Genomic DNA, 115,343 nt, shown 5'->3' on the forward strand with positions numbered 1-115,343 from the left:
ACGGATTATAAAACTGGTTGTAATCTTTGAAATAATATCAGATCCGGCAAGGTGATTTTTAGCGATACATCTCCGTTGGAGATTCCTGTTTATAGATAAAAATTGCATCAGCGGATCCTCGCTCCATAGGAGCCCCTGGAAATGTCAGGAAACTCCGATGGAGTTCGGATATATATATTTTCTTGAACAGCGCTATAAACAGGAAGCTCCGAAGGAGCGTCAAATACTGAAATTCCTAAAATAGCCGGTCTTTTCCTTACCCGGTCAAAATTAACCCGTTCAGAAGTTTCCGGGACCTTCCGTCCTACGGTTTTTTTTACCGTAGGACGGATTATAAAACTGGTTGTAATCTTTGAAATAATATCAGATCCGGCAAGGTGATTTTTAGCGATAAATCTCCGTTGGAGATTCCTGTTTATAGATAAAAATTGCATCAGCGGATTCTCGCTCCATCGGAGCATCCTGGAAATGTCAGGAAACTCCGATGGAGTTTGGATTCCTATATTTTCGTGAACAGCGCTATAAACAGGAAGCTCCGAAGGAGCGTGGAATACTTAAATTTCTAAACCAGCCGGTCTTTTCCTTATCCGGTCAAAATTAACCCGTTCAGAAGTTTCCGGGATCTTCCGTCCTACGGTTTTTTTTACCGTAGGACGGATCATAAAACTGGCTATAATCTTTGAAATAATATCAGATCCGGTAAGGTGCTTTTTTAGCGATACATCTCCTTTGGAGATTCCTGTTTATAGATCAAAATTGCATCAGCGCATCCCCGCTCCATCGGAGCATCCTGGAAATTTCAGGAAACTCCGATGGAGTTTGGATTTATATATTTTCATGAACAGGGCTATAAACAGGAAGCTCCGAAGGAGCGTGGAATACTGAAATTTCTAAACCAGCCGGTCTTTTCCTTATCCGGTCAAAATTAACCCGTTCAGAAGTTTCCGGGATCTTCCGTCCTACGGTTTTTTTTACCGTAGGACGGATCATAAAACCGGTTATCATCTTTGAAATAATATCAGATCCGTCAAGGTGCTTTTTTAGCGATACATCTCCTTTGGAGATTCCTGTTTATAGATAAAAATTGCATCAGCGGATTCTCGCTCCATCGGAGCCTCCTGGAAATATCAGGAAACTCCGATGGAGTTTGGATATATATTTTCTTGAACAGCGCTATAAACAGGAAGCTCCGAAGGAGCGTCAAATACGGAAATTTCTAAACCAGCCGGTCTTTTCCTTACCCGGTCAAAATTAACCCGTTCAGAAGTGTTCGGGACTTTCCGTCCTACGTTTTTTTTACCGTCGGACGGATCATAAAACCGGTTGTAATCTTTAAAATAATATCAGATCCGGCAAGGTGATTTTTAGCGATACATCTCCTTTGGAGATTCCTGTTTATAGACAAAAATTGCATCAGCGGATCCTCGCTCCATCGGAGCGTCCTGGAAATGTCAGGAAACTCCGATGGAGTTTGGATTCATATGTTTTCATGAACAGGGCTATAAACAGGAAGCTCCGAAGGAGCGTGGAATACTAAAATCCCTAAATCAGCCGGTCTTTTCCTGTTGATTCTTCCTGACCATAGGCCAGATAATTTAGCTTTTTGGGCTTCCCTACACCCACCTGACTTATTTCCCCAACTATTAAGAAAGAAAAAGCTATTTCACAGCTCTGGATGGAAAATGGCATGACGGAAAAACTGGCAGGATCAGACAGGCAACACATTTCCTAAATCCGGTACACCCGATTGGTACGATCGTGAAACCGGAGAATCGTTACCGACAAACGGCAAAAGGGGGGAAATGCCTGAAAAGCCAGAAACGCCAAGAAAATAAATGTTAAAAGGCCCTGATTTGCAGAATTTATTAAATACAAATTCTACTATATATCATAAAAAATGCCTGATTAAAAGGATTTTAACGATTTATTAATATGTCTTTTCTTAAATATTTTTTTCTAAAATAAACTTTCCATCGCCGTAAAAATCACATGTTTACAGGCAATTTCCCGACCATTGCTTGTTGTGACAAGATATGTATTGTGATCCGTTTTGATTAAATCCTGCAAAAATCCATCGGTAAAAAAAGGATTGAATTCAGAGACTGCAACTTTTAGGTAGTCAGACAATGCCTTTTCTTTGATATCCTCATCAGCACACGATTCGGCTTCTAAGATACAGCAATGCATTTTAGAAGCCCCTGCTTCCAAAACCGCAAATAAGCCAGCAGTTCCTGCACCCACAATACATATATCGGTTGTAATCACCATTATTGCTTTTTTTCGTTGACTTTATTCCATGACAATTGACAAAGATTTTACACCTATTGAAAAGGTATATAATATGAACCTGCACCCTGCTTACTCCCGTCCAAAAAAAGTATTTGTCTGCTTCCGGCAGCATCGCTGTCAAATTTTTTGATTTCACTGATGGATTCAAAAGGGATTACGATTGAAAAGGAATCATCAGAATTTCCCCAGTCCAGCATCATTCTGCAACGCAGGTTGTCACCATACAAACTCAGATCTTTTATGGAATTTCTGTTCAGATAAACAGGCTCATATCCAAACATCTGCTGCCCGTAAAACAAATAACGTGCATATATAATGTAATGATTGGAAACATTTTCAAGATCGGCAATGATCTGATAGATAATGGTATGCAGGTATAAATTCATTGTAATTTTGTTTGAGATGATCAACAGTTTACCTTTCCAACTTCATCTGAAAACTGAATCAGGCAGCACGTTTTAATGAAGATCTTATAATCCTCTGACCTGCTGCCTGAATGTACTACTCAACTTACTTCTGCAACTAACTAATCAATAAACTATCCATACAGTATCTATGTTGAAACAGGCCCTACCAGTAAACCAAACCTTCCAGACGGGCAAGTTCAAGACTGGCTACACAAAGCTGGTATTGATATTGAAGGCGGGTCAATTCTGCTCTTTGCACATTGGTGCTTGCGTTGGTCAGTTCCAGATTTGTCCCTGTTCCATTCCGAAAACGGCTCTGGGCAAATTTCTGTGCCTCTTTTGCTTCCATAATCTGGTCATTCGCATTCACCAGACTGGCTTTATTGCTTTCAATATCGGTTAATGCCTGCGCAATATCCCTGCTGAATGTGTTGTCAAGGCTTTGCTGCGCCAGTTTGGATTGAAGCAATTGGCCTTGTGAAAGACTTACCTGCTTTTTGATACGACCTCCCTGATAAATGGGAATATTCAGTGTTATGCCAGCCTGATAGGCATAACGGAACTTGTTGATATCGGGCACATATCCATTGGCAAAACCAGTTCCGGCATTGAGTACCAGCGAAGGTTTTCCCTGGATCTGGCTCATTTTCAGTTCCGTTTCGGCCATGGTTATTTTATCTTTCAAAAGCTGATATTCCGCGTTTCCGGATTTTGCGTTTTCCAAAACACTTGTTGCATCCGTACTTTCAGAAATAGCCGGGAAATTAAAATCCGCACCCTCTTTACTAACCTGAATACCAGTAGCATACTGCATCAGATTATACTGCTTGTTCAGATTATTTTGCAGATCAATTTTCCGGTTATTTTCCTGATCAATACTGGATTGTATCGAAAGCACATCGTATTTGAGCGCATCACCGTTTTTAAATTTAACCTCAGTATCCCGCTTGTTGTATTGTAAGAAGTTGATCACACTATCCTGAATGGCAATCGAACTTTTGAGATAAGCAATCTGGTAATATATATTGGCGACCTGAAAAGCCATCTGGTTTTTGTTGTACATCACATTGTCCTTTGCATATTGAAGGCTGGCTTTGGCGCGCTCAACACCCGTTTTTACAGTACCAAAATCCCAAAGTGTGTAACTTCCGTTGACCATGGTTTTGTAATTACTGTTAGGCATAATACTCAGTTTGGTCACCTGATCACCGCCTGTTGGAATGGTCACAACCGAAACGGGATGCTGGTAACTATAAGAACCTGTGGCGGCTACGGAAGGCCGACCGGCCGCTTTGGCAAGATCAATCCGCTGATTTTCCACAGCCACAGCCTGATCAAGTTCCTTGAAAGCCGGGAAATAACTGAAAGACTGGTTTATCAGCGTTTTAAGATCCGAAGGAACATGCTGCGCATGAAGCTGCCCGGCGCTTAAACCTATAAAAAGAATGAAAATGAAACGTTTCATGATAGATAAATGATTTTGAATTAATGAGCAGCAGCAGCTACTTTGGCTCTGGTTTCGGCATCCATTTCCTGATTGCTCAGCAAAAGCATGAATGGAATGGTACAGATAAAAAACACGGAAATCAGGAGAAAACCATCCAGATAGGCCTGCATCTGGGCCTGATTTGAAACAATAAAATCAAGGTTACTCACAGCTGCTTGTTTTGCTGCAATGGGGTTAATTCCCTTTGCCATCATGCCATGGGTAATACTTTCCAGGCGACTATTCATCAGCGGATTATTGCCCTGAAGATTTGAGATCAGATCATTTCTGTGTGTCGCGAAGCGGTTGGTAGAATACGTGTTCATAATCGCAATCCCGAAAGCGCCGCCTAGTGAACGAAACATATTATTCAGCGATATTCCATAAGGCATATCTTTGGGCTCCAAACCTACAACTGCCTGACTAAGAAGTGGAACCGTCAGAAAACCAGTACCTAATCCTCTGCAAACCTGAGTAAGTGTAAACCACCACTTTCCGGCTTCGGCCGTTGCAAGAGAGGAGGTGTAACCATGGAGAATAAAAAGAATAAATCCGGCAGCCACAAAATAAATCGGCTTGATACCTTTTCCTAAACCTGCGCCTATAAAAGGCATGGCAAAAATCGTGATCAGTGCGCCTGGAATCATGGAAAGTCCTGCTTCGGTCGGGGTGTAACCCATCACACGCTGCACCATAACCGGGAACAAATAAACCGATCCAAAAAGCCCGAACCCGCACACAAACGTGAGCACATTACTTCCGACCAGGTTGATGCTTTTCATTACCCTCAGGTTGATCGCAGGATTCTTCGTGTGCAGTTCCCAGTAAATAAATAATCCGATACCGATAATAGCCGCTGCGGTCAGATAGCGAATCATTTCATCCTGGAACCAGTCCTCGGATTGTCCTTTTTCAAGCACATACTGCAAGGCACCAACGCCGATGGTTAGCGAAAGAATTCCCATGTAATCAACCGGAATCGCCTTTCTGTCAATATTATATTCATCGGGTTGTCTCTCTACAAACTTCCACGTTAAAAGCGCAGCCGCAATCCCGATTGGAATATTGATATCAAAAATCAATGCCCAGTGATAGTTATCGACAATATAACCGCCCAAAACCGGACCGATGGTCGGCCCCAGCACAATCCCCATTCCGAAAATCCCTCCGGCAATACCTTTTTCTTCTGGTTTAAATTGTTCGAAAAGGATTCCCTGAGACACAGAAAGCAGAGCTCCCCCGCCCAGTCCCTGCACAAAACGCCATAATACCAGCATCCAAAGAGAAGACGATGTTCCGCACAAATAGGAAGCGATCGTGAAAATAATAATGGATGCCAGATAGTAGTTTTTCCGCCCGAAATACCGGCTCAAAAAACCGGTTAACGGAATAATGATCACGTTGGCAATTGCGTAAGCAGTCACAACCCAGGAGGCGTCCTCCAGCGTTGCACCGAGCGTTCCGCTGATATTATTTAAGGCAACATTGATAATGGAGGTGTCAATCAGCTCCATGATGGCCGCTGAAATCGTGGTGACCACGATGATGATCTTGACAAATTTATTTTCCTGACTGGCCATAATTCGAGACTTTGCTCAACAGCTATTTAACTTTTACGTCCACTTCCACGCTCAACCCAGCCTTTAAGAGACCCGTTAATGCTTCCGCATGATCAATTTCAATGGTAACCGGCACACGCTGAGTCACTTTCACAAAATTACCTGTCGAATTATCTGGTGGCAGAAGAGAAAATTTTGCGCCTGTTGCATCACTGAAACCGGAAATCTTTCCTGTAATTTCCTGATTTGGATAGCCGTCCATTTCAATTTTTACCTGCTGCCCTACTTTCATATGTTCCAGCTGTGTTTCTTTAAAGTTGGCTACGATCCAGTATTTATCGCTACTAACCAAACTGAAAAGCTGCTGTCCACCCTGCACAAATTGTCCGGGTTTCAAGTTCGTTTTTCCAAGCTTTCCTGTGGACGGCGCGATAATCCTGGTATAGCTCAAATCCAGTTTTGCTCTTTCCAGTGCTGTTTCTTTGGCAGCAATTGTGGCTTTGGCACGTTGTATCTGCGCATTTGCCGTCCCGGTTTGGACACCGGCCTGCTGTACTCTGGTTTTACTGGAAGCCAACATAGAAACCGAAGTTTTGTAAGCAGACTGGCTGTTTTCAAGTTGTCTTAGTGTTATAGATCCATCCTTATAAAGTGATTCGTCGCGCGCCAAATCTCTTTTTGCTTTATCCAGCGCAACTTCTTCCACGCTTACGCCTGCGGCCGCAACCGTTCTGTTCGAGCCAATTGTCGGAAGCTGTGATTCCGCAGCCGCCAAATCCGCCTGGGCTGAAAGAAGATCCGCATTTGCCTGTTGAACTGCCAGCACAAAATCGCGGTCATCGATGACTGCCAGCGTATCTCCCTGTTTTACATTTTGATAATCAAGTAGAGAAAAACTACTAACGTATCCCGATATACGACTGATCACAGGAACTGAATTTGTTTCAATTTGCGCATTATCCGTACTCTCAAAATGTAAGGCATGGTCAACCTTATTATAAGTAAAATAGACTACACCAATCGCAATGGCAGCGATGATCAGGGTTTTGGAAGCCTTACCAGCCAGACTCTGTGTTTTTTCTTCTGTTTCCATGAATTCTAATAAGTAAACTTAGTTTACAAATGTAGTATACCAAGTTTACCTTTCCAAAGAAATAGTAAAATAAGTTTACTAAATTTTTAATTTAGTTTTTACAATAAGAATTTCTTTAAAAATTGAAGAGTTGATAACCTAATGCTTTATTTTAATTTCCTCATGATAGCGGGTAATTGCCAAAAGAACATCAATGGCTCCATCATAATTTTCGTCTCCGGTAACTTTACGGTATTCTGCAACCAATCCATCGGCCGACTCCTTAACCTTGGTGCTGATCTCTTTTCCTTTGGGTGTAAGAAATATTCTTTCCGAACGTGCATCCAGAGGATCTTTTTCACTGGCTATTAGTTTCAAAGCATACAGCTCTTTAAGAATTTTACTTGCTGCCATTTTTGTAATTTTCAACTCACGGGCTACCTCATTATTTGAAATTCCATCCGTTCCAATGCACATAAAAACGGGAATATATCCCATTTTAAAACCTGGTATAAATTGCGTGATAACGTGTTCTCCCCACTCGTCCGTCAGCCTTTTGAGAATGTATATGACTTTAAAAAAGAATTTGGTATTGATATGATTTTCCATCTGGTATAGTTCGTTTTCAAAACAAAACGCATACATAGTAAATATAGTTTACTATATGCCTGTTTGTAAAACTAAGTATATGTTTGCAATTTTCAAGTTAGGACTTGCTTGAAAAGCCTTAATCAACGAATGAACAATTGCAAATAAAATGACTATTACTTAAAAATAAGCACGTTAGAAAAGCAAAAAAAGCATTTCAACCCCGAGTAACACCAATTTCAAAAGTAACAGCGGTAGCGAATCTATCCGTGGCAATTCGTGCATTCGTTGCTAAAAGTTTAATTAAAAGACTGCCGGAATTCCAAGGGCGAGAGATCCGTTTTGTTCTTAAACAGTTTGCTGAAAGACTGCGAATGTTCAAAACCCAGCGCATAAGCAATTTCACTGACGGAAAGATCCGTGGTAGATAATTTTTCCTTGGCCAGTTCGATCAGTTTACTATGCAGATGTTGCTGCGCATTTTGTCCCGTCAGCACTTTTAACATACTACCCAGATAATTGGGTGAAACATTCAAAGAATCCGCGATATACCCAACCGTTGGCAATCCGTTTTTAATCAACTGATCACTTTTAAAATAACCATCAAGAATATCTTCCAAACGGGCCAATATCTGATGGTTCGCGATTTTTCTGGTGATAAACTGACGTTGATAAAAACGCTCTGAATAAGTCAGCAGCAATTCAAGTTGGGCAAGGATGACCGTCTGGCTGAATTGGTCAATATTGGCATGATACTCCTGTTCCATATACTGCACAATTCCAGTAACCATCGTTTCTTCTTTTTCAGACAGAAACAGTGCCTCATTCACCGCATAGCTAAAAAACTCGTAGTGTCTTATGGTTTTTGCCAGTGGCGTATTCCATAGAAAATCGGGATGGACCAGCAACATCCATCCCGATTGACGAACCGGCGTATCTTTCTCAAACGTAAGTTTCAGAAGTTGTCCCGGTGACGTAAAAAACATAACGCCCTCATCGAAATCACCTGAATTCTGGCCATATTTCACTTTATAATTGAGATTCCGCTTCATAGCAATCGAATAGAAATCCTTGATCACAAGAAACTCATCCATCAGAAGCTCGTTCATCAATGCAACATCGATAACGCTGATCAACGGATGCTCCGGTGTTGGCAATCCTCTGAATTTGTGAAATTCCGAAATCGTTTTAAATCGATGAGATTGTATGTTTGGCATAGTACTATTTAAAGTTTCAAGTAACCACTTATTTCCAAATCTTCGATCAAACCTGGCTGTTCAGGTTTCCAGCCCAAAACTTCGCGTGTATGCTGACTGCTTGCAGCGCAATTCATTCCTGCGAAATGTGCAAACCAGGTAAAATGCTGAGCCGCCTCTTCCACTGATTTGCTCACCACCGGCACGTTCAGGCCTTCACCAATTGCCCCGGCTATCTCACGGAAAGCGATACCTTCCTCCGCGGCAGCATGATAACGGACAATTCCCGCAGGAGCTTTTTCAAGTGCAAGTCTGTATAATTTTGCGGCATCCAAACGGTGCACTGCCGGCCAGTAATTTTGCCCATCTTCCTTAAATACCGAAATTCCTTTTTCACGCGCAATTCCGATCAAAATAGGAATAAATCCATGATCACCAGCACCGTGAACCGATGGCGGCAAACGTACTACCGATACACGCACACCCTTTTCTGCCAATGCATTTGCAGCAAGTTCGGATGGTATTCGCGGATTGGGATTGGACGCAGATGGCATATCCTCTTCTGTTGCCAAACGGCCTGGTATTGTCAAAAGCCCTATCCCAGAGGTGATAATCAGCGGACGTTCAGAACCGGCCAATTCGGAGCCTAATACATTAATAGCCAATCTGTCGACCTCACAAACTTCTTTAAATCTGGCAAAATCGTGTACAAAACCGGTATGGATTACACCATCGGAAGCAGCAGCGCCACTTCGCAAACTTTCAAGATCTTCAAGGTCTCCGCGATGAACCTCAGCACCGGCGGCGATAAGTGCTTTCGCATTTTCTTCCGAACGGGCAAGGCCCAGTACCTGATGTCCTGCATTAATTAACTCCTGAACGACTGCGGAGCCAACAAAACCTGTTGCTCCTGTTACAAAAACTCGCATAAATTTCAAATTGGTTTCTATTTTTTGTTGATGCAAAGTTCCATAACCACGAAGAGACGCATGTAGTCAAATCCATTATTGTTGTAGTCAAAATCAGGATTGATCAACTAAATTTAGCACTAAATCCGGTTACAAAAGTCTTTTGTCTGTTTAATTGTGCTACGATCAATCGTTAGCCATGCATTAGCGTTAATTTTAGACCCGAAACAAAAAATTCAATACGACAATGAAATATGTAGAAAAAAATATCTCAAGAAGAAAAAATGATATCGCCAAACAGTTTTTGTTTGTTCTTGATAAACATCTTGCTGAATTAAAAGCAGGACAAGTTGAAAAATCGTTTGAACTCAAAGAAATTGCAGCATTATTATTTATTGTCCCAAATCATATGAGTGACATAGTTAGCGAAGTTTTGGGCAAGTCGCCTTGTGAAATTTATGAAACAAAATTGGTTGAAATTTCCAAAGAAATACTTGAAAATTCTAAGATGACAATTAATGAGATTGCAAGAACATTAGATTATGACCCTTCTAATTTTACTAAATTCTTTAAACATTTTACAAGTCTGACACCTTCTCAATACAGAAAATCAAAAACAGAAAACATCACCATTTAAACAGAAGACATCACCATTCTATTTTCTAACCTTCAATTTACCTTTGTTGAAAATAAAATAGCTATGAACATAGCAAAAAAAACTGCCCTTATTACCGGTGCAAATCAAGGACTTGGATTTGAAACAGCAAAACAATTAGCTGAACTCGGATATTACGTTTACATAGGGTGTCGTAATAAGTCAAAAGGGAATTCTGCAATAGAAAAATTGAAAGAATCTGGATTTGGTAACGTGGAACTTATTGAGATAGACGTTACCAATATCAATTCCATAAAATTGGCAAGACAAACATTGGAAACCAAAATTCAAAAGTTAGACTTACTAATTAACAATGCAGGCATTGCAGGAGAACAACCTCAAAACATGTCCACAGGCAACATTGATAATTTGAGAAAAATATTCGAAACTAACTTTTTCGGAGCAGTGCAAACAACCCAACAGTTTATTGACTTGCTAAAATTATCAGAAGAACCACGAATTATAAATGTTTCAAGTGGATTGGCTTCCTTGACATACCACAGTAGTTCACCTGATTTTGCAATGTATGCAGCGTATAGTTGTTCTAAAACTGCATTAAATGCTTACACCGTAATGTTGGCGAAGGAATTTTTGGACACCAATTTCAAGATAAACTGTGTTGAACCAGGATATACTTCAACCAATTTAAATAATTATCAGGGAATACAAACCGTAGAACAAGGAATTGAAGTGATTGTAAAATATGCAACGATTGCCAATGATGGTCCGACAGGAAAATTTCTGAGTAGAGAAGGTGAAATTAGCTGGTAGAAAAATTTTTGGCACCGAGATATCTCCGGTCAAATTGCAGCACCTTTCAAACTGTTTCAGGATGTACAGCACTTTTTTTGTCGTTATGCACGTTGGCCCGGAATCCAGAGAAGGTTATACCGGTATTCATTTTAAAAAAACGGCTAAAATGTGCTGTACTGACAAATCCAAGCTCATCGGCCACCTCTTTCGCAGACTTTTCGGTGTAGAAAATATACCTTTTTACTTCAGAAATGATCCGGTTCTGGATCAGTTTCGAAGGGGATGGATAATGGCATAAGCTAAACAGATTGGAAAGGGTTTTGGGAGATTTACACATGGCCTGCGCATAAAACCGGACCTCGTGCTGTGATCTGTAATTGCATTCCAGCAGCAGATTGAATTTACGGATTATATCCATTTTATCTTCCGTGAATTGCTGATAATGATCCGTTTGCTTTTTAGCAACCCGGGTAACTTTAATAATCAGACGCTTCAAAAGCGTTCGCAGCATTTCACCCTGCATTTTGTCTTTTACCTGCATATCTTCAATGCAGAGAATTTGTATGGCTGATATACTTTCCGCTTCCTGCTCTGACAACAAAATAAAAAGCGGATGCGTGATGCCATAAAAAAGGAAACCAACACAACCAACTTCGGAATCATGGTCGGCGATACAATAAAAATCCCTGTTGAACTGCCAGGCGACAAGTTCTTGTGGCCTTTCAAATGTAAAAGTCTGATTTGCAACAAGTGGCAATACAGATCTTGCCGGCATAGTATATTCTATCTCATCAATCACTACTTCCTGCTGGCTGCCGGGATTGCATACTATGGTATTCAGAAACTGCTTTTTCCCATTTAAAAGCCCTTCCCCTTTAATGCACATATCATCCGTAATAACAGAAAAATGCCCTTGCGTGGTTTTGTCTTCAAATTGCAGTTTCATATCCTACGCCTTTTAGTGAAAAGCCAAAAAACGGGGCAACTCCCAAGTTGCCCCGATCCAAATATATCATTACTAATTAATTGTTACCTTAATAATTTTTGAAATAACAGGCAAAGTTGTAAACATATTAGGATTTGGGACTTCGACAATTGGTTTGCTTTCTGCAAGCGGTGTACCTGCCAGATTAAATTGTGTGATTCCGGCCCCAGGAAACTGGTTTATGGCGGTACCATTATCCAGTAATTTTATGCTGCTCGAAATATCTCCTTTTTGAGTAGCATCTACACCATTATCAGCGGATGAGAAAAACCAGTCGTTAGAAAAGCCGTACATGGTAGCAATTGCCAGACGGTCACCGGATGATACTGAAATTTGCTGCGAAACACTGCTGCCAGCCTGGCCATTAATGATCGGAAGTAGAACAGTACTCACAGGAGCAGCAAGTACATAAACTGCTTTCACGCCTGGTTTGCTTTTCAGCGAGGCTGCCAGGTCATCAGCATTTCCACGCTGTGCAAGTAATTTCAAACCTTCGCCGCGGTCGTTTTCTCCCGTTTTATAAATTGGATTGTCAATTCCGTTATAGACCACAACCAAGATTGGAGACAACGGTGTAAAAATGCCTGTCATGCCCGTGATATAAGTACTAAGCGCAGCATTATCGCCAGCTTCTGCAATGGCAGTAAGTCCATTGGCAGTAGGCTGACCACTTGTATACAAAGGTGCAGGACTTAATAAATTACCTCCAACAATGTAAGAAACAGCCCAAACGCCCGGACTGAACGGAGTTTCATTAGCAGTGCCGCCGGTGGTATTCTTTAAAGTCAACGTGAAATAAGAATTACCATCATATTTTAAAGTGGCCTGCATCATTTTTGAAGCTGCCAAATACGTATTCCCTTGTGCATCCGTGCCAATTACTTCGGTAATATTTTTTGAATCTGCCGTTCCCGGGTGAGTAACCGACATTCCCGGTGCCTGATTAATACGAGTCCCATTGTCCCACAATTTTATCTGCGACGAAACATCTCCTTCGATAGGCGTTCCATTTGCATCATAAACCAGAATACCCGGATTTGCTGGTGCAAAAAACAAATCATTTGCCCAACCATACATCGTTGCAAAAGTAAGTGCCTCACCTTTTGCAGCCGAGAAATGAATCGTGACCGATTGATCTGGCAAAATAACCGGAGGTGTTCCCGTTCCCATAAAAGTACCCGATTGAACAAGAGGCCTTGAATCCAGCACATTTTCAATCTTAATCGTATTCATGGTAGTTCCGGAATTGTCAATATCATGGTCCGTGCAGCTCGAAACAATCAGTGGCAATAGCGCAACGGCTGGCCAGAACTTAATTTGTTTAAGATAATTCATCGTAGTTTGTGTTTGAAGCAGCTGTTGCTTGTTGATTTATAAATTACTACGACAAAAGTACCTGACCGGGAAATATGGATAAATGACTGCATTTCCCGAATACTTGTCCAGACTTCCCAACTTTTTTGCATAAAGTGGTTACATAGAGGCTTTGAAAATATCTTTGAGGAAATTCAGACAAATGAAATTTAACGGGAGTTTTTCATTTTCGGGAAAGATTATCATTTCCCATACAGATCATTACTCAATTTAAATCAAGTATTTTCATAAAAAAAGGTACCCGCCGAAGCAGATACCTTTTCAATAAATTAATTGTTATATCAACTTACGATTCGCAGGATGAACAACTTACCAGACTGGTAACCAATTCTTTTGAAACACTCTGGCTGCGTTGGTAATACAAAGTTTTTATACCCAGTTTCCAGGCTTCGATCAGCAATTTATTTACTTCTTTAACCGGCAAATTTGATGGAATATTAAGATTCAGACTTTGCGCCTGATCTACATATTTCTGACGAATTGAAGCTTGTTGAATGATTTCCAGCTGACTTATTTCCTTGAAAGTCTTAAACACATCTTTTTCATGATCGTTCAATTCGCTCATATGCTGTACACTTCCGTGATTAAGCATGATCGTACGCCAGGTTTCTTCATTATCGATTCCTTTTTCCTCCAAAAGCACTTTCAGGTATTTATTCTTCCGCATAAAGTTTCCTTTTGCAAGACCCGCTTTGTAATAATTGCTGCTGAATGGCTCAATACCGGGGGAAGTTTGTCCAAGAATTGCCGATGAAGACGTAGTAGGCGCAATCGCCAGAAGCGTCGTGTTTCTGCGGCCATAACCTTTCAAAAGTTCCGGCTCACCGTAAATCATGGCAAGTTCCTGCGTCGCTTTTTCTGATTTATCCTGGATCGTTTTAAAAATCTGCGTCGTCAGCTGTTTTGCCTGCATACCTTCAAAAGGGATCATATTTTTTTGAAGATAAGAATGCCAGCCCAAAACACCGAGCCCTAACGCGCGGTGACGTTTTGCAAACCTGTTTGCAGGTGCCAAAAAGTGATTTCCTTCCGTTTTTTCAATAAACTCCTGAAGCACTGCATCCAGAAAGAAAATAGCCAGGCGAACCGCATCCGTATCTTTCCACTCGTCATACAATTCCAGGTTCATGGAAGAAAGGCAGCAGATGAAAGATTCATCTTCCGTCGAAGGCAACATAATTTCCGAACATAAATTACTGGCGTTAATACGCAGATTTTTATCCTTGTAAACCTGTGGTTTGTTCAGGTTGACATTGTCAGAAAAGAAAATATACGGAAGTCCTTTTTGCTGGCGACTTTGCAAAATTTTCGCCCAGATTTCTCTTTTTGACATATCACCATCGATCATATCCTGCATCCAGTAATCCGGCACACAAACGCCGGAGAACAGATTTTGGATCGGATGACCGATGTCCTTGATCTGCAAAAATTCTTCTATATCCTCATGGTCAATATCCATGTAAGCTGCAAAAGCTCCACGGCGCACGCCACCTTGTGAAATCGTATCCATGGCCGTATCAAAAAGGCGCATAAAACTAACGGCTCCACTGCTTTTTCCGTTGTCGGTAACTGCACTTCCACGAGCACGTAAATCTCCGAAATAAGCAGAAGTACCGCCTCCGATTTTTGTTTGCATGATTACCTCGCCCAGTTTGTGCGTGATGCCTTCGATATTATCCGGCACATGCACATTGAAGCAGGAAATCGGCAAACCGCGTTCTGTACCCATATTCGCCCAGATAGGTGAACTAAGGCTCATCCAGCCTCTATCAATCATTTCCTGAAAGGCCTCCTTTAATTCCGGACGGAAAAGACGTTTGGCCGCAGCCGCGCAAACACGCTCGATTGCTCCTTCAACCGTTTCTCCTTTAAGCAAATAACCCCTGTTAAGAACCTGTTCACTTTCGGTATTTTTCCACCAAAGCTTCGGCATTTCATACTGGCTTGTTACGCCTTCCAGCAAATCCAATTCGGCAACTTTCATTTTTTTAAGGTTTTATATTTGTTGATTTCTCAATTTCTTTTTTGTTTTTCAAACCGATCATTAAAACAGATCGTATGCCGAAATACTTTTGTCATGTTTGGTATAATCCACCGGACGTTTTGCGAAAAAATCATCCAGACTGTTTGCAAAAACCTCTTCTTCAAACCATTGCAGTAATTTCACATCTGCAATGGCAAGATTATACTGGCGTGGCAAACCAATTTTCATCAGACTGTCGTCCGCACGGTATTTCATGAAATTGATCAGATCCTCTTTGTTGATACTGTCAATTTCTCCTTCGCTGAAAATCCAGTCGATGATACGTGATTCCACATCGATCGAAGAACGAACAAGACGTGTTATTTCTGCAACCGTCTCCTGATCAAACATATCAGGAAATTCTTCCTTAATTTTATTGACAAGAAAAATACCGGCATTGGCGTGAATCTGTTCATCGATCGATGTCCAGGCGATGATATTACTCACGTTTTTCATCAGCCCTTTAAACCGGGCAAAAGATAAAATAATAGCGAATTGGCTGAATAAGCTCACATTTTCTATCAAGATGGAGAACAGGATCAACGAGAAGGCATATTCCTTTTTATCAGTCGATTTTGAATTTCCCAAAGCCTCAGACAAATAGTCGATACGCTCGCGGATTACAGGAATTTCAATCAGTGTTTCAAATTGATTGTTGTAACCCAATACTTCCAAAAGACGTGAATAAGCTTCTGAATGGCGAAATTCACATTCAGCGAACGTGCTTCCCAAACCGTTAAATTCAGGTTTTGGCAAATGGTGAAAAAGGTTTCCCCAGAAAGATTTTACGGATACTTCAATCTGGGCAATGGCAAGCAGACTATTTTTAACAGCCGTTCTTTCTGCCGGGCTCAAATGAGAATGAAAATCCTGGGTATCCGCCGTAAAGTCGACTTCAGAATGTACCCAGTATGCTTTGTTAATAGCTTCTGTAAATTGTAAAATTTCAGGATATTCAAACGGTTTATATTGCAGGCGTTTATCAAAAATACTCATAAAAAAATACTGATTTAAAACTTGTTGAATGAGAGCGGATCAGAATTTTTCAACAAGAATTTCTCCTGATAACGCAGCTTAATTCCCGACAGAACCGTCCAAACGTGCTGTTAACACAACCTTTACCATTTCTCTTATCGGGGCAACAAATGTACCAGAATATTTCACAAGGTAAAATTTTTTGTAAACTTTTATGAAAATATAAATTTCCAAAAACCTTATAATCAAATATTTAACTTAAAAAATTTGTTCACTTTTTTTTCAACACTTATTTTTTGTCAAAATAAATTTCAGAATACCGGAACTTAATTTAATCAACTATACATCAAAGTATTAGGTTTGACTTGAACTGTACAAGCCATAGGTAAAGGTCTGATTTCTAATCAGGTACTTATAGATTCCGCCATTTGTATATCACCTACTATGCACTTGGTCTAATTCAGTTATTCTGGACACTCTCAGCCTTTGAAATCGCAAACAAAATATTAATATAAGTGCTTTGCCAATGCACTTATCCGGGATATAAACCCTTGTTCTTTTCGTTTACAATCGCACTCAGTATCTCCACCAGTTCATTCATATTTTGCTCCTTAGCCACTGATATGTACACAGGACCGAAACTTTTTCCGGTATTGGTAATAGCCGTGATCGCCTCTGCATTCTCTTTGATTATGCTGTCAAGGTCATCGGCACCAAGCAAATCAATTTTATTAAAGATCAGCAATACCGGAATATGGTCCGCCCCTATTTCCGAAAGTATGGCATTGACCACCTGAACCTGTTGAAGCCAGGCAGGATGCGAAATATCTGCCACATGCAGCAAAACATCGGCTTCCCGTACTTCATCCAGGGTTGATTTGAAGGAATCAATAAGCAGCGCGGGCAACTTACGTATAAAGCCTACCGTGTCGGTCAGCAAAAATGGTATTCCACTTAGACGTACATTTCTGACAGTACTGTCTACCGTCGCAAAAAGCTCGTCCTTTGCATATACGTCAGCTTTTGAAAAATAATTCATCAAGGTTGATTTACCGACATTGGTATAACCTACCAAAGTGGCTCTTACAATCCGGTCACGTTGTTTCCGCTGCGTCATACCCTGCTGGTCTATCTTTTCTAGTTTTTCTTTTAAAAGTACGATCCTGTCTTTGATCGTCCTGCGGCTGTTTTCCAGGTCTGTCTCGCCTCCTGCCCGTTTGCCATCGTCGCTTGATTTGCTTTCGGCATCTGTTGTCATACGGCTCATGCGGGGCAAAAGGTACTGGAGTTTTGCCACTTCCACCTGCAATTTTGACTGAGCTGTCCTGGCACGCATTTCGAATATTTGCAGGATTAAAGCCCCTCTATCCATCACCCTTATTCCCTCAAAGGCTTTTTCAAGGTTGCGAAGCTGCTTTGGGCTCAACTGATCATCGAATAACACGATTTGAACAGGGTTTGCGGTAAGGAAGGTTTTGATCTCTTCCAGTTTTCCCGTTCCGATATAAGTTTTTGCATCCGGATGCGGCAGATTTTGAACAAATTCACCCACGGATTGAATCATCAGCGTTTTGGCCAGGAAGGCCAATTCTTTCAAATATTCTTTTGTTTGTACAGCATTCTGCTTTTGTGTACTCACTGCTACCAATATTGCATTTTCGGCATTTGCAGTAGTTTCATGCATTATTTTATTTGTTTTCATGGTGCCTGATATTTTAAGATTTATCGGATTCAAAATTCAATTTCTGACAGGATACAAATTAATTCATAATAAATTCGATCCAATCCCTTCATAGCAACGCTCATGCCCTCAACTAAACGATTATCAGGTTACTAATAAATCTCAAAGACAGACTGCATACCAATAAAATGATATACTTTATCATTTTGATATGAACCTGGAATTTACGGCTTTTAATCGCCCGATCTTTCCTCTGCACGCAGTTCAGTCAAATTTTATATCTTTCGATTTTAAAGTTAAAATATACCAGTTTTGGAAGGGCATACACATATCACAGAATTTCATAAAAGAGTAAAACTGGCTGGCGTTTTGCTGGCTACCGGTATCGTATTTGGAGACATTGGTACTTCGCCACTTTATACCCTGAATGCATTGTTCCATCCCGGTGAGGTAGTCGATCCAGCCAAGGCACTGGGCATTTTGAGCTGTGTGATCTGGACGCTGACATTACAAACCACGCTCAAATACATTCTGATCACACTGACAGCCGATAATAACGGTGAAGGAGGCATATTTTCACTCTATACGCTGATCCGGAGATATTTTGGCAAATGGTCAGTAGTGCTGGCAGTAATGGGCGGGGCTTTTCTGATTTCAGACGGGATTATCACTCCTCCTATCTCCGTTTCTTCGGCGATTGAGGGCCTCCAAAAAATATATCCCGGCCTGAATACCGTACCGATCGTGATCGCTATTATCATTTTCCTTTTCGTAATTCAGCAGCTTGGCACCCAGCAAATCGGAAAATTTTTCGGGCCTGTCATGCTTATCTGGTTTTCCTTTATTGGTATTATCGGCCTTATGTCATTATTTTCAAACCTGTCTGTACTAAAAGCTTTCAACCCTTATTATGCCTATGAACTGTTGGTCCACTACCCCGCCGGATTCTGGCTTCTAGGAGGCATTTTTTTATGTACCACCGGTGCTGAGGCTCTTTACAGTGACATGGGTCATGTTGGAAGAAACAATATCCGCGTCAGCTGGATTTACGTTAAAATCACATTGCTGCTTTCTTACGCCGGTCAAACCGCCTGGCTTATCAATAACGGTGTGGCCAACGAGCTAAGTCCGTTTTACAACATTATTCCGGAAGTTATTTATGTTCCGTCCGTTATTCTGGCTTCTATGGCGACTGTCATCGCCAGCCAGGCGTTGATCAGCGGCTGTTTTACGCTTGTCAACGAAGCCATCCGGCTAGGCTTATGGCCAAGAAACCGTGTTGTTTTCCCGGGTACGATGAAAGGGCAAATGTATATTCCCTTCTTTAACTGGTTTCTGATGGTGGCTTGCATTCTGACCGTCCTGCATTTTCGTGAATCCAAGAACATGGAAGCTGCCTTTGGATTATCGGTTACACTGACGATGCTGATCACCACATTTCTTATATCACTTTACCTGCGGATACGGCGTGTCCCTACGCTGGTCATCGTACTGATCAGTGTTCTTTTTCTTGCTGTTGAAATTTCCTTTTTGATTGCAAACCTCCAAAAACTACACGAAGGCGGCTGGATCATGCTGGTAGTAGGTGGCTTGCTGACGTGCACGATGCTTATATGGTATTATGGAAAAACTGCTCAGGACAAACTGATCGCAAAGGAAGGGCTTTCTCCTCTTATATTACAAAAACTTAAAGACCTCAGTGGCAATGAGAAACTCAGGAGCTACGCCACCAATCTGATTTATCTGACGTCGTCCAGCAACCCGGAAAGTATTGAAAAGCGCATTCTGGATTCAATTTTCCATACACCTGCGAAACGTGCCGATATTTACTGGTTTCTGCACGTGCATGTGACCGACGAGCCTTATACGCTCAAATACGAAGCAAAAGCACTTGAAACAAATGACGTGTACCACATAGTGCTTCATATCGGGTTTCGCGTCGAGCCAAAAGTAGATCTCTTCTTTCGAAAAATAGCTGCCGAACTGATGTTGAAAGGGGAACTGCGATACGAGTGGACAGAAGAAAAAAAATACGACAGCCAGGATTTCGGTGATTACCGTTTTGTGATAACCAACTCATTTTTATCCTATGACAACAGCTTGCCTTACTGGCGAAATTTCCTGATCAAATCGTACTATAATCTAAAACTGATCGGGGTTAGGGAAGATGTAAATTTTGAACTGGACGCCAGCAACGTCATATTCGAAAGATATCCACTGGTCTTCGAGCGGGCCAATCAGGTAAATCTGGAAAGAATTTAATTCCGTCATTTTGATTTATTTTGAATACACATGACGATTCTATTAATCCGCTTTGAGATACTCAAAAGATTGAGCTGCACGTGTCATAATGATAGCGTACTATCATTATGATAGGCCAACCTGTATTTTGTCAAGGGTTTAAACTTGGTTAAAAATTTGACAATCAACAACATAAATTGCATTTTCGATTTATGGCACGAATGTAGTAAAAGCCTTATCGTACTAAAAAGATTAACAGATGCAAGTCTCGCAATATTTAAAATCAACAATCCATGCGGCTAAACAAGGTTTTCAGCCCTTTCATATTTTAATTCTTTTTTATACAGGCCTGGGGGTTTTAGGGATCTTGTACCGCGTCCTGTCTTAATAGTTTTCTTGTGAACACATACCTGACGCTACACTTAATCGATGCCAAGTAATCGGTTCCTAACCAATAGACAGGCACCAATAATACCCGCATGTTCTCCTAATTTCGATATTTTCAGTTGTGAATCATTATTTACAAGACTTAATGAATACTTGTTCAAAGCAGTTTTGATAGGCAGATACAGGTAATCACCGGTTGAAATCAAACTACCTCCCAACACGATCAGTTCAGGATTTAAGACGTTTATCAGGGCGGCAATTCCTCTACCTAGATTCTCTCCGACACTGGCAATCAACTCAATAGCTAAGACATCATCATTTAAAGCGGCCTCAATGATATCGTCCATGGTGATATTTTCGGGAGCTATTTTTTTCACAGAAGTCAAAACAGAGGACGACCCTTCTGACAGTTTCTCGCGAAACATCCTTGTCAGCGCCCACCCAGAAGCTTCCGTTTCCAGACATCCTTTTTTACCACAATGGCAAATACGCTCGTTGTCAAAAAATGGCATATGACCGACTTCCCCGGCATAACCGGATTTGCCATAATAAAGCTGACTATCGAATAAGATCCCGACACCAATACCATAGTCCAGATTCAGAAAAAGAACATCTTGTTCGTCTTCGACAACACCGGCACAAAATTCGCCATAAGCCATGGCTCTTGAATCATTTTCCAGAAAAACCGGAGTGCCTACGCGGCTCTGAATAATTTCAGCCAGTGGTTTTTCGTCAAAGTGGAAAAAACTGTAACTATGCCCGGTGGTATAATTGATCCGGCCTGAAAGATTAATTCCGATACCTAAAACACGGTCTGCCGGGACGTCCAGTGCTCCAATAAAATCTTGTATATAATTACAAAGTGATTCCAGCGATTCAGGCGTGTTATCAAGTTTAAAGTCAAGTTTTTCTGAAATTCTAACCAGATTTTTTTTAAGGTCACACAAGCCAATATTGATGTGACTTTGTTTCACATCCACGCCAATAAAAAATGCAGAATCCGGCACAATCCCATATAAATTCGGTTTCCTGCCACCAGTCGATTCTATTTTTCCATAATCTTTGATTAGCCCTTCGCGTATCAGCTCGTTCAACAAGGAAGTGACTTTTGGGACGCTCACGTCCAGTTCTTTACTCAGATCAGGAATCGTTGTATTTCCATGATTTGCAAAATAACCTAAAATTATTTTTTTAGGATCGCCTTTTTTTCCTCCAACACCCACTATTCGAATCGTTCGACTCATATATTAAAAACTGATACTTTCTTCAAACTTACTTACTTTCAAGAATAAAATCTGCATATCTCCACTTGAATTAACGCATGGATCAAGCAATTTCAGTAATCGTTTTAGTAAGTATGAAGAAAGTATCATTACTTCATTAATTCTAATGCTGACTAATTGATTTTTCAGGCTTTTGGCCAGTGCGTTTCAACGCCTTGTTTTTTGATGAATTCCTGAAATTCTTTCAGCAGCTCTTCCTTTTCACGCACAGCCTTCGGGATCACTTTTCTGTCCAAAGCATAGGTAATTAAAAGTCCGACAGATTCTCCGATACTCCACTCCACGGGATGCAAACGGTAACAGCCATTGGTGATATGTGTTGTCCCAATATTTTTATTGGCTGGTAAAAGATTTTCCATTCGTTTTGGTAACAAAGCGCCTAATGGAATTTGAAACGGAAGTGACCCAAAATCAATATAATTATTCCCCGAAGTGCTCGGATGGAGATCGATGTGATAATACCCTACCCCAACACTATCATAGAATTCAGCAGCCGTATTATCCTTTTTTCCGGTAATAAGCACGCGGTTATCGGCACCGACGTGCTCTTCCTTAATTGTAAAAACAGCCCTGATTCTGCGCGACTCACGGATGTAGGGATATTTGGCAAGGCCGTCTTCGGTTCCCATGATGTCTTTTCTCAACCGGATCCCGGGCCAGCCTTTTCCCCCATCCGGACGAGGCGCTTCGGTTTGCAGCCAGTATAAAAGTGAAAGACTCAGCTGTTTTCCACCTTCAAAGTATTTTTTGGAATCCTTTTCACTCGCTCCAATCAGATTACCAAGGAAATAATCATTTTGGGGCCAGTTGACAATTGTAATGTCACCTGCGTATGTTCCTTTATTAAAATTTTCCTTATTGATAATTCTCCGGTAGTTCCATAAGTTCAGCATATCGCCCATCATCAAACCTTCGGGATGAAAACCCAGTGCTTTTGGTTCGAGCGTTTTGGGATTTGAGTACGACAAATCCAGTAATTTCCCCGACCAGGGTTTGGTCATTTTTGGTACAAAATTTTTCCAGAACTCATATTGCTTCGGTTTTTCAATGAGGTGATTTTCTCCCGGAACATAATCGATGGCAAAACAAACGGTGAATGCCTGGTTATTTTCAGGATCTGCTTTTTCAGGTGCATGGAGCTCATTTGTTTCACTTTTTGCTTCTGTCCCCGTTACAAATTCAGTTCCCGTCAAAGGGAGCAAATCGCCCATTTCAGTAGCATCCACAAAGTAGGGAGCCGATAGAATAAACTTTGCATTACTTTTAAGATTAATCGCTTCAAGTGCCTTAACCTGATTTTGATCGGTTGAAGCTGAAATGACTTTATGTTCAAGAAGCAGAGTAAGTTTACCGGTACTGATATAAGGTGCAAACAGCTCATTTAAAACGGCCACAGCAACACGCGGTTCGTGACAAAGTTTGGACACAGAACCGTCGCCCGGATTGAGGTTTTTTCTGTTTTTTGCAGATTCAGTGAGTGGATAATTCCGGATATAATACTGGCGGATAGCAGTACGGAAATCGCGGTATAGCTGGGTAGCCCCATGCGTTTCGATCCAGATGTGCTCGTCTGGCGGAACGCCCTGCTGGCTTAGTTGCCCTCCTACCCAGTCTGTCTCCTCGGTTAAAATTACCGACAACCCATTTCTTAAAGCAGCCAATGCAGCGGCACAGCCACCCAAGCCTCCGCCCGCAATTACGACATCTGCGTTAAGTTTTGTTTTCCCGGAAACAGATTCTGCCTGCTGCGCTTTTACTGTTGCTGGTACAAAAGCAGAAGCCGTGGCGAGAACGCCGCTGCTTACTGCCATATTTTCAATGAAATTTCTACGATTCATAATTCAAATGTAATGAAGGATAAGTAGCTGTTAGCAATTAGTTGTAAGCGATTAGCTTATTGACCGGACGATTTACAGATCCTTATAAAAATCGATAATATTAACTAATTTTTCGCTACTACTTACCCGTTGTTGACAGAGGATACACAAAGAGCCAGAAAAGTAAAACGAGAGTCGTATCGGATGGCAAATTTTACAAATAAAACTTCATGGATCTCATTTAGCCTCCAAAAATCTTTGTGCAACCTTATACCGTTACCACTCAGGATTTTGCGTTAGTTTCGGATTGATATCGCGTTCGGATTGAGGAACTGGTAAAAGATTCAATTTTGGATACCAGAAACGGACCTCGCGAAGCATACGTGTACTTTCGCTGGCGGCGTAGGTTGGAATATTATTTAAATCGTTCACAGTACTGGTTTTAAAATCAGGTATTGCAGGTGTTATTGCCGGATCTTTTGCGATGCCAATAATTTTTTGAGGCATAACAATCGAGGCTATATCCCAGCGGCGGATATCAAACCAGCGGAAACCTTCCATGGCCAGTTCCACCGTACGTTCTCTGCGCACAAGCTGGCGCAACTTGTTTTGATTATCCGTTATTGCCGCTTCTACTTCGGGCTGCCCGGCTCTTTTACGGACCAGATTTATCGCGTTAATTACGGAAGCATCGATTTCGTTCAGTTCAATTTTTGACTCTGCATAGGTAAGCAAAATCTCTGCATAACGCATCATTATAAAATTTACCCGTGCTGTAAAAGCATTTTCGCCGGTAAACGTATACTTTGCATGAAGCAAACCCACACCACTTTTTGAAGGTCCGTAAGCATTATCAAAATCAGCATTTGCTTTGGTAGTCCAGGTGCCGTCCGCGTTTTTGACGGAGGTTGTATTCTTGTAAATATCGTAAACAAAAGTGGCCTGGTTCATCGTAATGGTATCACCCGGGATCGCTACGGTATATTTCAAACGCGAGTCACGGTTCAGCCTTGGATTTTTTGGGTCATACACCTTTGATTCATCGATACGTTTTCCATCTTTTGCTTCAAACATATCCACCAGGCGCTGCTGCGGGAATCGGCCGGATTGTCCGCCCGCTGTTCTTGAAATACTTCCCAAAGGAAGATAGGTAACCGAATTGGCATCTGCATCCGTATAAAGAATTTCAAACATAATCTCTTTTCCGGCATTTGGAGCCTGACCTGCCTTCGTAAAAAGATCCTGGAATTTTGGATTCAGTCCAAGTCCTGCCCCGTCCATAATCTGTTTACCTACATCCGCTGCAACTTTATATTCTTTGTTGTAAAAGGCAGTGCGCGCCTTTATTCCTAACACGACAGCTTTTGACATCCGGCCACGATCAACCGGAGCCCAATCCAGTATCCGGGCCGCAGCATCCAGGTCTTCATAGATAAATTTAATCACCTCAGCTTTTGGGGAACGAACCTGCAAATAAAAATCAGCGGGTAACAAAGGCTTTGTAATCAAAGGAACATCGCCATACAGATTGACCAGAAAAAAATAGGCGAACGCGCGGACGCCTCTGGCTTCTGCCTGCATCCGGTTGTAGACTGCTTCCGGAACATTCGCTTTTCCTGCTTCCATACCGTCGATCATGGTGTTGGCCCGTTGGATAGTCGTGTAAGCCAGCGTCCAGATTGATTTTGCGTTGGCATTAAAAACATCAAAATTTCCTTCACCCATATCCGGGGCACGCAGTAAAGCGATATCGGTCCAGCCATCCGTCAGTGACTGATAAGGTGTATTTCCTGTGTTCCAATACGCAGATTTATACACAGCCGTAAGTGCTGCATTCATTTCTGTTTGATTGTTGAAGAACTGGCCGGTTGCAGGCGAAGCCAGTGGTGCCTGTTCGAGATAATCTTTACAGCCCGAAAACACTTGCAATGACAGGCAAAGCCCTACGATATATACAATTTTCTTTTTCATTTTCTTAGAACTTAATGTTAATACCCACAGTGTACGTCTTCATGATCGGATAAAACTGTCCGCCGGTATCCCTTTGTTCAGGATCAAATCCGGGAAAGAACTTGGTCCAGGTAACCAGATTTTGTCCGCTCAAATAAATGCGGGCTGATTTTATCTTTACTTTTTCTGTCAGCAATTTGGGCAGTGTGTAGCCCAGCACAACGTTTTTAATGCGCAGGTAAGAAGCAGATTTTACCCAGTACGAAGAGGTCACATAATTATTGGGGATACTGTTCGCCGTCAGACGGGGATACGCAGCACCTTTATTTTCAGGTGTCCAGAAATCTTCCTGGTATTTAAACATTGATCCCTGAAAATCAGAGGAGTAAAATGGCTGCGAGCCTGTACCTGACAAATAATTATCTTTTTTGCCTACACCCTGAAAAAAACCGGTAAGATCGAAACCTTTATACTGCGCCGCCAGATTGAAACTGTATTCATAACGGGGAAAGTAGTTACCCAGGATCGTCCGATCGTAGCTGTCGATTTTATTATCCGGAACGCCGTCGGGGCCGCTGATATCTTTGTAACGAATATCACCGGCAGCAGTATTCCCATATTGAAAAGGAGCATTTTTGACTTCCTCGTCGGACTGAAATAACCCCATCGCCTGGTAGCCATAATACGAATCCAGCGCATATCCCTCCTGCTGAATGGTTGAGCCATTGATGATTGGCTTGCCTCCGTTTTGAAGAACTTTGTTTTTAACATCCGAAATATTGAACTGCACCTGGTAATTAAAATCCCTTACCTTGTCTTTCCAGCCGATGGCAAGCTCCCACCCTTTATTGCGCATTGAACCAACATTGACAAACGGAGATGCCAGACCAACGTAACCCGGAATGGGTACAAGCTGAAGCATGTCGGTAATATCGCGTTGGAAATAATCGGCAGTCACCGTCAGGCGATTTCTCAGCAAGCCAAAGTCAGCTCCGATATCCAGAATTTTAGATGATTCCCACTTGATGTTCGGGTTAGCAGCGGAAGTCAGGGCATACCCGGCATTGACGACATTGTTGAAATAGTAGTTGTAGGCCGAACCCGAATAAAATGTGGAATAACTTGGATAATAATCCTGCACATCGTTTCGAATCAGATTTTGGTTTCCCAGCGTTCCGTAAGAGGCACGCAGTTTCGCGTCATTGACGATATGACTGAAAGAAGACCAGAAATTCTCTTGAGACATACGCCATCCCCCGGAAACAGAAGGAAATAATTTCCACCAGTTTTCTTGTCTGAAACGGGACGAAGCATCCATTCTCCCATTTACTTCCAGCAAGTACTTTTCATTGTAGTTATAATTCAAACGGCCGTATGCCGAAACCATTGAATATTTGCTTGCACCGCCGCTGATGGTTTGGCCCAGCGGATCGCCGCTGTCCAAATAGGGTCGGTCGGGAGATAACAAGTTCTGACGAAAAGTATTCACATTTGAAGTACTGAAATCTTCCGTACTGAATCCTCCGAGGATTGTAAAATTATGTTTTCCAAGTGCTTTGTTATACGTAGCCTGTGTACGGAAAAGGTTTTGCGTATTCTCTGAATTGTTGTCGGATAAAGAGTTCAATGCGGGCCAGGAACGAGCGAGTACCAAGGTTTTGGTACTCGGATCTGCATTGTAAATTTTATACTGATCCGTAAAAGTACGGCCATGAGTAGTATAGTAATTCGAGCTGAATGTGGCCAGGATTTCAAGACCATCGACTGGTTTGTAGGTAAGTGTACCTTTGATGATCCGCGAATTGGTAATGCTTCTGGCAAAACCGCCATCCTCCGCCTGCGCTGCCGGATTTGCATTGGACCAGCCTTCCCCCCATTCTCCGCTATCATACTGCCCCGGTGTGGTCGCTGGAAAACCCAGCATCTGACGAATAATAGCCTGCGGCGAAGATTGTCCCGGCCAAAGTCGGTTGGTCCTGTTTAAAACCAGATCCATTGACGCTGAAAGTTTTTTGGAAATGGCAATATCCGTATTGAAACGAAAATCTGCCCGCTTGAAATTTGTATTCGCCGTCAAACCGTTCTGATCCAAAAAACTTCCCGAACCGAAAACTTTGATCCGGTCTGTGCCACCGGAAATGTTCAGGTTATGGTTTTGCATCATGCCGTTTCCTGTGAGCACCAGTTTTTTCCAATCCGTATTGAAGAGCGAAAAATTGTCCGGCCCGTTTTTTTCATACGCTGCAATCTGACTTGTGAAAGCAGCCGGCAAACCACTGTTGGTCTGGGCAATATCCCAATATTTCATGTGCTCCAAAGCGTTCACTTTTTGAGGTAAATCGGTCGGGCTCTGATTGGAAACATAGGCATTATAACTGACATTAATGCCGGTCGCTCCCCGCTTACTTGTGATGAGGATCACCCCATTTGCAGCGCGCGAGCCATAAATAGCAGCCGCAGCCGCATCTTTCAGTACCGAAATACTTTCAATATTATTCGGGTCGATCGCATCCAGATTCATTTCGACATTATCTATCAAAACAAGCGGATTTTGACCTGCGTTAATGGAACCGATCCCCCGTATACGTATCGTCCCCGCATCCCCACCCGGAACACCCGATTGCTGGGTAATAGTAACGCCTGGCGCGGCGCCCTGCAAAGCCAGGGAGGTAGAAGCGACCTGCCTGTTCGTTAGTTTTTCTCCGTCAATAACCGAAACTGCGCCTGTTAAATTTACTTTTTTCTGAATTCCATAACCTACAACCACCAGTTCATTCAGCGTTTTGCTATCGGAAACAAGCGATATATTAACTTCACCCGGACCGTCGAAAGCAACTTCCCGGCTTACCATACCCATAAAGGAGAAAACAACAGTGCCAGAATTCTGGACTAATGGCAGTTTATAATTTCCGTCGGCATCCGTTGTGGTTCCATTGGAAGTTCCTTTGATCAAAACGGTTACGCCGGGTAATGTCCCTCCGGTACTTTCTGTTACTTTCCCTCGTAGTTCCGGACTTTGGGCTGCGGCATAATACTGCTGACAAATTGTAAAGAGCACTGCAAGCCACCAGCGCATGTGCCGTTTTTTCATTGTAAAATTCTGCATTAGTCAGTCATTGGGTTTAGATAAGACATAGTTTTTCAAGCCGGTAAAAAACCGGTAAAGCACGCGTCATTAGGTATTAAAATTTTAAAGGGTTTAGGAATAACAGCGATTACCGGGTCAATTGACAGCGGATATCAAAATCAATATCTGCCTCAAAAGTACGGTTCCATGGCAGGTCAAAGGTTAAATTTACAGGTCCGGTACATCTTACATTTTTCTGCGGGTTTTGATTTTTATTGAAATAATTTCCAATAAATAAATTCATATGATTTTGCAGGAGACCTAAACAATATTTTTCGACTTTCTGATTGTCCTGATGGTTCATCAGTGTCGCGCTTGGCATTTTTTTTCCGGCAGACAAGTAGGTATTCGCCTTGGCCCTAACCAGATTGTGGTAATAATAATCGTCCATCACCCGGTTGATCATGAACCAGTTTTGAGCAGTCCACACACGCACGGCAACTGTTTTGTTTTTCATAAATCTGGAATCTGCAAGTGCAAAAACGACTCCGTGCGGCAAAGCCGTCCCAATGGTATTTCCGGCGGTATTCCAGGAAGCGTAACCATTGAGCTGCGAAAAAACGCGTCTTTTTTCCAATGCTTCTGTAAATACTGAATCTCCTCCCTGCACATTTCCAACCGGATCAATATCAGCGACGATTACCCGTTTGCCTGCCTTTACCTTTTGTTCAATTTCCCTGGCAAATGTTTCGGCAATACCCGCTTCGTGTCTGGACGGGTATACATAAAACAAAATGTCGGCCTGATTTTCGCTTTCCGTTTCCCGAGATCCTGTTGCTTTAATATGTTGACTTACCGTTTCAGAAAGAATCCGGTCTTCAAAGGGCATCACTGTGTTTTTTAACTTTTCAGAAGAATAAACAGCCTTGATTTTCGGAGATATATTGTACTGTTTATTCAAAGCTCTTGCCAGCAGCAACATCGAAACTTCGTCCGCACCGGGTTGAATGGCAATTTTTTGGGTTAGCTTTAAGTCGTCCCGTAGTTTTATCAGATTTTCCCTGTCCACAACATGCACACCTTTTGGAGAAGCATCGTCCTGCGACAGAATCAGGTAATCGATCAGTCCTGTTTTTACGAAATCTATCGCTTTCAAATTGATTTTGTAGTTACGTTCTCGTGCCCTTTTATAGTCGGCAAGCATAGCCGCGGGAATATCCTGTTCCAGTTTTAAAACCTGGGATTTCGTTTTTTCATCTTTATCCGGTGAGACTTTCGCCCAGTTTGCAAGCTTTTCCCGGTAAGCCTCGTTTTTCCCGTCCGCACTCGGAGCCAAACGCATGATCACACTCTGCCCATAAATTTTGAGATCCGGAGCTTTTTGTCTTATCTGATTCATTACTTCAATTCTGGACATGGCCTCCGGCGATTCGATCATGAACTTTCGCGAAGCCACCAGTCCTCCGTAAGCAATCATATCCAGAACGATTATCGCAGCGTCGTAAGATTGCAGGTCCTGTTTCAAAATCCATTCATTGATCTTTTCAGACTGTCCCGGAAGCTGAAAATTCCCAAGCAATTCCAAAGGCGGTGAAATAACTTCCGCATCGCCAATCAGTCCCATTTTTTCCGTCATTTTTAAACAAGGCGGGCGCGCATCCAACGGAATAAATAAAATTTTTGAGCTTAACCTGGCTGTTTTCTGGGCAAAGGTTTGCACACCGATCAATAAAATAATGAGCAGAGAAATGTAGTTTTTCATAAACTGCTAAATTTAGATTTATAACCATTCAGCCCGTAAAACAGAATGTAGATGTAACAGACCATGGGCAATATGAAGGCAATTTTCCAGGTCGAATTGTCAATCAATAACCCCTGACAAAAAGAAATAATGGCTCCACCTGCAATAGCCGTTGATAAAAGTCCGGACGCCTGTGTGGTATATTTCCCTAAACCGCTGACAGAAAGCGAAAAAATGATGGCAAACATGATCGAATTACAGAAACCCACTGCAATCATAGTCCATACTGCAAGATATCCTTCCGAATTTATAGATACGAATATGAGAATTATCGCCATCACAGCGCACACGCTCAGCACAACCGAGGCTCTTATTGACTTCAATAAAACAGATCCTATCAGTCGCCCGACGAGCATGCCTCCCCAGTAAAAAGCCACATAATTGTTGGCAGCACTTTCGGATATTTTTAGAATGTCGGCGATGTAGTTGGTAAGAAAAGTCCCGACAGAAACCTCTGCACCGACGTAAACGAACAAACCTATTAGTCCGTAATTCAGATTACGAAATGAAAAAACACTTTTTTGGGAAGCTTCATTTTCCGGATTGATATCTTGTCCGGCTACTATTTCGGGCAATGACAATCGGCTTACGATCAGCGCAATAATGATCAAAACGGCAGCAATGCCCAGATACGGATACCTGACGGCGTCGCTGGAAGCAGCCGAATCCCGGAGCGATCCGAGGATATAATAGGCACCAAAAAGTGGGGCCGTTGTGGTACCGATCGAACCAACGCCCTGAATAAGCGTGAGCCGGGAAGACGCGGTTTTTGCCGGGCCCAAAATAGTTATATAGGGATTGGCCGCAACCTGCAAAAGCACAATACCGACAGCAACAATAAATAAAGCAGCCAGAAATAATGAATACTGGTGCATGACAGAAGCCGGAAAAAACAACAATGCGCCAACGGCTGCCACTGAAAAACCCAGTACCATACCTTTTTTGTAGCCTACTTTTTCAACAACTTTCCCGGCAGGTATGGAAGCAATTCCGTAGGTCAGAAAAAAGTAAAACTGAACAAGAGAAGACTCGGAATAACTCAGCGTAAAACCCTTTTTGAAAAAAGGGACAAGCGTATCGTTCAGGCAGGTAATAAAACCCATCATGAAATACAACACCGCCAGTATGATCAACGCAGGTGTGTAATTTTGCTTCTGCCCGCCGATTGGCTCGGCCATTGAAACAGTATTGATAGGAATTCCGGCCATATTATGAATATTGAATTTCTGACGATTTCTTTTCTGCAATTGCTTCCAGCGTTTGCCAGCATTGATATAATCCGCGCGGAACATGGAAACAGCCTTTCCACTTTCCACCTTTCAAAGGTAACAATACTTCTCCCTGCCGGTTCAGATAACCATACCATTCCGGATTCTGCTGATCAGCGAAATGCGACCAGGTATATTCATGCACTTTTTCAAACCAGCTCCAGCAACGTTCATCGCCCGTATGCAAATACCCTTTCAACAAACTGATCAGCGTTTCCACATGTACCCACCATAGTTTTTGGTCCCATTCCAGTTGCTGGGGCGGAGCACCTTTTACGTCCATGAAATAAAAGATCCCGCCATGTTTTTTGTCCCAGCCATAATCGAGAATGTTCAGGGTTATTTCCATTGCCTTCTGAGAAAGTTCCTTATCGCCAGACCGCTCGGCCAGATCCATCAAAAACCACATCGCCTCAATCCCATGACCGGGATTAACCAGCCGACCTTCGAAAGAATCAGAGAAATCTCCATCAGGTGTAACATTTTCTAAAATGATACCTAAATCAGCGCGGTAGAACTGGTTCAAAATGGTATCAATTCCGTTTTGGATTGTCTTTTCAACTAAGTCCGGATCAAGTAAATGTTCAATTTCAAGAACCAGATTGCACAGGATCATGGGAAGCGCAAAACCTTTCAAAGGCCGGGTTCCGGGAAAACTCTTATCATATTTACCTTTCGCATCGTCTTTTTTATTTAGAATTTGATGAAAAGTATCCACGGCAATTTTTGCATGTTCCGCATGCTGTGTTGCCTTGTAAAGCTGACCAAAGGCCATAGAAGCAAAACAGTCTGAAAATATGTTATGTGGCTGGGTCAATGGAATCCCTTCCCGGTTTAAAGAAAAATACCAGTTCCCATTTTCATCCCGCCCATTTTTTTCAAGAAATGCCGCACCCTGCAATGCAAAATCCAGCCATTCCTGCTTTTTCTCAACTTTATTATATAACATAGCAAAACACCAAACCTGGCGACATTGCAGCCAGACAAATTTATCAGTGTCAAAAACCTTCCCCGCATTATCCAGACAGGTAAAATACCCGCCAAATTCCTGGTCGCCCGAATTGATCAACCAAAAGGGTATCACATTGTTTAATAAGGTATCCTTATATAAATTGGTATACTTTTCAAATTGCATGTATCCAGGTATTGTAGGTTAAAAAGAACAAGAATGAGCAAAGGATAATGTTTAACAACTTAAACATCTGACAAAAATCATTACTTAATTATTTATTTTATTTTGTTAGGCTCAAATTAACAATATAAATATTAAGATACCAAAACGAAGACATGGAAAATATTTTACTTTTACCATAATTCTCGCCGTTATTTAAGTTTTCATTTAAAATAGAGCGTTTTTAGTAAATTTCCAATCCTGTTTGCATAAAAAAGTATTTTCACTATCCTTTCAAATATCGTAATACCGAGCAATTTTGAATAAATTTAGATTAGTTACGGCTTAAAGGATCCCTTTATTCAGGATCTTACTAAATTATTTATTAAATTTGATTTAAATAAAGAAGATATAATATTAAGTTTACACTTTCCCGAACTTATCTTAAACCTTTAAAAAATAGAAGACATTGATCGCAGTAAAATTAATCAGCGGGTTGATTGTGGCCGCATTAGCGAGTTATGGAGGTACTATGCTTGTTCTCGAAAGTACCGAAAGGTCAGAAGGATACGAACGATTCGAACCGCCAATAACATTCTCCGGAAGTTCCACTACTGATCATTCCAGGACGCTACTGCCTGATATCATCGCCGCGGACAGCAGCCGGTTTACCCACATGATGCTCGCTCAGGGATTGGACGAACCTATGGAAATGGCCATTCTGCCGGATCTCAGCGTGGTGATCGTAGAGCGAAAAGGGGCCGTGAAGCTTTATGATGCGCAGGAGAAAAAAATAAAGACCATTGCAAACCTGAATGTTTTCAGCGGTATTGAAGACGGCTTACTGGGTGTTGCAGTGGATCCGGCTTTTGATAAAAACAACTGGATCTATTTTTATTACGGCGTTGGAGGAGACAAAAATGTAAGTCATCTGGAACGCTACGAGCTAACCGGCTCGCAGCTCAATATGGCCTCAAAGAAAGTATTACTTCAAATACCTACCCAACGAACATATTGCTGCCATTCTGCTGGTTATCTGACATTTGCGGCCGATGGGCTACTTTATTTATCTACGGGAGACAATACTAACGCAGAGGAAATTGAGGGACATAACCCAACGGATGAACGGCCAGGCAGACAACTATCGGACGATCAGGGAACAACAGCCAACAGCAGGGATTTGAGAGGTAAAATTCTGCGTATCAAACCAGAAGCAGATGGCACTTACTCGATTCCGGATGGCAACCTGTTTCCCAAAGACGGATCGCAGGGATATCCTGAAATTTATGTGATGGGCTGCCGGAATCCATTCCGGATGTCTGTTGACCCTAAAAATAATTTTGTTTACTGGGGCGATGTCGGTCCTGACACCAACGTCCCGGCTGAAGAAAATTTTCTTAGTTATGATGAAATAAATCAGGCCCGTAAACCGGGATTCTTTGGTTATCCCTACTTTCTTGGAAACAACGAAGGTTTTCCGAAATATGATTTTGTGACAAAACAGGAAGGCCCGAAACAAGATCCTCTGCATCCGGTTAATAATTCACCGAACAATACGGGAATCAAGCAGCTTCCACCTGCTCAGCCTGCGATGATCTGGTATGGCAAGGGCGAGTCCAAACGCTGGCCTCTGGTTGGAAAAGGTGGCGCAAGTGCTATGGCCGGACCGGTTTACTACGCCGACTTGTACCCTGGCTCTCCGTATAAGCTGCCCGAATATTACAATGGAAAATTATTTATATACGAGTGGATCCGAAAATGGATTATGGCTGTAACACTCGACAAAGATGGCAATTATGTAAGCATGGAGCCCTTTTTACCTCATTTAAAAGTGATTGCTCCCATGGATATGAAAATAGCAAAGGACGGGGCGATTTATATGCTGGCTTACGGGACCAACTGGTTTGCAAAAAATACCGATGCAGGACTGATCCGGGTTGAATATTCAGAAGGAAACAGAAATCCTATTGCTGATATCCAGGTTACCAAAAAGTATGGAGCGGCGCCGTTAACGGTGACTTTGTCAGCCGAAAAGTCCAGAGACTATGATCCGGGCGATAAATTGCGTTTTGAATGGAAGATAGGCTCCAAAGCACTCGCAGGCCAATCGGTTAACCATATTTTCACGAAACCTGGTGTATATGACATTTCATTGACGGTTAAGGATCAACATGGAGGAGTGGGAATCGCCACTACGCAGGTCAAAGTTGGCAATACGCCACCCGAAGTGAACATCAGCAGCAGCGCCAATCGAAGCTTTTATTGGGATGGTTCTGATTTTAATTACAAAATCAATGTAAAGGACAAAGAAGAAAAGGTGATTGATCCATCAAAAATTACTGTATCCCTCGACTATCTCAAATTTGGCAAAGATCTGGCTTCTGTACTTTCAGGGGCTAGCCACGGCAATGTTAAATATTTAGCTGCTGAAAAACTCTATGCTTCTCTGGACTGCAAAGCTTGTCACACGATGGATACAAAATCAATCGGTCCAGCCTTGAAAGAAGTTGCGAAACGATATGCCGGGAAGGAAAATTATGATGAAAAGCTGGCTGAAAAAATAATTAAAGGCGGAAGCGGGAATTGGGGAAGCTACCCTATGCCACCTCACCCCGACTTATCCCAAACACAGGCCAAGGAAATTTCCCGCTATATCCTCTCCCTCGATCAGCAAAAAACGCAGCTTGCATTACAAGGAAACAGGAAGCTGACAGAACACGAGGGTCAGGGAAATGTGGGGGCCTATATATTACAAGCCGGCTACACTGATAAGGGCGCAGGAGGTATTGAACCTTTAACGAGCAGCAGTCATATAATTTTAAAGAATCCGCTGGTACAGTTTGAAGATTATGAAGAAGGAAGTGCCAATGTCGTTATAGCAACCTTGAATACTGGCTATATTTCATCTATCTGGGCTAAAAATGACAAATTTGTCAGTTTCAAACATATTGATCTAAACCATATTTCAAAACTAAAAATCAGGGTGCAGCAGGAAGGTGCGGGCGGATTGATCCAGGTCCGAAAAGGTAGTGCGACCGGAGAAGTAATAGGAAGCCTGAAAGTGGCCGCCGGAAAAGTGAAAGATGTAAAAACAGAATGGCAGGAATATGAAATTACGCTAAAACCTACGCCCGGCATTTACGATCTGTTTTTTACTTTTTCCAACCCTGACAAGTCAAAAGTGCTTCTTTGCTCCCTGGACTGGGTTTATTTCGAAAAATAGAATCAGTAATAAACAAAAAGCGCAGGAAGTTTTACACAAAGATGTAAAGCTTCCTGCGTTTTATGGTAAAAAACAAAGTGCCATATGTTAATCAACAACCAGACTTTTTATATCGCCTCTTTTGTTTACGCATCCGCACCAATTATTTCCTTAATACTAGTTGGGAATCTGTTCTTTAATACTTTGTACAAACGTAGGTTTGGTCAAAATAGTAAGATCAAAATCATTCATGCTACTTTGTAAACGACTATTCTCTTCACTCGTAAGATCTTCCAAAAAGTAAGCAAATTCTATTTTGTTGCCTTTTTTGTCCGTTGCGTAAACTGCCTTTGTTAAAACAAACGGCGTTGAACCACCCTTCATTCCGGCATGTTCCAACCACTCGGAATTGGCAGGATTCTCTAACAGATACTCCATCACGTCATCCAGGTAATTCTGCTCGCCGGCACTAAAAAATTTCCGGTCATTGATTTTTTTCAAAATACCCGCATATTCGGTTACAGTAGAACGAGTCAGCCTGTCTGACCAAACTTTTTGAGTATCCATACCAAAGTCGCCCAAGTCAGACTTGTATGATGGATCTGTGAGTAATTTCTTATGGATCAGATTGATAAAAGTTAAATAATCTTTGTCACTCATGGCACGAAGCTTTTCTACAAGCAAGTTTCCCTTCAATCCCGGAAAAGCTTCTTTACTCACAAAAAGGGAAGAAACCAGGTAAAACAGTTTATCATGATTTTTGACTCCTAACTTTTTCAATTCGGCCGCGACCTTTTCAGAACCCAGTTTATCAAGCAGCCACTCTGCATTGGCATTGGAGCTAAACCGTATCATACCTTTGGAGATTTCCCTGATACTTATTTTTTGATCTGTAATTTTTGCAGAAACTGATGCAAGCCAGCTTTCGTGGGCGCCGCCATCTGTATTGGCCACATGAAACTTCTCTAACTCTGCAACGGGGACCATTTCATCCGCATCAATTTCCCCGGCAGCGGCCTGTCTTGCATATTCAATCGCCAGAATTATTTTGACAGTACTCGCCAGAGGCATCATTTTATCACCATTGTGCATCGCAAATACGGTATCATTTTTCACCAGTTTAATACTGGACCGTTCAGGATTGTCTTTTATGAATTCCAAAACAAAATCTTTACCGGGTTCAAAATCATTGGTTTTGCAACCAGTAAACAATAAAAAACATCCAAAAATTACTTTTTTTAACATCATGGCTATAGTAAGGTGGAAAATTTATTATGACAAAAACCTGATCAGTGCTAATTTTTAAGAATTATAGGAAAGTTTATAACTGAAAATATCCTCATTGCTGATTAAAGTGTTCTGTCATTTCAAAAATAGTATTTTGATTGAGATTTTTGACTGATCTATTTTTCAAATATTGGATTGTTTATTGTTATTGCAGCCGGTTTTATCGTTTACTACATTTATGAACAGGCGATAATTTTGTGTTCAATGGGTTCGATACTTTGGAATATCCACCAGATATCAAAGTATGAATCATTTCTAATCTGCTTAAAATAAGACTAATAGACTATTATCAGATTATCTTTTTAGATGAGATTAATAAATCCAAATACTAAAAACTTAAATTAGCACACCCTGATCACTTCCATATTCAAGAGCGCGCCGAGTTTTTGAATTTTCGAACTGATATGACCTACCCCAACCGCGCAGTGGTGCGCGGGCCCATGCTGGTTCCATTCGTGCACAAATTTTCTTGCACCAATCGGAAACTTATACCTGCTATTAGTATTCCCAATTTCAAGAATAGGTCCAGCCACTGATTCAGATTCTGCAACCAGCAGTATTAAACCACCACCTTTTTTTTCAACCACTGAAAGAAGTGTAACCGGACCGTTTTTTACACGCATCTCCACAGAAACACCTTTACCTACCTTTCCATGGTAAACTTTCAATGGTCGAACCTTAGTTTTCCCCTCCGCAATAGCAATATGGCCCGGACCGTCATGTCCCATCAGTACTACGTCATCATCATAATCCATCGCATAATACTCTGTGAACGAGCCACCTGCTCCGAAGCTATCCATGATTTTCATAGCCTGCGCATTTTTTATTTCATACTCGCCCGCAACGGGAATTCCCCTGGCCGTCAGCAGTGAATTCCCAAGAATAATAGAGGCAATCGCCTCTTCGTTTTCCTGGTTTCCGGTGCCTTTGTAGTAATAAGCCATCGATCCAAGTTTATGCTGCGCCACCAACTTGTCGAGCGCAACAGATGTAACGGCCGCCATTTCCAGTTCTCGGATAGGACAGTCCGACTGCACATCAAAAACCTGATAAAACATCTGAAGCCTGTCCTCCGTTTCCTGCTTTGTTACATTTCCCCTTAGAGTGACGAGCTCCTCTACTTCAAGGAGTTCGATATGTCCCCCAAAAGATGCATATTGTTGGGTAAGATCGGTGTATATATCCAGCATGCCACTATAATAATGACCCATGCAACCCATCCTGTTATATGCCATAATGTGTTTTACCCGTGCTGCCGCCAGCCATTCAGAAACTTCATTCCAGGCTTCCGGATCTTCGCCAAGCATACCGGTAATTTGATGAAACCTGATACCAATTCTATTAAAAACATTGGCAATTTCAGGAACCGGACAAGCGGAGCAATGGGCCAGCCATTCACCGGTCATAGCTGCCCGGTCAGTCAATTGATTGAAATTTTTATAATCAATTGAAGCTTGCGGCGATAAATTAAGGATGATAACAGGCACATTTGTCCTTTGTACCACCGGTAATACCGTCGAAGACAGCGCGTATGTACTCACGTATAGAAAAATCAAATCGACATCCTGCATTCGAAACAGTTTTCCCGCTTCAAAGGATTTGTCTATGTTGTCCACGAGTCCAGCGTTAACTATGGTTACATCGTACTGGCTGATCTTTTGTTCGACGATTTGGAGGTACCCTTCCAGACGATGCTTCAAGCCTTCAAACTGGGACCAGTAGGCCTCCAACCCTATACCAAAAAGTCCTACTTTCAAAGTGGTAGACATTGCATCGGGAATATCAATTGAATTAAATACTGACTGCTTATCCATTTTCTATAAAAAATTTATTTTTAAGACTTATATCTAGGCCGAAAGCTGAAACTGTGATATGATTGATTTCATATCGATGATCTCTTCAAATCTTTCGACGTGCTTTCCTTCAACTTGTTAAACTACTCTACCGAAAATGAATATGATCCTGAACCAACTTTAACCATTATCTTACCGCCTCTGAATCCCAGCTTTTTTAACTCAGCAGTATCGGATAGTATGCTGCCATTCTCCTTCACTACGGAATGCTCGTCAGCTGGTAAATATATGACAGCGGTAGTATTAACGGGAATTTGTACTTTCAACCGGAACGACGTGTCACTTTTTTCCCAATCCGTTTTTATCATACCGTAATTAGATAAATGGCTCACTTTGGCATGACTCACATCGCCAACAGGCTCCGGACGGATCACAATTTCACTAAAAGCTGTTGAGTTCTCAGCAGTCTTGATCCCTCCCAGCCCACTGTAAAACCATTCCATCAGATGGCCCAACATGAAGTGGTTGTTTGAGGATATGGTATTACCCTGCCACGATTCTGTCAGAGAAGTGGCACCTTTGGCTAACTGAAGGCCGTAACCAGGAACATCTGACCGGCTATTCATATCGTAAATCAGATCAGATCTGTGATTATCATCGAGTACTCTCAACAAATAACGATAACCAATATCACCCGCCGTAACGCCGTTGCCATGTTCCTTTATATCTCTGATAATATTCTCTAATATACGCTCCTTGTATTGCTCTTCTGCAAGTCCCATGTATACTGAAATGGCATTTGCCGTCTGGCTCCCTGTACCATACCGGGCAAGATGTTTGTTAAAAAATGTTGTATTATAAGCATTCTTCACCTCCAGACTTAAATCTGTATATTTTCGAGCATCTTCATTTTTGCCTAAAATTGAAGCCACCTCGGCCAATATTTTAAGATCATAATAATAAGTCGCCGTACTTGTTATCCCGCCGGGTGTAAGCTGCGACGCACCAGGATCTTTCGGTCCCAGATCGTACCAGTCTCCAAGCCCGAAATTGAGTAAATGGTTTCTTGATTTACTGCCCAGATAAGTTGCGTATCGGGTCATCATGTCATAGCTCTCAGCAAGTACTTCTGTGTCCTTATACCATTTGTAGAGGTAATAAGGCATGATGACCGCATTACTTCCCCACTCCGGTGAATCCCTGAAGCCACCATCAAATTTTACAAATTCCGGAGCGATATCAGGAATAAGGCCTTCAGGAGTTTGAGATTGGATCATATCTCTTACTATTTTCCTGCATAAAGCAGCAATGTCATAAGTGTATCGAATTGAGCTGCCCACCAGGTAAGCTTCTTCGAGCCATCCCAGCTTTTCGCGGTGGGGACAATCCGTCAATATACTTGCCATGTTACTTTTTATAGCCCAATCAATCAGTTTAAAGGTTTTATTGAAAAGGACGTTTGAACAGGAGAACGTTCCAACCGTTGGCGCTGAATTACGTGTATGCAAACTTTTTAATTCTAAAACCAACGGAAGCTGCCTGGGGTTTGATTCATTTTCCGGAGTCCCTCCTTCGATTTGAATGTAACGGAACCCATAGTACATAAACTGCGGCTGCCAGTTTTCCACACCGTTTCCGCTAAGAACATAATTGAAGTAAACCGGCGCTCCAACAGCTGACTGGTTTACAAAGCCATTCTCATAGATTAATTCCGCAGGCGTTATTTTTATGACTTCCCCCCTTTTGCCTTTCACCGAAATACGAGGAATACCGGAAGCATTCTGACCCATGTCATATACCCAGACACCCGGTTTGGGCTGGGTAATTTTGACTGCTGTAAATTCATCAAAAATTTTCAGCGGCGCCGCCGTTTGGGACTCTAAACTACCAGGTCCATCTACAATAATTGCTGATTGCCACATCCGATCGTCGAAATCAGCTTTGTTCCAGCCGGGATTTTCCAGCGTGGCATTGTAATCTTGTCCTCCATAAATACTTGAATAAGTAATGGGGCCGACCGTTGTTTTCCATGACTCGTCACTAACGATATTTTCATACGATCCATCCTGATACTGGACAACGATTCGGCAGATCATTTTTGGATAGCCATAGGCACCTTTCAATTTATGATATCGGTCGCCGGGAATAAAGTAGAATCCATTTCCAAGCATCACACCCAGCGCGTTCATACCTTGTTTTAATTTTTCGGTAAGATCAAAAGTTACGTACAAGGCATGTTTATCATACTGCGTCCAGCCTGGATCGAGGAAATGATCTCCAATTTTGTCACCATTAATACTCATCTCAAACTGCCCCAGTCCGCTCACGAAAGCAGTAGCTTTTTTAATCTTCTTATTTACCTTAAAACTTTTACGGAGCAGCGGTAAAGTATCATTTCCTTTATTCCATCTTTGGTCACCAGGATTATCAATTGCAGGCACTATTTTAAGTGAATCCGGCAATTTATTGTAGCCTATCCACTGGGCTCCTTGCCAGTCCGAAGCAGAAAGCAAACCCATTTGCCAGGTGGCAGGTGCGCTCCATGTTGATACCTCTCCATGATTATCCCAAACCATAACTTTCCAAAAATACTGCTTAACGGGTACAAGCTTTTTACCACTAAATTTAATTTGATGAGATTCTGAAGACAACACTTTTTTTGAGTCCCAGATATTTCCTGTATTTTTTTGAATTAAGCCATATTGGTCAGCCACTATCACCCGATAGGCCGTTTGTTGTGTGTTTCTTTTAGGGGCTTGCAGTATCCAGCCTAAGTATGGCTGAGCTGTTTGAATTCCGATTGGAGCAAGTTCATAATCACATTTTAAGCCTGAAACTGATACTTGCGCAGAGAGCTCGGTACAAACCAGTACCAACAGCAAACAAAAGACGTTTGTATTGAAGAATTTATGCATAAACTGATTAAAAATAGCGGGAATATTTTCTTTGACTCAATTCAATAAAGTATCCCTGATTATTTTTTACTCTGTGCCTGATGGAAAAGCTTACATATTGATTGATAGAAATACGCATGGTCAGACAACGAGCCGGCATACCGTTTTAACACCAGTATCTTCGTAAAGCCAATTGAGAGATTCAATCCGTCATGAATGGCGTGTTGGTTATGAAGACTAGCTTTCATCTTACTTTTCATAACCCAAAATTTCCCTTATTGTATCAATCCGGATATCTGTCGAACGGAGGAAATATATTCCTGTCGCTTAACATGGAGAATTAATTTCAGTCATCCCGAATTTCATAAAAAGAAAATTATCCTATTGAGCAACCATAAGGGCTGATTTTCAGCATGTAACAAGCCCCCTAAAAAAATGAGTATAAATCCAGTGAATTATGCTACACATCGTATTACTTTTGAAAGCCGGCTCAATCCGGCAACTGTGTCATCAAGTCCATGGTTTCCCTTGATTGAACCATAGTTGTTAAATATAAAAACGGTCATAATCCTAACTAAGCCCTTTGTATGGATATTTTTCTAAAGAAATCGATTGCTTCGGCATTCATTACGGTACTATGTTTTAACTCGTTCGCACAGAAACCAACCGACTTAAAACTATGGTATAAAAAGCCCGCTACTCAATGGGTAGAAGCCCTGCCTATTGGTAACGGGCACATCGGCGCTATGGTTTTCGGAGGTGTCGAGCAGGAGCTTTTACAACTCAATGAAAGTTCGCTATGGTCGGGCGGACCGGTGAAAACGAATGTAAACCCGGCATCGGTATCCTACCTACCTAAAGTCAGAGAAGCACTTTTAAAAGATGGCGACTATCAGAAAGCAAATGAGCTGCTAAAAAAAATGCAGGGACTTTACACTGAATCTTACATGCCAATGGGTGATTTGAAAATAACCCAGGATTTTAAAGGACAAAAATCAACCGCGTATTACCGCGACCTTGACATCGCAAACGCCATTTCAACAACAAGTTTTACTGTTGATGGTGTAGCTTATAAGAGGGAGATTTTCATTTCTGCGCCTGATAATATTCTGGTCATGAGAATTTCAGCATCAAAACCAAAACAGCTAAATTTCACTGTTTCCGGAAGTAGTCAGCTTCATTATAATCTAGAGGCTACGTCATCTAAGGAATTGCTTGTCAATGGAAAAGCACCGGCACATGTTAACCCAAATTATTACAATCCTAAAGGTCAGCAGCCCATTGTTTATGAAGATCCGAACGGCTGCAACGGTACGCGATTCCAGTTCAGGGTAAAAGCTGTGAGTAAGGATGGGATTATTTCTACGGATACTTCAGGGATTCACGTAAAAGATGCGTCCGAAGTATTTGTCTATTTAACATCTGCCACGAGCTTCAATGGTTTTGATAAATGCCCTGACAAAGATGGGAAAGATGAAAAATCACTGGCGAAAAATTATTTGGATAAGGCTTTGGCGAAAAGTTATGCTGCTTTAATGAAACGTCACCAGGATGATTTCCGAACCTACTTCAACCGTTTGTCTTTCGAGGTTACGGATAGTATTAAGAACAATCCTACTGTACAACTTCCAGCTGATGAGCGCCTTATGGCTTATTCCAAAGGTGCTTACGATCCGAAACTTGAAACACTATACTACCAATATGGCCGTTATCTGCTTATTTCGTCTTCCCGAGCCGCATTGCCTGGTGTTCCCGCCGGACCGCCTGCCAATTTACAAGGAATTTGGAATAAAGAAATGAGACCGCCATGGAGTTCAAATTATACGATTAACATCAACACACAAATGAATTACTGGCCGGTGGAGGTTACAAACCTGTCAGAGATGCATACGCCGTTACTTACCTGGATCAAAGATCTTTCCGAAACGGGAAAAGTCACAGCAAAGGAATTTTATGGCGCAAAAGGCTGGGTTGCACATCACAATGCCGATATATGGGGATTGTCAAATCCTGTCGGAAACGTTGGAGACGGCGATCCGGTATGGGCGAACTGGTACATGGGGGCCAATTGGCTATGCCAGCATTTGTGGGAACATTACCGGTTTTCAGGAGATAAAACTTTTTTAAAGGAAAAAGGATATCCGGTCATGAAAGAAGCTGCTTTATTTACTCTGGATTGGTTGGTGGAAGACGAAAACGGTTATCTTGTAACAGCTCCGTCCACATCGCCGGAGAATAAATTTAAAGACCCAAAAGGTGGTGAAGCTGCTGTTTCCATTGCAACTACCATGGATATTTCCATTGTTTATGATCTTTTTTCAAACCTGATTGAAGCGGCGGATGTTGTGGGAAATGATGCGGAATTTAAAAAGCTGCTTATTGAAAAACGAGCTAAACTTTACCCGTTAAAAATCGATAAAAGAGGCAGATTACAGGAATGGTACAAGGATTTTGAAGAGACCGATACGTTGCACCGACATGTTTCACATTTGTTCGGACTGCACCCGGGACACCGGATTTCGCAGGATACGCCTGAATTTTTCCAGGCCGCAAAAAAGACGCTTGAAGTACGTGGTGACGCCGGAACGGGGTGGAGTAAAGGCTGGAAAATTAATTTCTGGGCCAGACTACTGGATGGTGACCACGCATACCTGCTCATTCGTCAGTTAATGAAATATACCAACGAAGGGAACGAAGAGTATAAAGGCGGTGGTACTTACCCCAACTTTTTTGATGCCCACCCGCCTTTTCAGATCGATGGAAATTTTGCAGGAACAGCAGGAATGTCTGAAATGCTTATTCAAAGTCATTTGAAGGAAATCTATCTTTTACCAGCTTTACCTTCGGCATGGAAAGATGGCCGGATAAAAGGGTTGCGGGCGCGTTCAGGATTTGAAGTGGATATTGACTGGAAAAACGGAAAACTGCTTAACTCCGTAATAAAATCACTGAATGGTGAAGTTTGTATTATCAAAACAAATGCCCCAATCAAGATTACCGGTGCTGTTTCCACAACAGAAAAAACAAACTCGGGTTACATCAATAAATTCCAGACAGAAAAAGGAAAAACGTACAAGATTTTGGCTGGTTATTAAAAGATGCATGCAACAACAACCATTTTGTAGACGACGGCTTTGGACCGTAAGGTATCCAGAAGCCGTTACAGACAAAATGGTTGTTGATTCTTAAATAGATCTCAGAAAGTTACAAAACGAGAACGAAACCTAACGGATACTACCTTTTTTTCAACTTTCAGTTCTTTAAAGACTTTTTAAGTCCTCCAAAAATGAGGCATTCTTTTATATAGTACTCGATTTCCTACTTCAATTTATACACCACGCCATCCTTCATCACAAAAGTCACGTTCATCATCACCGTCGGGTCTTTTAAAGGATCTGCGTCCACGGCAATGATGTCTGCCATTTTTCCGGCTTCAATGGAACCGATCTGATCTTTCATACTCAATATTTCAGAATTTGTACGCGTTGCTGCAAGAAGCGCTTCTGCCATCGGCATTCCGGCTTCGGTCATGTATACAAATTCCTTTGCATTTTTACCGTGGACATAAACGCCGGCATCCGTGCCAAATCCGATTTTCACACCAGCCTTATACGCTTTTGCAAATGATTCCTGGATCATTTTACCTGTTTCCAAGGCTTTGGGAACTACCAGCGGATGATAATAGCCTGGAATCTTGGCGGAATCAGAAGCCGTTTTTCCGGCAATAATCGTTGGAACCAAATACGCTCCTTTTTCCTTAAAAAGTTTTATACACTCGTCATCCAGAAATGATCCATGTTCGATTGTCGTCACACCTGCACGCAATGCACGTTTCATACCTTCGGCTCCGTGTGCGTGTGCAGCTACTTTCAGACCATAATCGTTGGCAGTTTCAATTAGCGCTTTCAATTCATCCGGCTGAAATTGCGGCCCTTTTCCATTTTTGGCAATACTCAATACACCGCCGGTCGCTGTAATTTTGATCCAGTCCACACCATCTTTGTAGCGTTGACGAATTGCCTGACGTGCCTCATCCGGACTATTAATTACGCCATCCAATGCAGCAGGCGGAAGTTGAAGTTCCGGCTTGATACCATTTGAAGGATCACCATGACCACCGGTTGTTGCAATGGTTTTCCCCGATGTAAGAATTCTCGGACCAACAACCACACCTCTGTTGATTGCGTTACGCAAAGCAATATTGGCACCGCTTCCACCCAAGTCCCGTACCGTTGTAAAACCAGCCATCAAGGTTGTAACGCCATTTTTTTGAGCATCAAAAGCTACATCAGCCATGTTTTGCTGAATTCTTTTTTGAAACTGATCCTTACTCGTTTCACCTTCCAGATGGACGTGCATATCAATCAGTCCCGGTAAAACGGTTTTGCTTTTCAGGTCGATCACTTTATCTGCAGAAAGTGCCGCGGCATATCCGTTTTCAACCGATATTATCTTATTTTTTTCAACTATGACCGTTACCGATGGTCTGAGCGAACCGTTGGTACCATCAAATAAATTGCCGCAATAAATCACAGTGCGCTGGGCAAAGACGCTACTGACAGAGAAAACCGCAAGAAAAGTCAGGTAGATAAATTTCATAAATGAGATGTTTTGGAGAAGAAATTGAGCTTTACCGTTAACAGTAAATTACTGAACGTAAGGTCTATAAACATACCGATTGGACGGATCTAATCAAAATAGAAAACGTAATGAAAACTTTTTAAAAATATTTTAAAAACGACTAAGGGTCAGCCCGTTTTCATACGACTTGGTTTTAAATTGATAATTAAACCCCTGTATGAATCACCCTGTCCCGTCTGCTTTTCTGTTGGAGAAATACTTAAATGATCAATGCACTGTTCAGGAAAAAGAACAGGTAGAAAAATGGTATGAATCAATAAACGGAAAAACGGATTATCTGGACTCGTTATCCGAAAGCGAACAAATAGGTTTGCAGCAGGAAACATTTGCCTATATAAAAATGCATATTCAGGAGGAAAAACAGCATAACGTTCGTGCATTTTCTCCTTCAATTTTATGGTTATCCGGTATAGCGGCCACGTTACTACTCGGTTTCGGTATTTATTATCTCAACCTGACCTCTCAAAAAACAGATACCATTGCCAGTAAAGAGTTATCCAAAACTGAAATTTCCAATACAATCTTATTTGAAAATAACGAGCCGCGGATGGTAAAATATAAACTTCCTGACGGCAGCTCTGTTTGGATGCACGCCGACGCATCTATATCATATCCAAAAGTATTTGATAAAAGTAACAGAATGGTAACGTTTACTGGTGAAGGATTTTTTGATATTACACCAGATAAAACAAGGCCCTTTATCATCCAAAGTGGCGAGGTAAAAATTAAAGTGCTCGGAACACGCTTCAACGTAAAGGCAAAGGATAAGGAAAAAATATTTGAGGTTTCAGTCGTTTCCGGCAGTGTTTCGGTAAGTGCGCCGGGCAAAGAAAAAGAGCAGGAAGTTCTTCTGAAACCACAGCAAAAAGCGTTTTTTGAAACAACTTCAAAACGCCTCACTTTTATACAGATTCCTGTTCAGGCAAAAAAAGAAATCTTTGAACCCGTTACGATCATATTTGAAGAAACCCCGCTGAAATCGGTCATTAAACAGCTTGAACAACGTTTTGAAACGCATATTCATCTTACAAATCCTGACATGTACCGCTGCAAATTAACAGCGGATTTCGAACAGCAATCTTTGCCGGTCATTCTTGACATGCTTTGTACCTCCCTGGAAGGCAGCTACACCATGTCCGAAAATACCATTTTGATTGCAGGAATTCCTTGTAAATAACCAGATAATAAATAGCCCATTACTTAACCCGACCATTAAAAATGCTAAAAGACTTTACTATTCCACCTTGATTTTTGAAAGCAAAAGGTCCGGATGTGTACCACCACATCCGAACCCGAGCTTGCCCAATTCCCCCAATGATTTCTCATTTCATGTACCACCATGAAAGAGGAAATGAAGTGTCCAACAGTTTCACAATCAGACAATCAAAATTATGCAAAAATCAGTACGTAACAAGCCGATCAACTGGCAAAAACTTATGCGCATCGGATTGCTTCAATGGATCATAGCCGCTTTACTCGCCAGCGTAAGCTACGCGAAAGAAAGTACGGCGCAGTCTATCCTGAGTAGGGATATGACGCTGCGATTAGAAAACGTTACGCTCAAAGAAGCGTTAGGACAAATTCAGAAAAAAACGGATGTAAAATTTGTTTACAGCAGCCGTGTTTCACTACTGAGTAAAATCAGGATTAATGTGGAGCACCAGAAACTTTCCAACGTATTGGACCAGTTGCTGACGCCCCGTGGGATCAGTTATAAAGTTATTAATGAACAAATTGTACTGGCCAGTACACAGCAAAAGTCTGTGATGCTACTTCCTGATATCGAATCAAAAATACGGGAGCTGGCCGCTCCGGCAGAGATCAATATCAAAGGAACGGTACTTTCAGCCGACAATAAGGAACCGCTTCCGGGAGTGAGTGTTGTGGTAAAAGGTACGCAACGTGGAACTTCAACGGATGCAAAAGGAGATTTTCAAATAGATGTCCCGAACGCAGAAGCGTCATTAATTTTCAGCTTTGTAGGTTATCAAAGTCAGGAAGTTGTGGTAGGATCAAAATCTTCAATCAATATTTCTTTGGCAGTTGATACAAAATCGCTGAATGAACTTGTTGTGATTGGTTATGGTACGGCCAAGAAAAGTGATCTTTCGGCAGCTGTTTCCTCTGTTCCGGATATGGCACAAATTAAAAATCGTCCGGTTTTAGATGTTGCCAATATGATTCAGGGAAAAGTACCTGGTGTAACGGCGATCAGCAATGGAGGTCACCCGGACCAGACACCGAATGTTACCATTCGTGGGATGGGTTCAAGAAGTGGTGAGAGCGTCCTGTATGTTGTCGACGGAGTTCCAAATGCACCTTATAATCCCTCGGATATTGAATCCATCACTGTTTTGAAAGATGCTGCATCGGCTGCCATTTACGGAGCCTTTTCAGGCTCTGCCGGTGTAATTTTGATTACGACGAGACAGGCTTCGGCAGGTAAACCAAGCATTGAATATTCAGGTTTCAGAGGTATTAAGCAAGCATGGAAATTACCAAATTCTCTTACCGCGGATAAAGAAGCATATGTCTCCAACCTAGCATTTACCAATGCAGGTCAAACGCCACTTGATGGTTGGAACGCAGCAAAAAACCCATACGCTCAGGTAACCAGAACGAACTGGATTGACGAAATTTTCAGAACGGGAATTGTTCAGCGTCATAATATCAGCATCAACGCAGGTACTGACAAATTCTCAACTTTATTTCAGGGACGTTATGAAAAAAACGAAGGAACGCTACTAAATACTTACGCACAGAATATTTCGCTACGTTTCAATACCTCTTATAAATTCACAGACCACCTGAAATTCCGTCAGGAAGTATTCTGGAATAACAGTGACGCACGTGGTACGGAAACAGCCAGCGGATATAGCGGAACAATTCTTTCTGCGATGTATATGCCTCGTTCCGCTACGGTTTATTACGACGATGGTTCTTTTGGTGGTGTTGGTCCAAGAGATTCGCAATATCTGGGTATTCATGGAGACGCGATCAACCCCGTAGCTACGCTTCTTCGTTACAAACCTTCTAATAAAGGAAACGATATCCAATCTGTATCTGAACTTTCGTATTCAGACATCATTCCTGGCTTGTCATTTCTGACACGTTTTTCATATCGCCAGCATTCATCGTTATTTAAAAACTTTACCCCAAAAAGAACAGAACCGGGTAAACCAAACAATCAGAATACGCTAACCTACAATACCGACAGATCGTATAACTGGATTTGGGAAAATACGGCCAATTATGCACGTGTATTTGGCAAACATAATATTGGCGCGATGCTTTCAACAACGTCTCAGGAAAGTGGGGCAAAAGGTTTTGCAGCAACCGCAAGAGATATTTCTGATGAAGAAAACTGGGCTCAGTTTTTTATCAACGCCAGTACTTTCACTTCCGACAGACCAACGGATTATGACTGGAAAGATCGTAATGTTTCTTATGTAGGTCGCGCTTCATATAGTTTTGCTGACCGCTATTTTGTAACAGGTAGCTACCGCTATGACATCGCAGGCAGATTGGCTGCCGGTTACCGCGGAAAAGGATTTCCGGCAGCAACAGCAGCATGGAAAATCAGTTCTGAGCCATTCTTTAATCTTCCAGCGGTTGATCTGTTGAAAATCAGAGCGAGCTGGGGACGTATTGGAAACATTGGATCGGTTGGTCGTTACTATGGTTATTCTACACTTAGCTCTGATAATACCTATCAGGTGGGAGACGGTGGTGTTTATTCAAGAGCACTTTACGTAGCTTCGCTTAAAAACCCGAAACTTTCCTGGGAAACTTCGCAGCAGACGGATATTGGCCTTGACGTTTCTCTGCTTAAAGAAAAACTTACACTTTCTGCGGATTACTTTGACAAACTGACCTACAACCTGATCAAACAGCAGGATACCGAATGGACCAATACCTACGGATATGGTGCGCCTTATATCAATCAGGGTAAAATCAGTAATACAGGTTTTGAATTGTCCGCTACCTGGAAAGACAGAACCGGCGACCTTGGTTATGAAATCAGCGGTAATATTGCTACACTTAAAAACCGGGTAAAATATATTGACAGCAATCCGAATTCGGTATGGGTACATCCTGACGCGTGGAGAGGAACAATTACTCCGTATCGTTCAACAGTTGGACAGCCATTTTACTCTTATTGGCTGGTAAAAACGGCAGGTATTTTCCAAAGCAACGAAGAAGCAAACAACTATACTCTAAATGGTACGAAAATTCAGCCGAACGCACAAGCTGGTGATTTGAAATTTGTTGACCAGAATGGTGATGGTAAAATTGACGACAGCGACAGAGTGTACATGGGTAATGCTTTTCCAAAAATCACGTATGGTTTTACAACGAATCTTAACTGGAAATCTTTTGACCTGAGTATGTTCTGGCAGGGTGTGGGTGGCGTTAAACTTTTCCATGTGTTCAAAGAATCAACTTTGAATGCCTCTGAACAAGGTTATAACCGCTGGGATAAAATCCTGGATGCATGGTCGCCAACAAATACAGGTTCAAGCATTCCAAGAATTTCTGCAAGTGACGCTAATAAAAACTTTCAGACAGCTTCTGACTGGTACCTTGAAAGTGGAAATTATGTGCGTTTAAAAAGCTTAATTATCGGATATACGGTTCCTAAATTTATTAAAGGGGCTAGCCTTAGAGTTTATCTGAGTGGCGACAATTTATTGACCTTCACAAAATATTCAGGCATGGATCCAGAGGTTGGGAGTTCATTAATTAACGGGAACTACACAGCTCCGGGTATGGACGGCGGCCAGTTCCCAGTGTCACGTGTTTATTCAGCAGGTTTAAAGCTTAAATTCTAACATTCCGGAAATCATGAAATTATATAAAAAATATTCAATTTTAACAGCCTTGACGTTAGTGCTCAGCCTGAGTGCCTGCGACGAAAGCTGGGTTGATACCAAACCAAACGGAGAATCAACAACCGCCTATTTTTGGGATAGTGAAGATGACGTAATCAAAGGTATCGCTGCGATTTATGTACCGATGAAAAATGAATCGACCTGGGGCCGGGATCTTTTCTGGGTACAAAATGCAAGCGACGATTTAATCGTGGGACGATCAAAAGCGGATGGGGAAAACATCAAAAACTTTATCCCATCCGGTAATGAAGGTTATTTGACCGGCGGCTGGAATGATCTGTATTCCATGATGAACAAAGCAAACCAGGCCATTGCAGGTGTGAAAGCTGCTACAAACGTAAGTGATGCGGTAAGAAACCGTTCCTTGGGAGAAGCCTATTTCATACGCGCATTTTCTCACTTCTGGCTGGCTTATCTTTGGGGTCATAAAACACAGGGTGTTCCTTATGACGGCGTTGAAAACGCTGAATTCGGTAACAGAATCCCTCCACAATTGCCATCGGTCACCGACAATTATGCACAAATTATAAGCGACCTACAAAAAGCTGCGGACTTGCTTCCATTATTTCAAACATACGCCGCTGCGGATCAGGGCAGAGCGCATAAAGCTGCTGCCTGGGGTTATATGGTAAAAGTGTATGCTTACTGGGCCCAATACGACAACACGAAGTGGGCTGCAATTCCAGAAATTGCAGATAAAATCAAGAACGAAGGCGGAAGAGCTTTGGTAACCGGACAGGGAAGCAGCAAAGCAAATTATAAAGCTGTGTTTACTACGGCTAATAACTGGAGCAGCGAATATCTTTGGTCTGTAACTTCTGGCGTGCAAGGTGGTTCTGAATTTCCGGGTGTAAGTCTTGAAAACAAGGGCTGGGGAGTTTATAATGGCTGGGGATATTTTCAGCCAACTGCTGAGCTTTATGATGAATATGAAGCAACTGATCCGCGTCGTGAAGTGACTATCCTGAAATTTGGCGATAAGTTTACTTACTTCGGAGTGGAACGCTCTTACTTTTCAACCAACAGCTTATCAGGTTTCCAGATCAATAAATACATGGAACCATACAGCTACGGTACCGATCAGGATCCGGGAACAAATACACATATCAACCAGAACGGCGACTACCCAACTACAACGTTAAATTTGCCGTTGATGCGTTATGCTGAGATTCTTCTTTTCAAGGCAGAAGCACTTATCCAGCAAGGTAAAAACAGTGAGGCAGCTGCACCTTTGAATGAGGTAAGGGCACGTGTCGGCCTTGCGCCGATAGCGGCACCAACCTTGGCTGATCTGAAACATGAACGACGTGTGGAATTGGGTTGCGAGTGGACAGACCGCCTGGCGGATTTGAAACGTTGGGGTGATTATGACAAAATAAATGCTCCGCTTCACGGACGTAATTATGCCAACAAAACAGATCCAGCTTCAACTTTCACCATTACACAAGTTTGGCCGGCAAGAACTTTTACGGCAGCCAAATTAGCCTGGCCGATCAGTCCAAATGAAATTGCAAGAAGTAACGGTGCTTACAAACAAACACCGGGCTGGTAAAATATTAGTTTGAAAAATTAAAAAGGAAAGGCGTTGGATATACATCCAGCGCCTTTCCTTTTTTTGAGCTAAACTGGAACAATACAATTTAGTTTACAGATTAAAACGCCCAAATTAATATCCCCGTAGAAGATTCCTGTTTATAGAAATAAGATCGAATCCTGGAAATTCCCGGCTCCATCGGAGCCTCCTGGAATTTCCAGGAAACTCCGATGGAGTTCTGATTCGCGGGTTTTAACCAATATTGCTATAAACAGGACGCTCCAAAGGAGCGATTATACACGGATTTGATAAATTCCCATTTGGAAATAAATCTCCGTAGGAGATTCCTGTTTATAGAAATACGATCCAATCCTGTAAATTCCCGGCTCCGTCGGAGCCTCCTGAAATTTCCAGGAAACTCCGACGGAGTTATGATTAGCGGGTTTTAACCAATATTGCTATAAACAGGACGCTCCAAAGGAGCGATTATACACGGATTTGATAAATTCCCATTTGGAAATAAATCTCCGTAGGAGATTCCTGTTTATAGAAATACGATCGAATCCCAAAATTTCCGGCTCCATCGGAGCCTCATGAAATTTACAGGAAACTCCGATGGAGTTGTGATTTTCGGGTTTTAACCAATATGGCTATAAACAGAACGCTCCAAAGGAGCGATTGTATACGGATAAGAATAAATCCCCATTCAGAAATAAATCTCCGGAGGAGATTCCTGTTTATAGAAATAAGATCCAATCCTGTAAATTCCCAGCTCCGTCGGAGCCTCCTGAAATTTCCAGGAAACTCCGACGGAGTTATGATTAGCGGGTTTTAACCAATATTGCTATAAACAGGACGCTCCAAAGGAGCGATTATACACGGATTTGATAAATTCCCATTTGGAAATAAATCTCCGTAGGAGATTCCTGTTTATAGAAATACGATCGAATCCCAAAATTTCCGGCTCCATCGGAGCCTCATGAAATTTACAGGAAACTCCGATGGAGTTGTGATTTTCGGGTTTTAACCAATATGGCTATAAACAGGACGCTCCAAAGGAGCGATTGTACACGGATTAGAATAAATCCTTATTAGGAATAATTCTCCTTAGGAGATTCCTGTTTATAGAAATAAGATTGACTCCAAATCCCCGGCTCCATCGGAGCCTCCTGAAATTTCCAGGAAACTCCGATGGAGTTAAGATTCTCGGGTTTTAACCAATATGGCTATAAACAGGACGCTCCCAAGGAGCGATCATATACGGATTTGATAAATTCCCATTTGGAAATAAATCTCCATAGGATATACCTGTTTACAGAAATAAGATCGAATCCTGGAAATTTCCGGTTTCATCGGAGCCTCCTGAAATTTCCAGGAAACTCCGACGGAGTTCTGATTCGCGGGTTTTAACCAATATGGCTATAAACAGGACGCTCCCAAGGAGCGATTGTACAAGCATTAGAATAAATCCTTATTCAGGAATAATTCTCCGTAGGAGATTCCTGTTTATAAAAACAAGATCGAATCCCAACATTCCCGGCTCCATCGGAGCCTCCTGAAATTTCCAGAAAACTCCGATGGAGTTGTGATTTGCGGACCTTAAATAATGTAGCTATAAACAGGACATTCTTAAGGACGGATCATACAAGGATTGGATAAATTCCCATTTGGAAATAAATCTCAGCGTCAGATTACTGTTTGTAGAAATAAGATCGAATCCAAAATTCCCGGCTGCATCGGAGCTTCCTGAAAATTAAATTTAAAACTAATTATAGTAATAATTGAAATATAAAACGATTTAGCAAAAGCTGTTGTGATTTCATTCTATCAATCCGGTTTCTTAATAAAATCATAATATTATAAATGCGATAATAACTTTGGTGTAAAATACCTTTGAGTAGTAAATGTAAGAGACAGCAGGTCGAAATGAGTTTCGCTTTTAATTTATAAAACATTTCGGCTAGCTCCTGAGATTATAAAAAAGACAAAATACAACGTAGAAATTCCCTCCACACTAATTTTCAACAAGAAACAATTTTAGTTTTATTTAAAGAAAAATTAATACTTTTATCGACTCCTTTCTTTTGAAAAATTTCAGAAAAGGATAGAGCCAGCTTACTTTTGTCTAACAGAATATGGAATCTTTATATACCCAACCTGACTCAGCACAAGACAAAAGTGAAGAAAGAATTGCTTTTGAAATGCTGTTTAATCGAAATTATTCCAACCTGGTTTATTTTTCATTCAACATTGTTAAAGATAAGCGCGAGGCGGAAGACATTGCGCAGGATGCATTCATCACCTTTTGGAATCGTAAAGAGGAAGTTGCAGCGAATGTGGATGCTATCAAAAGTTTCCTGTACACAACCGTTAAAAATGCCAGTTTAAATCTGTTGAGGCATAAAAAAGTAGTTGAAAAATTTTCGCTGCATTTACCGGAGCTTGTTGAAGATAAAACTATAATCAACTCAATCATAGAGTCTGAGGTGTATTCAAAAATTCATCAGGCTTTAAAAGACCTCCCACCTGCTTGCCAGCAAATTGCACGAATGAGTTATCTGGATGATAAGAAGAACCATGAAATAGCGGAGGAATTAGGAATATCTGTTAATACCGTGAAAACACAAAAACAACGTGCGATGCAGCTTCTGCGTCCGAAATTCATCGCTGAAATTTTCAGTATTTTACTGCTAATATTTCTGAATTAAGCAGCCTCACATCTTCCTTCTTTAATTAATTACACTTAGTAAATAACAGACAATCCTGTTATAGTCTGATAGTTATACATTATTTAATCTAAGTTTTTCTTTAAATAAAAATATTTTTAAGAAATCTTTCACCCCAGTTTTAATTCTGCGTGTCTTACTATTAAAGAACAAAAGCCAGGAATGAAAGCACCTTTTGAAATTGCAGATTTGATTTTCAAATATCTTAACGCAAGCCTTTCCGAAGAGGAAAATCGGGTATTGCAGGATTGGCTCAACGAAGATATCGCAAATCAAATCTTACTGAATGAATTGCAGAGTAAAGACAAAATGGAAGAAAGTTTGCAATTTTTTGAATCCATCGACCAAAATGCTGCCTGGGAAAATATTAATCAACAAATAGACAATCCCGTTGTTCATCATTCTTTTTGGTTATTCAAAAACTTCTTCAAATATGCCGCAGCTATTCTGATTACCGGTTTTGTTGGCTACGCTTTTCTGCATAAGAAAGATAGCACAGCTACAATGATTGCCAAAAACCCAAAGCCGGAAATTTTAAAAAATGATGTGCTTCCTGGAGGAAATAATGCCACCCTGACTTTGGGAGACGGCAGCGTGATAACCTTGGAAGATGTGGAAAATGGAACTTTCAAAAAGGAAAACGGCGTAAAAATTAGTAAAAAAGAAGGCCAGCTTGTCTATGAAATACTACCATCAGAAAACAGTACGATCATTACTTACAATACAATTAACACCCCCACAGGCGGCCAGTATGAAATATTACTTCCCGATGGCAGTAAGGTGTGGCTGAATTCAAAATCGTCTTTGCATTTTCCCACTTCATTTTCCGGCAAGGTGCGCCAAGTTGAATTAACGGGAGAAGGATATTTTGAGATCAGCAAAAACAAAGAAATGCCATTCATCGTAGAGGCCGGAAAAACGCATATCGAAGTACTCGGAACTCATTTCAATATCATGGCTTATGACAATGAAAGCGTGTCCAAAACCACCTTGCTGGAAGGCTCGGTAAAAGTAGGAAACGGTGAAACTAAAAAAATACTGAATCCCGGACAGCAAGCACTTATCGGCTCTCAAATTCGGGTACGAACGGCTGATTTGGATGAAGCCATTGCATGGAAAGAAGGTTACTTTCAGTTTGACAATGAAGATTTGACCACAATCATGCGCCAGTTGCAAAGGTGGTATGACGTGGAGGTTGTGAACGAAAAACAGATTCCGGATAAACATTTTACCGCGATGATCTCACGAAACAATACTTTATCAAAAGTGTTGAAAATGCTTGAAATGTCGGGAGAATTAAAATTTGAGATCGAAGACAAAAGAATTACTATCCGGGAAAAATAATAAGAAGAAATAGTAATGCTGGAAAACCGATAGCCGGCCAGGGCTACCGGTCCGAAGGGATTATTACATAAGTGTACAGTGCGAACCATAAACTTTCAAAATCCAAACATCGTAAAACTATGAAATTAAAGCTACTCTTCAAAAGTAGTAGACGTATCAGCCTTATTCCATCCAAAATACTGCTCATGATGAAATTAAGCGCTTTTCTACTAGCCGTCGCCTGTATGCAGGTAAGTGCGGCCGCCGTTTCTCAAAAACTTTCAGTTTCCGTGGAGAATGCTCCGCTGGAACAGGTGATCAAAATGATCCAAAAACGCAGCGGTTATCAGTTTATTTTCAATAATGAATTGTTGAAAAAAGCCAAACCCGTAACGATGAATATTTCCGATGGTTCTCTTGAACAGGTTCTGGAACAATGTTTCAATAACCAGCCGCTTACTTACAGTTTGATGGAACGGACTATCGTGGTTAAACCGAAAATGCCGGAAGCAAAAGCCCAGATCATTCCGATTCAGGCCCATTTGATTGATATCAGTGGAAAAGTTTCGGATGAAAAAGGCGGAGGCCTGCCTGGTGTAAGTATCATCGTGAAAGGAACGCAACGCGGAACAACAACGGATGGCGAAGGACAATTTAAACTGGATCTTAACGAAAGCGATAAAGACGCTGTTCTGATTTTCAGTTTTGTAGGTTACATCACAAAAGAACTGCCGATAGGAACGCGTACTAAGTTCAACATTTCCCTTGATGCCGATACAAAAGCTTTGGAAGAACTGGTTGTCGTAGGTTACGGTACGCAGAAGAAAATGAACCTTACCGGTGCCGTTGATCAGGTAACGAGCAAGGTATTAGAAAACCGCTCCCTTCCAAATTTGGCCCAGGGTTTACAAGGTGTGATTCCTAATCTTAACCTGACCATGGGTGACGGAAAACCTACACAATCGCCTTCTTACAACATTCGTGGCGCAACTTCCATTGGCCAGGGCGGAAGTGCGTTGGTATTGATTGATGGCGTTGAAGGGGATCCGAGCCGGATTAACCCGAATGACGTCGCCAGCGTGTCTGTTTTGAAAGATGCTGCTTCGGCTGCGATTTATGGTGCGAGAGGTGCTTTTGGTGTGGTGTTAATAACAACGAAAACGCCACAAAAAGATAAAACAACGGTAAGTTATTCAATGAACCATTCGATCAAAAGTCCGATTGCAGTCCCTGATCTGGTGACAGACGGATATACTTTTGCTAAAATGTTTAACGAAGGATGGAGCGCATGGAACGACTATTCGCAAACGCCTCAAAACGTAAATAAAACGGTTAAATTCTCCCCTGCTTATCTGGCAGAATTTGAAAAACGTTCGAAAGATCCAAGTCTGCCAAAAACAGTTGTTGATCCGGTTACGGGTGAATACGTTTATTATGAAAATACAGATTGGTACAAACAATTATACAAAAAAACCACAAGTGCTACGGAACACAACTTATCCGTTTCCGGTGGAAGCGGCAAAGCAGATTTCATGGTTACAGGTCGTTATTTTGGTCAGGATGGGCTTTTCAAGTATAATTCGGATGATTACAAAATCATGAGTTTGCGTGTAAAAGGTTCAGTTCAGCTATACAAATGGCTTAACATATCCAACAACGCCGACTTCTCTTCCATGAAATATCATAATCCGCTAAATGTTGGAGAAGGTGGTTCGATCTGGAGAAATATTTCGGATGAAGGCCATACCATGGCTCCGATGTTCAACCCGGACGGAACACTGACTTACTCGGCAGCTTATACGGTTGGTGATTTTTATTATGGCAAAAATGGTATCAACACAAACAAACGTGTTTTCAGAAATACGACCAGTTTCTCTTCACAGTTTTTCAATGATGTATTGAGAATCAAAGGAAACTTCACGTACCAGAACACAGATAATAACGATTACCGTACGCGCGTACCTGTTCCTTACAGCCGCAAACCAGGCGTAATCGAGTACGTAGGGACGAATTATAACGATCTTCAAAATCAGCTTCGTAATACCCAGTATACCGCCACCAATATTTATGGTGAATTTGAACCGAAAGTTGGCGCAAATCACTATTTCAAAGTATTGGCAGGTTTCAACCAGGAACAATCGCTTTATAAAGAACTTCAGGTTGTTCGTAACGGATTGATCTACGAAGGTGCAAGTGATATCAATCTTGCGCTTGGACAGACCATTACAACCGGCGGCGGATATGATAAATGGGCAATTGCCGGTGGTTTTTACCGCGTAAATTATTCATTCAAGGAAAGATATCTGATCGAATTAAATGGTCGCTATGATGGATCGTCCAAATTTCCGTCGAGCCAGCGTTATGCATTTTTCCCATCCGTTTCGGCAGGATGGAGAATTTCGAACGAGTCTTTCTGGAAAGTTTCTCCAAAAGTTATTTCTGAATTGAAACTGAGAGGATCTTACGGATCTCTTGGGAACGGAAATATCGATTCTTACAGTTTTCAGGAAAAATTTAAGATTCTGCAATCAGGGAGAATACTGAACGGCGTACGTCCGCAACAAACCGGGCAGCCAACGGTATTGCCAAACGGACTTACCTGGGAAACGTCAAGCACGGCAGATTTCGGTGTGGATGTTTCGATGCTTGCCAATCGTTTGACTTTAAATGCGGATGCTTATCAAAGAAAAACAACCGGCATGTTTACAACCGGTATGACTTTGCCAGCCGTTTTCGGTACAGATGTTCCAAAAGGAAACTATGCTGATTTAACAACAAATGGCTGGGAAGCAGCCATTACCTGGCGCGACCAGTTTACGGTTGGTTCAAAACCACTGAACTATTCGGTTCGTTTGACGGTAGCGGACTACACAGCCAAGATTGACAAATACAACAATCCAGACCAAAGACTATCGGACTATTACGCCGGTCAGAAACTGGGTGAGATCTGGGGATTTGTGAACAATGGTTATTTCAAATCTGCTGATGACATTACTAATTCTCCAAAACAGATTCTTTACAAAGCATCTACAACCGGAAAATTGCTGCCTGGAGATATCAAATTCAAGGATTTGAATGGTGACGGCGTCATTGATGATGGTAACAAAACGGTAGGTCAGCCGGGCGACAAAAAAATCATCGGTAATTCCCTTCCGCGTTATACTTACGGTGTAACCTTGGGTGGTGACTGGAACAATTTCTTCATTTCTGCATTCTTCCAGGGTGTAGCCAAGCAAGACTGGTATCCGGGTTCAGAAGCGGCACTTTTCTGGGGACAATACAACCGTCCGTATAACAAGATCCCGTCATGGCAGCTTGGAAACATCTGGTCTGAGGACAATCCTGACGCTTATCTTCCACGTTACCGTGGCTATACCGCACAGAATAGCTCCGGAGAATTGGCAACTGCACAGACAAAGTATTTGCAAAACGTGGCTTACATCCGTCTGAAAAATCTTCAGATAGGATACAATCTGCCTCACACTTTGACAAATAAATTAAAAATGGCCAGTGCGCGTGTGTATCTGTCGGGCGATAATATTTTCACTTATTCACCATTATACAAAATCACAAAGGATATTGATGTGGAAAATATTGGAAGATCTGACACTGTTTTGAATCCAACCGATGATCCTTCAAAACCGAATAATGGTAACAGTGGTAATGGAAATAATTACCCAATACTAAAAGGTTTCACGATGGGATTGTCCGTTACTTTCTAATCCGGAAATCTAAATTATTAGAAGAAATAAAATCAAATACTCATGAAATTTAAATTTATAGGACTGTTATTTCTGATCGGCCTTTTGGCTGGCGGATGTCAGGAACTGGATCAGGTCCCACAGTCTACTGCCGATAATAATGCCGTTTTTAACAGTGAAAAAGGATTGGAACTTTACACAAATTCCTTTTATGACACCTCAGATCCATACCGAATTCTGCCAAGTGGAAATGATATCATCCGTTCCGACGAAATGAGTGATTTTGGAGCGCGTTCTTCTGTCCCCGATTTTTTGCGTGATGGTGCCTATGGCCCACGCCAGAGCACGGGTTGGGACTGGAGAGCTTTACGAAATATCAACTATTTTATCGAAAACAATAACCGCCTAACCGTTTCGGCAGATGCCCGAAAACATTACACTGCGCTTGCCCGTTTTTTCAGAGCCATATTTTATTTTGAAAAAGTAAAACGCTTTGGCGATGTGCCCTGGATTAATAAAGCTGCAACGGTTGATGATCCGTCTCTTTTCAATGGTCGTGATCCACGAACGATGGTTATGGATTCTGTTTTGGCTGATTTAAATTATGCAGTAGAAAATATCCGTACGACTACGGACAACAGCAGAAGTTTGATCACCAAATCAGTAGCTTACGGATACAAATCCAGAATCTGTCTTTTTGAAGGAACATTCAGAAAATATCAGACGACTTACAATTTGCAGTCGACCGTTGAAAAATGGTTAAATGAATCAATTTCTGCTTCTGAAAAAGTAATTAAGGAAGGTGGATTTTCATTGAATGAAACAGGAGGAAACGAGAAATCATATCGTCAGGTTTTTATTAACAATACGCCGGTAACGAATGAAGTGATGTTATCATACGTTTGTGATCCTGCACTAAGTGTATATAATGATGCAAACTGGTGGTGGACAAGTTCGACATACGGAGCGAGATTGAGTTTTACCCGCACTTTTGTAAATACATACCTGAATATTGACGGAACGCCATTTACGGATAAAGCTGGTCACGAAACAATGACTTTTGTCCAGGAAGTTAAAGGCCGCGACAAAAGATTACAACAAAGTATCCGTATGGGAAGCTACAAACGCATCAATGGTGGAAAAGAAGAAGCGGCACCTCCGGTTTTCTCTTATACTTACACAGGTTATCAGCCAATAAAATGGACATTGGATGACACGTATTATGACGGTGGAACCAGAAATATCAATTCCATCTCCACGATGCGTTATGCAGAAATTTTGCTGAACTATGCAGAAGCAAAAGCAGAATTGAACAAATTAACAGATACAGACTGGGCATTAACAGTTGGTGCGATTCGTAAAAGAGCGGGCATCACAGGCGGACTATCTGCTGTGCCAGCCGTGGCTGATCCTTACCTGCAAACGAATTATTTCCCGGGCATTTCCAATCCTGCTATTCTTGAAATCCGTCGTGAAAGAGGAACTGAATTGTGCCTGGAAGGTTTCCGTTTTTACGATATTGTTCGCTGGAAACGCGGTTCTTTGATGGAACAAAAATGGAACGGATTTTATGTTCCGGCTCTCAATACGCCGATGGATCTTAACGAAGACGGCGTGATGGATGTTGCTTTTGTAAAAGGAACTCCTGCATCTCCGGTTGCTGGTGTAACCTATATCAATGTGGCTGAAACGATCAGCGCAGGTCCAAATCCACAGCGTTTATCAAACGATACTTCGGGAGAAATTACCTGGTTAAATACCGTTCCGCGCAAATGGGAAGAGAAACATTACCTCTATCCTATTCCTGAAACAGACCGGTTGTTCAATACCAAATTGGGACAAAATCCGGGATGGTAATTTGGCCGTCGGCTTTCGGCGGTCGGCTGTCAGATCCGGGACTGATATAGATTCTATCTTTTCATAGCGTTTCTGATTTCTGATAACTGAAAGCTGATTGCCGAAAGCCGATGTTAATCATAGCACATAGAGTAAGGAGTTAAGTATTTTTTCTCCTTACTTTATGGTCTTTTTAAAACTAAATTCTATTTCTAATCCTTAATTCTTTTTAAATGAAAAAATCGCTTCTGATCCTTGCAGCTGTTTTTATGCTGTCGACAGCAAGTTTTGCACAAAAAACTTCCACGATCAATATTGCATCCTACAACCTTCGTTATGATAACAAAGGCGATGGGATTAACGCCTGGCCGAACCGTAAGGAAATGGTGAAAGGACTGGTTCGTTTTCATGAATTTGATATTTTTGGCACACAAGAGGTTTTGATCAATCAGCTACATGATGTGGCTGAATTAACCGAATTTGCTTTTCTTGGAAAAGGCCGTGATGATGGCAAAGAAGGTGGAGAACATTCTGCTATTTTTTACAAAAAAGATCGTTTCAAAGTTTTAAAAAATGGTGATTTCTGGTTGAGCGAAACACCGGACAAACCGGGAAAAGGCTGGGATGCTACCTGCTGCAACCGGATCTGTTCATGGGCGAAATTCCAGGATTTGAACACTAAAAAAGAATTCTATTTTTTCAACGTTCATTTTGATCATCAAGGTGTAGAAGCGCGTCGCCAGTCAGGAATTCTGATGTTGAAAAAGATGAAGGAAATTGCAGGAAATTCGCCAACCATTTTAACCGGCGATTTTAACTCTACGCCTGAAACAGAACAGATCAAAGCCATTCAAACACTTTTAAGCGATTCTCATGAAGTAACAGAACAACCGAAATACGGTCCGGAAGGAACTTTCAACAGCTTCAAATTTGATGCACCGATGGTAAATCGTATCGATTATATTTTTGTAAGCAAACCAATCAAGGTTCTAAAATATGGAGTTTTGACGGATGCAAAAGAGCAGCGATATCCATCTGATCACCAGCCTGTGGTTATTAAAGCAGTGATTAATTAATCTGCATTTATTTTTTCAAAATATAAAACTGCCGCTGTTTTCCTTAGCCGGAAAACAGCGGCAGTTTTTTGTGATAAATACTCATATCCTTAAAAAAACCATAATACAACTCCCTACTGTTTTCCAAAAAAATCATTTTATTTTTTTGTTATTAATAAGACCAAACGCCTTCAATTCCTTAATCTAAAATCAACAGGCATTTATTGATAATAGCCGAATTTTGCAGAATTCTTACTGATGGGCTATTATAACCCAAAGAATACTGAATCAATATGAACGCCAGGTATACTCACTTTTCAGACGCAAACCTTCTAGAAATTATCCGCACGGACGCTGACAGAAAAGCGTTTGAGGAATTGTATCTCCGTTATTTTGCGCCGTTGTTCAATTATGTTTATTCCCGGATCAACGACCGCTTTACATCTCAGGAAATTGTTCAGGAATTGTTTGTAAGCATTTGGCAGAAACGCATAGATTCAAACATTCAGGATTGTAAGTCTTATTTATTTTCTTCGGCAAAAAAACGGATCATAACGCATTACCGTGCGGAAATGTCCAGGCAAAACCGAAATACTTATTGGGAATCTGCCCGGGAAAGTTCTGCGGAAACTACTTACCAGGATACATTGGCGCTTGATCTTCAAAACCGCTATCATGAAGCATTACATTTATTACCCGAAAAATGTCGGCAAGTTTTCACTTTGAGCCGTCAGGGAATATCTAACCGGGATGTCGCGCTGGAACTTAACATTTCCGAAAAAACGGTTGAACAGCACATTACCAAAGCTTTGCGGATTTTAAAAGTCTATTTGAAAGAACATTTAGCCTACACACTGATCCTGATCAATTTATTTTAATATTTTTCTTCCCCAACTAAGGGGTACCGCTTATTGACTCCGACTTAAAGATATCAACCTCTTTACGCAATGGATAACAAGCCGGAAATATCACCTCAATTACTTGAAAAATATCTTCAGGGATTATGCTCTGATCATGAGAAAAACATTATTGAAAAATGGTATGCAACTCTGGAAACTCCCGGCCAGTACCTCGAATCCGTAGCAGAGTCTGAAAGAAATGAGCTGTTGGAAAATACACTTAAAAATATTAATCAACAGATTGACCTTGAAGAAAATAATACTGAAATCAGAAAATTTCCATGGTCGAGGATAACAGGTATTGCTGCTTCAATTTTGTTTGTCCTGGGTATTTTTTATTATCAGTTTGCACCAAAACAATCTTTCGATTCGATTGCGGCCAATGAAAAGGTTAGCAAAAAAGTTGATTTGGTTGAATTCATAAACAATGAATCCCGGATTGTTCAGCACCAGCTCCCCGACGGAAGTACCGTCTGGATGCACAAAAACGCGATAATTATCTATCCAAAAGTATTTGCAGAAAATAACCGGACCGTAAAATTTAAAGGGGAAGGATTTTTTAATGTACAAAAAAATAAAGAAAAACCATTCTCGATCATCAGTGGAGAAATGGTTGTGAAAGTACTCGGTACAAGCTTTAATGTCAAAGCAGTTTCAGCAGGAAAACATTTCGAAATCTCCGTGGTTACAGGTCGTGTGGAAGTTTCTGCACCTGATAGTGAATCGAAAACTCAACAGGTCATTTTAAAACCAAATCAGCAGGCACTTTTTGAACTGGAATCAAAAAAACTTTCGTTTCAGGAAATGGCCACTTTGCAGAAAAAGGAAATTTATCAATCCATCAGCATAACGTTTACACATACACCGTTACGTGATGCAATCCGTCAGCTTGAAAGAAAATTCAATATTTCCATCAAACTTTCCGATCCTGGAATAGCAAAATGCAGGATCAGCGGAGACTTTGAGCAACAGCCGCTTCCGGCTATCATGGATATGCTGTGTAAAACGCTGGAAGCGACTTATATCATTAAAGAAAATACGATTACCATTCAGGGTGAACCATGTGAATAACGAATCAATTTAACTCAACCAAACCTGCAAAAATCATGAACTAGCGAATTTCCTGCACAAAAAAGCCGGAAGTGTTCCACCACTCCCGGCCAATGATTCCCTGCCTGCACCGTTCCACCGGCGCAGAACAGATTATTTCTAACAGAGCTTAAACCATTAGACAATCAAAATTATGCAAAAATCGGTACCAAACAAGCCATATAACTGGCGACTTCTCATGCGAATAAGTTTACTTCAATGGATTCTTATGGCTTTTCTTGCCAGCGTTAGTTACGCAAAAGAAAGCTCAGCGCAGTCTATCCTCAACAAGGATATCACCATTCGCTTATCAAATGTACCGATCCAATCGGTTTTGGAACAAATTCAGAAAGACATCAAGATCAAATTCGTGTACAGTAGCAAGGTTTCTCTTAGCGAACATGTGACGATCAATGCCAGCAAGGCGAAACTCGATCAGGTACTCAACCAGATTTTTCTTCCGCATGGAATAGAATATTCGGTAATGAACCAGCAGATCATTCTTTCCAAAAACCGGTTAAATAAGAAAGAATCTGCATTTCCATCTTTGGAAGAAAAGGTTTTAAATGCACCACTTACCAGGGAAATCAGAGTTAAAGGGAAAGTAATTTCTGCTGACGGAAAAGAGGTTTTACCTGGCGTAAGTGTAGTGTTGAAAGGCAGCTCAGCCGGAACGACAACGGATGGTGATGGCTTTTTTGAACTTACCGTTCCCAACCTTGAATCTGTTCTGGTTTTCAGCTTTGTGGGGTACCTTCCCAAGGAAACAAGAGTTGGAAACCAAACATTTATCGATGTGACTTTAACCGCCGATACCAAAGCTTTAAATGAACTGATCGTCGTAGGTTATGGTGTCCAGAAGAAAGTAAATCTTACAGGTGCGGTAAGTCAGATCCAGTCAAAAGATCTCGAAAACCGGCCTTTAAATAACATGTCCCAGATTCTTCAGGGCATGATTCCCAACCTGAACGTTACATTTTCAACCGGTCGTCCTGGCCAGGGAGGAAACCTGAATGTCCGAGGGGAGACGTCTATCAACGGCGGTGGCCCGCTGGTTTTGATCGACGGTATTCCCGGTGATATTAACCGGATAAATCCCGGCGACGTAGAAACTGTATCTGTTTTGAAGGATGCAGCAGCTTCGGCAATTTATGGTGCACGCGGTGCTTTTGGTGTAATTCTGGTTACAACAAAAATAGCCAAAAGTGGGAAAACCAGTGTTTCATACAGCAACAATTTCGGCTGGTCAACACCGACGGTGCGTACTGATTTCCTTACCAACGGTTATGATTATGTCAAAATGAATGACGAAGCTTTTAAAAGAGCTAACGGCAATACGTATACCCGTTATTCGGATGAGGATTATAAAGAACTGGAAGCCCGTCGTTTTGACAAAACCGAAAATCCGGACCGACCATGGACGGTAGTGAAAAATGTAAATGGAAAAGATATTTACAATTACTATGGAAATTATGACTGGTGGAAGGCAGTAATTAACACGACCCAACCATCTAAACAGCATAATCTAAACTTCTCAGGAGGGACTGAAAAGGTTAATTACTTCATTTCAGGATCTACTTATTCAAAAGAAGGGATGATGAAACTAAATACGGACAAGTTTACCTCTTATACATTCAGAGCCAAAATAAATGCTCAGTTAACTCCCTGGTTAAAAATCAGCAATAACACCCAGTATTTTGACTCAAAATATAAATATCCAGGTTTGGAAGGCGGTGGAAACGAAAACTTCGTTGGAATTACTGTTCATGCCATACCTGCTTATGCTCCGCAAAATCCAGACGGGACAGCGACATACAATACGTTAAAAAATAATTATTCAATCGGTGATGGATTGTTTGCCAATCTTATGAAAGGCGTAGCTGGCGGTGAAAAAAAAGCACATGAGTTTACAACCATTAATTCGATGACAGTGGATCTGACAAAGAATTGGAATATTGTTGCCAATCACTCCTATTCTTTTTATATCGCTGACGACTGGTACCGTTCAGCAGTTGCTCAATACTCTATTCAACCCGGTATCCTGGCCGCTGTTCCAAACTTCAATACCGATCAGCTGAAAAAGACCTTCTGGTTTGATCCTACGAATGTTGTCAATGTTTTTTCTTCTTTCAACCACACTTTTGGCAAACATTATTTTGGAGCTACTGCGGGTATTAATTATGAAACAAAAAAACACCAACGGTTATTCGGAGCGCGTAAAAACCTGCTTTCTGAAAGTCTGAATGACCTGAACTTAGGAACCGGCGAGCAGCTTGCAACAGGAGATTCTTATCAATATGAATTGTTTGGAGCTTTTTTTCGGGTCAACTACGATTACCTTGGAAAATATCTTTTGGAAGTGAACGGCCGCTATGACGGAACTTCAAGATTCGGAGCCGGGAAACGTTATGGATTTTTCCCTTCGGTTTCTGCGGGATGGAGAATCAGTGAAGAAAGATTTTTCGAATCAGCCAAAGAAGTTGTTAACAATTTGAAAATCAGAGCATCTTACGGAACCTTAGGAAATCAACTGCCGCCAAACAACAACTCGGCAAGTTACTATCCCTACATTTCCATCATGCCAACGGCGCAGTCCAGCTGGATCAATAATGGGCAAAAACTAACTTATGTAAACAGCCCAAATCCAATTTCTCCAAACCTTACCTGGGAAAAAGCCACAACTTCCAACATCGGTCTGGATATGGATTTGTTGAAAAACCGTTTGAATCTTGCGTTTGACGGCTATATCCGTAAAACCACGGATATGCTTATTCCCGGTAAAGTACTGCCGCTTGTTTATGGAGCGCCGGTTCCAACCCAAAACGCGGGTGATTTAAAAACAAAAGGTTTTGAACTGGCCATTTCCTGGCGCGACCAGTTTAAACTTGCCGGAAAAGCCTTCTCTTACAACGCAACTTTTAATGTTTCAGATTCAAAATCAACGATTACCAAATTTGATAATCCCAATAAATTGCTTTCAAGCCATTACGTAGGGGAAGTTATCGGTGATATGTGGGGTTACTCGCTTGATGGTTTTTTCAAAAGCAACGAAGAGGCCCAGGCTTATCAGGTTGACCAGGCGCTTGTAAACAAACAACGTTTGAGCGCCGCGGGAGAATGGAGCAAATTACAGGCAGGAGATATCAAATTCATTGATAAAGATGGCAATAACAAAATCGATCAGGGTGCCAATACCTTGGAAAATCATGGTGATTTGAAAAAAATTGGTAACAACAAGGCGCGTTATCGTTATGGTTTGAATCTTGGTGCTTCCTGGAATGGCTTTGATTTCTCGACACTTACCCAAGGAATTCTTAGAAAAAACTGGTATCCGGGCAATAATGCGGATAAATTCTGGGGCCCCTATTCACGTCCCTATTATTCTTTTATTCCAAAAGATTTTGAAAAGGATGTATGGACTCCTGAAAAACCAGATTCTTATTTTCCTGTTTTGAGAGGTTACACGGCGTTAAATGGCGGTGGTGATTTAAATGCTCCTAACGACAAATATGTTCAGAACGCTGGGTATCTGCGACTTAAAAATGTTGTGATCGGTTATACATTTCCATCAAAACTTACCCAAAAACTTCACATTCCAAAAGCGCGGGTTTATGTGAGCGGCGAAAACCTGCTTACCTATACACCGCTCAGATCCAAATACATAGATCCGGAACAACTTGACGGCGATACGACAAATGGCAGAACTTACCCCTTGTCCAAAACATTTTCAGTCGGCCTGAGCCTCAATTTTTAAACCTGGTATTAACGAGTCATAACAATGAAAAAAATACTTTTAACACTAGCCATAGCAATCGGGATGGTTTCCTGTAATCTGGACCAGCTTCCCGAAGATGCTATCTCGCCGGAAACGTTTTTCAAAACGGAAAACGACCTGATTCTTTATACCAATTCATTTTACAGCGTGCTGCCATCTGCCGAAGATGTGTACAATGAGGATGTTGACAATGTAGTAAAAAACAGTCTTCGCGATGAGCTTCAGGGAACGCGCGTGGTACCTACCAGCGATGGTGGCTGGAAATGGGATCCGCTACGAAATATCAATTATTTCCTTGCTAATTCTGACAAATGTGCCGATAAAAAAGCGGTGGCCAAATACAACGGAGTTGCCCGTTTTTTTCGTGCTTATTTTTATTTTAACATGGTAAAGAAATTTGGTGATGTTCCATGGTATTCCAAAGCGATCGAATCAAATGATCAGGAAATGTTGAACAAAGCCCGAGATCCGCGTGCGATGGTGATGGATTCTGTTTTGGCCGATCTTGATTACGCGATTGCAAATCTGGACGGATCACGTCAGGTAACTATGATCACGAAATGGACTGCGCTGGCTTTAAAATCAAGGATGGGTTTGTATGAAGGAACGTTCCGGAAATATCATCCGGAATTCAAACTTTCAGGCTCGGATAAATTTCTGGATGCCAGTATTTCTGCTTCGGAGGATTTGATGAAAAACAGTGGATATACGATTTATAAAGCGACTCCGTCGACAGCCTATCAGAAATTCTTTTCTTCCGACAATGCAATTGCCGACGAAGTGATACTGGCACGGGATTTCAGTGATGAATTACAGGTTTATCATAACCTTAATTATTACACGATGACTGCATCTTATGGAAAACCTGGCCTGGAAAAGAAACTGGTTAACAGTTATCTGATGGCAGATGGATCGAGATTTACGGATATCAAAGGGTATGAAACCATGCAGTTTTATGACGAAGTACAAAAAAGAGACCCACGTTTAACCCAAACAATACGGACTCCCGGCTATACCCGAATTGGAGAAACGGCACCACTTGTGCAGGAGTTTGGCGCTACGGTAACCGGTTACCAATTGATCAAATTTGTGTCGGCGCCAAAATGGGATACTTTTAGTAAGGATATTACGGATATGCCAATTTTCCGTTACGGAGAAGTTTTGATGAATTATGCCGAAGCAAAAGCTGAAAGAGGCACATTGACTCAAGGCGATCTTGACAAATCTACCAAACTGACCCGTGATCGCGTGGGTATGCCCAACATCAACATGGCAATGGCAAACAGCAATCCGGATCCTTACCAGGCGCAGCAATATTCCCAAATTACAGGAAGTAATGTGGGTGTAATTCTGGAAATCAGACGCGAAAGACGTGTGGAACTTGTGATGGAAAATTTCTTCCGCTGGGATGATATTATTCGCTGGAAAGAAGGTCAGATTTTGACAAAACAATACAAAGGAATGTATTTCCCCGGCCCCGGAAGTTATGATCTTGACAAAAACGGTAAGGTTGACCTGGTTATTTATGAAGGCGATAAACCAACGGTTCCCGGTGCTCAGATCCTGAAATTGGGAAGCGAGATTTTACTCGAAAACGGCAACAAAGGCGGAAACATTGTGATCAACGAGCATATTACCAAAAAGTTTAATGAAGCACGGGATTACCTCTATCCAATCCCGACACAGGAACTTTTGCTGAATCCAAAACTGGTTCAAAACCCAAACTGGTGATCCGGTAAGTATTAATATCAATAGCAGTTCTCGTTAAAATTTTGATGAGGACTGCTTATAACAAATAAGTTTCTAAATACTATTCCTAAATTCTTACCAAAATGCATTCAGACAGACGGTCATTTCTTGAAAAAATGTCTCAAATCGGGGCGCTGAGTTTAATTCCTGTCACCTCAGCCTTAGCCGATAATACCGACGAAAACAATCATTTCGTAGCCGGTCCTTATCTTCAGAATATCGGCCACGATGAAGTTACGGTGATGTGGATTACCAGCAAAAACTGTTTTAGCTGGGTGGAATATGGAGAAGGAAATTATGCGATCCACAAAGCATTTGCTTATAACAACGGGCTGATTGAAGCTAACAAACGCATTCATAAAATTACACTGACAAATCTTAAACCAGGATTAAGTCATAAATACAAAATTGTTTCTACCGAAATAACAGGTTTTAAAAATTCCAAAGTTGAATTTGGAGAAACTATAACAGGCGCCATGCTTGGTTTTAAAACACCGGCCTTGAATGAGGACGAAGTCAAACTGGTTATTTTCAATGATATTCATGACCGTCCGCAAATCATTCCGCAATTACTTTACCGTCATGGTTATACCGGAAATGCACGTGATTATGACTTTGTCGTTTTCAATGGTGATTGTTTCGATTGGCTCAGTGATGAGCAGCAGTTAATTGATCATTTGATAAAACCAACAACCGATATTTTTTCCAATGAATTTCCTTTTATTCTTACCCAGGGAAATCATGAATGCCGGGGCAGTTTTTCGAGGCAAATTCCAGACTATTTCGCCTATCCGGACAATAAATTTTATTATGCTTTTACCCGCGGTCCAATCCGTCTTGTGATTCTTGATTCTGGCGAAGATAAAGCGGACGACAGTGTGGAATATGGAGGACTTGCGGCATTTGACCGCTACCGCGAGACGCAGGCGAAATGGCTGGAAAAAGAAATCGCAAGTAAAGAATTCAAAAAAGCAGATTTCAGAGTTGTACTGATTCATATTTCTCCTTACCATTCCGGCGACTGGCATGGTACGCTTCATTGTCAGAAAGTTTTTGGCCCGTTACTAAACAAGGCCAAAATTGATATCCAGATTTCCGGCCATACCCATCGTTATATGACACACGATGCAGATGCCACACACAATTACCCGATCGTCATTGGAGGCGGGCCCCTGGAAGGAAACCGGACGCTGATTAAGTTGCGTGCCAACAAAAAAGAACTTAACCTGAAAATGGTGAGGGATGATGGAGAAGTTGTTGGAAAGTATGCTATTCAAAAAAAGAACCGATAATTTCTAAATTTTAAGAATCATGATAAGTAGGCGGATCGCTTTAAATTCTTGTGCTAGCAAATATTAAAATACAGAGAATTGCTGACATGGCACTTAGACGAGATTTTTTAAAGAAAACCATACTTGGCAGTGCAGCCGGAATTCTGTTACCAGAAATAGCATCTGCCTCTTCTTTTGATAAAAATGAAAGTATTGAAAAAGGATACACATTCTTATTCCAGGGAGATTCTATAACAGACGGAAACAGGACCAGGAATACGGACTGGAATCATGTCATGGGACATGGATTTGCGTATCTTATTGCAAGCAGATTATGGTTTGATCATCCGGAAAAAGAATTTCACTTTTTCAATCGGGGAGTTAGCGGAAATAAAATCACAGATTTGGCAGAACGCTGGCAAACGGATGCATTGGATTTAAAACCCAACCTGGTCAATATTCTTGTTGGTGTGAATGATACCGAGTCTGCGGTCAAAGGAAATAAAGAAAATACGTCGCAGTCATTCGAAACAGACTATCGTTCTGTTTTAGAAAAAACAAAAAAAGATTTGCCGGATGTGCAGTTGGTACTTGGTATTCCCTTTCTACTGCCGGTAGGAAGAGTTAAAGAAAAATGGGAAATTTATCAGAACGAATTAAAGCCACGACAGGAAATTGTTGGAAAACTGGCAAAAGAATTCAACGCAATTGAAATCGATTTTCAGTCTGAATTTGATAAAGCATTAAAAAATGCCCCGGCAGATTACTGGATTTGGGACGGGATTCATCCCATGCCAGCCGGACACGAGCTCATGGCAAGATTCTGGATTAAGGAAGTGCACAAGAAACTGAAATTTGTCAAATAAAACTTTGGCAGAATTAAAAAGAACAAATAAAACTTTGGCAGAATTAAAAACAAAATAGCCGGACATTGCCGACTATTTTCTTTATTTATTATATCAGATAATGTTTCTATCTGCTGATCCAGCTGAATTCGTATTGCAATTCAGGAATACGCGTACGATCAGCAATTCTGCGTAAACGTGCCGGTAAAGCCATCAAATAATCGCGCGCTTTTTCTGCACCGGAGTTAAGCTCTCTTATTGTTCCGATTTCCCATTCCAAAAGCAAAGATTCAAGGATTTCGATATAATCCATTGTTGTATATACTCCTAAACGCTGCGCTGCATCAGAGAAATGAGAGAATGTGTCACCCATTTTCACCCCGGATTCACGAAGGAAGTGAGCAGGCATTACAATTTTTTTCCTCATCATATCTTCCAAAGCCAGCATCAACTCGGATGGATCAACAGCCAGAATGCGGCTGACAAATGCTTTGTAAGCTTTCGCATGACGCATTTCATCAGAAGCGATCACCCCACAAATTTTGGAAAGATGTGGATTACCAAATTGTTTTGAAAGGGTTGCGGTTCTTCTGTGCGAAACGTTCGTTGCCAGTTCCTGAAACGATGTATAGATAAAGTTGCGGTAAGGATCACGATCCGTTCCGATGTCAAAACCATCCGCTATAAGATATTGTGTAGATACCTCCATCGCACGCATATTAACGCGTCCGGACAAATACAAGTATTTGTTCAGAAGATCACCATGACGGTTTTCCTCAGCCGTCCAGGCTCTCACCCATCTCGACCAGCCCGAAGGATTATTCACCTGATCCACACCGATTACATCCATTAACCATGATTCGTAGGTTGGCAGGGCTTCTTCTGTTATGGTGTCACCAATTAATACTGCAATATAGTCGTACGGCAAATCACGGCAGCTCTCCTGCAATAATTTCACTTCACTGAAAAAGTTCTCCTTGCTGGAATCCGGCAAAAAATCTGTAGGCTGCCAATTTTGATCGATTGGTTTCAGGTATTCTGCCATCAGGGCATCGAGGTCCTTTCCCACATGTTGCATGACTTCAAGTCGTGCTGCTGAAAGTTCGGTTTCCATTGTTGATTCAATTTAACTTACAATATAATTTTACAAAGTACGGGAATTTAATCAAAGTTATACATGACAATTCTCATTTACTGCTTTACAAATTTTCACAATCGGTGTACATTTGGAATATTTTAGTAAAAAAAGGAATGAAAAAAATTATAGACTACCTCCTAAGTACCATTTATCTTCTTCATTTCGGGCTTTCCTTGCTTGTTTTTCATGTGGCCCAGGTCGTGGCACTCAACGTTTTCGGAAAAAAAGCACATGAAAAAGTAGTCGATTATCTCAATTTTTCTTTAACCTACGGTCTTTATCTAACAGGTTCCAGTGTGACTTTTAAAAATTTGGCTGTGATCCCTGATGATCGTCCAATTATTTTTGTTGCAAACCACCAAAGTACATTTGATATCCCCTCTATCATCTGGTTTTTAAGAAAACGCCATCCTCTTTTTGTTTCAAAAATTGAATTAGCAAAAGGCGTTCCCAGTATTTCCTATAATCTCAGAAAAAGCGGCGCAGCATTAATTAATCGCAAGGACGGAAAGCAGGCCATTGGCGAAATTTCCCGACTTGGGAAACTGATTCATGATACAACCGGATCTGCCATTATCTTTCCCGAAGGAACCCGTACTGCCAGCGGAATTATGAAACCTTTTGTTCCCGGTGGAGTTGCCATGTTATTAAAACGTTCTCCCAATGCATTAATCATTCCTGTGGCAGTGGATGGAACCGGCCGTTTTAACCCAAAAGGTATTTTTCCATTAATATCTTTTTCAAAACTTTCGTGGACTGCGCTGCCTGCTATTGAACCGGCAGGAAGAAAAGCTGAGGAGATTTTATTGGAGGCACAGGAGGCGATTCAGAAGGAATTGAGTTAATCAGCATATTTAGATTATCTCTTATGTATCAACTTTTCAGGGTTTGATAAATCCTCCAAAATTCCGATGCTACAATAATATCAGCCCCTCGGGCTTTTAATTAGTTACCATCCAAATTTATTTTATTTCCCTAGTGGTTTCAATCCGAAGGGATGACATTATTATAGAAAATGTTCTGAACTAGATGGGGCCAAAACCCGGAACGGGTGACATAATTTCGGTTCACCAACTTATTACAGTATCAAAACGCCATCCTTTCAGGATTTGATAAATCCCTGAAAATTCCAGTATTGTAATAATATCAGCCCGCAGGCTTTTACTTTTTGACTGCGAAATTTATTTTTTCAAAAGGCTTAATCCTTTTTTGAAAGAGAATTCCCATTCATTATCCTCATATATAATCACTTACAAAACACTAAATATTCCTATAAAATCTTTTATTAATCGATTAACAATCGTTAACAATGTCCATTTAAACCTATCCGGATTCTTTACCTCTAACCCATGAACTTTAAAAATTAGAACCATGAAAAAAATACTTTTTGTTGCCGCATTTATAGCATTTGGTTTGACTAACGCATCTGCTCAGTATAATGGCCATGACCGCAACCGTGACGACAACCGCGGTTACAATCACGATAATGCTTACCAGAATAATCCTCGCGACAGCCGCGGATATATCGTGAACGATATGCAAAGAGATGCCCGTCGACAAATTTCTATTGGTATCGAAAGAGGAACATTGAATCCCCGCGAAGCATCTGCACTTATGCACGAATACGAACGCATTGAAGCACGTGAAAGAAAATTCAGTCACCGCGGAGGACTTAATCCAAGAGAGGAAAGAAATCTGATCCAGGATCTGGAAAGATTAATGGCGCAAACCCGCAGCATGAGCAGCCGACGAAACAATGACAACTGGGCTAGAAACCCAAGAGGAAGATATTAAAAATCAGTTGAAGGTTTAGGTAATTTCGAAAAGCATTTCTCAGTTTTGGGAAATGCTTTTTTAATGGAAAATCACCTTTTAAAAATACATGACTAATTTTACATGCGACTTTCTAAATCCTTCTTTCTCATAAAAACGATGTGCATTCTCCCTCACATTATTGGACGTCACTTCAATTTGCAGGGCATTTTTACTTTTTGCAAAATCAATTAATTTTTCAACCAGTGCTTTCCCAATTTCTTTGGAACGATATCGCGGAACCACATACATTTCCTGAATTTCGGCAACAACACATACGTGATGTAACAAAAGCTGGGTATGGCAGCTTCCCATACCCACTGGTTCTCCATCCAGTTCTGCAATTACATAGCGAATACGTTCCTGTGAAAGATTTGAATGAAAAGCGTTGTTAAAAGATTCCCTGTCAAGCTCCTTATCTTCCAGGTCACAGATCATGTTGTAGACTGTTTCTTCGTCTTTTTCCGTTGCTGACCTAATATGTAGATTGAAAACTACCATATCAAAAATGCTGCAATTCAGCAGAATTGTGGATAAACACTCCTTTTTCAGGAAGCTGGGCCAATTCTACCATACCCCTGGCAACTTTGTCCGAATCAATAGCAGCGTATTTTTTCAACGGTCCTACCATGACCGGATCCAGAATTTTGGCCAATACTTCACCTATTTTTTCACCAAAACGAGATTCTCCTCCCCGGTCTCCCAAAAGTAATGACGGACGTAAAATATGTAAGGCATCGTAATGTAAATCCGTAAGCTCCTTTTCAATTTCACCTTTTACACGATTATAAAAAATGAAAGATTTTGAATCGGCGCCCATTGAGCTTACAATCAAATATTTTGAAGCTCCATTTAATTTCCCTAAACGGCCGATTTGTAAAGGATACTGAAAATCAACTTTTTTGAAGGCCTCTTCTGAACCGGCCTTTTTAATTGTAGTTCCCAGACAGCAAAAAATATCATCGGCTTTGACAAGAGATGCATCCGGTTTATCAAAATCAAAGAAAATCTCGTCGAGTTTTTCATGCTGAATACCGCTGGATCTTCTTGTAAGGACTTTTATTTGATTATATATAGGCGAAGCAAGTAAATAATTCAAAACCTGCTTCCCAACAAGGCCGGTAGCTCCGATTACTAATGCTGTTTTGTAAGATGCGTCAGACATGCTATAAGTTTTGTAAGTTGCAATTTAAAAAGTATACCATTACGGTGACAATAATCTTTGGTAATTTCTTTATTCTTAACTATATCTAAGAACATTACTTCTAATTTAAATCTTTATGGTAACCAGACAATACGTTGTGTGGAAGGGCTTCTATATTCATTGACCTGAATTGTCTTTTCACTATTATTTCCAATAATTACTTTTTGATCAATGGTTGTAGAATTATATAATCAGTAAAACCACTTTTCCGCAATTAATTGTATCAGTTCATTCCAATAAAGGAAGGTATAATTATTGATATAGGACTTTAAAAAACCACTTGTAACCATGGGCAAAGAACATAGAAATACGAACGTAGAAGGTGGATCACCCGCTCGTTCTGGTCCGAAAAATCCTGATAATGATTCGGTTATACAGGAAGATGATAGTAAAAGACCATCCGGTGAATTAAAAAAGGAAGCAATTAAAGAATCGGAAAAGGAAAATATGACCAATAAAAAAGGTTATAACGAAACGGATCCGAACGTACCGGTAAAGAACAGTTAATGGTTTTGTGGTTATAATTTTAATAAAAAAATGACACCCAAAACAGGATGTCATTTTTTGTTATTATAATAAATCTATTTTCCTGATAAAGCCTCAATCGCTGCGGCCAGGTATACAAAAGGTGCATTCCAGTTAATAGCAATTTCATTGGAAGCATAAGAGCAATCGGCATCAAGGAATGATTCGTCAGCAAAATTATTGGGATAACCTGCACATTTATCCTGCTGCGCGGGATTAGGCCCGCCGGATAAAAGTCCTGGAACCGGCTCAACAATCCCGTCGGCAACGGATGGGCGATGGTGCGGATGCATGACTTGCTTTGAACCAAAACCTGTCAAAAAAGAATATCCGGTTGCATTTCTGCCAAGTATATAATCCAGATTCCCCAAGGCAGCATCCAGATATTTCTTATTTTTTGTCATCCGGTAAGCCTGTATCAATGCGATTCCCTGATTGGAGGCAACGGCGTTACTTCCCCAGGCAAAATCGCGAGCATTTTTCCCCATAACTGTATTGTAAGGCTGCGTTTCAATATCCTGGATTAAATCATCAGAAAAATCTGTGACACTTTTTTTGATCGACCGCAGATATTGCTGATCGACTGGACCAAGCGACTTTTCGTTTCGAATTATGGTGTAATAAGCCAGTGCTTTCACCTGGCTCCATGATGGAAGCGGCATAGGTTTATCAGTTTCAAACGAAATATTTTTAAGAAAAACCTCATCTTTTGTCAAAATATACATTTCACTGGCCGCCCAGATACGCTCGTCTTTTCCATCCTTATCTTCATATCCGCCTGTCACAATAGCCGGATCAAAAGTTTTATTCATTTCATTCTGATGATATTCCAGGGACGGATTTTTTTCAGCCCAGGCCCATCCTTTCAAAGCAGCCGCCTTGCAGGAATCGGAAAGTCCGGGCAACTCCTTTTCAAAATTTTTAAAAACCCTGGCCGATTGTGCCATAACCGCTACAAAATCCAGCGTAGCAATGGTGTTTTTCTGAACTACATAACGTGGATTTTTACAAGCTTCGGGCATCACCATTCCATCAAATCTGGGATTTGTCAGTTTGTGATAAACTCCTCCATCACCCGGATCCTGCATGGTCATCATCCAACGCAGATTCCATAAAACCTCATCCAGCAAATCCGGAACAGCATTAGTGCTTTCAGGAATATTAGTTTTCAGGTTTTTAAAATAAACAGGAAAATCTTCATAAACAGAGAGCAAAGTGGCCATCGTTATTCCTGAATTGACGATATATTTATTATAATCGCCTGCATCATACCAACCTTTTGGTGAACTTATAATTGTTCCTTCTGGTCTTCCGGGTGAAACGGCCGAAGGATGAATTAATATTTTATCATCAGGATGGCCTTCGGCACGAGCCCATTTCCCGGCAAATTTTTCAGGTAATGCGACGGAAGCTCTTTGATAATAATAACCGCGAATTGCTGCAATCGCTACGTTTTTATGAATTTCGTTTTTGATCTCGAATGGAGCGGAAGTTCCTGCTTTGGGCGTTTCCAAAATGTAATTCCCCGGTTTGTGAAAAGCAGAGAAATCAGCAATCCGTCCGGATTTTCCTGAATATTGACTTTTGCGGATTTCACCCAATTTTCCGGCAAAAACTACCTTTTTTGATTTGTTATCTTTTAGAACAAAATCAGTATTTAAATCTCCAGCAACAACCGCAATTTTAGGAGCATCAGGGTAAAAACCGACCTGATTCAGGCGAATATTTTCGGAAGATGATTGTCCCAATGCGCCCTTTGTCAGTAAAGAAAGGAACAGGGAATAGTAATATATATTTTTCAAAACGAATATTCTTATTTAGGTTACTGCCAAAATTTCATACTTCCTAAAACAAAGATAAAAGAACAAAATCCATACTCATTCCTCTGTGAAGTCATACATTTTATAATAAAAAAAACAGATAACCGAACGGGTCACCTGTTTCCAACTATCTTTAAAAGACTAATTTCAGCTTACTTTCTTTGGTCCTACGGAATCGTAAATAACTACTTTTTCCCATAAGTGAGCGTAGTCTTTCCGGAATTCGTCGTGTATCGGATGTGTTTGGTATAATTCTTCTTCAATAATATTTTTAAAAAAACACATCCATGAAAAAGTATAATCCCTAACAATCACAGAGCGACTTGTAGATGCCGGTTTTCCAATATTAACAAACTGGATCTGTGGCACTTTCGCAAGTTTTTTCAAACCCTCCAAAAGTTTGGCTTCATCCTGAGCATTGTTAGGATCTTTCAGATAAAAAAGAACGTGATGTATAAAAAGTTCGCTAACTCTTTCCGGCTCAGCTGCCAACGGCGAAATCGATACCAATGAGGCCAATCCGGCGTTTTGTAAAAATTTGCGTCTTGATGAATCTTTCATGATTTGGGTGTAAGTGAATTTGATTAGTAAAGAAAGTATTATCAAAAATAATCGATCAGACTTTCATATATTTTCCTGTTAGTGCTTTTATCAATTCTTCTTTGTAATCATGTATTTGTGATCCGTCAAAAGAACCTTTTAAAGTTGATATTACTACTTTTTTTGTATAATCAATCTGGCCATTTTTCTTGGCAATTTTTCGCTTTGCTCCTGATTTCATTGATTATTACATATCAGATTAAAACAAAATTTATGCTCGCGTTGAAATTTACGGATTAACTGTGAAATTGACAATAATAACTCATCAATCCGCTATCGAAACCAACTCATTAACCGTTTTCCAGTTCCTGGTTGTAGCAGTAACCTTCAATTTATTTTCAAAAAAATTATTGTTCAGTTTTGTTTTACCGTAGCCATTTGGACAAAAAAGATAAATTGCTTTTCCTTCCAATATCCATTCATCCGGTAAAAATTGCGCTGTTTCTTTTAGCTTTTCGACAAGGATATTTTCAGGAATTGCTTCCAGAAAAGTTACATGTAATTTGGTCACATCTTCATTTCTTCCTGTTAAAAACGGATTATGCTGCCGGACTTTTCTTAATTCTTTTTCTTCCAAAACAATAACTGGCACAGAGAAAGAGAAGGTTTTCTGAATCGTATCATGAATTTGTTTTTCAAGATCCTGATCATTTCCCGGTTTTGCATTGAACACGATATTTCCACTTTGAATGTATGTCCGGATATTTTCAAAAGGTAATGTCTCAAACATCGTTTTCAGGTCTGCCATTTTGATCATGTTATGCCCTGATACATTTATTCCTCGTAAAATCGCGATGTACGTTTGCATTTGCTTTTAAGAAACTGGTCAAAATCTTTTTTACATTCAATGATACAACAGAAAAGTATAATTTATCCAATCTCTCCTTATTGACATGCATTCAATTTAATCAAACTGACGATATGATTACGAAGAGAGATATTACCGTTGCAGCACTGACGATGGGACTGACGATTTCTTTTGTCATTGCCAATTCCAAAATGGCAAACCTCGATTCTTCCATATTCGACTGGAACGATATTCCGGTAAAAGAAACCAAAACAGGTTCGGTCCGTACCTTTTTCCGTTCGTCAACCGCAACGCTTGACGAACTTGAATGCCACGTAACAACCCTAAATGCCGGTGAATCTTCGCATCCGCCGCATAAACATCCTGAAGAGGAAGTTATCATCATTAAAGAAGGCACGCTGGAAGCTTTGGTGAACGGAAATATGAAACGTGTCGGCCCCGGTTCAGTGGTTTTCCAGGCTTCCAACCAAATGCATTCGATCAAAAATGTAGGTAATACACCTGCCACATATCACGTTTTCAGCTGGCATTCGCCGGGAACGATGAAAAAATAATATCGAAAAATACAGTTAGAACCGGAATCCGAAGTTAAATGCAAATTCAGCCGTAATCTGCATTCCATCGCTGTAATTTATATTACTTGTTTGCTGCTTATCAAAATAGCGAACGCCAAGGCCGCCGTTTATTCCAAGATTTATTCTTGAAGTAATTTGGAAATTGAGATAATTATTAACGATTAAGCCTAATCGAAAACTTTTAACAGGAGTTAATATTATGGTAGACTGGCCGCCATTATTATCATAAATATACTGAGAGTTTAATTTTTTAGTAAAACCAATCATCACATTGGGTCCGACAGCATAAGTAACTTTTCTTTGTCCAAACGGATAGAATTTAACACCTGGAGAAACGTAAAAATTAGTATAGTGCTTTTGGTTTGAACCGCTGTATGTGTTATAATAATACTCGCTATTGAACATGAATGATACCGGAACAACCACCCCAACATATTGATTTTCGCCTAATAATCTTTCATAACTGATACCCAAACCTGGCCCGGAATCCAGGGCTTTAAATGGAGAAAGCAAAATGATATTTTCTCCTGACTGGGAATTAGAAGGCCTTTTAATTTCGGAAGCACCTCTGGCTACGCGCTCATTAATGACGAAAATCTCACCATTCCCAAATACAATACGTTCCAGCTCAGCTTTACGAATTACAAATTTTGCACTGTTTGGTTCTGGATTGGTTTGGTATCGTATTTCCCTCACACCCACTTCCATTACTTTACCTTCGATAACGGTTCCATTCCTCTTAATCAGTTTATCCTGAGCTTGTAGAGATACTGAAAATCCGAGCAAGAGTACCAGACATAATATTGTATGTTTCATGGTCATGATTATAAAATGGCTAATATATATGCAAAGTAATCATTAATCAGTTACATCGAAAAAAAACTTAATGAACGATAAAAACCTGATCTCTGTTATCATTTGAACCTAAAAAGGTTTCTTAATACAATTCCGGCTCTGTTTATACTTAAACCTATACACATGGGCAGCTTAAAACAACCAAATGACATTTCAAGGATTAAACCTCATTGAGCCTATTACAAAGGCTCTGACAGAAGAAGGATACACAACTCCCACGCCAATTCAGGCAAAAGCGATTCCTCTAATTTTACAACATAGAGATTTGCTGGGTTGCGCACAAACAGGCACAGGAAAAACCGCAGCTTTTGCGATTCCAATGCTTCAGATATTAGAAGAAAAACCAAAAAATAAAAACGAAAAGGGCCCGATCCGCGCACTAATTCTAACCCCAACACGCGAATTAGCGATCCAGATTGGTGAAAGTTTTGCTGCTTATGGTCGCTTTACAAATATTACGCATACGGTTATTTTTGGCGGAGTAGGTCAAAAACCACAGACGGATGCTTTGAGAAGAGGTGTTGATATCTTAATCGCGACACCGGGACGTCTTTTAGACCTCATCAATCAAGGATTTGTTCATTTGAAACAACTGGAAATTTTTGTTCTGGATGAAGCAGATCGTATGCTTGACATGGGTTTTGTGCATGATGTTAAAAAGATTTTGAAACTTCTGCCTGCTAAACGCCAGTCGCTGTTTTTCTCTGCCACAATGCCTCCGGTCATTATGACTTTGGCAGACACGATCCTTTCAAACCCTGCAAAAGTGGAGGTAACACCGGTTTCTTCTACGGCTGATACGATTAAGCAATCGGTTTATTTTGTAGATAAATCAGATAAAAACAATCTGCTTTTACACATTTTGAAGGACGACAATATCGCAACTGCGCTTGTGTTCACAAGAACAAAACATGGTGCTGATAAAGTTGTGAAAGTTTTGCGTAAAGCCGGTGTAACATCAGAAGCAATTCACGGTAACAAATCTCAGAATGCGCGTCAGAATGCATTAAAGAATTTTAAAAGCCAGACTACCCGTGTTTTAGTTGCTACCGATATTGCCGCACGTGGAATTGACGTGGATGATCTTACTCACGTAATCAACTACGAAATCCCGAATATCCCCGAAACTTATGTTCACCGTATTGGCCGTACAGGACGCGCTGGTGCAAAAGGAACAGCTTTTTCTTTCTGTGATGTTGATGAAAAAGGCTTCTTGAAAGATATCCATAAACTGATTGATAAAAATATCCCGGTTACAAAAGATCATCCTTACTCGTTCGGGAGATAATTTAAGTTGAATTGTGTAATGTTCAAAAATACATATACCGATATCAGCCTTTCAGAAATGAATGAGCTTCGGAAACAACCTGATTGCGTTGTTGTTGATGTTCGTGAAACCTGGGAATTTGAAGAATTTAATGAAGGGGGAATTAATATTCCCTTAGCAGAAATCCGACAGCAGAGAAATCTGCTGTCGGATTTTCAATATATCATTGTGTTGTGCACCAATGGTGTAAGAAGTAAAGTAGCCGCTATGGATTTTTGCCGCATTCCTGAGTGGAATGACAAGAAAATTTTCCATTTGCATGGAGGGATTCTGGAAGCGGAATGATTCTTTACTTAATACAAGTACAATAGGCTCCTTGAGAGCCTTCTGTTTATAGAAAACAAATTTTAGTTTTGAAGTAGCTCCATAGGAGCCTCCTGTTTAACTTAGGAAACTCCTAACGGAGTTATAAGCCTAATTCCAACTACCATTACTATAAACAGGATGTCCCTAAGGGACAAACGAAAAAAGACCCGCAAAACTAGATCTTGACACTGCCTTCAAAAACCCGTACGGCAGGTCCTATCAAATAGATATCGTCAAATTTGGCTTCCTCTTTTGCAAAATAATCAACCTGTAAAGTTCCGCCCAAAGTTTCTACAGTAACCGGACCATTCCATCCTTCACGTAAATGTGCAGATAAAACACAGGCTGTCACACCTGTTCCGCAGGAATAAGTTTCATCTTCAACGCCACGTTCATACGTTCTTACACTGAGATGATTTTCACCAAGTAACTGAACGAAATTAACGTTTGTACCTCCCAAAGAACCAAATTTTGGACCGTAACGCACATCTTTTCCAATTTCAACTACTGCTGTTTCCTGGATATCATCCACGTAAGTTACGTAGTGAGGTGATCCAGTATTTAAAAAATCATATGCGTCGTGTCTTTCAACACCATGAACCGGTCCCATTTTAAGGTGGATAATTTCTTCGGTGGCAACACCTTCATGCGGACCATCCACTGCTATAAAAGAAGTTTCCTTTTCAAACATTCCAAGATCATGCGCAAAGCGTACCGCACACCGGCCACCATTTCCACACATACTACCCTCGCGACCATCCGCATTGAAATAAACCATACGGAAATCATATCCTTCTGCATTTTCCAGAAGAATGAGTCCGTCAGATCCTATACCGAAACGACGGTGACATAATTTTTCAATTAATTCCTGCGAAGAAGGAAAAAAGCCTGTGCGATTATCAATCATCACAAAATCATTTCCGGTACCCTGATATTTAAAAAAAGGAATTTCCATATGGCTGTTAGCGATTAGCTTATAGCTGTTAGCTAAATCGCATTTTGAAAGTTATTCTATAATTTCATTTAAATTAGGCAGAAAGCCAATCGCTAAAAGCTAATAGCCAACCGCTCCCAAAACAACAAAACCCTGCAAAGAAAAGATTCTTTTGCAGGGTTTTTAATTTCGTCCGAAGAATATATTCTTATGCCTTCGCTACTTTAAGCTCTTTAATACGAGCAGCTTTACCCTGACGACCGCGTAAGAAGAACAAACGCGCACGACGCACCTTACCACGACGAATCAATTCGATTTTCGCGATACTTGGTGAAAGGATTGGGAAAATACGTTCAACTGCAATTCCGTTAGAAATTTTACGTACAGTGAAAGTTTCTCCACTTCCGCTCAAATTACGGCGTTGCATAACCGTACCTTGAAACTGCTGAATACGTTCTTTGTTACCTTCTCTGATCTTAACGTGTACGTTGATCGTGTCACCTGCTTTGAAAACAGGATACTCGGAGGTACGATTCTCGATCGTAGCTTCTACGAGTTTAATTAATTCGCTCATGACGATGCTTTATAATGAAATTGAAATTGCAACTTGCTTCCAGCGGATGGGGTGACGCCCCTTCATTCAAAACAGCTATTGCGAAAACGAGTGCAAAGCTAAGATTAATTCTTAATATCTGAAAGCGTTAACATAATTTTATGCAGCGAAATCCATGTAATTTTGTTGGAATAATATTAGTAAACAGAGATTTATCCCAAGCAGGATTATTTCGGGCAGCTTTTTAATCCAAATATCTTTGACCTATGAAAATATTAAATGTTAAACAGATCCGGGAACTGGACGCTGCCACGATACAAAAAGAGCCGATTTCTTCATTAAATTTAATGGAACGAGCTTCGCAGGCTTTTGTTAAATGGTACGAAGAACGTTTTGACACGAAAAAATCGATTTCTGTTTTTTGCGGAAAAGGGAATAATGGTGGAGATGGATTAGCAATCTCACGCATTTTATCAGGAAAAGGATATCATGTCCGCGTTTTTGTGATCGAGTATAGCAAGGAGGCTTCGGAAGATTTCCAGCAAAATCTTGCAAACATTGAAAATCTCGTTCAGGTAAAATCTATTTACGAAATCAACGCGATGCCGGAGTTTGTGGATGATCATATTATTATTGACGCACTTTTAGGTTCAGGATTATCCCGCCCGGTTGAGGGTTTATTGAAGGAAGTAATTGAGAAAATAAACGATGCTCCCGGCCCAATTATTTCGGTTGATATTGCGAGTGGTTTGTATGTTGATAAATCGAATGAAAAACCAGATACCATTATCAAACCGGATCATACGGTAACTTTTCAATTACCAAAACTGGCTTTTATGATGCCACAAAACGCAGCATTCACTGGCGACTGGCATGTTGTAGGTATTGGCTTGAATACTGACTATATCGAAAATGCTCCAACTCCACATTATTTTACGGATCAGCATACCGGTGAAGCATTAGTAAAATCCAGAGAAAAATTTTCTCATAAAGGAACCTTCGGTCATGCACTGGTCATGGCTGGAAGTTATGGAAAAATAGGCGCCGCGGTCTTATCTTCCAGAGCTTGCGCACATGCAGGAGCTGGATTATTAACGGTGCATGTGCCAGAATGTGGGTATGAGATATTACAGATATCACTTCCGGAAGCTATGATTTCTGTTGATCAAAATCACAAATATATTACTGCTGTACCTGAACTTGATTCATTTTCGGCTATCGGAATTGGTCCGGGAATTGGACAGGAACCGCTTACGGTAAGGATGATAGACGAGCTTTTGGACAAAATAAAAGTACCACTGATTATTGACGCAGATGCACTAAACATTCTTTCCAAACATCCTGACCTATTCGATAAACTTCCGGCCAAAACAATTTTATCACCCCACCCGAAAGAATTCCAAAGATTGGCCGGAGAATCTGCCAATGACTATGATAGACTTGAATTGGCCAGAAATTTCGCCAAAAAGTATAAGGTGATTATTTGTCTGAAGGGTGCTTATACTGCTGTTGTATTAACTAACGGTGATATACATTTCAATTCAACAGGAAATGCTGGAATGGCAACCGGTGGAAGCGGGGATGTTTTAACCGGAATATTAACTTCGTTATTAGCCCAAAAATATACGCCGGAAAATGCCGCAATATTTGGAGTTTTCCAACATGGATTGGCGGGAGATAAGGCAGCAGTGAAAAAGACTAAAACGGCGATGATTGCTTCAGATATTATTGAAAATTTGGGTTGGTAGGTTTTGTTTGTAGTTTGAAAAACGTTTCTGTTTTAAACCAAAACCAGATACTTCGAACTACCCGGTTTATTACCCGTCCGACGGCAGAAAAAGCCGTCGGACGGGGTCGAGCCTCCCTACGGATGGCTTTTTCCGCCATCCGTAGGGTATTAAAACTTTCTATTATCCAAAAAGAAAAAAGCAGATATCAAAACAATTAACTCATAATTTGATAAACAGCAAAAGCTGAAACATAGGCCAGCACCATCAGATAACCTAGTTGAATCAGCGGCCATTTCCATCCATGTGTTTCGCGGTATACGACCGCGATGGTACTCATACACATCATCGCGAAAACATAAAAAATCAGCAAGGAATAACAGACGGCGGGTGTATACATGGGTCCGCCCTGGTCATTTTTTTCCTGAACAAGTCTTTCTTTGACAGTCAATACGTCTTCGGAATCTCCACTGATGCTGTAAATTGTGGCCATAGTTCCTACAAAAACTTCTCTTGCCGCGAAAGATGCCAAAAGAGCAATACCTATTTTCCAGTCGTAGCCTAAGGGACGGATAGCTGGTTCAATAAATCTACCAAAATTACCTGCATATGAGCTTTCCAAACGGGCAGATGCTATCGCCGCAGCTACTTCCTGTTCTGGTGCCTGAGGCATTGCCTTCACTACTTTTTGTTCAGCAACTTCCATGTGGTCTCCCGGGCCATAGGATGATAAAACCCAGAGAATAATTGAAATGGCAAGAATAACTTTCCCCGCTTCCAATACAAACGATTTCACACTATCATACATCATAAAACCAACATGACCCCAACGCGGCATTTTAAATGTCGGCATTTCGAGCATGAAATATCCTGGTTCTGTTCTTTTAATAAATAATGATATCAACCAGGCTGATGCTAACGCACCGATCAGACCTAGAAAATACAATCCAAATAAAACAAGTCCCTGCATATTGAAAATACCCAGGACTTTTGTGGAAGGAATAATAAGCGCGATAAGAATACTATAAATTGGAAGCCTCGCTGAACAACTCATAATCGGCGTCACCAGAATTGTCAAAAGCCGCTCGTGACGACTGCTGATACTTCTTGTCGTCATAATGGCCGGCACGGCGCAGGCCACACCGGAAATGAGGGGAACAACACTTCTTCCATTTAAACCAAAACGGCGCATTATTTTATCCATGATCACCATTACCCTGGCCATATAACCCGATTCTTCCAGCACCGAAACCAGCCCGAAAAGAATAGCAATTTGTGGAATAAATATTATTACTCCTCCAATTCCAGCCATAACTCCATCCGTCAGCAAATCATTAAGCACACCTTTGGGAAGTATTTCTTTTGTCCATGCAATGAGTAAGGCAGTATTTTCATCAAGCCAGTCCATCGGATATGAAGCCCAGGCAAAAATGGCCTGAAAGATAACCATCAGAATGACTGCAAATGTGACATACCCTAAAATCGGATGAAGAAGTATTTTATCCAGTTTCCTCGTCCAAAGCGGCTGTTCCGTCACACCTTCTGACTTTACAGCTTTATCAATAATAGGTTTGATCGTTTCATAACGGGCAATGGTTTCATCGGCCAAAAATCCCATTTCATCAAATCCATATTTTTCAATAAGCGCATCCAGTTTCGCACGGACTGGCTGGGCCAAAAATGAAAAGTTATCATGCTGACAAACATATTGCAAAGCAACGTAGTCGTTATCCAGCTGATGTAATTCTTTGACTTCCTCAATCAATGCAGGTTCGTTTCCTTTTGGGGCATAAAAATATTTCAGCTCTGGCTTTTCCGTCCTTTCAATAATCTGCCGAACGGCTTGTTGCAAATTTGGAATGCCGTCTCCTGTTCTGGCATTTATTTTAACAACAGGCACTTTAAGCTGCATTGCAAGTTGAACTGCATTTACGGTAAGCTTCATACTGGCTGCTATATCAAGCATGTTCAGTGCAAGAACCGTCGGTATGCCGAGATCACTTATTTCAGTAAAAAGAAGAAGGTTTCTTTGAAGATTAGATGCATCTGCAACTACAATGATGGCTGCGGGATAATCGGGATGTTTGGGATTTGCAAGAATGTCCATCACAACGCCTTCGTCTGCCGATTTTGGATAAACACTGTAAGTTCCTGGTAAATCCACAACAGTTACATCCAATTCCTGCTTTCCATCAGAACCAGGCAAACGAAATGTACCTGATTTTTTCTCAACTGTTACACCAGGAAAGTTTCCTGTTTTTTGCCTTAAACCTGTAAGTGCATTAAATAATGTTGATTTTCCCGCATTCGGGTTTCCTACGAGGGCAATTTTTATATTTTCTTGTTTCAATTGAAAAGCGAAATAGAACGAAAAACGAATTACTCAATTTCGATGGTTGAAGCTTCATTCAATCGTAATGATAAAGAATAACAGCCACCAACATTTATACAAATCGGATCACCCAAAGGAGCAACCGCATCCAGACGCACCACACAACCTGGCACACATCCCATTTCCAGCAATTTGAGAGACATTACACGATCCGTAAACGACCTTATAACTGCCTTCTCCCCTTTTTCAAGCTGTGAAACTGTACGAACCGACATAATACCTTATTTAGATTAAATATACGTAAGTGCAAATTAAGCATTCTCCGCCCGTAATTCAAATAGTTAGGCTTATCATTTATGTAAACAATGCTATAAATCATACAAAAACATCCCATTATTATTATTACCCCTGAGTTTTGTGTCGTACTTTTGTTGCGCGAAAGGACAAATGTCCAAAAGCAAGAGTTACGGAAAATAATCACCGCGCCGAAAGCTGACAGCCGACTGCCGATAGCATAAAGTATTGAACGAGATAAAAACCCTCATTTGGAAAGAAGTGACGCTGGAATGGCGACAAAAATACGCTTTGAGTGGTATGTTACTTTACGTGGTATCCACTGTTTTTGTTTGCTATTTAAGTTTTAACCTGCGTCGTAATCAACTCACTCCTATTGTTTGGAACACACTTTTCTGGATCATTATACTTTTTACAGCGGTGAATGCGATAGCAAAAAGTTTTTCTCAGGAACGTTATGGAAGGCTGCTTTACTATTACAGTTTGTGTAGTCCGCAGGCGATAATCATTTCTAAGATTATCTATAATTCCTTGATTATGCTATTGCTTTCCTGCATCGGATTTGGATTTTATGCATTTGTGATGGGAAATCCAGTAGGTGATATCGGTCTTTATTTTATCTGTATCCTACTTGCCTCCATCGGATTTGGTTCCGTGCTAACACTGGTAGCCGGCATTGCGTCCAAAGCTGAAAATAACGCAACATTGATGGCCGTGTTAAGTTTCCCGATCATTTTGCCCATGCTGCTGATGACAATCAAGCTGGCGAAAAATGCCATTGATGGACTTGACAGAAGCGTAAGTACAGATGAAATAATGACGCTATTATCCATTGATGCCATTGTAATCACCCTTAGTTATTTACTTTTCCCTTTTTTGTGGAGAAGCTGATAACAGATTAATTAAACATTTCACAGTACCCTATTTAAAATAGTAATGAGAAAAATTTGGTGGAAAATTCTATGCATCATAATCATATTTTATGTGATTGTTATGGGTTTCATGGGACCAGTCCCTCACCTTCCTATCCTAAATGAAACGATACGGAATACATACTTCCATGTGGCCTTATGGCTTGCTATGACTACATTATTACTTGCTGCAATGATATTTTCGGTCAAGTATTTGATGTCAGGGAAAATACAGGATGATGATGTCGCCAGTGAACTTACGAAATCAGCAATTTTCTTCGGAATTCTGGGATGTATGACTGGTTCCGCATGGGCGAATTTCAGCTGGGGCGATCCATGGCCAAATGATCCTAAACTGAATAGTGCCGCGGTTTCCCTATTAATTTACCTGGCTTATCTTTTATTGCGAAGTTCATTCGAAGACGAGCAGCGTAAAGCTCGTATTTCGGCGGTATACAATATTTTCGCTTTTGCTGTTTTCATTCCAATCATTTATATCCTTCCTCGTCTGACAGATTCTCTTCACCCGGGCAGTGGCGGTAATGCAACTTTTGGTTCTTTTGACTTTGATAACAATATCAGAAAGGTTTTTTATCCCGCAATTATTGGTTACATTTTAATGGGAATGTGGCTTGCCGAATTGAGAATACGGATAAAAGTGATCAATAGGATACGCGAGGAAGAATTAATTGTGAAGAACAATTAATAGTAGTTTTTCCGAAATTTCGAAAATAATAAACATTTCAAATCAAAAATTCGTTAAGAATTTAGTCTTACATAACACCATGAAAAGAATCTCTTTTTTCTTACTTTATCTGATGATGCTTTCAGGAAATTTGTTCGCGCAGACTTCGGACCCGAATTATGTTCCAATGGCGGACAAAATGCGTGAAGATGGAAAAATCTGGGTTGTTGTTCTTGTGGTAGCGATCGTCTTTGCTGGCATTGCAATCAACATGCTTAGAATAGATTTTAAGCTTAAAAAAATTGAAAAAGAGTTAAATATCAAGTAATAAGTATGAAAAAGATCCAGATATTCGGTCTCATCATTATAGCGGTAGCTATTGGGATTATCGTTTCAACAGCCGGTGATGCAAGTACCTATGTTGATTTTGGCAAAGCAATTGAAATGGCTGACAACGGTGATAACGAAAGTATTCACGTTGTAGGTAAGTTACAAAAAAATGCAGCCGGACAGATTCTTGATATGCAATATCATCCCGAGATCGATCCAAATTATTTCGAATTTACGTTAGTTGATAATAAAAACAAGGTCCAGAAAGTAGTGTACAGAAGTACAAAACCACAGGACTTTGACAAATCCGAACAGGTTGTAGTTGTTGGAAAAATGGAGAATGGAACGTTTGCAGCAGAAAAAATTCTGATGAAATGTCCTTCTAAATATGAGAACGGCAAAATGGAAACTACGGAAGCAACCGCATCAAAATCATGATTCATACTACCATAGGAGATGCAGGTCACCTGCTGACGATTATTGCATTTGCCTCTGCCTTACTGGCAACATTTGCTTATTTTAAAGCTGCCTTGGCTGGCACGCCGATTAACGAAGTAACCAACTGGAAGCATTATGCCAGAACCGTTTTCGTTGTTCACGTCGTGTCCGTTTTGGGAATTGTTTTTTCATTGTACTGGATTATCGGAAATCATTATTTCGAATACCATTACGCCTGGAAAAACTCCTCGCTTTCTTTGCCAACAGGTTATACCATATCCAGTTTCTGGCAGGATCAGGAAGGAAGTTTTCTTCTGTGGATTTTCTGGAATGTGATTCTGGGTTCTGTTCTGATTTTCTCAAACAGATCATGGGAAGCGCCTGTAATGACCATTTTTGCATTAGTTCAGGCATTTTTGACATCCATGATTTTGGGCGTTGTTATTCCGGGTATTGATCTGAAAATCGGTTCTACGCCTTTCCTTTTGATGAAAGAGGTAATGCCGAATCTGCCGGTTTATCAAATGGATCCTAATTTCATTGCCAAAGATGGTAATGGATTAAATCCGCTTTTACAGAATTACTGGATGGTAATTCACCCGCCAACTTTGTTCCTTGGATTTGCTACGACATTAATTCCTTTCTCGTTTGCTATCGCTGGTTTATGGACTAAAAAAATTCACGAATGGGTTCGACCGGCTTTGCCATGGGCATTATTTTCAGCGATGATTCTGGGAATAGGAATTTTGATGGGCGCTTACTGGGCTTATGAAACGCTGAACTTTGGTAGCTACTGGAACTGGGATCCGGTTGAAAACTCTTCTATCGTTCCCTGGTTGATTCTGATTGCAGCAATTCATACAATGATCATCGCAAGAAGAAATGCAACTGCGTTAAAAACTTCATTTATATTAACCATTGCAACATTTATCCTGATCCTTTATTCTACGTTTATGACGCGTAGCGGAGTTTTAGGAAATGCATCTGTTCACTCTTTTACGGATTTAGGATTATCAGGTCAGTTGCTGATTTACCTTTTGACTTTCATCGTAGTTGCTGTTGGACTATTGATTTATCGCTGGAAAATCCTTCCTTCGGATGAAGAAGAAGTATCGACTTATTCGCAGGAATTCTGGATTTTCATTGGTGCTACATTACTTTGTCTTTCAGGTTTCCAGATTTTGGCGACAACTTCGATTCCTGTGTATAATAAGATAGCAGAAGCATTTGGCGGTGTTTTAAATATGGCACTTCCCGCAGATCAGGTTGGTCATTATAATAAATTCCAGCTTTGGTTTTTCTCTCTGATTATCCTTCTAACGGGTATTGGCCAGTTTTTCTGGTGGAAACGTGTGGGTAAGGATAAATTGCAGGCTTTATACAATCCACTGCTTATCGCCCTTCTGATAAGTGCAGCAGTAATCGTTTTCCAGGGTGTTAAGGAAATCCAGTATATCGTTCTTTTAACAACTGCAATTTTTGCGATTGTTGCCAACGGAACTATACTATTCCAGATAATCAGAGGGAAATACAGTTTGTCTGGTGGAGCGGTAACGCACATTGGTGTCGCGCTGATGCTTTTGGGAATCCTGTTTTCATCTGCTTATACCAAAGTGGTTTCAATTAACAATTCGGGTTTGATGATTTCACGCAGTGCTGAATTTACCAATAACGATAACAAAGAAAATAAGGAAAATATAACTCTTTGGTTGAACAAACCGGAAAAAATGGGTGATTATATGTTAACCTGGCGCGATGTACGTGTTGAACCACGTCACATACCGGGTTATATTCCTAAAAGCTGGGTGGACATGATCGAAAATGATTACCACGCTGTTGCTTTGCGGGATATTGTCGTTAATGATAAAAAATATAATTCAAAAGGCGACACGATAGAAATCTATCCTGAGAATTTCTATTACGAAATTGAATACCGTGAACCTTCCGGACGCGTGTTTAATTTGTTCCCACGCGCTCAGATAAACCCGAGAATGGGGTTGGTTTCCTCGCCTGATATTCAGCGTGAACTGGATAAGGATTTGTATACCTACGTTTCCATGGTAACAAATCCGACAGCTGAACCTGTTTGGAGCCCTACTGAAAATTTCACGATCAGTATGCGTGACACATTTTTCGTAAATGATTACGTTGCCGTTCTGGATAATGTAGTGCGTACCGAAGAAGTGGAAGGCATGAAACTGGGCGAAGGAGATGCGGCGGTGAAAGCGGTTATCCGTGTTCTGGATAAAGATAATGAGTATGTGGTTACACCCTCTTTCGTTATCCGTGACCGCTTGGTGGCGCGTAAACCGGAAGTAAATAAAGACCTTGGATTCCGTGTCCAGTTTCAGGAAATTGATCCGGCGACAGGCAAGTTTACTTTTGCTGTGAATACAACCCAACGTGATTTCATCGTCATGAAGGCTACCGAAAAACCATTGATCAATATCTTGTGGCTTGGTACTTTCGTACTTGTTATTGGATTCATTATGGCCACTGTTCGCCGTTTCCAGGATTTCATCAAAATGAGAGATAAAGAAAATATTACAGCCAATAAAAAAACAAGCAAGGTAAAAGCAGCGACTGTTTAATTTACCTTTAACATATAACATAAAAAAAAATCCGGTTGGACGTTCCAGCCGGATTTTTTGTGCTCAGTCAAATAATTTTCAATTCTTTTTCAAGCCTTTATCAATCTTTTCATCATAAGCGCGATACTTGGATTTATAAAAAAGAACTTCGTCCTCATACACTTTAAAGCTCGTTTCAGGACATTCCTTTTTTACTTCCTCAACCTGATGCGCAGCCAGTTTTTCATCCAGTTGCCAAAAAAGACCTTGCATATAGGACTGGTAATCCTGATCCAGCGTTTTTTGAAGACTCTTTAATCCTATGACAGGTTTTTCCAAACCAGGAATCAGCTTCACCTGATCCAATTGATTTTCACTAAAACGGAAACGCTGGAATTCGTCCTTTCCATTTCTCAGTTTATCCGCTTCCCGAAAAGTATCCGTAAGCAGCTTACAAGGCTGGCCGTAAGAAAAACTGGTCGTAAGCAATCCCAAAATAATATATCGTACCTTTTTCATTTAAAAGTTATAAAATACTTTGGCGAAGAAAAACGCACCATTATTTCCCATCTGAACACTATCCCACGCGCCTCCTGATTCAGTTTTATTGGGTTTTGACATGGTAGGATAAACATTCAGAATATTACTACCGCCAATCGTAAAAGACAAATATTGATCAAATTTATAATGAACCGAAACGTCCGTCTGGATTACAGATTTGTAAACATCTACGTAATCTTTCTCAGTATAAACCTTTCCGGCTTTATCCGTTTTCCCAAAATAGTTATTGATCAGCTCCATTTTTCCAAAATAAATTGCTCTGGCCATAAAAGTCAGGTTATCCACTGTATAATCAAGTGTAAGGTTAACTTTGACAGGAGGAGCCGCCGATAATATAAAATAACGTTCTCTCCTGTTTAGGTACGATGCCTGTTTTCCTTCCAGTTTTTCACTGGTTTTTATCGTGTCAATTGCCATCGTATTATAATTCGCCCCAACCGAAACATTTAATTTCCCAACTCCAAGTTCCGCCCCATATTTAATCGTCAAATCCACACCAGCCGTTGAAGTTGTCAGAGAATTGGTAAAAAATCTCGCCTGGTCAATATTTAGTTTTTTAAGTCCCGCTCCCACTGTTCTGTCATTTTGACTAAGCGGTCCGGCTAAAATAATCCGGTTCCGTATCTGAACATAATATCCGTCGACTGAAACCGAAAAGTTTTTATCAGGAGAAAAAGTAACTCCTGCGGTAGCATTCTGGGTATTTTCAAGTTTCAGATCAGGAATTCCCAAGGCTGTCGCAGCTTCACTGCCTGACCTTGCGATAACATTTTGAGTTGGAATTTCAAGCGGCCTTGTTGTAGGATTAACCGTTGCATTACTGAAAAATTGCTGCGCCAGTGATGGTGCGTGGAATCCAATTCCATAGCTTCCATGCAGAACAAGTTCCTTTGTTATATTAAATTTCACTCCGCCTTTACCACCTACGGCACTTCCCAAATCACTATAATAATCGAATCGTCCGGCAGCACTTAACGAAAGACGAGTAGTAACCTTGGCTTCAATGTCAACATACCCAGCCGCATTATTACGTTTTTTGCTGATTTCTTCCGCCGGACTATATCCACGAAACCCTTGGGCTCCGGTTGGTTTTAAAGGATCAAAAGTAAGGTAAGAAAAAACATCGCCTGAAAAAATGTTATACCAGTCCATTCGATATTCAGCACCAAACGCAAGATTTACGCCCTTCATAATGCTTTCATAAAACTGGGATAAGTTCAGACTTGTTAAATTCTGATTGGTTTTAAAACCTCCGGCGTCCATGGAGGTTGGCGTACCCTTACCAAAGGAATCATTCAACGAATTATTCACCTTGTAATGAAATTTGTTAAATCCGTAAGTATTACTGAGATCAACATCAAACCCATTCCATTTGGTACGAACACCGACCGTAGCAGCCCTATCCTCAATATTTCGGGACACAACAGGATCAAATCCATTTGGATAAATTTTATATAAACTGTCGTTTTTTAATAACGTTCGGGAAAAGGCAAAATTCTCTGTTTGTCTGTAATTGTAACCTCCAAAACTGTAAATTTCTGTATTATGATTAATAGGTAACGCAGTGTTAAATGTAACTGAACCATTATAAACTCTTGGATCTCCAAATTGTTTTCTCAATACAGAATCCGGCTGCGTGTTCGACCGGTTTGTATGATTGATAAAATTGTAATCTGCCGTCGCATTGATAAATCCTTTTCGCCCAATTACTGCACCATAATTCAAATTTGCATTGTAATTCAAACCATCAACAAAACTTGAATCACGATTGTATTTCGCTTTTCTTATTCCAACGTTCGCATTTGCTGAAAATCCGTTTGTCGTTTCTTTTAAAACAATATTGACAACACCGGCAACCGCATCAGAACCATATTGCGCCGCGGCGCCGTCCTTTAAAATTTCAATATGATCAATAGAAGCAACTGGAATTGTATTTAAATCGGCACTGGAATTACCTCTCCCGTATGATCCGGACAAATTAATTAATGCAGACTGATGCCTTCTTTTTCCATTAACAAGCAACAACATCTGATCCGGTCCCATGCCGTGGATGGATATCTGGTCAATATTATCTGTCCCATCAGTACCAATTTGTCTGTTGGAATTTAAGGAGGATGATACAAATTGTAAAAGTTGAGTTAAGTCAAATTGACCGTTTATAGAAGCTATTTTTTTAATATCAATAATTTCTACCGTGGAGGTTAGGTCGTTTGCAGTAGTCCTGAGGTTTCTGGACCCGACAATTAAAGCAGGTTTGGTTTTACTAACACTTTTAAGAATAAAATTCTGTGTTCCAATTCCTTTAATTTCTTTTTCAATTTTATCAAAACCATCAAAATCTACAATAAGGGTTGCATTTCCATAATGAACATACATCTGATAAATACCCTGATCATCCGTTATTCCTTTTGCATTCGTACCCATTTCCTGGATTGTCACTCCGGGAATTCCTTTTCCAGCCTCATCCGTAACCAATCCGGCCACTTTGTATTTTTGTGCAAATGCCTGACTGGCAATAAGAAAGAATAAAAAAGCAAAGTAAAATTTACTCACAATCAATAATAATTAATCTGGTTGATGAAAGAACAGTTCTGTTTTGACAGCTTTCCGGATGAGAAAGAGAATCCGGGATCAAACCTAAAACTTTCACAAGTTTAACGTTTGATTCAAAATTTTAAGAATAAAATTTTAAATAAATGCTGATTGGCGGGCCTTTTCTAGACAAAACGTCAAGTTACTAAAATTAGCATAACCTTTTATACTTCGAAGGCAGGCAAAGAAGCCTCTAACTACTATCTTTACAATTAAAAATTATCATTACTCACTCCACGTTTAATCACATGTTAGCCAATTTACTAAAAACTGCCTTGGGCAGATTACGTTTTGTAGCATTCCTGGAAGGCACTTCTCTGTTGATTTTGATGGGTGTTGCCATGCCTTTAAAATATCTTGCCGGTTATCCGCAACCTGTTCGAATGGTTGGAATGGCACATGGTGTGCTTTTTATCCTGTATGTAATTTTGCTTATCCAGATTGTCTTCGAATATAACTGGGGATGGAAAAAATTTCTTCTGGCCTTCGTAGCTTCTGTTATTCCTTTTGGAACTTTCTATGCCGACCGTAAAATGTTCAGACATCCGAATTAATTATTGTTCCACGTAAATTCTTTTATTATTCCATATTCCTACCCGTAACGAAAAAAGTGCATCCTAAAACCTTAATTAAACTATGGCTATGCTTTGCCCTCGCCGGTAATTGTCTGGCCCAAAAACCCAATGAAAAGTATCAATATCACATCCATCCGGCCTCTGCTCCAATTAGAGTAGACGGCGTTGCAGACGATCAGGGCTGGGAATCAGCTGAAACTGCAACCGATTTTTTTATGATTACGCCCATGGATACCAGTTTTTCCAGGGCGAGAACCGAGGTAAAAATGACCTATGATAATGATCATATGTACATTCTGGTTATCAATCACAAAACTGTTAAAGGTTCCATCATTGTTGAATCCCTAAAAAGGGATTTCGCTTTTGGTAAAAATGACAATTTCCTGCTTTTCATGGACACTTTCGATGACCGTACTAACGGTTTTTCGTTTGGTGCCAATGCCGCAGGTGCTCCGTGGGACGGACAAATGGGAGACGGCGGAACTGTTGACCTGAGCTGGGATAATCGTTGGGTAAGTCATGTCAAAAATGATGATGACAAGTGGGTCTGGGAAGCTGCTATTCCTTTTAAAAGCATCCGTTACAAATCCGGAATTTCCCGTTGGGGTATAAATTTCAGCCGTCAGGATCTGACCATTTCGGAAAAATCGGCCTGGGCTCCCGTGCCTAAGCAATTTCCCTCGGCGTCCCTTGCTTACACTGGCGTCCTTGTCTGGGATCAGCCGCCACCAAATCCCGGACCTAACATTTCAATTATTCCTTTTTCGGCGACGCGTTTGACAAGGGATTTTCAAAACGATAAACCTAATAAATACAAAACCAGTATAGGTGGTGATGTCAAAATTGGCCTTACACCTTCCCTGAATCTGGATTTAACTGTCAATCCGGATTTTTCGCAGGTCGATGTGGACGTGCAGCAAACCAACTTAAATCGTTTCGAATTATTTTTCCCTGAACGAAGGCAGTTTTTCCTGGAAAATGCTGATTTGTTTGCAAACTTCGGGTACGCTACCATTCGCCCTTTTTTCTCTCGGCGGATCGGTTTAGGCGTTCCAATCCAGTTTGGAGCCAGGATGAGCGGGAAAATAAATAAGAAATGGCGGGTTGGTGTTTTGGATGTTCAAACCGGTGCACAGGACACAATTCCGAGGAATAATTATGCGGTAGTTGCGCTGCAAAGACAGGTTTTTGCCCGATCCAATGTCCGTTTTATTTATATTAACCGCGATGCAGTCAACTATTCTCATGAGCGAAATGCAAGTACAAACCGATATAACAGAAATATTGGCGCTGAGTATAATCTCGCCAGCGTAAATAATTTGTGGACAGGGAAAGTGATGTTTTTAAAGTCCTTTACTCCCGGAAAATCAGGTGACGATTTTGTTCATGCAGCAGATTTAAAATTCAGCAAAGCAAATTTCTTCTGGCAGTGGCAGCATGAATATGTTGGAAAAAATTACAATGCAGAAGTTGGTTACGTACCCAATGCAATCCGTAACGGTTATTACAAAATCAGCCCGACGATGGGATATTTGTTTTTTATCAAAAATCCAAAAATCATCAGTCATGGGCCAAAAGTTGTAACAAATATTTACTGGGATAAACAAATGTCGCTTAGTGATAAGGAACTTACGTTTTCCTATAATGTCAATTTTATTACAAGAGCTACCATGTCGGCTTACGTAACAAATAATTATACACGATTGCTAAGGCCTTATGATCCAACGAATTTGGGGAAAGTACAACTTGCAACAGGCACGGAACACAAATGGACATCAGCAGGTTTTGAAATCGTATCAGGCCCTCAGAGTCATTTCACTTACACTTTTGCAGGTATTTTCGGAGGCTATTATAACAACGGGCATCGTACCAATTTACGTACCGAGCTTGGATACAGAATTCAGCCTTATGTAGCGATCACGATGGCAGGAAATTACAATGACATCCATTTGCCAGCTCCTTGGAACAGAACACAACTTTGGCTGGTTGGGCCGCGTGTAGATGTTACTTTCCGAAACAATTTATTTTTTACAACTTTCATGCAGTACAACAATCAGGCGGATAATATCAACCTGAATGCGCGTTTACAATGGCGATACAAACCTGCTTCGGATTTATACATTGTTTATACAGACAATTATTTACCGGAAAACTTCATGGTAAAAAACCGGGCAATTGTTTTGAAGTTTACTTACTGGTGGAATTTGTAGTTAATCAGTTATAAAAAAGTCTGAAACGTAGCTAAAACTACTTTTCAGACTTTTTATCTTTTTAAAATACTTATATATTATTTTACACCCTCCTGCACTTTTCTTACAAAATCTTCTGAGACATCAGCAAAGCTTGCAATTTCAGAAACTGAAAATTTACCTGATTCCAACATTTTGGTTACTACCTTATAGCCCTTCCTTTCCTCACCTAGTTCAAAGCCCTGCTCAATCCCTTTTTCAATCCCCTGTTCAAAGCCTTCTTCAATCCCTTTTTCAAAGCCTTCTTCCCTTGTCAGCATTTTTATAGTTTCTATAATTCCCATGGATGTTTTATTTCCGGTTAACTGACTTATTTCTATATCATAGTTAATGTTAAATGAATATCCGTGCAAAACAAAAGTCTGATAAAGCAGTCAAAACTATCTTTTCAGACTTTTAATTCTAAGATTTGTTGATTTTCTATTTTATATCATCCTTTACTTTTCTTACAAAATCTTCCGAAACATCCGCAAAATTGACAATTTCCGAAATAGAAAATTTACCCGATTGTAACATTTTTGTAACTACCTCAAAGCTCTTTTTCTCTTCGCCTTTTTCAAGACCTTTTTCAATTCCTTGTTCATAGCCTTTTTCAATCCCTATCTCAATCCCCTCTTCCATCGTCAGCATTTTTATAGTTTCTATAATTCCCATGGTGCTTACATTTCCGGTTAACTGACTTATTTCTATATCAAAGTTACTGTTAAATTCAGGATTTTCAATGTGGATAAATGTCTTCAAAAAATAGAGAAACCGCTTTATCTTTTCGTTACTATATTTCTTGCTTTGGATTAAGGCACGTGCTATGGTGAGCCGGTGCTGAGCTAATTCCCATTCGGGTATCTTGTCTGAAAGCAACACTTTCTGAGCGGCTAAAACAATCAATGCAAACGGATTATCCATAGCGAGTAGTTGCTCTTCCGAATGATCCATGATGTGATACTTGTTGTATTTATACTGAATTTCAGTTCCCAGAAATTTATAATTAAATACATTGACTGGCAAACTTTTCCCGGCACCTGTAAATACGGCTAGTGCTGTAACCGGTACATCATAGCGATCATAAATACGATAGAAATACTGGAACATACGTTTTGAAAATTGCTGATCATTCCGAGCCTGTATTTCAATATGGATCAGCATCCATTCTTCTGAACCATCTGTTCCAAATATTTTCACCAGCATATCAACAAAACGACTTCCGCCTTGCTTTTCCAAATCAGGAAAAAGTTCGAGAAGCTCTTTGTCCATAAATTCGAATCCCCTTTCAATATCGAAAAGAGAGCTTGCATCCTTAAAAAAGAAAAGGAGCAAATCAGAAAACGCTTCCTCGAAAGCACTTTTTAAAAGAATATCATTTTTTCGTCTCAAAATGTATAAATCTGGATTTTACATTTTGAGACGAAAAATAACAGTAAACGTTACGAGAAATTATAGAATAAATAAATGGCCTATGGTCAGTAATAGACCATAGTTTTATTTAATTTCATTTTGTTCATCCACATAATGTATGAACTTTCAGGATTTTGTTTTAAGAATGCATTGCCGTTAAAAAACACACTTTTAAGCTTTTTATTATCCACTATTCTGTCAGGAAAAGCTGCAAGTTGATTAAAAGAAATATCTAATTCCTCCAAATCGGGTAATTCGTAAATGAAGGCAGGTAATATTTCTAAATTATTATAACCGAGATCCAGTTTCCTCAAATTTTTCATTTCTTCCATATCCATTGGTAAAGAAGTCAATTCGTTATGATGTGCGTAAAATGTTGTTAATTTATTTAATTTGACAAATTTTGGATCTATGAACTTCAACCGATTGTGCGCAATTGCCAGTGTTTCCAGTCTTTTTAGTTTTGTTAAAACCAAAGGCATTTCTTTGAATTCATTGTAGTAAAGATCTATAACTTTCAGATGCCGAAGTTTTTTCAGCCCTTCCGGAAGTACTGCTAATGAATTGTTGTACAAATTCAAATCTTCAAGATGCCTGAGCCCACGAAAACTTTTAGTTTTAAGTGCCAGGATATTTCCTCCTAACCATAGACTTTCAAGCCTTTTACAATGTCGAACAGACAATGGTATATCACTAATGGCATTTTTTTGCAGATTTAAAATTCTCAGCGATTTGTTTTTATCAATACTGATATTTTTCTGATCCAGTTGATTCGAGGAAAGATCAATTTTGAAAAGTTTTGGTAATCTGTGCATTTGCAGCTCAAAAACGGATATCTCGTTCCCCTGTAAATCCAGTTCTTCAAGATTTCGAAAACGATAGATCTGATTAGGAATAAATTTCAAGTCAAGTCCACTCAGGTTTATACGTTTAATTTTAAGAGAATCTTTTACATTCATTAAATCTTCAAGCGAAGTGACGGAACTGTCTCTTAATGAAATATTTCGACCGGGATTTTTCGTTTCAACCCTGATATAAAAGGAAACCGGAATTATACAACTGCTGACATGTTCCAGCTTTAACTTTTTACGGTCTAATTCTGCCGGTAATTTCTCCTGTAACACCTGATCTGTGTTTTTGAAGAAGAATGGTTTAATATCAAAAAAGACATACGAAATTTCCCCTTTTTCATTAAAACAAACTTTGGAATTTACCATAAAGTCTGGGGAGAATTTAAGATCAAGTACATTCTTAACCGATTGGATAAGCATTTTCCTTAAATAATCCGTTTGTGGACCAGACAACTCTATTTTCTTCCCATAGCGTAAACGAACCTGTTCAAAAATTTTTACATTTTCAGAAATAGGAACATATTGCCGTTCATCTCCTGTTTTTGAAATCGTTAAATCCAGAGATTTTTCTAATGGAAGAACAATGGGTTGCGAGAAGGAATCATGAAAAAATGATACGAATAGTAAAATCACCATGCTCTTCATAAATACAGATTTCAAAGTCATATCCTTGCATAGTATTCATGTGATCAATAAAAAACCTCCACATTATTCCCCTTCAAAGTCTTCAACTGACTTGCATATTTTTTTTCCACATCCTTATCCGAAAATGGATTTCCACGAAGATATACCTTATCAAGCTTCTTTAACTTTACCAATACAGATGGAAATTCCGGGAGATTATTTCCGGAAAGATCAAGTTCGTGCAAACTGTCCAGCGCCATAATTTCAACCGGGCAATTGTAAAACCAGTTGTAACCCAAATCCAGAATATTCATTTTTTTCATTTTGGCAACACTTCCCGGAAGTTTGCTTAATTTGTTATGATGCGCATAAAGGGTATGGACATTTACCAGCTTGTTCATGTCCTTCGGCAGCTCTTTTAGCTGATTATTACTCACAGCCAATTGTGTCAGATGTTTTAATTTGGTTAAAGATGCAGGCAAAATTTCCAATTGATTGTAATACAGATCCAACACTTCCAGATTCTTCATTTTCTTTATTCCTTTTGGCAAAATCACTAATTCGGATTTATAAAAATTCAAATCCTTAACTGTTTTTAATTTTCGGAAACTTCGGTTTGATAAATTTGTAAGCTTATTACCACCTAGTCCAAGTGATGCTAAATTTTTACTAGCTCTGGCAGCCGCAGGAATATTTGTAAATTTATTTTGCCTCAGATTCAGTAATTCCAGCGACTTATTTTTTGTCAAAACCAGATTATCATTGGTCAGATAATTGCCATCCAGATGCAGTTGTTTTAAACGTGGCAATCTATTTAAATCAATTTTTATTTCCTTCAACTCATTTCCGCTCAGATATAATTCTTCTGTATTTGGAAAACGGTAAATCACATCTGGCAGTTTTTTTAATTCCAGCTGGTTAAAAAATATCTTCTTGATCTTTAACGAATCTTTATATGCTATTGCTTCTTCTATATTCACCACAGAACTGTCCGTTTGCCTTACTTCCCGCTCGACAATTTGCTTTCCAAACTTCATTAACATAATTGTCCGAAATGGTTTTTGCAGTTTTTCTGCCGACTTCCATTTAGAAACATTTTGCAAAAAAGATTTTTTTAAAACCTGATTTAGTGAATCAATATTATAACCTTTGGCGTCTGTATTAAAGATTATATAATCCACATTCCCCTGCTGATTGACCAAGATTTGCGTAATAATAGAAATTCCCGGATTGACATCTTTTGCAATTACAGATAATGATTTTTCTACAATATCTATCGCATCATCAGAACTTCGTTCTTCATAGGTTAGCGGTAGCAAATCAACATGGAATTTAGCCGTTTGGGATTCTTCCTGTGTCCAGATATGTACCTGCGCCACGGCCAAATGAGCCATGAACATGATAGTAAATGATAATATGATTTTCATAGCAGCTATAATTAAATTGAATATACAATTATAACTAAAAACAATTTAATATAACTAATTAATTAGTCGAAAATATTTTGACATAAAAAAATCCTGCAACCAAGCTTATTGCCATTTGATTACAGGGTTTTAATTATTTATTTGACGGATAAATCAGTACATACAGATTATTTACTTCTTTCAATGGTATACTGTACCAGATTTTCCAAGGCGGTACGATGCGCAGAATCAGGAAATTCATTTAATAAAGTCTGAGCCTCTGCCACGTAACGCTGCATTACTTCTTCCGCATATTTCAATCCACCGGACTCTTTTACAAAAGAAATAACTTCGAGCACTTTATCAGGTTTATGACTTTCATTGCGAATGATATTGATCATCTTACGTTTTTCCAGCCACGGTGATTTGTTGAGCGCATAAATCAGCGGAAGCGTCATTTTTTTCTCTTTGATATCAATACCTAGCGGCTTCCCGATTTCATCTTCACCGTAATCAAAAAGATCATCTTTGATCTGAAAGGCAATTCCAACTTTTTCGCCAAAAGCGTGCATCCGTTTTATCACTTCCGAACCTGCTCCGACAGAGCAAGCTCCAACCGCGCAACAGGATGCAATTAACGAAGCTGTTTTCTGTCTTATAATTTCGTAATACACCGTTTCGTTAATATCAAGTCGGCGTGCTTTTTCGATCTGAAGTAATTCTCCTTCACTGATTTCACGCATCGCTGTCGAAACGATTTTCAATAATTCGAATTCATTATGCTCAACAGAAAGGAGTAATCCGCGGGAAAGTAAATAGTCACCAACCAAAACGGCAATTTTATTTTTCCATAAGGCATTGACGGAGAAAAAACCGCGACGATAATTTGAATCGTCCACAACGTCGTCGTGAACCAGTGTTGCAGTATGTAAAAGTTCGATGAATGAAGCGCCCCGGTATGTTGATTCGGAAATCGGGCCGCAAACGCCTGCCGACAGAAATACAAACATAGGCCTGAGCTGTTTCCCTTTACGGCGTACGATGTAATTCATGATCTGGTCGAGCAGCATTACATCACTTTTCATAAACTGGCGAAACTTATGCTCGAAAGCCTTCATTTCATCCGCAATAGGAGCTTGAATATCCTTTATTGAAAGGGTCATATTAATTACAGAAGGTCTTAAACGTACCTCCAAATGTTGAAAGGCTATACAGAGCAGTTTAGTTCAAAAATCGGCACTTTATCTGTTGCTGTACTTTAATCTTCAAATTTGGAATAAAATCTTCTCTTTATACCTATTTTAGAATGAAAATGTTTAAAATTGGAAATATGAAAATCGAAAATCAATGAATAGAGTAGAACGACGCAGAAAAACCGTTATGTCAACACGGCAATATAAGTCCGAAATAAAAGTAAAAAACTAAACAAATCACCAAAATAGCTGAAAGCCGAAGGCCGACAGCCGAAAGCAAATATTTATGAAAGCACTCGTGCTTGGAGGTGGATCAATGAAAGGAGCTTTTCAGGTTGGCGCGATTCAATCTGTACTTGAAAATGGTTTTGAACCGGACATGGTTTATGGAATTTCTGTCGGTGCACTCAACACGACTTTTCTTGCCAATGAAACAGGCCGTCAGCATGAGGAAGAAGATGGAAAACTCAACTGGCCGCTGGCAGGCAGAAAACTACTTGAATTCTGGGTCAAGAATATTACCCAGCCTCAGGATATTTCAACGCTCCGTTCGCGCGTTATGTTAGGTATGAATACGCTCATGAGCCGGTTTGATGGTTTGGTTGATCCAGCACCCCTGCATTTGTTGATCCGGAAAAATGTTAAGGATAAATTCTTAAAAAACAGTCCGGTCAGAATAAAAGTTGGGGCGGTGAATGTGCAGAGCGGTGAGATTAAATATGTGACACCGCAAGAACCACATTACCTGGATTATGTACGCGCCAGCTCTTCCATTCCTATGCTAATGCCAGCAATCGCGATAGGAAAAGAAATGTACCTGGATGGCGGTTTGAGGGAAGTGGCACCAATCCGGCAGGCCATTGCCGACGGAGCAACGGAAATCGTAGTCATTGCCTGCCATTCCCCGCATTTGTATCAGCCGGAAGGAATGAATGCGCGTAATCTGATCATGCTGGTAGAAAGAGTGCGGGACATCACTGTGAACGAATATGCCAATAGTAATATTATTTGGGCTGAATCCTATGTTGACCGGTCTATTTTGCGCGGAGTTCCTATGAAACTAACTGTGATACGCCCGGTTTCTCCATTGGTACTGGATATGCAGCATTTTACGTCCGACGATATTTCACGACTGATCATTGAGGGTTATCGAATTGGTATTGAAACCCTTAACAAAGTTGAAGAAGTAAAACAATAAAAGAAATCTGTTAAAGACTCAGCTAATGTTAGCAAAACGTTTGAAAGATCCCTACCCCATCCTCTTGCTGTTACTTTTAACATCTTGTGTTCCCTCACGTCAATTCGCATCGGTTACAGACAACTGCAATTTCAGCAAAACAGGAAGTTTAAATGCACACCTGAAACCTTCCAACCGGTTTGTACCGCTGATTATGGCGCACCAGGGAGGCACGGAAGATGGTTATCCCGGAAACTGTATGGCTACTTTTGAAAATACGTATCAGAATGTTCCCTGTGTAATGTTGGAATTTGATATCCGGATGACAGCCGATAGTCAGCTTGTTTTGTCTCACGATAATGAATTGGAAAAGCGTACTAATGGAACAGGATTCCTTAATCAGCAGCAATGGAAAGATGTAAAACAGCTTCGTTTGAAGGATGACAAAGGATTATTGACCAAAAACAAAATTCCGTCTTTTAAAGAAGTCCTGGATTGGAGCAAAGACAAAAATCTGATCTTAATTGTTGACAAAAAACCTGAAACGGATCTGGCAAAAACCATCCGCATGTTGAAAGAAAACAATGCTTTGCAAAAATCAGTGGTGATTTGTTATTCGCTTGAAGAAGCCAAAGCGGTTTATGCCATGGAGCCAACGCTGATGATTGCCGTTGGGTTTAATAGTTTGGAGCATATCACAAATGTCGAAAAATCAGGGTTGCCTTTGGAAAACCTTGTAGCGCTTACGCCAAAAGAACTTCAGGCTGAATCATTTTATTTAAAAATTCATTCAATGAAAATTATCACTTCATTGGGTACCAATGGAAATATTGATACGCTGAATACCGAAATTTCCGCACCGATGTATAACAAAATCTGGGAAAGTGGTGCGGATATTATCTGTACCGATCAGCCGATATTCGTGCATTCTTTGTTTCAGAAATAACAGTTTAGGTCGAAATAAAAAGAAAACGGCTCAGTCAAAAATTTGACTGAGCCGTTTTCTTTTTATGATTTGTCAGAGCCAATCAGACCATCTTAGTTAAAGATATAACGAAGACCGATCTGAGCCTGCCAAACGCTGTTGACAGTTAAGTTCGGAGTAAACGAATCTTTAAGCAATACATTTTGTCCACCGATAACTTGTTGAGCAATTTGGTAAACTGGCTTTCCATCTGCACCAACACTTGAAAGTACAAGAGGGTTAAACGTTGTAGCTTGGTTTCCAAGTCCCCATTTATCATGAATAAGGTTTCCTACATTCAGAATATCACCACGAAGCTGGATAACATTTCTTTTTTGTTTTTTACCAACTGCAATATAGAACTCCTGAACCACTGTGAAGTCAAAACGTGATAACCATGGGAAAGCACCACCGTTACGTTCTGCATATTTGCCACGACGGCTTTTCAGATAATCGTTACCATTTACATATGCATCAAAAGCTGCTTGTTGCTGCTCAGGAGAGTAAACCGTAGTAACAACATTTGGAGCAACACCATTTCTAACGCTAAGTGAAGCAAAATTCAATTCTGATGCAGATTTTGGTACAAAGATCAAATCATTTGAATTCTGACCATCACCATTCAAATCCTGGTTAAGCGTATAGGAAATTTTAGCACCGCTTGTAGAAACCGCAGCCAATGTAAACATTGTCGATCCTCCGAAAGTACCACCATAATTGATTTTGTAGTTGATCACACCCACAATACGGTGACGCAAATCGTTATCCGAATAAGTTAAAGGCAAGTAGTTTTGACCCGTTGTAGTGGGAACGTTTCCTTGAACAGTACTTCCTACAAATGCGATGTCCTTTGCTTGTCCATAAGTGTAAGAAACAAATCCACCAAAACCTTTCGCAGTTGGTTTTTCCAACTTAAACGTGGCGATGTAAGAATTTCCTTTTTTAGTATTTTTCAAAACAAATACGTTAGAAACAGCAGGATTAATGAAACGAGCAACCGCTACTGTATTAGCAGCACCTGTTCCAGAACTTGCTACGCCTGATGCAGGGAAGCGAGGACGTCCATCGTCACCAACAAAAGTACGATCCGGAGCTTTTAAGTTGGCGTCAATATAACGAAGGCCGTTGATTGTTTTGTTGTAAATAAATTCAACCGTTCCAATCAATCCCAAAGGTAATCTTTGGTCAATCGCGATATTTGATTTCCAGATTTGTGGATATTTTAGATTTTGATCCGATGCATTAACAGCATAAGGAGGAAGTTTCGTAATATCTGGATCAACTGCTGGCAGGTAACGGGTTGGATCCGTTGTAAAAGCGTAAGCTGTTGTATTCGTTACGTTGATTACACCTGTATTAACACCATTATTACCCAACTGGTTTGAGATCAAAACTTCCGGAATACGAGATACAAAAATACCTGTTCCTCCACGAAGCTGAGTCGTTTTATCCCCTTTCACATCCCAGTTAAAACCGATACGTGGAGAAATCAGCAAACGTGTTTTAGGGAAAGTTCCTGTTGTTACTTTGTAATCCGAACCATTTTCGTCTTTAAATGTCATACCGGCAACAACCGTGTTATTGAAATCTTTTGCTGTTGAATTATCATAAGCAAAAACATCACCACGGATACCGGCAGTAATTTTCAGATTAGGAGTAGCCTGGAATTCATCCTGAACATAAGCACTGTAAAGATTTCTATTCAGCGTTTGAAGAGGCTCACCTCCACCTGGTATGCGGGAATAACGCAAGTTGTAACGTGCAACGCTAACCGGTGAAACATTAGAAGTAGGATTGGCAAGAGAAGCCAAAGCCGCCGTTTTGAAATCAGCAATTGAGTTGTATACATAAACTCCGTTAGATGACGGGAAGAAAACGTTGTTCGACGTAAAATGTTCAAATACTACACCTGCTGTGAAAGTATGCTTTCCGGCATAATAACTAAAATTGTTGGTGATATTGAATGTCGAATAATTCAGTTTGTTATTAGGCGTAAAAGGATCAAATCCAATCGTAGTGTAAGTACTTCCATCTTTCAGGATATCAATAGTTGGGAATAAAGCACTTTTATATGTCCTGTCTTCAATTTGCTTGTTGTACGTTACAATCAGGTCATTGGCAAATTTACCCCCAAAGTTAGAAGTTAATTCAGCGGCAACAGAACGTGTATTATCAGCAATCAGATAACCCGTATTTTGCGAAGAAAGCGCAGTACCACCACTTACATTTTGGCGGTTACCATTTCCCGCAGTATTGCTACTGTTACTATTACTGATTACCTGATCTGATTCTGAATCATGCTGAGAGTAACGTACCGATAACTTGTGCTTGTCATTAATGTTGTAATCAAGACGGATAAGTCCTTTTGTACTTTTAATTTTGTTGTTAAATCCGTCAAGTGCGCCCATATCGTAGTTGAAGTTTTGTTTCATAAATGAACTCAAATCTTCCATGTCCGAAGCAAGCACACGAGAAATGTTAGTACCTGCAACACCACGGTTCAATGACCATGTTAATGCCGGCGTGCTACTTGTAAATCTTTCAGCATTGATAAAGAAGAACAATTTGTTTTTGATCAACGGACCACCTAAACGGAAACCCCAGGTTTTTTCGCTAAGATTTGGTTTTGGAGTGATATCCAAACCACCGTTACCTTTTTTAGCAACCATATCGCTTCCACGGAAAAGGTGGTAAGCAGAACCAGATAATTCATTTGTACCTGAACGCGTAACTGCATTGATACCAGCACCCGTAAAACCAGACTGACGAACGTCAAAAGGAGCAACATTTACCTGAACCTGATCAAGCGCGTCCAAAGAAACAGCACTTGTACCTGTACGACCACCCGCCTGTGCAGATGAACCTAAACCGAAACCATTGTTGAAAACTGATCCGTCAATCGTAATGTTGTTAAAACGAGCATCCTGACCGGCAAATGATTGTCCGTTACCGTAAGGATTGTATTTCGTAATATCATTGATCGAACGGCCGATTGTTGGCGTTGAGTTGATTGCGTTACGGTCAAAAGAAGTAGAAGCACCGTTACGGTCAGAGCTGAAAATATCGCTGCGGCCTGTTGTAATTACAACTTCCTGTAATGAAGTACCTTCGTCAGCCAGTTTGAAACTAACATCAGCACTTGATCCCAGGTCAGCAGAAACGTTTTCCGTTACCTGATCTTTAAAACCAACAAAAGTAACTGTCACCGTGTAAGGACCTCCTACACGAACACCCGGAAGTGTGTAAAAACCTTTTTCATTTGTAATAGTACCGTAACGGCTTCCCGAAGGCATGTGTACCGCCACCACAGTAGCACCAGGAAGTTCGGATCCTTTACTGTCTGTTACCCTACCGGTAATGGTAGAGGACGTAACCTGGGCATGCACTTGTCCGCTCAGGAATGATAATGCAAAAACGAACAGCGCGCTACACGCTGATCTGAAAAGTAGACTTTTCCAGTTCATAAATTTTTGGGGATTTGAGTAATTGAGTTAGTAGGTTCATTCAATTTATGAATGATAATTTTCTGTAAAATAAAAGTTTTTTTTGCTCTTAAACAATCACGCGTTTCCTACTAAAATACTATACTACACTTTGCAACTACTTGACTTGTTGGAATAATGCAGATTTTAAAATCAATAATTCAATATTTGTATTACAATGTTTTATTAATGTTAAATGTTCCGCAGAGCGCTAATTTTATTATAAAATATTACTATCATTCGAGATTGTTTTCTCAGGTCCCGGATTGCGTTTGCTCAGTTTTTTAGGGATAGTTTGAAATTATTTCAACAAAGCACAGGTTAACACCATAAGAAAGTTATTAAAACATGTTTTTTATTTAATTAAAAAATTTAAAATAGTATAGAATCACTGTGCTTTATTTCAGATAATTCAATAGACAGGAGTACAACTGTGGGTAGTAAGAATTAAAATTCAAAAAACTCCAAAATAACTACATCACAATACCTATCAAACTAATTATCAGATAGATATGTAAATTAAAAACTAAAATTAACACATTTCAATGTTAAGAATTTGTTAATTTTAAATCAAATTTATTTTTTGACAATAGAAATTGTTATCGCAATGGTCCAAATAATTTTAATAAATCAAATATTTACAAAATAAATAGCGGAAGAAAATAGACAAAACAGGTTTTAAAACTTTTCTTTTTCAATTTTCCCAAAGCTTTATATTATTATTCAATGCAACTTAATTTCAAAAAAATAGGCGAAACTGGTCCTGCCCTTATTATACTTCACGGCGTTTTCGGTTTTCTGGACAACTGGCTTACGATCGGTAAGACTATTTCCGAACAGGGTTTTGTGGTTTATCTTGTAGATCAGAGACATCATGGTCGATCGTCACATGAAGGATCTCTTGATTTTCCGACACTTGCGGAAGATCTTAAGGAATTCCTGGAACAGCAGAATCTGACTTCGCCGACTTTGCTTGGACATTCCATGGGAGGTAAAACGGTGATGGAATATGCGGTGCATTATCCCGGTACTTTTGAAAAACTTGTCGTTGTTGATATTGGAACAAAACAATATCCAATGCACCATACCAAAATTTTGCAGGGACTAAACGCTTTGCCAGTTGAAGATATAGAAAACCGTCAGCAGGCCGATGACTTTTTCAGCGAGTACGAGCCAATTTTAGCTGTGCGACAATTCCTTTTGAAAAACCTGTACAGAAAAGAAGATGGTGGTTTTGACTGGCGTTTCAATTTGCCGGTACTGACAACCGATATGGCAAAAGTGGGCGCACCAATAACCGCTGAAAAACCGGTTGAAACCGCTACCCTGTTTATCCGTGGCGAAAAATCAAATTATATCCTGGATGAAGATTGGGACGATATCCTGAAAATATTCCCAAATGCAAAACTGGAAACTATTGCCAATGCCGGTCACTGGGTACAGGCGGAACAACCAAAAGTATTTGTAGAACAATTACTGGCTTTTTTGAAATCCTGATTATTCAACCCTGATATATTTAGATCTTGCTGAATTACAACGGGAAATGATCATTTCATTCCCGTTGAATTCAATATCATAAGAAGGACAGGCAGCACAGTATACCGTAGAACAGTCATAATAAGGGACAGCAGCCCTTGGTATAACCTCAAATTTTGTATTGTTAATATTATAGATTTTCGTTGCGCAGCAACCTACCATTTCCTTTTCGTCAAGTAAAATACCATCAAACCGAAAAGTCACGTAAACTGTTGTTAAAGTAACAGGAACCCACATTTTCTTACCGTTTACAGTTTCCTCTGTTTCAGTAAGATGCCATTTTCCAACCAACGGTTTCATAATTTCGTCTGGTTGAGTATCAATTTTATCCTTCTTACAATTAAGTAGCAAAATCAATAACAGCGGGATGTAGAAAAGTCTTTTCATTATTCCGCTTTTCTATATTTAGACCTTGCTAAGGAACAACGAGAGATCATCATCTGATTTCCGTTAACTTCAATATCATAAGAAGGACAGGGCATACAATCTACCAAAGTGCAGTCGTAATCATAAGCAACTGCCACTCTTGGCGTTACTTCAAATATTGTATTGTTGATATTATATATTTTCGGTGCGCAACAACTTGCCTTTCCGTTTTCGTCAAGTTCAATACCATCGAACCGGAAATTGGTGTAGACCGCTTCACTTCCTGCAAATGGTACCCAAACTTTTTCTCCATTAACAATTTGTTCTGTTTCCTTAAGATTCCATCTTCCCACCAGCGGTTTCATAATTTCGTCTGGTTGAGTATCGATTTTATCCTTCTTACAATTAAAAAGAAAAAGGATTAAAAGCGGGATGTAAAAAAGTCTTTTCATAACATCAGTTTTTAATATATTTAACTCTACCACCTATACAATAAGTAATGATCATTTGATTACCGGAATATTCAATATCCAGAACAGGGCAGGAAACGCAATTGACAGCGGCACAATTCAGACTGTACGTAACTTCCGACTGAGGAACAATTTTTAATGAATTCCCATTGATAACTAATTCATTTGGCCCACAGCAACTGGCTTTTCCGTCCCCATCCAGCATCACGCCATCCGAGCGAAAAATCAGGTAAACAGGCGTCAGCGTATTGACAGTTTGCCAGACTTTTTTACCATTAACGGTAACTTCCGTTTCGGTCATCAACCACTTGCCTTCAATAGATGATGCAAGACTTTGAGGCGTTGCACTATCATTTTCATTACTTTTGCACCCAAGTAAGAAAATCAGTAAAAGTGGAATGTATAATAAACGTTTCATATAGTATCTTTTCATAATAGATTCATTTCCACAGACAAAGGTTGGAAATGGGTAAAAATTAAATACATGAACCAGTCCCCAATACATCTGTACCTGATACCAACCGTTCTCGCAGAAGGAACAAACGATCAGGTACTTAGCCCCCAGATTAAAGACGTCATTGCTAATGTGGATGTCTTTTTTGTTGAAAATATCAGAACCGCCAGGCGCTTTATCAGCAGCTTAAAACTTGGCAAAGTCATAGATAATATCACTTTTTTTGAATTGCATAAAGACACACCCCGTTCCGTTACTATGGCTCAGGTTAAGGGCCTGACACAAAATGCCGGCATATTATCCGAAGCGGGTTGTCCTG

At 40.5% G+C, this 115,343-nt stretch carries 85 protein-coding genes (1 of these 85 running past the window's edge); 37 read left to right on the top strand and 48 right to left on the bottom strand.

Annotation, left to right across the window (positions count from 1 at the left end; translation table 11 throughout):
- Positions 1-1,542: 1,542 nt before the first annotated feature.
- The 9 genes from FZF08_RS15890 to FZF08_RS15930 form a co-directional block, all read right to left on the bottom strand.
- Complete coding sequence (locus FZF08_RS15890) at positions 1,543-1,689, bottom strand: hypothetical protein (protein WP_159470489.1); 147 nt, start codon at positions 1,687-1,689, stop codon at positions 1,543-1,545.
- A gap of 267 nt (positions 1,690-1,956) precedes the next feature.
- Positions 1,957-2,268, bottom strand: a complete 312-nt coding sequence (locus tag FZF08_RS15895) for a hypothetical protein (protein WP_159470491.1) — start codon at positions 2,266-2,268, stop codon at positions 1,957-1,959.
- Between the two features lie 53 nt (positions 2,269-2,321).
- Positions 2,322-2,675, bottom strand: coding sequence for a hypothetical protein (locus FZF08_RS15900; protein ID WP_159470493.1), 354 nt, complete (start codon positions 2,673-2,675; stop codon positions 2,322-2,324).
- Positions 2,676-2,859: 184 nt separating this feature from the next.
- Positions 2,860-4,161 (bottom strand): TolC family protein, encoded by a 1,302-nt coding sequence (locus tag FZF08_RS15905; protein ID WP_159470495.1) that lies wholly within the window; start codon positions 4,159-4,161, stop codon positions 2,860-2,862.
- A 20-nt stretch (positions 4,162-4,181) separates the two neighbouring features.
- Entirely contained in the window at positions 4,182-5,762 is a 1,581-nt protein-coding gene (locus tag FZF08_RS15910) for a DHA2 family efflux MFS transporter permease subunit (RefSeq protein ID WP_159470497.1), read from the bottom strand.
- Positions 5,763-5,784: 22 nt separating this feature from the next.
- The gene (locus tag FZF08_RS15915) at positions 5,785-6,834 is read right to left on the bottom strand and encodes an HlyD family secretion protein (RefSeq protein WP_159470499.1); all 1,050 of its coding nucleotides are present in this window, start codon (positions 6,832-6,834) and stop codon (positions 5,785-5,787) included.
- A gap of 138 nt (positions 6,835-6,972) precedes the next feature.
- Positions 6,973-7,422 (bottom strand): MarR family winged helix-turn-helix transcriptional regulator, encoded by a 450-nt coding sequence (locus FZF08_RS15920; RefSeq protein ID WP_159470500.1) that lies wholly within the window; start codon positions 7,420-7,422, stop codon positions 6,973-6,975.
- Positions 7,423-7,700: 278 nt separating this feature from the next.
- A complete protein-coding gene (locus tag FZF08_RS15925; protein ID WP_159470502.1) occupies positions 7,701-8,618 on the bottom strand; it encodes an AraC family transcriptional regulator in 918 nt (305 codons plus the stop codon).
- 8 nt (positions 8,619-8,626) lie between these two features.
- Positions 8,627-9,526 (bottom strand): SDR family oxidoreductase, encoded by a 900-nt coding sequence (locus FZF08_RS15930; RefSeq protein WP_159470504.1) that lies wholly within the window; start codon positions 9,524-9,526, stop codon positions 8,627-8,629.
- Positions 9,527-9,752: 226 nt separating this feature from the next.
- On the opposite strand from FZF08_RS15930, the gene FZF08_RS15935 reads away from it, so the two are divergent.
- Entirely contained in the window at positions 9,753-10,142 is a 390-nt protein-coding gene (locus FZF08_RS15935) for an AraC family transcriptional regulator (protein WP_159470506.1), read from the top strand.
- 63 nt (positions 10,143-10,205) lie between these two features.
- A complete protein-coding gene (locus FZF08_RS15940; protein WP_159470508.1) occupies positions 10,206-10,931 on the top strand; it encodes an SDR family oxidoreductase in 726 nt (241 codons plus the stop codon).
- A 46-nt stretch (positions 10,932-10,977) separates the two neighbouring features.
- Here FZF08_RS15940 and FZF08_RS15945 read toward each other — a convergent pair whose 3' ends face one another.
- From FZF08_RS15945 to hflX, 5 genes are all read right to left on the bottom strand, one after another.
- Positions 10,978-11,859 carry a helix-turn-helix domain-containing protein gene (locus FZF08_RS15945; protein WP_159470510.1) on the bottom strand — a complete coding sequence of 294 codons (882 nt, stop codon included), beginning with the start codon at positions 11,857-11,859 and terminating at the stop codon, positions 10,978-10,980.
- Between the two features lie 72 nt (positions 11,860-11,931).
- Entirely contained in the window at positions 11,932-13,233 is a 1,302-nt protein-coding gene (locus FZF08_RS15950) for a spondin domain-containing protein (RefSeq protein ID WP_159470512.1), read from the bottom strand.
- Between the two features lie 325 nt (positions 13,234-13,558).
- Positions 13,559-15,256, bottom strand: a complete 1,698-nt coding sequence (locus FZF08_RS15955; RefSeq protein ID WP_229216561.1) for a ribonucleoside-diphosphate reductase subunit alpha — start codon at positions 15,254-15,256, stop codon at positions 13,559-13,561.
- Between the two features lie 60 nt (positions 15,257-15,316).
- Positions 15,317-16,291, bottom strand: coding sequence for a ribonucleotide-diphosphate reductase subunit beta (locus tag FZF08_RS15960; protein WP_159470514.1), 975 nt, complete (start codon positions 16,289-16,291; stop codon positions 15,317-15,319).
- A gap of 511 nt (positions 16,292-16,802) precedes the next feature.
- A complete protein-coding gene (hflX, locus tag FZF08_RS15965; protein ID WP_229216562.1) occupies positions 16,803-17,972 on the bottom strand; it encodes a GTPase HflX in 1,170 nt (389 codons plus the stop codon).
- Positions 17,973-18,263: 291 nt separating this feature from the next.
- On the opposite strand from hflX, the gene FZF08_RS15970 reads away from it, so the two are divergent.
- The gene (locus tag FZF08_RS15970) at positions 18,264-20,213 is read left to right on the top strand and encodes a KUP/HAK/KT family potassium transporter (protein WP_229216563.1); all 1,950 of its coding nucleotides are present in this window, start codon (positions 18,264-18,266) and stop codon (positions 20,211-20,213) included.
- 401 nt (positions 20,214-20,614) lie between these two features.
- Here FZF08_RS15970 and FZF08_RS15975 read toward each other — a convergent pair whose 3' ends face one another.
- The 7 genes from FZF08_RS15975 to FZF08_RS16005 form a co-directional block, all read right to left on the bottom strand.
- Complete coding sequence (locus FZF08_RS15975; RefSeq protein ID WP_159470516.1) at positions 20,615-21,823, bottom strand: ROK family transcriptional regulator; 1,209 nt, start codon at positions 21,821-21,823, stop codon at positions 20,615-20,617.
- A gap of 164 nt (positions 21,824-21,987) precedes the next feature.
- Positions 21,988-23,700 (bottom strand): FAD-dependent oxidoreductase, encoded by a 1,713-nt coding sequence (locus tag FZF08_RS15980; protein ID WP_159470518.1) that lies wholly within the window; start codon positions 23,698-23,700, stop codon positions 21,988-21,990.
- 255 nt (positions 23,701-23,955) lie between these two features.
- Positions 23,956-25,650, bottom strand: a complete 1,695-nt coding sequence (locus FZF08_RS15985) for a RagB/SusD family nutrient uptake outer membrane protein (protein WP_159470520.1) — start codon at positions 25,648-25,650, stop codon at positions 23,956-23,958.
- A gap of 4 nt (positions 25,651-25,654) precedes the next feature.
- Positions 25,655-28,735: a TonB-dependent receptor gene (locus FZF08_RS15990; protein WP_159470522.1), complete on the bottom strand. Its 3,081-nt coding sequence runs from the start codon at positions 28,733-28,735 to the stop codon at positions 25,655-25,657.
- A gap of 109 nt (positions 28,736-28,844) precedes the next feature.
- A complete protein-coding gene (locus tag FZF08_RS15995) occupies positions 28,845-30,458 on the bottom strand; it encodes a DUF4127 family protein (protein WP_159470524.1) in 1,614 nt (537 codons plus the stop codon).
- Positions 30,455-31,813: a sugar MFS transporter gene (locus tag FZF08_RS16000; protein ID WP_229216564.1), complete on the bottom strand. Its 1,359-nt coding sequence runs from the start codon at positions 31,811-31,813 to the stop codon at positions 30,455-30,457. Before FZF08_RS16000 ends, FZF08_RS15995 begins: the two co-directional genes overlap by 4 nt.
- Positions 31,707-32,900 carry an AGE family epimerase/isomerase gene (locus tag FZF08_RS16005; RefSeq protein ID WP_159470526.1) on the bottom strand — a complete coding sequence of 398 codons (1,194 nt, stop codon included), beginning with the start codon at positions 32,898-32,900 and terminating at the stop codon, positions 31,707-31,709. Before FZF08_RS16005 ends, FZF08_RS16000 begins: the two co-directional genes overlap by 107 nt.
- A 445-nt stretch (positions 32,901-33,345) precedes the next feature.
- Here FZF08_RS16005 and FZF08_RS16010 point away from each other — a divergent pair, with 445 nt between their 5' ends.
- The gene (locus tag FZF08_RS16010) at positions 33,346-36,099 is read left to right on the top strand and encodes a PQQ-dependent sugar dehydrogenase (RefSeq protein WP_229216565.1); all 2,754 of its coding nucleotides are present in this window, start codon (positions 33,346-33,348) and stop codon (positions 36,097-36,099) included.
- A 156-nt stretch (positions 36,100-36,255) separates the two neighbouring features.
- On the opposite strand, the gene FZF08_RS16015 is transcribed toward FZF08_RS16010, so the two are convergent.
- The 3 genes from FZF08_RS16015 to FZF08_RS16025 all read right to left on the bottom strand — a co-directional run bounded on the left by FZF08_RS16015 (position 36,256) and on the right by FZF08_RS16025 (position 42,073).
- Positions 36,256-37,326, bottom strand: a complete 1,071-nt coding sequence (locus FZF08_RS16015) for a serine hydrolase (protein ID WP_159470528.1) — start codon at positions 37,324-37,326, stop codon at positions 36,256-36,258.
- 380 nt (positions 37,327-37,706) lie between these two features.
- Complete coding sequence (locus FZF08_RS16020) at positions 37,707-39,179, bottom strand: arabinose isomerase (protein WP_229216566.1); 1,473 nt, start codon at positions 39,177-39,179, stop codon at positions 37,707-37,709.
- A gap of 122 nt (positions 39,180-39,301) precedes the next feature.
- Positions 39,302-42,073: a family 78 glycoside hydrolase catalytic domain gene (locus FZF08_RS16025; protein WP_159470530.1), complete on the bottom strand. Its 2,772-nt coding sequence runs from the start codon at positions 42,071-42,073 to the stop codon at positions 39,302-39,304.
- Between the two features lie 566 nt (positions 42,074-42,639).
- On the opposite strand from FZF08_RS16025, the gene FZF08_RS16030 reads away from it, so the two are divergent.
- Entirely contained in the window at positions 42,640-45,147 is a 2,508-nt protein-coding gene (locus FZF08_RS16030; RefSeq protein WP_159470532.1) for a glycosyl hydrolase family 95 catalytic domain-containing protein, read from the top strand.
- 223 nt (positions 45,148-45,370) lie between these two features.
- Here the strand turns inward: FZF08_RS16030 and FZF08_RS16035 are convergent, their stop codons facing one another.
- Positions 45,371-46,651 (bottom strand): amidohydrolase family protein, encoded by a 1,281-nt coding sequence (locus tag FZF08_RS16035; RefSeq protein WP_159470534.1) that lies wholly within the window; start codon positions 46,649-46,651, stop codon positions 45,371-45,373.
- A 199-nt stretch (positions 46,652-46,850) separates the two neighbouring features.
- Between FZF08_RS16035 and FZF08_RS16040 the strand changes: the two genes are divergently transcribed.
- The 14 genes from FZF08_RS16040 (at position 46,851) to FZF08_RS16105 (ending at position 73,409) form a co-directional block, all read left to right on the top strand.
- On the top strand, positions 46,851-47,870 hold the full coding sequence (locus tag FZF08_RS16040) for a FecR family protein (protein ID WP_159470536.1): 1,020 nt from the start codon (positions 46,851-46,853) through the stop codon (positions 47,868-47,870).
- Between the two features lie 214 nt (positions 47,871-48,084).
- A complete protein-coding gene (locus FZF08_RS16045; RefSeq protein WP_200837112.1) occupies positions 48,085-51,525 on the top strand; it encodes a SusC/RagA family TonB-linked outer membrane protein in 3,441 nt (1,146 codons plus the stop codon).
- Between the two features lie 13 nt (positions 51,526-51,538).
- Positions 51,539-53,137, top strand: a complete 1,599-nt coding sequence (locus FZF08_RS16050) for a RagB/SusD family nutrient uptake outer membrane protein (protein WP_159470538.1) — start codon at positions 51,539-51,541, stop codon at positions 53,135-53,137.
- A gap of 2,117 nt (positions 53,138-55,254) precedes the next feature.
- Positions 55,255-55,827: an RNA polymerase sigma-70 factor gene (locus FZF08_RS16055; RefSeq protein WP_159470540.1), complete on the top strand. Its 573-nt coding sequence runs from the start codon at positions 55,255-55,257 to the stop codon at positions 55,825-55,827.
- A gap of 180 nt (positions 55,828-56,007) precedes the next feature.
- Positions 56,008-57,189, top strand: a complete 1,182-nt coding sequence (locus FZF08_RS16060; RefSeq protein WP_159470542.1) for a FecR family protein — start codon at positions 56,008-56,010, stop codon at positions 57,187-57,189.
- 119 nt (positions 57,190-57,308) lie between these two features.
- On the top strand, positions 57,309-60,890 hold the full coding sequence (locus FZF08_RS16065; protein WP_229216567.1) for a TonB-dependent receptor: 3,582 nt from the start codon (positions 57,309-57,311) through the stop codon (positions 60,888-60,890).
- A 42-nt stretch (positions 60,891-60,932) separates the two neighbouring features.
- Entirely contained in the window at positions 60,933-62,726 is a 1,794-nt protein-coding gene (locus tag FZF08_RS16070) for a RagB/SusD family nutrient uptake outer membrane protein (protein ID WP_159470545.1), read from the top strand.
- Positions 62,727-62,938: 212 nt separating this feature from the next.
- Positions 62,939-63,781 (top strand): endonuclease/exonuclease/phosphatase family protein, encoded by an 843-nt coding sequence (locus tag FZF08_RS16075; protein WP_159470547.1) that lies wholly within the window; start codon positions 62,939-62,941, stop codon positions 63,779-63,781.
- A 272-nt stretch (positions 63,782-64,053) separates the two neighbouring features.
- The gene (locus tag FZF08_RS16080; protein WP_159470549.1) at positions 64,054-64,638 is read left to right on the top strand and encodes a sigma-70 family RNA polymerase sigma factor; all 585 of its coding nucleotides are present in this window, start codon (positions 64,054-64,056) and stop codon (positions 64,636-64,638) included.
- A 69-nt stretch (positions 64,639-64,707) separates the two neighbouring features.
- A complete protein-coding gene (locus FZF08_RS16085; RefSeq protein ID WP_159470551.1) occupies positions 64,708-65,730 on the top strand; it encodes a FecR family protein in 1,023 nt (340 codons plus the stop codon).
- A 172-nt stretch (positions 65,731-65,902) separates the two neighbouring features.
- A complete protein-coding gene (locus FZF08_RS16090; RefSeq protein WP_159470553.1) occupies positions 65,903-69,502 on the top strand; it encodes a TonB-dependent receptor in 3,600 nt (1,199 codons plus the stop codon).
- Positions 69,503-69,526: 24 nt separating this feature from the next.
- Positions 69,527-71,254 (top strand): RagB/SusD family nutrient uptake outer membrane protein, encoded by a 1,728-nt coding sequence (locus FZF08_RS16095; protein ID WP_159470555.1) that lies wholly within the window; start codon positions 69,527-69,529, stop codon positions 71,252-71,254.
- Positions 71,255-71,355: 101 nt separating this feature from the next.
- Entirely contained in the window at positions 71,356-72,564 is a 1,209-nt protein-coding gene (locus FZF08_RS16100) for a metallophosphoesterase family protein (RefSeq protein ID WP_229216568.1), read from the top strand.
- Between the two features lie 86 nt (positions 72,565-72,650).
- Complete coding sequence (locus FZF08_RS16105; RefSeq protein ID WP_159470557.1) at positions 72,651-73,409, top strand: SGNH/GDSL hydrolase family protein; 759 nt, start codon at positions 72,651-72,653, stop codon at positions 73,407-73,409.
- Positions 73,410-73,515: 106 nt separating this feature from the next.
- On the opposite strand, the gene FZF08_RS16110 is transcribed toward FZF08_RS16105, so the two are convergent.
- The gene (locus FZF08_RS16110; protein WP_159470559.1) at positions 73,516-74,502 is read right to left on the bottom strand and encodes an acyl-ACP desaturase; all 987 of its coding nucleotides are present in this window, start codon (positions 74,500-74,502) and stop codon (positions 73,516-73,518) included.
- 137 nt (positions 74,503-74,639) lie between these two features.
- Here FZF08_RS16110 and FZF08_RS16115 point away from each other — a divergent pair, with 137 nt between their 5' ends.
- Together FZF08_RS16115 and FZF08_RS16120 are read left to right on the top strand one after the other, a co-directional pair.
- Positions 74,640-75,371: a 1-acyl-sn-glycerol-3-phosphate acyltransferase gene (locus FZF08_RS16115; protein ID WP_159470561.1), complete on the top strand. Its 732-nt coding sequence runs from the start codon at positions 74,640-74,642 to the stop codon at positions 75,369-75,371.
- A 526-nt stretch (positions 75,372-75,897) separates the two neighbouring features.
- Entirely contained in the window at positions 75,898-76,320 is a 423-nt protein-coding gene (locus FZF08_RS16120) for a hypothetical protein (RefSeq protein ID WP_159470563.1), read from the top strand.
- A 78-nt stretch (positions 76,321-76,398) separates the two neighbouring features.
- Here FZF08_RS16120 and FZF08_RS16125 read toward each other — a convergent pair whose 3' ends face one another.
- Positions 76,399-76,839 (bottom strand): GNAT family N-acetyltransferase, encoded by a 441-nt coding sequence (locus tag FZF08_RS16125; protein WP_159470565.1) that lies wholly within the window; start codon positions 76,837-76,839, stop codon positions 76,399-76,401.
- 1 nt (position 76,840) lies between these two features.
- Entirely contained in the window at positions 76,841-77,503 is a 663-nt protein-coding gene (locus FZF08_RS16130) for an NAD-dependent epimerase/dehydratase family protein (RefSeq protein WP_159470567.1), read from the bottom strand.
- Positions 77,504-77,830: 327 nt separating this feature from the next.
- On the opposite strand from FZF08_RS16130, the gene FZF08_RS16135 reads away from it, so the two are divergent.
- Entirely contained in the window at positions 77,831-78,049 is a 219-nt protein-coding gene (locus tag FZF08_RS16135; protein WP_159470569.1) for a hypothetical protein, read from the top strand.
- A gap of 74 nt (positions 78,050-78,123) precedes the next feature.
- Here FZF08_RS16135 and FZF08_RS16140 read toward each other — a convergent pair whose 3' ends face one another.
- The 4 genes from FZF08_RS16140 to FZF08_RS16155 all read right to left on the bottom strand — a co-directional run bounded on the left by FZF08_RS16140 (position 78,124) and on the right by FZF08_RS16155 (position 81,295).
- Positions 78,124-79,860 carry a glycoside hydrolase family 9 protein gene (locus FZF08_RS16140; RefSeq protein WP_159471094.1) on the bottom strand — a complete coding sequence of 579 codons (1,737 nt, stop codon included), beginning with the start codon at positions 79,858-79,860 and terminating at the stop codon, positions 78,124-78,126.
- A 174-nt stretch (positions 79,861-80,034) separates the two neighbouring features.
- Positions 80,035-80,448, bottom strand: a complete 414-nt coding sequence (locus FZF08_RS16145; protein WP_159470571.1) for a Dabb family protein — start codon at positions 80,446-80,448, stop codon at positions 80,035-80,037.
- A 55-nt stretch (positions 80,449-80,503) separates the two neighbouring features.
- A complete protein-coding gene (locus FZF08_RS16150) occupies positions 80,504-80,668 on the bottom strand; it encodes a hypothetical protein (protein ID WP_159470573.1) in 165 nt (54 codons plus the stop codon).
- Positions 80,669-80,752: 84 nt separating this feature from the next.
- On the bottom strand, positions 80,753-81,295 hold the full coding sequence (locus FZF08_RS16155) for a DUF1697 domain-containing protein (protein WP_159470575.1): 543 nt from the start codon (positions 81,293-81,295) through the stop codon (positions 80,753-80,755).
- A 113-nt stretch (positions 81,296-81,408) separates the two neighbouring features.
- On the opposite strand from FZF08_RS16155, the gene FZF08_RS16160 reads away from it, so the two are divergent.
- On the top strand, positions 81,409-81,849 hold the full coding sequence (locus FZF08_RS16160) for a cupin domain-containing protein (protein ID WP_159470577.1): 441 nt from the start codon (positions 81,409-81,411) through the stop codon (positions 81,847-81,849).
- Positions 81,850-81,864: 15 nt separating this feature from the next.
- Here FZF08_RS16160 and FZF08_RS16165 read toward each other — a convergent pair whose 3' ends face one another.
- Positions 81,865-82,686 carry a hypothetical protein gene (locus FZF08_RS16165; RefSeq protein ID WP_159470579.1) on the bottom strand — a complete coding sequence of 274 codons (822 nt, stop codon included), beginning with the start codon at positions 82,684-82,686 and terminating at the stop codon, positions 81,865-81,867.
- 184 nt (positions 82,687-82,870) lie between these two features.
- Here FZF08_RS16165 and FZF08_RS16170 point away from each other — a divergent pair, with 184 nt between their 5' ends.
- Positions 82,871-84,013, top strand: a complete 1,143-nt coding sequence (locus tag FZF08_RS16170; protein ID WP_159470581.1) for a DEAD/DEAH box helicase — start codon at positions 82,871-82,873, stop codon at positions 84,011-84,013.
- Between the two features lie 18 nt (positions 84,014-84,031).
- The gene (locus FZF08_RS16175; RefSeq protein ID WP_159470583.1) at positions 84,032-84,337 is read left to right on the top strand and encodes a rhodanese-like domain-containing protein; all 306 of its coding nucleotides are present in this window, start codon (positions 84,032-84,034) and stop codon (positions 84,335-84,337) included.
- Between the two features lie 196 nt (positions 84,338-84,533).
- Here FZF08_RS16175 and dapF read toward each other — a convergent pair whose 3' ends face one another.
- Both dapF and rplS read right to left on the bottom strand, forming a co-directional pair.
- Positions 84,534-85,313: a diaminopimelate epimerase gene (gene dapF / locus FZF08_RS16180; protein WP_159470585.1), complete on the bottom strand. Its 780-nt coding sequence runs from the start codon at positions 85,311-85,313 to the stop codon at positions 84,534-84,536.
- 187 nt (positions 85,314-85,500) lie between these two features.
- Positions 85,501-85,866 (bottom strand): 50S ribosomal protein L19, encoded by a 366-nt coding sequence (rplS, locus tag FZF08_RS16185; protein WP_137340618.1) that lies wholly within the window; start codon positions 85,864-85,866, stop codon positions 85,501-85,503.
- A 245-nt stretch (positions 85,867-86,111) separates the two neighbouring features.
- Here rplS and FZF08_RS16190 point away from each other — a divergent pair, with 245 nt between their 5' ends.
- Complete coding sequence (locus FZF08_RS16190; protein ID WP_159470587.1) at positions 86,112-87,593, top strand: NAD(P)H-hydrate dehydratase; 1,482 nt, start codon at positions 86,112-86,114, stop codon at positions 87,591-87,593.
- Positions 87,594-87,789: 196 nt separating this feature from the next.
- On the opposite strand, the gene feoB is transcribed toward FZF08_RS16190, so the two are convergent.
- Together feoB and FZF08_RS16200 are read right to left on the bottom strand one after the other, a co-directional pair.
- Positions 87,790-89,922, bottom strand: coding sequence for a ferrous iron transport protein B (feoB, locus tag FZF08_RS16195; protein WP_159470589.1), 2,133 nt, complete (start codon positions 89,920-89,922; stop codon positions 87,790-87,792).
- Between the two features lie 29 nt (positions 89,923-89,951).
- Positions 89,952-90,179, bottom strand: a complete 228-nt coding sequence (locus FZF08_RS16200; RefSeq protein WP_159470591.1) for a FeoA family protein — start codon at positions 90,177-90,179, stop codon at positions 89,952-89,954.
- Positions 90,180-90,426: 247 nt separating this feature from the next.
- Between FZF08_RS16200 and FZF08_RS16205 the strand changes: the two genes are divergently transcribed.
- From FZF08_RS16205 to ccsA (FZF08_RS16225), 5 genes are all read left to right on the top strand, one after another.
- The gene (locus FZF08_RS16205; protein ID WP_159470593.1) at positions 90,427-91,089 is read left to right on the top strand and encodes a heme exporter protein CcmB; all 663 of its coding nucleotides are present in this window, start codon (positions 90,427-90,429) and stop codon (positions 91,087-91,089) included.
- A 45-nt stretch (positions 91,090-91,134) separates the two neighbouring features.
- Complete coding sequence (gene ccsA, locus FZF08_RS16210; protein WP_159470595.1) at positions 91,135-91,815, top strand: cytochrome c biogenesis protein CcsA; 681 nt, start codon at positions 91,135-91,137, stop codon at positions 91,813-91,815.
- Between the two features lie 79 nt (positions 91,816-91,894).
- Positions 91,895-92,122: a CcmD family protein gene (locus FZF08_RS16215; RefSeq protein ID WP_159470598.1), complete on the top strand. Its 228-nt coding sequence runs from the start codon at positions 91,895-91,897 to the stop codon at positions 92,120-92,122.
- Between the two features lie 5 nt (positions 92,123-92,127).
- The gene (locus FZF08_RS16220) at positions 92,128-92,562 is read left to right on the top strand and encodes a cytochrome c maturation protein CcmE (RefSeq protein ID WP_159470600.1); all 435 of its coding nucleotides are present in this window, start codon (positions 92,128-92,130) and stop codon (positions 92,560-92,562) included.
- Positions 92,559-95,153 (top strand): cytochrome c biogenesis protein CcsA, encoded by a 2,595-nt coding sequence (gene ccsA, locus FZF08_RS16225; protein WP_159470603.1) that lies wholly within the window; start codon positions 92,559-92,561, stop codon positions 95,151-95,153. The genes FZF08_RS16220 and ccsA (FZF08_RS16225) overlap by 4 nt, the downstream gene beginning before the upstream one ends.
- 78 nt (positions 95,154-95,231) lie before the next feature.
- Here the strand turns inward: ccsA (FZF08_RS16225) and FZF08_RS16230 are convergent, their stop codons facing one another.
- Together FZF08_RS16230 and FZF08_RS16235 are read right to left on the bottom strand one after the other, a co-directional pair.
- Positions 95,232-95,651, bottom strand: coding sequence for a hypothetical protein (locus FZF08_RS16230; protein ID WP_159470605.1), 420 nt, complete (start codon positions 95,649-95,651; stop codon positions 95,232-95,234).
- Positions 95,652-98,246: a TonB-dependent receptor domain-containing protein gene (locus FZF08_RS16235; protein WP_159470607.1), complete on the bottom strand. Its 2,595-nt coding sequence runs from the start codon at positions 98,244-98,246 to the stop codon at positions 95,652-95,654.
- A gap of 287 nt (positions 98,247-98,533) precedes the next feature.
- Between FZF08_RS16235 and FZF08_RS16240 the strand changes: the two genes are divergently transcribed.
- Together FZF08_RS16240 and FZF08_RS16245 are read left to right on the top strand one after the other, a co-directional pair.
- Positions 98,534-98,839 carry a DUF3817 domain-containing protein gene (locus tag FZF08_RS16240; protein WP_159470609.1) on the top strand — a complete coding sequence of 102 codons (306 nt, stop codon included), beginning with the start codon at positions 98,534-98,536 and terminating at the stop codon, positions 98,837-98,839.
- Between the two features lie 56 nt (positions 98,840-98,895).
- Positions 98,896-101,070, top strand: a complete 2,175-nt coding sequence (locus FZF08_RS16245; protein ID WP_159470611.1) for a DUF5916 domain-containing protein — start codon at positions 98,896-98,898, stop codon at positions 101,068-101,070.
- Between the two features lie 77 nt (positions 101,071-101,147).
- Here the strand turns inward: FZF08_RS16245 and FZF08_RS16250 are convergent, their stop codons facing one another.
- The 5 genes from FZF08_RS16250 to FZF08_RS16270 form a co-directional block, all read right to left on the bottom strand.
- Entirely contained in the window at positions 101,148-101,393 is a 246-nt protein-coding gene (locus tag FZF08_RS16250; protein WP_159470613.1) for a hypothetical protein, read from the bottom strand.
- Positions 101,394-101,529: 136 nt separating this feature from the next.
- Entirely contained in the window at positions 101,530-102,480 is a 951-nt protein-coding gene (locus FZF08_RS16255; RefSeq protein ID WP_159470615.1) for a hypothetical protein, read from the bottom strand.
- Between the two features lie 86 nt (positions 102,481-102,566).
- On the bottom strand, positions 102,567-104,018 hold the full coding sequence (locus tag FZF08_RS16260; RefSeq protein ID WP_159470617.1) for a leucine-rich repeat domain-containing protein: 1,452 nt from the start codon (positions 104,016-104,018) through the stop codon (positions 102,567-102,569).
- A gap of 23 nt (positions 104,019-104,041) precedes the next feature.
- Positions 104,042-105,403: a leucine-rich repeat domain-containing protein gene (locus FZF08_RS16265; RefSeq protein ID WP_159470619.1), complete on the bottom strand. Its 1,362-nt coding sequence runs from the start codon at positions 105,401-105,403 to the stop codon at positions 104,042-104,044.
- A gap of 167 nt (positions 105,404-105,570) precedes the next feature.
- On the bottom strand, positions 105,571-106,545 hold the full coding sequence (locus FZF08_RS16270; RefSeq protein ID WP_159470621.1) for a polyprenyl synthetase family protein: 975 nt from the start codon (positions 106,543-106,545) through the stop codon (positions 105,571-105,573).
- A 316-nt stretch (positions 106,546-106,861) separates the two neighbouring features.
- On the opposite strand from FZF08_RS16270, the gene FZF08_RS16275 reads away from it, so the two are divergent.
- Both FZF08_RS16275 and FZF08_RS16280 read left to right on the top strand, forming a co-directional pair.
- Positions 106,862-107,773, top strand: coding sequence for a patatin-like phospholipase family protein (locus tag FZF08_RS16275; RefSeq protein WP_159470623.1), 912 nt, complete (start codon positions 106,862-106,864; stop codon positions 107,771-107,773).
- A 25-nt stretch (positions 107,774-107,798) separates the two neighbouring features.
- The gene (locus tag FZF08_RS16280; RefSeq protein WP_159470625.1) at positions 107,799-108,698 is read left to right on the top strand and encodes a glycerophosphodiester phosphodiesterase family protein; all 900 of its coding nucleotides are present in this window, start codon (positions 107,799-107,801) and stop codon (positions 108,696-108,698) included.
- A 92-nt stretch (positions 108,699-108,790) separates the two neighbouring features.
- On the opposite strand, the gene FZF08_RS16285 is transcribed toward FZF08_RS16280, so the two are convergent.
- Complete coding sequence (locus tag FZF08_RS16285; protein ID WP_159470627.1) at positions 108,791-112,180, bottom strand: carboxypeptidase regulatory-like domain-containing protein; 3,390 nt, start codon at positions 112,178-112,180, stop codon at positions 108,791-108,793.
- Between the two features lie 744 nt (positions 112,181-112,924).
- Between FZF08_RS16285 and FZF08_RS16290 the strand changes: the two genes are divergently transcribed.
- Complete coding sequence (locus FZF08_RS16290) at positions 112,925-113,695, top strand: alpha/beta fold hydrolase (protein WP_159470629.1); 771 nt, start codon at positions 112,925-112,927, stop codon at positions 113,693-113,695.
- Here the strand turns inward: FZF08_RS16290 and FZF08_RS16295 are convergent, their stop codons facing one another.
- Genes FZF08_RS16295 through FZF08_RS16305 form a run of 3 tightly spaced genes read right to left on the bottom strand, consistent with a single transcriptional unit; the run spans position 113,696 to position 114,988 of the window.
- Positions 113,696-114,121 (bottom strand): hypothetical protein, encoded by a 426-nt coding sequence (locus tag FZF08_RS16295; protein WP_159470631.1) that lies wholly within the window; start codon positions 114,119-114,121, stop codon positions 113,696-113,698.
- Positions 114,121-114,552 carry a hypothetical protein gene (locus FZF08_RS16300; protein ID WP_159470633.1) on the bottom strand — a complete coding sequence of 144 codons (432 nt, stop codon included), beginning with the start codon at positions 114,550-114,552 and terminating at the stop codon, positions 114,121-114,123. The genes FZF08_RS16295 and FZF08_RS16300 overlap by 1 nt, the downstream gene beginning before the upstream one ends.
- A 4-nt stretch (positions 114,553-114,556) precedes the next feature.
- Positions 114,557-114,988, bottom strand: coding sequence for a hypothetical protein (locus FZF08_RS16305; RefSeq protein ID WP_159470635.1), 432 nt, complete (start codon positions 114,986-114,988; stop codon positions 114,557-114,559).
- 66 nt (positions 114,989-115,054) lie between these two features.
- Here FZF08_RS16305 and FZF08_RS16310 point away from each other — a divergent pair, with 66 nt between their 5' ends.
- A protein-coding gene (locus FZF08_RS16310; protein ID WP_159470637.1) for an SAM-dependent methyltransferase crosses the window boundary here: on the top strand, positions 115,055-115,343 show its 5' end (the start). 416 nt of this gene lie beyond the right edge of the window; the window shows 289 of its 705 coding nt (coding positions 1-289); its start codon is at positions 115,055-115,057; its stop codon lies off the right edge, out of view.

It is taken from the genome of Dyadobacter sp. 3J3 (genome assembly GCF_009801115.1).
Classification (GTDB): Bacteria; Bacteroidota; Bacteroidia; order Cytophagales; family Spirosomataceae; genus Dyadobacter.

Coding starts and splice junctions, on each gene's coding strand:
- FZF08_RS15890 (WP_159470489.1), bottom strand. CDS start 1,689: ATGCCATTTTCCATCCAGAGCTGTGAAATAGCTTTTTCTTTCTTAATA.
- FZF08_RS15895 (WP_159470491.1), bottom strand. CDS start 2,268: ATGGTGATTACAACCGATATATGTATTGTGGGTGCAGGAACTGCTGGC.
- FZF08_RS15900 (WP_159470493.1), bottom strand. CDS start 2,675: ATGAATTTATACCTGCATACCATTATCTATCAGATCATTGCCGATCTT.
- FZF08_RS15905 (WP_159470495.1), bottom strand. CDS start 4,161: ATGAAACGTTTCATTTTCATTCTTTTTATAGGTTTAAGCGCCGGGCAG.
- FZF08_RS15910 (WP_159470497.1), bottom strand. CDS start 5,762: ATGGCCAGTCAGGAAAATAAATTTGTCAAGATCATCATCGTGGTCACC.
- FZF08_RS15915 (WP_159470499.1), bottom strand. CDS start 6,834: ATGGAAACAGAAGAAAAAACACAGAGTCTGGCTGGTAAGGCTTCCAAA.
- FZF08_RS15920 (WP_159470500.1), bottom strand. CDS start 7,422: ATGGAAAATCATATCAATACCAAATTCTTTTTTAAAGTCATATACATT.
- FZF08_RS15925 (WP_159470502.1), bottom strand. CDS start 8,618: ATGCCAAACATACAATCTCATCGATTTAAAACGATTTCGGAATTTCAC.
- FZF08_RS15930 (WP_159470504.1), bottom strand. CDS start 9,526: ATGCGAGTTTTTGTAACAGGAGCAACAGGTTTTGTTGGCTCCGCAGTC.
- FZF08_RS15935 (WP_159470506.1), top strand. CDS start 9,753: ATGAAATATGTAGAAAAAAATATCTCAAGAAGAAAAAATGATATCGCC.
- FZF08_RS15940 (WP_159470508.1), top strand. CDS start 10,206: ATGAACATAGCAAAAAAAACTGCCCTTATTACCGGTGCAAATCAAGGA.
- FZF08_RS15945 (WP_159470510.1), bottom strand. CDS start 11,859: ATGAAACTGCAATTTGAAGACAAAACCACGCAAGGGCATTTTTCTGTT.
- FZF08_RS15950 (WP_159470512.1), bottom strand. CDS start 13,233: ATGAATTATCTTAAACAAATTAAGTTCTGGCCAGCCGTTGCGCTATTG.
- FZF08_RS15955 (WP_229216561.1), bottom strand. CDS start 15,256: ATGAAAGTTGCCGAATTGGATTTGCTGGAAGGCGTAACAAGCCAGTAT.
- FZF08_RS15960 (WP_159470514.1), bottom strand. CDS start 16,291: ATGAGTATTTTTGATAAACGCCTGCAATATAAACCGTTTGAATATCCT.
- hflX (WP_229216562.1), bottom strand. CDS start 17,972: ATGAAAACAAATAAAATAATGCATGAAACTACTGCAAATGCCGAAAAT.
- FZF08_RS15975 (WP_159470516.1), bottom strand. CDS start 21,823: ATGAGTCGAACGATTCGAATAGTGGGTGTTGGAGGAAAAAAAGGCGAT.
- FZF08_RS15980 (WP_159470518.1), bottom strand. CDS start 23,700: ATGAATCGTAGAAATTTCATTGAAAATATGGCAGTAAGCAGCGGCGTT.
- FZF08_RS15985 (WP_159470520.1), bottom strand. CDS start 25,650: ATGAAAAAGAAAATTGTATATATCGTAGGGCTTTGCCTGTCATTGCAA.
- FZF08_RS15990 (WP_159470522.1), bottom strand. CDS start 28,735: ATGCAGAATTTTACAATGAAAAAACGGCACATGCGCTGGTGGCTTGCA.
- FZF08_RS15995 (WP_159470524.1), bottom strand. CDS start 30,458: ATGAAAAACTACATTTCTCTGCTCATTATTTTATTGATCGGTGTGCAA.
- FZF08_RS16005 (WP_159470526.1), bottom strand. CDS start 32,900: ATGCAATTTGAAAAGTATACCAATTTATATAAGGATACCTTATTAAAC.
- FZF08_RS16015 (WP_159470528.1), bottom strand. CDS start 37,326: ATGATGTTAAAAAAAGTAATTTTTGGATGTTTTTTATTGTTTACTGGT.
- FZF08_RS16020 (WP_229216566.1), bottom strand. CDS start 39,179: ATGGATAAGCAGTCAGTATTTAATTCAATTGATATTCCCGATGCAATG.
- FZF08_RS16025 (WP_159470530.1), bottom strand. CDS start 42,073: ATGCATAAATTCTTCAATACAAACGTCTTTTGTTTGCTGTTGGTACTG.
- FZF08_RS16030 (WP_159470532.1), top strand. CDS start 42,640: ATGGATATTTTTCTAAAGAAATCGATTGCTTCGGCATTCATTACGGTA.
- FZF08_RS16035 (WP_159470534.1), bottom strand. CDS start 46,651: ATGAAATTTATCTACCTGACTTTTCTTGCGGTTTTCTCTGTCAGTAGC.
- FZF08_RS16040 (WP_159470536.1), top strand. CDS start 46,851: ATGAATCACCCTGTCCCGTCTGCTTTTCTGTTGGAGAAATACTTAAAT.
- FZF08_RS16045 (WP_200837112.1), top strand. CDS start 48,085: ATGCAAAAATCAGTACGTAACAAGCCGATCAACTGGCAAAAACTTATG.
- FZF08_RS16050 (WP_159470538.1), top strand. CDS start 51,539: ATGAAATTATATAAAAAATATTCAATTTTAACAGCCTTGACGTTAGTG.
- FZF08_RS16055 (WP_159470540.1), top strand. CDS start 55,255: ATGGAATCTTTATATACCCAACCTGACTCAGCACAAGACAAAAGTGAA.
- FZF08_RS16060 (WP_159470542.1), top strand. CDS start 56,008: ATGAAAGCACCTTTTGAAATTGCAGATTTGATTTTCAAATATCTTAAC.
- FZF08_RS16065 (WP_229216567.1), top strand. CDS start 57,309: ATGAAATTAAAGCTACTCTTCAAAAGTAGTAGACGTATCAGCCTTATT.
- FZF08_RS16070 (WP_159470545.1), top strand. CDS start 60,933: ATGAAATTTAAATTTATAGGACTGTTATTTCTGATCGGCCTTTTGGCT.
- FZF08_RS16075 (WP_159470547.1), top strand. CDS start 62,939: ATGAAAAAATCGCTTCTGATCCTTGCAGCTGTTTTTATGCTGTCGACA.
- FZF08_RS16080 (WP_159470549.1), top strand. CDS start 64,054: ATGAACGCCAGGTATACTCACTTTTCAGACGCAAACCTTCTAGAAATT.
- FZF08_RS16085 (WP_159470551.1), top strand. CDS start 64,708: ATGGATAACAAGCCGGAAATATCACCTCAATTACTTGAAAAATATCTT.
- FZF08_RS16090 (WP_159470553.1), top strand. CDS start 65,903: ATGCAAAAATCGGTACCAAACAAGCCATATAACTGGCGACTTCTCATG.
- FZF08_RS16095 (WP_159470555.1), top strand. CDS start 69,527: ATGAAAAAAATACTTTTAACACTAGCCATAGCAATCGGGATGGTTTCC.
- FZF08_RS16100 (WP_229216568.1), top strand. CDS start 71,356: ATGCATTCAGACAGACGGTCATTTCTTGAAAAAATGTCTCAAATCGGG.
- FZF08_RS16105 (WP_159470557.1), top strand. CDS start 72,651: ATGGCACTTAGACGAGATTTTTTAAAGAAAACCATACTTGGCAGTGCA.
- FZF08_RS16110 (WP_159470559.1), bottom strand. CDS start 74,502: ATGGAAACCGAACTTTCAGCAGCACGACTTGAAGTCATGCAACATGTG.
- FZF08_RS16115 (WP_159470561.1), top strand. CDS start 74,640: ATGAAAAAAATTATAGACTACCTCCTAAGTACCATTTATCTTCTTCAT.
- FZF08_RS16120 (WP_159470563.1), top strand. CDS start 75,898: ATGAAAAAAATACTTTTTGTTGCCGCATTTATAGCATTTGGTTTGACT.
- FZF08_RS16125 (WP_159470565.1), bottom strand. CDS start 76,839: ATGGTAGTTTTCAATCTACATATTAGGTCAGCAACGGAAAAAGACGAA.
- FZF08_RS16130 (WP_159470567.1), bottom strand. CDS start 77,503: ATGTCTGACGCATCTTACAAAACAGCATTAGTAATCGGAGCTACCGGC.
- FZF08_RS16135 (WP_159470569.1), top strand. CDS start 77,831: ATGGGCAAAGAACATAGAAATACGAACGTAGAAGGTGGATCACCCGCT.
- FZF08_RS16145 (WP_159470571.1), bottom strand. CDS start 80,448: ATGAAAGATTCATCAAGACGCAAATTTTTACAAAACGCCGGATTGGCC.
- FZF08_RS16150 (WP_159470573.1), bottom strand. CDS start 80,668: ATGAAATCAGGAGCAAAGCGAAAAATTGCCAAGAAAAATGGCCAGATT.
- FZF08_RS16155 (WP_159470575.1), bottom strand. CDS start 81,295: ATGCAAACGTACATCGCGATTTTACGAGGAATAAATGTATCAGGGCAT.
- FZF08_RS16160 (WP_159470577.1), top strand. CDS start 81,409: ATGATTACGAAGAGAGATATTACCGTTGCAGCACTGACGATGGGACTG.
- FZF08_RS16165 (WP_159470579.1), bottom strand. CDS start 82,686: ATGAAACATACAATATTATGTCTGGTACTCTTGCTCGGATTTTCAGTA.
- FZF08_RS16170 (WP_159470581.1), top strand. CDS start 82,871: ATGACATTTCAAGGATTAAACCTCATTGAGCCTATTACAAAGGCTCTG.
- FZF08_RS16175 (WP_159470583.1), top strand. CDS start 84,032: ATGTTCAAAAATACATATACCGATATCAGCCTTTCAGAAATGAATGAG.
- dapF (WP_159470585.1), bottom strand. CDS start 85,313: ATGGAAATTCCTTTTTTTAAATATCAGGGTACCGGAAATGATTTTGTG.
- rplS (WP_137340618.1), bottom strand. CDS start 85,866: ATGAGCGAATTAATTAAACTCGTAGAAGCTACGATCGAGAATCGTACC.
- FZF08_RS16190 (WP_159470587.1), top strand. CDS start 86,112: ATGAAAATATTAAATGTTAAACAGATCCGGGAACTGGACGCTGCCACG.
- FZF08_RS16200 (WP_159470591.1), bottom strand. CDS start 90,179: ATGTCGGTTCGTACAGTTTCACAGCTTGAAAAAGGGGAGAAGGCAGTT.
- ccsA (WP_159470595.1), top strand. CDS start 91,135: ATGAGAAAAATTTGGTGGAAAATTCTATGCATCATAATCATATTTTAT.
- FZF08_RS16215 (WP_159470598.1), top strand. CDS start 91,895: ATGAAAAGAATCTCTTTTTTCTTACTTTATCTGATGATGCTTTCAGGA.
- FZF08_RS16220 (WP_159470600.1), top strand. CDS start 92,128: ATGAAAAAGATCCAGATATTCGGTCTCATCATTATAGCGGTAGCTATT.
- ccsA (WP_159470603.1), top strand. CDS start 92,559: ATGATTCATACTACCATAGGAGATGCAGGTCACCTGCTGACGATTATT.
- FZF08_RS16230 (WP_159470605.1), bottom strand. CDS start 95,651: ATGAAAAAGGTACGATATATTATTTTGGGATTGCTTACGACCAGTTTT.
- FZF08_RS16240 (WP_159470609.1), top strand. CDS start 98,534: ATGTTAGCCAATTTACTAAAAACTGCCTTGGGCAGATTACGTTTTGTA.
- FZF08_RS16250 (WP_159470613.1), bottom strand. CDS start 101,393: ATGGGAATTATAGAAACTATAAAAATGCTGACAAGGGAAGAAGGCTTT.
- FZF08_RS16260 (WP_159470617.1), bottom strand. CDS start 104,018: ATGACTTTGAAATCTGTATTTATGAAGAGCATGGTGATTTTACTATTC.
- FZF08_RS16265 (WP_159470619.1), bottom strand. CDS start 105,403: ATGAAAATCATATTATCATTTACTATCATGTTCATGGCTCATTTGGCC.
- FZF08_RS16270 (WP_159470621.1), bottom strand. CDS start 106,545: ATGACCCTTTCAATAAAGGATATTCAAGCTCCTATTGCGGATGAAATG.
- FZF08_RS16275 (WP_159470623.1), top strand. CDS start 106,862: ATGAAAGCACTCGTGCTTGGAGGTGGATCAATGAAAGGAGCTTTTCAG.
- FZF08_RS16280 (WP_159470625.1), top strand. CDS start 107,799: ATGTTAGCAAAACGTTTGAAAGATCCCTACCCCATCCTCTTGCTGTTA.
- FZF08_RS16285 (WP_159470627.1), bottom strand. CDS start 112,180: ATGAACTGGAAAAGTCTACTTTTCAGATCAGCGTGTAGCGCGCTGTTC.
- FZF08_RS16290 (WP_159470629.1), top strand. CDS start 112,925: ATGCAACTTAATTTCAAAAAAATAGGCGAAACTGGTCCTGCCCTTATT.
- FZF08_RS16295 (WP_159470631.1), bottom strand. CDS start 114,121: ATGAAAAGACTTTTCTACATCCCGCTGTTATTGATTTTGCTACTTAAT.
- FZF08_RS16300 (WP_159470633.1), bottom strand. CDS start 114,552: ATGAAAAGACTTTTTTACATCCCGCTTTTAATCCTTTTTCTTTTTAAT.
- FZF08_RS16305 (WP_159470635.1), bottom strand. CDS start 114,988: ATGAAACGTTTATTATACATTCCACTTTTACTGATTTTCTTACTTGGG.